Genomic DNA, 113,984 nt, shown 5'->3' with positions numbered 1-113,984 from the left:
CCTCCGACTCCTTCTGCAACGCCGCCAGCGCCTGGTTGCGACGGTGGTTCGCCGCCGTGTCCGCCAGCGCCGCACCCTCGATGTCGAAGTCCAGCCGGGACAGGCCGAGGGCGTCCACGACCGCGCCGTACTGCTCCTGCAACGCGGGTACGGCATCGCAGCCCTGCGCCAGTTCCTTGCCGGAGGCCCCGCCGAACGACGCGATCACCTCACCGCCGGAACCACGCAGACCCTGTACCGCCACCTGCCACTTCTCGTCCGTGATGGGCGTGTCGCCGTTGAAGGTGGCCTTGCAGCCGCCGCCGTCCAGCACGAACGCGAGGGTGGCGTACTTCAGCCCCGCCTGACGCGCCTTCTCCAACTCGTCGGGCGAGCCCCACGTCTCCACGTACGGTGCCGCGTAACGGGACGGGAAGCCCATGGTGCCCTTGCCCGGGGCCACCGCGCCCGTGACCGGGGAGGCGGACGGCGTGGCGGACGACTGCTGGGTGGTCCCGGGGCCGGCCGTGTTGTCGGCGTGGGTGAGCGTCTCCCACGCGACGAACAGGTGGTTCGTCCCCGCGGGGCGGTTGCGCTCGGTGAGCTTGGCGGTCTCGGGCAGGTCCTCGCCCAGCCGGGTGTGCAGGGCGTTGTACCCGACCTCCGTGACGGGCCCCAGGTCGTCCTTCAGGCTGCCACCGCAGATGGACGACGGCACGGCCGCGCCGAGCGAGTACTTCGACTGGAACTCCAGTGCCTGCTTCAGGCGTTCACCCACCTGGGAGTACAGGTCCTGGCCCTGGATCCAGGCGGTCTCGGCGACGTGCGAGATCGAGGAGATGCCGTACCCGGTGTGCTTCAGGTCGCGGCAGGTCTCCTGGGTCAGGCCGGAGGTGAAGGTGGACTGGCCCTGCCAGTAGCCGACCGTCGCCGACTTCTCGGCCACGCCTCCCGTCGCCGCCTTGGGCAGGGAGCCGTCGGAGTCCAGGTAGACGTAGGCGGCGACGCGCTTCAGATAGCGGGCCACCGCCTCGTCGTAGCTGGTGCGGTCGTCGAGGAAGACGGAGATGCCGACCGCGGCCTCCATCATGCTCAGTTCCCAGTTGCCGTTGCTGTCCGAGCCCTTGATGACCTCGGGCAGGTAGACGTCGCGCAGCATGGTCGCGAAGCGTTCCTCCTGCGGCCACCCGGTGTAGGTGGAGCGGATGATCTCCGCGGCGCGCGGCCACATGGACCCGGCCCAGCCGGTCTGGAGCGGCGCGTTGCTGTTGGTGTGGGAGGTGATCGTCGACGACCAGGCGTCCATGATCTGGATGGACTTCTGGGCGTACTTCTCGTCCTGGGTGAGGTACCAGGCGAGGGCGTCGGTGTACGCGGCGATCGCGTCCTCCCGCTCGGCGGTGCACCCGTTGTCGGGCTGGGAGTACGGGCCGCACTCCACCGTCTGGCGGGGCCTGGGTTGGCGGGACAGGGAGGCGTAGGTGCTCGCCATCATCTGGTCGAACGCGCCCTTCCAGGGCTGGCTCCCCGCCTGCACCTTCTCTCGTACGAAGTCCAGTTGGGGTCTGCTCTCCATCACCCCGGGGTGGGCGAACGCCGTGGACGGGGCGGGGTCCCCGTCCTGTCCCGCGAGCGCGGGGACCGCCACGACCGCCGTCATCAACAGGGCGATCACGGCGCCGAGGGCGACTCGTTTCTGCTTCTCCGTGTACCGCCCGGGCGGGCGGCGGAGAAGTGCGTTGAACATGCGGCACGCCTTCCAGGAGCCGGTGGCCAGTTCCGTCGGGTTCGGCAGCCTGCGTGGTGCACCCTCGGCCGGTGACGCGGGACGTCCCGGTGTGTCGCGCGAAGGGGGCGGTTCGCCCGGCTGGGAACAGCGAGGGCCGCTTCCCGGGCGCCGGGGGTCGTCCCGGTCGCCGCCTCAGGGAGCCGCCCTCGCGCGTCATCCTGCTGGCGGCCGGCGGGCGCCCGCCAGCGCGCATGCCTCACCGTGCCCGTTAGGCCAGGGGATCTGTCCGAACAACCCGCCGGTGCCCCGGGTGCGGGCCGGACCCGGCGTCAGGCGCCGGCGCCGCCCCGCCAGTCGCGCCACGCCCGGGTCAGTTCGCGCACCGCCGTCCGGTCCAGCTCCGCGTCCTGCGCCGGCTGCCCGGGTCCGACCTCGCGCATCAGGACGACGCCGGAGGTGCCGGGCTCCGGGCCGAGCACCCGGAACCGGGAGCCTGGCAGGAACAGCACCCGGTCCGGGCACAGCGGGTCGAGCAGGTCCGTGCGGCGGCCGTCCTCGGACCAGATGAGGACGTCGGTGTTGCCCGGTCCGTCGCCCGGACCGAGGGCGGACGCCTCGCAGACGTCGGGGTCGGTCACCAGCGACTGCCCGGCGTACCACTGCCGCACCGCCTCGTCGAGCGTGGCCCGCAGGCCGGTCGCCCCCCGGTGCACGGGGAGCATCCGCAGTCCGGTGCGCAGCAGTTCACCGTCGTGCTCCGCCGGACCGGCCGCCGCTTCGGTGCCGGTGCCGTCCGGCTCGTCACTGTCCGCCAGCCGGCGGAGCACCGCCGCGAGACCGGCGACGGCGTCCGGCTCCGGCACGTCCGGGGTGAGTTCGGGGTGCCGGCGCAGTACCTCGGCCGCGACGGACAGGGAGCCCTCATGGCCGCTGTCCCGGGCGGTGTGCGGCCGGGCCGGGCCGGTGCCGCCCGGCCGCGGGTGGACGGCGCCGCCGTCGGGGGCGGGGGCGGTGACGTCGTGGCCCCGCGGGCCGGTGGGACGGGAGACGCCCAGGCGCACCGCTCGGCGCAGCTCGGGCGGGAAACCCTCCACCAGGTCCGCGGCGAGCTGCCGCAGCCGGGGCAGTTCCTCCTCGGAGTCGGCGTCGCACAGGACCCGTTCCCGGCCGGGCTCCGGGTCGCCGGAGCGCACCTCGGCGGCGTACGGCGGGTCCTGCGGCAGCCGCACCCACAGGCCGACGGGCACCACTTCGACGACCACGTCCGGCGCGAGGAGGTAGGTGCCGGGGCCGGTCTGCTCCAGGTCGCCGAGCGGCCAGCGGTGGGCCGCGGCGTACGTCGGCGGCGGTCCGGCGGGGCCGGCCGGCGGCTGGTGGACGAACTCCTGTCCCAGCAGCGGACGGCCGGGCGAGCCGTCGGCCCGCACCAGCAGCACCTCGGTGCCGTCGCCGGTTCCGTCGGGCATGCCGTTGTACCGGCGCACGGGTTCGCCGACCACCTGGGCGAGGACGTCGCCGAAGTGCCGTCCCCCGCTCAGGCGGGTGGGTCCGTAGCAGACGAACCGCACGGCCGGACGTATGTGCGGGGGCAGGCCCTGCCAGAACCGGGCGACGTCCGCGAGCGGCAACGGCGCCGTCCCGGGGACACCGGCAACGACGGTGAGCAGTTCGGGGGAGGGGGTCAACTGGCCGGTCAGATACGTACGGTGGTCGTCCAGGGCGGTGTCCGGCGCCTCGGGGCGCAGCCAGACACCCGCGGGGAGCCGTTCCGCCACGGTCGTGCCGAGCGACCAGGGTCCCTCGGGCAGGGCGGACTCCCACGACGGTCTCGGTTTCGGGAAGGCCCTGGAGTCCCGCGCGTCGGGCAGGCCGGGTGCGCAGCGCACCCATCCCGCGCCGCGGTCGGCACCGATGAACAGGCCGCCGCCGGGGGTGGGCTGCGGGGTGCCGTCCGCCGCGAGCACCGTCCTGCCCAGCCGCTCGGCGAGCCACCGCGCCACGGCCACGGCCCCGGGGCGGGGCGGCCGGCCGAAGACCAGCCGGAGTCCGCCGGTCCCCTCGGGCACGGCCCGCGCCATCCGCTCCAGCGTGGAGCCGTCCACGTCGTCGGGCAGGTCGGCCACCAGGACGGTGTACTCGGGGTCCGGGGCGAGACCGGCCGCGAAGGACAGGGCGCGCGGATCGGCGGTACCGGCCGGGGAGAGGAGCCATGCGGCGCCCGCGCGGTGGGCGGTGAACTCCCGGGCGGACACCGCCCCGGTCCCGGCCGGCTGTCCGGGCGTCCGGCGCGTGTCCGAGGAGGGTGCCGCCGGTCCGCCGCGCGGCGTGGCGGGGCGCGGGGCCACCGGGGCCTGCTGCCGCCGGCCGGGCCCGGCCGGCGTACGGGCCGCGTCCGGGCGGGGGGCGCTGGGCCGGCCCGCGGTCCTCGCGGTGCCCGCGCGGGTGGACGCCGTCGGTTGCGGGTCGGCTCCCGATCCGGTCTGGTTGCCGCTCATGCGCTTGCTTCTCCCTGAGAGGGCGGTCCCCCTCCCGTGGGCGGTGCGCGACCTGCCGGTGCGCCCGGGGACCAGTGATCCACTGTAGGAACGCGCCGGCCTCGCGGTCCACCACGCCCGCCCCGCACCCCCGCGTGACCTGGCGCTTCGCGCCACGCGGGCATGGAACGTGCCCTTTCGGGCAGGGTGCGCGCGGTCGGTGGAGTCCGTGCGGCGGCCTTCCTAGGCTGCGCGGGCCGCCCGCAACCCGGCCGCCGCGTCCATCGTGTCCGCCGCGTCCCGCCCCCCGACAGGAGAACCGTATGAGCCCTTCCCCGGCCGCCGCCGTGTCGTCCGACCGGCTGCTCGCCCGGCTCGAGGCCGGTATGGCCGCCGGTCCGGTTCCGGATCCCGCTCTGCCGGACTGGCTGTGGCAGGTGAGCGCGGTGCTGTACGACGGCCAGGACGGCGCCGGGGCGCGGGACTGGGCGCTGCGGCTGCACGGCGCGCTCGCCCGTCTGGCCGGTCCGGTGCCGTTCGCCGTCGTGCACGACTGGCACGCCCGCACCGTCGCGCCGATGCTGGCGGAGGCGAGCGTCCGGCGGGACCGCCCGGCGGGACCGCAGGAGGCGGTGAGGGAGCTGCATCTGCGGGCCCTGGCCGGCGAGCGCGTCACGGCGGCCGAGTGGGAGGCCGTGCTCGAACCCGCGCTGCGGGTGGCCTACCGCCTCGCCTACGCCTACGCGGACGCCTTCGCCGACGCGTACGCCGGGGCCCACGCGTACGCGGTCGCGAACGACTACGGCGCCGAGCGGGCGGCCGAGTTCGCGGGCAGCTACGCCGAGTCGAACACCGGCGCCAACGCCGCGTCCTTCGCCGAGGGCAACGCCCTGGCGCACGCCGGTACGACGGCGGCGGCCTGGGCCGCGGCCGACGCGCGCGCCTACGCGGAGACCTTCCCCTTCGCCCAGGTGCACGTGTGCGCCCTGGCCTGGGCCGGCCGCGAACACCCGGCGACAGGGGACGAGGACGGCGAGCGGCGGGAGCGGGAGGCACGGCTGCGGGCGGCCCACCGGCGGCTGGCCGACGGGCTCGTCGACGCCCTGGCCCGGGCGGCCTCCTGACCCGCCCGGCCCGGCGGGGGCGGCCGGCGGGTGGCCGTCGTGGGCCGCCGGCCGCGGGACCTCACGCCTCGGGCCGGCGGCCCTTGATGGCCACGCGGCGGCCGTGGCGGGCGTGGGGGTAGTAGTCCCAGACGGCGTGGTGCTGGACGCTGCGGTTGTCCCAGAACACCAGCGTGTCCGGGGTCCAGCGGACCCGGCAGCTCAGCATCGGCGTGCGGGCGACCAGGTCGAACAGCATGGTGAGCAGCGCCTTGCTCTCCGCGCCGGACAGCTGCGGGATGTGCGAGGTGTAGGCGGGGTTGACGAACAGCAGCTTGCGGCCGGTCTCGGGGTGGCGCACCACCAGCGGGTGCTCGTTCCTGGGCAGGACGTAGCCCTCCGGAGGGGTGTGGCCCTGCCAGGCGACGGCGTCGTCGTGGACCGCGGTCAGGCCGTCGAGGAAGGCCCGCATCGCCGGGGACAGCACCTCGTAGGCGAGGTGCATGTTGGCGAAGAGGGTGTCGCCGCCGCTGCCGATGTCCGGGGTGCGGCTGATGTGGAGCATCGAGCCGAGGGCCAGCTCGGGATTGGAGGTGCCGTCGGCGTGCCAGCCGTGGCCGTCGACGTCGGTGGAGTCCTTGTCGGCGCTGATCTCCAGGACGACCGGGTCGCGGCCCTCCGGGACGGCCACCGGCAGCGGGCGGAGCTCACCGAAGTGCGCGGCGAACCGCTTGTGGTCCTCGACCGACAGCGCCTGGTCGCGGAAGACGAGCACGTGGTGTTCGAGGAAGGCGTGCCGGATCTCCGCCAGTTGGCGGTCCGGCAGTTCGCGGGTGAGGTCGACGCCGGTGATCTCGGCTCCGACGACCGGGGTCAGCGGGTCGGCGGCGATCGTCTCGTAGACCGTCCTGGGCCTGGTGGTGATGTGCTCGACGGCGTCCAGTACGAACTTCTCCATGGTGTCCTTCCGTGTCTTCCTCTTGCGGGGGGGGCGGTTCGGGTCACAGGCCGCGCGTCAGCAGGTCGGCCAGGATCATCCGGCCGAAGGCCAGATTCCCGTGGATGGTGTCGTCGGGCTCGCACAGCTCGGGGCGCTGCGCACCCGTGGCGTCGGTGCTCCGGTCGCGCACGTCGACGATCTCCACGCCGAGCGGGAGCACGGCCCGGCGGAGGGTGTCCTGCGCGGCCCGGAAGACCTCGGGGTCGGCGTGGCCGGGGACCCGTTGCGGCGGCAGCACCGCGAGCGTGCGCAGTCCGAGTTCGCGTGCCCGGCGGTAGAAGGCCAGCGCCCCGCGGGACATGGACAGGACGATGTCGTCGAAGAGCCGGCCCGGCAGGAAGCCCGGGGGGAACGCGCCGCGTACCCGGTAGACCTTCCAGTTCTCGGCGGTGGCGACGAAGTGGGTGCTGAACCCCAGGGTCGACACCAGCGGGACGGTCAGCCGGCCGAGGGCCGGGGCGTCCAGCCCGGCCAGGAAGCGGCGGTAGTAGCGGTCGGCCTCGGGCTTGCGGAACACGATGTCGTCGCCGCGGACGTCGAAGAAGTCGGCGGTGAACTCCCGTCCGGCGCCGATCGGTCCGCCCTGGAAGGGAATGCCCGCCTCCCGCGCCGCCCGGCCGACCGGTCCGGCGTGCGAGTCGCCCAGCAGCAGGAACCTGGCGGGGGCGGGGGCGTCAGCGGGGACCGTAGTAGTCGAGTACGGCGTCATCGCACCAGATGTCCTCTCCTCGGTCGGGGCCGGGGCCGGCGGCCGGGCGCGGTGCGGCCGGGGGCGGGGTGAGGGCGCCGAGGAACTGGCGCATGACGAAGGCGACGCCGTCCGGGGTGACCGTGCGCAGGTTCGGTTCGTAGAACCCCGCCTTGAAGGGCGCGCCGGTGATGACCTCGTACGCGGGGAAGTAGTCGACGTACTCGTGTTCCTGGGCGAGTTGCCCGGCGACGGCGCGCAGCACGGACTTGGAGTACGTGGTGGCGGTGAGCGCGTGGCCGCCGGTGGCGGTGGCGGTGAGCGGTACGGGCGAGACGGTGAGCACCACGCGCAGGGCCGGGTTGGCGGCGCGGGCGAGTCCGAGGGCCGCCGTCAGGTCGCGGTGCACCTCGGCGAAGCCGGCGTTCGCGAAGGCGTGGAGCCGGGCGTCGAAGGTGCCGCGCACGGTGCCGGGGCAGACCGGGTAGACGGCGCCGGTCTCCCGGTTCTCCCATGCCTCGGTCAGGCCGAGGGTGAGGATCAGGCAGCCGGCTCCGGCGAGGGCGCCGCCGATGGCCGCCAGGGTCGTCCGGCGGGCGGCCAGCACCGCCTGTGCCGAGTCGTGGCCGTCGGGTTCGAGCGAGGGGCGGAACGGGTCGAAGAAGCGGCCGTCCTCGTACCAGACCTCGTCGGGCGGGGCGGTCTCGCCGCTCGCCCAGGACAGCCACTGCCGGAACCCGGCGGCGGTGTAGACGTTGCCGGTGCGGAAGGAGAACGCGCCGTACTGGCGGCTCTCCCGCTCGGCCGGGGTGAGTCCCGGTGGCGCCGGCTCGGTGACCCGCCAGTTCATGCCCCGGTCGAGCAGGGCGGGGCCGATGTGGCGGGCGAAGCAGGAGCCGGCGGTCAGGACGGGGTCGTCCTGGCCGAGGGAGAACCGGGGGGTCCACAGGTCCCCGATGGCGGAGGGCTCCGGCTCGGCCACGGCGGACCGCCAGAACGAGCGGGACGGCAGGGCTCGGTACGGATGCGGATGCTGCTGACGGGGGTGTTGCTGCTGGTGCACGGCGGGGCCTCAGGTTCCTTCCGGGGGCGCTTCGGCGGTGTCCGGGGCGGCTGTCGCCGCCGCGTTGATCTCCTCGGCCACCGTCCGCACCTGGGGCGGCCGGACGATGCCGTAGTGGTCGGTGTCCAGGACGCGGCGGTGCGCCGGCCCGGACAGGTGGGCCCGCCACAGGTCCAGTTGCTCGTCGGCGGAGCCGAGCGCGGGCAGTCCGGCGACCGGGCGGGCCGCCAGCCAGAGGCGGCTCGGCGTCGCGGTCAGGCGCGGCGGTTCGTGTCCCGCCATGCTCGCGAGGTTGGCCCGGCAGCAGCGCGCCAGCCGCTCGGCGTACTCCCGCGCCGCCCGTCCCGGCACCGGCTCCGTGCCGCCCGTGCCGCCCGTGCCCAGCTCGTGGGCGAAGACCGCGTCGATACGGTCCTCGTCGTAGTCCGCGAAGCGCGGTCCGGCGCCCGGCGGGGGCGGGTCGATGAGGAAGAGACCGTCCGCCGCCCGGCCCTCCGTCTCCGCCTGCGCGGCCATCTCCAGCGCCACCCAGGCGCCGAAGGACCAGCCGGCCAGGTGCAGGCGCCACTCGCCGTGCGGGAAGCGCCGCCGCAGGGCGGCGGTGTAGTGCCGGGCCCGTTCCGGCAGGGACCACTCGGGCGCGGTCCCGCGCAGGGCGGGGTCGGCGATCAGACAGACGGTGAGGCGCGGGTCGAGCGCCGACACCAGGGCGCGGTACGCCTGGATGTCGCCGCCCACCGGGTGGACCAGGCAGAGCAGGTCGCGCCCGGTGCCCCGCTGCCACACCTCGAGGGACACCTGGGGCCCGGTGGCGGCTTCGGCCCGCGCCGGCCGGGAGGGCGCCGCTTCGGCCTGGGCCGTTTCGACGGACGCCGTTTCCGCGTGTGCCGGTTCCGCGTGCGCCGGTTCCGCCAGGGCTGCTTCGACGGACGCCGGCTCCGCGTGTGCCGACCCCTCGTGCGAGGACTCCTCGTGCGCGGTTTCGCCGAGCAGTGCCAGCACCTCCGTCAGGCTCACCCGGTGGCTCATCCGGGAGAGTTCGAGGTCGATGCCGAAGTGCCGCTTCACCTCGCTGATCAGGTCGAGCAGCGTGAGCGAGTCCGCGCCCAGGTCGTAGAGGGACGCGTCCGGGTCCAGCTCCTCCAGCCCCAGCCAGCGGCACAGGTGCTCGGTGAGCTGTTCGGCGGGCGGGGTCTCCTCGGGGCGGGCCGCGGTCTCCTCCGGTGCCGGGGCCGGTGCTCCGGCGGGTGCCTCGTAGAAGCCGCGGGCCTGCTCCGGCGGGGTGGTGGAGACCAGCAGCTGCGGCAGTTGCAGCCGCAGGGCCCGTTCGAACACCCGGCTGCCCTCGGCCACGTCCAGGCCGACCGCCAGGTGCGCCTGGTGACGGGCGTCCGACCGCAGCGCCTGCCGGGCCATCCCGGCCTCGTGCCAGACGTCCCAGTCGATGCCGAGGCGCAGCGTGGTCTCCGCCGGGTCGGCCCGGTGGCGGGCGAAGCCGTCCAGCAGACCGCTCGCCGCCGCGTAGTCGAGCTGCCCGACGCCGCCGAAGAGGGCCGCCATGGACGAGCAGTACGCGGCGAACTCCGGCCGGAAGCGCGCGATCAGCGACTCGACCAGCAGGGCGCCGTTCAGCTTCGCGGCGGTGGCCCGGCGCATGGCGGCGCCGTCGCGCCGGACGATGAGGTTCCCGGCCGCCTCGCCGACGGCGTGGACGACGCCGTCGACCCGGTCGGTGTACCGCTCGATCGTCGCCAGCACCGCGCCGGGCGGCTGCTCGGCCAGGTCGGCCTCGACCATGCGGACCCGGTCCGCCCAGGGTGCCAGGCGGTCCGGCAGGGACGGCCGCCGGGCCACCAGGATCACCCGGCTGTCGGTCCGCTCCAGCAGCCAGGCCGCGAGGGTGCCGCCGATGCCGCCGGTGCCGCCCAGGATCACGTGGACGCCGTCCCCGGCGGCCGGTACCCCGGCGGTTTCGGGCGGCGCGGTGACCGGCAGCAGGGTCTGCTGCCACCAGTAGCCCTGCCGCAGCGCCAGCCGGCACTGCTCCGGGGCGGCGGGGTCCGGCTCCGCCAGGACCGGGGCCAGCAGCGGCGCCCAGTCGGCGAGACCGGTACCGGGCAGGTCGAGCCAGCGCCCGGCGACGCCGCGCTCCTGGCGGCCGACCTCGCAGACGCCGGCCAGGAGGCCGAGTTCCGGCCGGTCCACGCCGCCCTCCACGGGCTGCGCCCGGTGGGAGAGCCAGAAGGCGCGCAGCGGCCCCGCCTCCGTCCGGCCGGCCATCGCCCGCAGCAGTGCGGCCGGGGTGTCGACGCAGGCCCAGTGGGCGCGGGCGAGCGACTCCTCCCCCACCGCCCCGTCGACGGCCAGGGGCAGCGCGTGCAGCCAGTCGACACCGGCCCCGGTCGCGTCGGCCAGGGCGTCGAGGAGCAGGTCAAGCGAGTCGGGGTCGGCCGGGTCGACCTGGTAGGCGTCGTCGGCCAGCCGGGCGAAGACGTCCGCCGCGGCGACCCGTACCACCCGGGCGTAGCCGGCCCGCAACGGCCGTACGGCGGCCTCGGGCAGCGGCTCGGCCGTCATCACCACCAGCAGGTCGCGGGCGGGCGTGGCGGGAGCGGCGGGCAGGGCCCGGCGCAGCCGTACCCAGTGCGGCTGGTGCAGCCACTCGGCTTCGGGCAGCCGCCGCGGGCCGGCGGAGACGGCCGGCGCGGGTACGGAACCGGGTGCGGGTGCGGACGTGGGCGCGGGTGCCGAGGGGGCGGCGCGCGGGAAGTCGTGGTCGGTCAGCCGGAAGGCGGGCGGCGGGAAGTCCCAGGGGGCCGGTGCCGGTCCGGCCGGCCAGTGGACGGTCCGTCCCGCCAGCCAGGCGTCGGCCAGCTCCCGGGCGGTACGGCCGGCGGCGGACAGGCCCTCGCCGTCCGGCGCCGTCTCGGTGCCGGCCGCCGTGCGCAGCCAGGCCACCGCGGCGGCGGCGTCCGGGCAGACCCCGGCGAGCCGCCAGCGGTGCGCGGGACGTCCGGCCTGGAGGTGCCGCAGCACCTGGTGGTAGGTCTCGGGGCGGGCCTCAAGGTAGTCGGCGATCCGCGCGGCGTCGGTGGCGAGGCCCTCCGCGCTGCTGCCGGACAGCGGCAGGCAGGGCACGGCGGCCGGTGGCGCGGCCGGGGCCGGGGCCTCCTCCACCAGCAGGTGGGCGTTGGTGCCGCCGATGCCGAAGCTGCTCACGGCCGCCACCCGGGGCCGGTCCCCCGGCCAGGGCCGGGCCTCGGTGGGGACGTGGAACGGCGTGAGGTCGCCGATCCGCGGGTTGACGCGGTGGAAGCCGACGTTGGGCGGGAGCACACCGTGGTGGACCGCCAGGGCGGCCCGCACGAGTCCCACCACCCCGGCCGCGGCGCCCAGGTGACCGATCTGGCTCTTCACCGACGCCAGCGCGCAGTTGTCCGGCGTGTCGAGGTCCAGGGCCTGGCGCAGCGCGCCCACCTCGACCGGGTCGCCGAGCTGGGTGCCGGTGCCGTGCGCCTCGACGTAGCCGATGTCGGCGCCGGTACGGCCGCCGCGCCGCAGGGCGGCCCGGATCACCTCGCGCTGGCCGGCCAGCGAGGGGGCGCTGTAGCCGAGCTTGCCGGACCCGTCGTTGTTGAGGGCCGAGCCGGTGACCACCGCGTAGACGGTGTCGCCGTCGCGTCGTGCGAGCCGCAGCGGCTTGAGGACGACCACGCCGACGCCGCTGGCGCCGATGGTGCCGCCGGCGTCGTCGCTGAAGGGCCGGCAGTGTCCGTCGGCGGAGAAGATGTGCTGCGGCTGGTAGGTGTAGCCGTCGGTCAGCTGGGTGTCGACGAGCACTCCCCCGGCCAGCATGACCTCGGCGTCGCCCTGGCGCAGCAGGCCGGCCGCGAGGTGCACGGCCACCAGCGAACTGGCGCAGGCGGCCTGCACGGTGAACGCCGGTCCGGTCAGGCCCAGGTGGTAGGCGGCCTTCGTGGCGAGGAAGTCCTTCTCGTGGTGCAGCGCCAGCTGGAAGCCGTCGGGCAGGTGTGCCGGATCGGCCTCGCGCAGCATCGACTGGAAGTAGGTGTTCTCCCCGCAGGCCGCGATCAGGCCGACGCGCCGCCCGGCCGGGTCGGCGATGCCGGCGTGGGCGAGCGCCTGGACACAGCTCATCAGCAGGTGGCGCTGTTGCGGGTCCATCAGGCGTGCGTCGCGGCGGCTGATGCCGAAGTGCTCCGGGTCGAAGGCCAGCAGTCCGGCCATCTGGCTGCGGGCGCCGACCAGGCCGTCCGCCGCGTCGAAGTGCTCGACGCCGGTGCCGCCGTCGCGGACCATCCGCCAGAAGGCGGCCAGGTCGTCGGCGCCGGGCAGCCGCACCGCCATGCCGATGACGGCGACGGGCTCGTCGGCCGCCGACGGCTGCGGCTCGGTCGCCGACGACGGGGACGCGGTGGCCGGTGGCTCGGTCACGGTCGCGCTCGCGGTCTTGGCCTCGGTCGCCGTCTCGGTCTCGGTCGCCGACGGCCGGAGCGCGGGGGCCGAGTCAGAGATAGAGGCGGAGGCGGGCGGGAGCAGGGGGGCCAGGAAGCGGGCCAGACGGCGGACGGTGACGTGCTCGAACAGGTCGGCGACGGTCAGCGGCAGCCCCAGTTCCGTGGTGCAGCGCAGGTGGAAGCGCATCAGGTCGAGGCTGGAGGCGCCCGCCTCGAAGAAGCGCTGGTCGGGCTGGACCGGTGTGCCGGTCACCGCCTCGAACAGCTCGCTCAGGCGTCCCTCCAGCGAGGACGGGCGGGGCGCGGCGGCGGCGCGCGGGGTCAGTTCCTCGCCGGGCGCGGTGAGCGCCGCGCGGCGGTCCAGCTTGCCGCTGGGGGTGCGCGGCAGCGCCGTCAGCCGGCGGAAGCGCTGGACGCGTACGTGCGGTGGCAGCAGCGGTGCCAGATGGCTCGCCAGCTCCTCGGGCGCCAGGGACGCGTCGCGGCACTGGAGGCAGGCCACCAGTTGCTCGCCGTCCCGCACCACCACGGCGTTGACGATCGCGGGGTGGCGCAGCAGCGCGGCCTCGACCTGGCCGAGTTCCAGCCGGTGGCCGCTGAACTTGATCTGCTGGTCGTCGCGGCCCAGGTAGTGCAGCAGGCCGTCGTGGTCGAACCGGGCCAGGTCGCCCGTGCGGTAGAACAGCCCGAGGCCGGGCAGTTCCGTGAACCGGGCGCGGTTGAGCGCGGCGTCGCCCAGGTAGCAGGGCGCGACCAGCGGCCCGCCGATCAGCAGCCGGCCGGGGCGGCCCGGGGGTACGGGCTGGTCGGCCTCGTCGACCACGCGCAGCCAGGTGTTGGCGACGGGGCGGCCGATCGCGGGGCGTTCCGGCCAGTCGGCCGGGTCGCCGTCCAGGCGGAGGGCGCTGACGACGTGGGTCTCGGTCGGGCCGTAGTGGTTGAACAGGCGGGCGCCGGGCATCCCGGCGAACCAGCGGCGGATGGCGTCCGTGCACAGCAACTGCTCGCCCGCGGTGATCACCTCGCGCAGCCGGGAGGGGTAGCGGCCGAGGTGGACGGCGTGTTCGGCGAGGAGTTGCAGCGCGACGTAGGGCATGAAGACGCGTTCCACGCCGGCCGACTCCAGCTGGGCCAGGAGCGCGGGCGGGTCCTGCCGCCAGCCGGGCCTCACCAGGTGCAGGCAGCCGCCGCCGCACAGGGTGCCGAAGATCTCCTGGAAGGAGACGTCGAAGGACAGCATGGAGAACTGCTGAGTGACGGCGGGCGCGGCCAGGTCACCGGACTCGCGCTGCCACTGGAGGAGGTTGCACAGGGTGCGGTCGGACACCTGCACGCCCTTGGGGGTGCCGGTGGAGCCGGAGGTGAACAGGGTGTACAGCGGCCGTCGGCCCTGGTGCGGCGGGGTCGCGGGGGCGGACGCGGTGGACAGCCGGACCGGGTGGCGGGGCAGGTGCGGCGGGGCGATCGCGTCGAGCGCGGCCTCGCCGCCCGGCGGGACCAGGACGCACAGCGGTCGTGCCTGGTCCAGGATCTGGCGCAGCAGGGCCGGCGGGTAGCCGGGGTCGAGCGGTACGGCGGTGATGTTGAGGCGGGCCAGGGCGAGCAGCGCCACCACGTGTTCGACGGAGGGGTCGAGGTGGAGCGCGACGGCGCGCGGACGGTCGTCGTCCGCGGGCGGTGCCGGGAACCGCTCCAGCAGTTCGGCGGCCAGTGCCGCGGCGTGGGTGTCGAGCCGGGCGTAGCTGACGGTGCGGTCGCCGGACACCAGCGCGGGGGCGGAGGGCGTCCGGCGGACCTGCCGGGCGAAGGCTTCGGCGACGGTGGTGTCGGTCAGCCCCGTGAGGGTGCCGCGGCCGGGGTCGGGAAGGCTGTGCCGGTACGGCGTCACCAGGTCGGTGACGGTGCTGTCCCGCTCCCCCGCCAGCCGGTCCAGGGCGTCCTGGAAGAGGCCGGCCATGGCCCGCACCTCCGAGGCGTCGAAGTGGCCGTCGGCGTACTCCCAGAGCAGGTCGAAGCCGTCGGCGTGCTCGACCGCCGACAGGGTCAGCGGGCACTTGGCGTGGGCCGGTTCCGGCCAGCCGGGGCGGGCCTCGCAGCCCGGCAGGGCCAGCGCGGAGAAGTCGGTGTTCTCCAGGACGAACAGGAAGTCGAACGGCGTGCCGTCGCCGTGGGCGCCGGTGTCGGCGAGTACGTCGGCCAGGGCCACGTCCTGCCGGTCCAGTACGTCCTGTGCGGCGGCGGCGTGCCGCAGCAGCCCGGCGCGCAGCGTCTCGCGGGGCGCGACCCGCAGGGGCAGCAGCACCGTGTTGGCGAACATGCCGACGCTGTCCTCGAACTCCCGCACGGGCCGGTTGGCGACCGGGCTCGCGACCCGCAGCCGCGAGCGGCCGGTGACGCCGTACAGGCTCCAGGCGAAGACGCCCAGCAGCAGCTGGAAACGGGTCAGGCCCAGTGCGGAGCAGAGCCGGTCCAGGGTGGCCAGGCGCACCGGGTCGAGGGAGGTGCGCAGCAGGCGCCCCGCGGTGCCGGCGCCGGGCCGCAGCGGTTCCCACGGCGCCGTGACCGCCGCCTGCTCGGCTTCCTCCTCCGCCCGGGCATAGTGGGTGCGCAGTTCGGCGCGCTGGCTGCGGTAGTCCGGCCGGGTGTGCCAGTCGCTCTGCCAGACGGCGAAGTCGAGCGGGGTCGGCACCGCGGCAGGCGCTCCCTCGCCCTCGTCCTCGCTGTCTTCGTCCGGCTCGGCCGCGTACTCCTCGGAGAGTTCCCGGAAGAGCACGTTGAGCGACCAGCCGTCGACGGCGATGTGGTGCAGGTGCAGCAGGAGTACGCCGCCCTCGCCGTCCGGGAGCCAGCTCGCCCGCAGCAGGCGCGGCCGGGCCAGGTCGAACGGTGTGGCGAAGAAGCGGCGGGCGTGGTCGTCGTGGCCGCCCGCGTCGCCGCCCGGCGCCCCGGCCGGCTCCGTCCACGGGTCGTACGGCTCGCCCACCACCTGGCGCAGTCCTTCGGTGGTGGCTTCGAACGCGGTGCGCAGCGCCGGATGGCGGACCACGAGCCGGCGCAGCGCACGGCGCAGCGCGGCGCTGTCGACGGTGCCGCGGACGGTGAAGGACAGCGTGACGTCGTAGGCGCGGGAGAGGGGGTCGCGCTGGTGCAGCAGCCAGAGCCGCTGCTGCTCGGAGGTGGCCGGCGCGGAGCGGGCGTCCGCGGGGACGGGGGGCGCCGGGTACGGCGAGCGGTCCGTGCCGCGTCCGTCCTCCACGGCGGCGGCGAGTTCCGCGAGGTCCGCCCGCAGGACCAGGCTCTGCGGCAGCTCGCTCCCCCAGAGCCGGCGCACCTCGGAGCGCAGCCGCAGCGCCTTCAGCGAGTCGCCGCCGCTGGGTATCCAGCGGTCGTCCAGGCGCAGTCCCGGTACGCCGAGGATCCGGCTCGCCAGGTCGAGCATCCGGCGCTGCGTCGCGGTGGCGCCGGTGGTCGCGGCGGCCGGGCGCTCGGCGCGTCGCCAGGGCTGCTCGTCGTCGCGCCGGAGCAGGGCGGCTTGGTCGGTCTTGCCGTTGGCGGTCAGCGGTATTTCGTCGACCAGGTGGATGCGGTGCGGCCGCATGTACGGCGGCAGCCCGGCCGTGAGGTGGCGGTCGAAGTCGTCGAAGTCGAGGGCCGCGTCCGGTACCAGGTAGGCCAGCAGTTCGTTGACGCCCTGCCGCTCGTCCCGGCGCGTGCAGACGTACGCCTGCCGGACCGCCGGGTGGGTCAGGATGTGGCGTTCCAGCTCCCCGGGCTCGATGCGGAAGCCGCGCACCTTGACCTGGCGGTCCGCGCGGCCCACGTACTCGACGAGGCCGTCGGCGCCGCGTCGGACCAGGTCGCCGGTGCGGTAGTACCGGGTGCGCCCGCCGTCGTGCCGGTCGAGCCGGACGAAGCGGCGCGCGGTCTCGTCGGGCAGGTTCCGGTAGCCGGCCGCGAGCGCCTCCCCGGCGAGCAGGAGTTCGCCCAGCTCCCCGGTGTCGGCCGGCCGGTCGCCGTCGGCCACCACGAGCGCCTCGGTGCCGGGCAGCGGCCGGCCGATGGGCACCACGTCGCCGTCGAAGTCGCGGGGGATGGGGTGGCACAGGGCGAAGGTGGTGGCCTCGGTGGGGCCGTACACGTTGTGCAGCCGGGTGGGGCTCGCGGGGTTGTCCCGGTACCAGCGGCGGATCAGCGGGGCGTTGAGCTGCTCGCCGCCGACCAGCACCTGGCCGACCTCGGCGAAGCAGTCCGGGACCCGGTCGACGACCGTGTTGAACAGCGCCACGGTCATGAAGAGGGTGTCGACGCGCCGCCGCCGCAGTTCGGCCGCGAGTACGTCGGGGGTCTGCACCACCTCGTCGTCGAAGATCACGCAGCAGCCGCCGGTCAGCAGCGGCACCCACACCTCGAAGCTGAGGGCGTCGAACGCGGGGTTGGACAGGCAGGCGTAGCGCGCGCCCTCGGGCAGCCGCAGATAACCGGGCCGCGCCAGCCGCAGGATGCCGGCGTCCCGCACCTCGACGCCCTTGGGCCGGCCGGTCGTGCCGGACGTGTAGAAGACGAAGCCGACCGGTGTGGCGGGGGCGGCCTGCGCGGGAGCGGCCTGCGCGGGGACGGCGGCGGGGGCTGGGTCCGACGGCGCGACGGCTTCGGCGGTGACCGGGGTGGCGGCGACCGGGGTCGCGGCGACCGGGGTCGCGGCGACCGGGGTCGCGGCGACCGGGGTGGCGGCGAGCAGGTGGGCGACCGCCAGGGGCGTCACGCCGTCCGGCAGGCCGTCGGGTACGTCCTCGCCGTGGATCAGCGCCACGGCGGCCGAGTCGGTGAGGATGTGGCCGCGCCGCCCGGGCGGGCTCTGCGCGTCGAGCGGTACCACCACCGCGCCCAGACGCCGGACGCCGAGCATGGCGCAGACCAGTTGCCAGGACCGCGGCAGACAGACCGCCACGCTCTGGCCGGCCCGGACGCCATGGCGGCGCAGGGCGTCGGCGACGGCGGCGCTGGCGGCTTCGAGCCCGGCGTAGTCGAGGCGCCGGGCGCCGTCGAGCACGGCGACGGCGTCCGGGGTGCGGCGGGCCTGGGCCAGCACGCTCGCGGCCAGACCGGCCGCCGGGGCGGGACCCGCGGGCGCGACCGGTGCGGTGGATGCGGTGGGTGTCGGTTCCATCATGCTCTCCCCGCCAGGCCGTGCCCGGTCTCGTTCGGTACGGGTCGGGTCGCCGGCCGGGCCAGCTCGGATTCGAGCAGCGCGGCCACCCGCGGGATGCCGGCGGGTTCCAGGATTTCCCAGTGGTCGCAGTCCAGTTGCTCCACCCGCAGGCGGCCGGTGCCGACGCGCCGGTGCCAGTGGTCCGCGGCCGTCCGCACCGCCGCGGCGTCGAGCCCCCGGGTGGCCTGCAACAGGACCAGCCGGGCCGGGGTGGACGGCGCCCGGTAGGCGCCCGCGGCCGTCCGGTTGTGGTTGTAGACCCGGTGGTACCGCTCGATCTGCTCGTCCTCGATACCGGGGTACATGCCGTTGAACCGGACCAGCTTCTCGCGGAACTCGGCCATCGGGACCGGCTCGGTCGCGGCGCGCGCGGCGTCATCGTCGTCGTCACCGTGGGTGTCGAGGAGGACGACGCTCAGCTCGGTGTGCCCGGCCAGGGCCAGCCGGCGCCCCATCTCGTGGGCGACCAGGCCGCCGAAGGAGAGGCCGGTGAGCACCAGCGGTCGTCCGTCGAGCAGTGGTTCGATGAGCCGCAGGTACTCCTCCGCCATGGCCTCGACCGTGGGCAGGAAGTCCTCGCCGGGGTTCAGCCCCGGGGACTGGACGCCGTAGACGCCGCAGTCCTCGGGCAGGGCCCTGGCCAGCGGCAGGTAGCAGAAGGCCGTACCGCCGCCGGGGTGCACGCAGACCACACCGCGGGACCCGTCGCCCTCACGGAAGGCGATGAGGTTGCCGGGGGGCTGGGCCGCGGCCCCCTGCCGCAGCCGTCCGCCGAGCGCCTCGATGGTCGGGTGCAGCATGATGTCGCGGACGGGCAGCGGCTCGCCGAACGTCTCGCGGACGGCGTGCGCCAGTCGGATGGCGGAGATCGACGTCCCGCCGATGTCGAAGAAGTCGTCCCGGATGCCGATGTCGGGGTGGAGCAGCAGCCGTTTCCATATCCGGTACAGCGCCAGCTCGATGTGGTCGCGCGGGGTCGAGGTGTTGACCTGGGCGGGCCCGGCCGTGCGCGCCTGTGCCAGCAGCGCCTCGCGGTCGAGCTTGCCGTTGGGGGTCTGGGGCAGCCGCGGCACCTCGACGACCAGCTCGGGGAGCATGTAGGCGGGGAGGCGGCGGGCGAGCGCGGCACGCCACTCGGCCGCCGGCCGGGGTACGGCCCCGTCGCGGGCGACCCCGGCGATCAGCCGGGTGCCGCCGGCCGCGTCGGGCTCCGCGAGCACGGCGGCTTCCAGGACGCCGGGCTGCTCGCGCAGTACGGCCTCCACCTCGCCGGGTTCGACACGGAAGCCGCGCACCTTCACCTGGTGGTCGGCGCGTCCGACGAACTCCAGCCGGCCGTCCGCGCGCCACCGGGCCAGGTCTCCGGTGCGGTACATACGGGTGCCGGGAGGGCCGTAGGGGTCGGCGATGAAACGTTCCGCCGTCAGCTCCGGCCGGCCGAGGTAGCCACGGGCCAGGCCCGCGCCGGCGACGTACAGCTCGCCGCGGAAGCCGGGCGGGACCGGCCGCAGGCGCGCGTCGAGGACGTAGACCCGGGTGCCGGCCACGGGCGTGCCGATGGGCGGGGTCACGGCTCCGGAGAGCGGGTCGCTCATCGTGGCGCAGACGGTGGTCTCGGTCGGGCCGTACGCGTTGATCATGCGGCGGCCGGCCGACCACCGCCCGACCAGGGCCGGCGGACACGCCTCACCCGCCACGACGAGGGTCATCCCGTCCGGCAGGGCGTCGTCGGGCAGCACCGCCAGCGCGGTCGGGGGCAGGGTGGCGTGGGTGACGGCGTGCCGGCGCAACACCCCGGCGAGGCCCTCGCCCGGCAGCAGTTCGTCCGCCGGGGCCATCACCAGCCGCGCGCCGGACAGCAGCGCCATGCACACCTCCCAGGTGGCGGCGTCGAAGCTCGGCGAGGCGAACTGGAGCACCCGGCTGTCCGGGGTGACGGCCAGCCGCTCGATCTGGCTCGCGGAAAGTGCGGCGAGACCCGTGTGGGTGACGACCACGCCCTTGGGCCGCCCGGTCGAACCGGAGGTGTAGATGACGTACGCAGGCGACACCGCCCTAAGCGGCGCACCGCGCTCGGCGTCGGTCAGATCGAGGGCGTCGGCGGGCTGGGCGGAGGCGTCGGCGGGGTGGGTGAGCACCGGGACGGCCGGGGCCGCGGGGTGGGCCGGGGTCGCGGACTCGGCCGGGGTCGCGGGGTGGAGCCGGTCGGTGTCCGTGTCGGTGTGGGTGTGGGTGTGGGTGTCGGTGTCGGGCAGGAGGAGGAGCGGGGCGGTGGTGCCGGGCAGGGTCCGCTCGGTGGCCACGTCGGTGAGGACGCAGACCGGGTCGGCGTCGGTGAGCATGTAGGTGATCCGGTCGGCCGGGTAGGCGGGGTCGACGGGCAGATAGGCGCCGCCGGCCTTCAGCACCGCCAGGATCGCCACCAGCCACCGCACCGACCGGGGCAGGGCCACCGCCACCAGGCGTTCGGGGCGGACGCCCTGCCCGACCAGGTGCCGGGCCAGCCGGTTCGCCCGGGCGTTCAGCTCCGCGTAGGTCAGCGAGACCGCGCCGAACTCCACCGCCACCGCCTGGGGGGTGGTGCGCACCCGCTCCTCGAACAGAGTGGGGAAGGGCACCGCGGGGATCGCGGGTCCCGTGTCGTTCCAGTCGTCCAGCAGCTGGGCGCGCTCGCGCTCGGACAGCAACTCAAGTGAGGACACCGGGCGTTGGGGCTCGGCGGCCATCTGGGTCAGCACCCGCCGCAGCTGCCGGCAGTGCCGCTCCACCGTCTCGCGGTCGAACAGCGCGCACGCGTAGTCCAGGGTGCCGACGACGCGGTCGCCCTCCTCCGCCAGGGACAGGGCCAGGTCGAACTTGGCCCCGGCACCGGCCTCCTCCAGCCGTGTCACATCCAGGCCCGGCAGGGCCGGCTCGCCGCCCTCGGTGTTCTGCCAGGCGAACATCACCTGGAACAACGGCGTGTGGGCCGGACTGCGGGGCGGCTTGACCACCTGCACCACCTGCTCGAACGGCAGGTCCTGGTGGGTCAGCGCCGACAGCGTGACGCCCCGCACCCGCTTCAGCAGCTCGGCCACCGACGGTTCGCCGGAGAGGTCGACGCGCAGCGCCAGGCTGTTGACGAAGAAGCCGATCAGCGCTTCGAGTTCGGCCCGGCCCCGGTTGGCCGTGGGCGTGCCGATCACCACGTCGGTCTGCCCGGACCACCGGGAGAGCACCAGGGCCCACCCGGTCAGCAGGGTCATGAACAGGGTGCTGCCGTTGCGTCGGCTCAACGTCCGCAGGGCGGCCGTGAGTTCCGCGTCGAACTCAACGCGCAGCTGCGCGCCCCGGTGGTCCTGCTCGGCCGGGCGCGGCCGGTCGGTCGGCAGGTCGAGCAGGACGGGCGCGTCCGCCAGGGCGTCGCGCCAGTACGCGGACTGCCGGGCGACCGTGTCGGCGGAGAGCCGCTCGCGCTGCCAGGCGGCGTGGTCGGCGTAGCGCGCGGGCAGCGGCGGCAGCGGATCGTCCCCGCCCGCGCGGAACGCCGCGTACAGCTCGCCGAGTTCCCGGGTGAACACACCGGTCGACCAGCCGTCCGACACGACGTGGTGGGCGGTGACCAGCAGGACGTGCCGGTCCGCGGCCAGCGCCACCAGCCGGCCGCGGAACAGCGGGCCCCGGGCGAGGTCGAACGGCGCGGTGGCCTCCTCCCGGCGCAGTGCGTCGAGCCGGTCCTCCGCGTCCGGCCGGCCGGTCAGGTCGTGCGTCCGCAGCGGGAAGCCCCCGCCGGGCGGGTCGATCCGCTGGAAGACCTCGCCGGCCACGGCGACCAGTCGGGTGCGCAGCGCTTCGTGCCGGTCGGCCAGCCGGTCGAGCGCCCGGGTCAGCGCGTCACGGTCGAGCGGTCCCCGCAGCTCGTACGCCAGCGGCATGTGGTACGCCTCGCCCGCACCGGGCATCTGCGCCAGGAACCAGAGCCGCCGCTGTGAGAACGAGCATGGGAATTCGGTGGTGATGTGCTGCGGCAAGGCCGGGTTTTCCCCTCGGGGTGGTCCGCTTCGTGTGCGATGGCGCACGTGAAGGACGGTGGGAAGAATTCGGACAGCTGTTTTCGGACGCCGTCGACACACCGAATCATTGGTCGGCCCGGAGTACCGGTCAATGGCTTTTCGGGCACATGGATCGGGCGTTCGGGCAGGGTCGGCCGAATATCGCGACATAATTGCCGAGGCGGCGAAGATCAGGCAGATCCAGTTCGTAATCCCTTGACGGTGACAGGACCTTTTCCATGCCCGATGCGTTGCCCGACGAGGATGGTGCCGAGCACCGCCTGTCGTTCTCCGTCCACTTCCACGGCGACCTGGACGCCGCCGCGCTGGACCGCGCCTGCGCCGCCGTACTGCGCAGGCACCCGGCCCTCGCCGGCGGTCCGCCGTGCCGTCCGGTGCTGGAGCGGGTCGGCGCGGACGAGCACCGGCTGCTGGTCGTCGCCTCCCGGCGGGTCTTCGACCAGAGGTCGGTGGACGTGTTCGTGAGCGATCTCGCCGCGTTCCACCGCGCGGAGGTGCGGGGCACCGACCCCGGCCTGCCGGAACTCGCCCCCGCCGGGAACGAGGAGCAGCGGATCACCGCCGCGCTGCCGCTCGCGCGTCGGTACTGGGCGGAGCACCCGGTCGGCGACGGCCCGCCGCTCACCCGGCCGGCCGGGGCGGTCCGGGACCCGGCGGGCACGCGGGACACACAGGACATGAAGAACGCGCGGGACGCGCGGAACGCGGAGGAGACGCAGGACGCACGGGCGGGCGCGACGGCGGAGGTGCGGGTCCCGGCGGCGCTGCGGGACGCCCTCCACGGCGTGGCCGAGCGCATCGGCGTCACCCCGTACGCGCTGCTGGTGGCGTCCGTGCACGCCGTCCTGTTCCGGCAGGGCGAGGCGGCGCCGGTCACCGCCCTCGATTTCGACACGCGCGCCCCCGGGGAGCACGCACGCATCGGTGCCCTCGTCAACGAGCTGCCCTTCTCCTCCGCCCCGCGCGACGACACACCGTTCGCGGAGTTCGCCCGCGCGGTCGGCTCCGGACTGCGCGCGCTGCACCGGGTGCGCGACGTGCCGCCGGCCCGCGCCGGGGTGCGGACGCCGCCGGCCGCCGTCCACCTCTCCTACCACCGCTCGAGTCCGGCGCCGCACTTCCCCGGCGTCGTCGCCACGGTGGACCGGGGGCTGCGCACTGCCGCCGTCCGCCACACCCTCGACCTCTCTCTGCTGGACGGTCCGGACGGTATCGACGCGGTGTTCCGGTACCCCTCGCACGCGCTGACCGGCGACGACGTCCGGTGCGTGGGCCGGCACTGGCTGTCGGTGCTGACCCGCGTCGCGACCGACCCGGACACCGTGCTGGCCGAACTGGCCGCGCCGGAGCGGGAGGAGCCGCAGGAGGCGGCAGAGGAGACGAAGGGGATAGATGGGACAGAGGAAACGGAGGGGGACCGGTCGCTCGCGGAGCACGACGGCACGGCCGTCCGCCGCCCCCCGGCGACCGTCCCGGAACTGTTCGCGGAGCAGGTAGCCCGCAGGCCCGACGCGGTCGCCGTCGTCCATGAGGGCCGGCGGCTCACCTACGCGCAGTTGGACGCCGCCGCCACCCGGATCGCCGGCCGGCTGCGCGGCCGGGGCATCGGTCCCGGGGACCTCGTCGCGGTACGGGCCGGCCGGACGGAGGCGCTGCCGGCCGGGCTGCTCGGTGTCCTGAAGGCCGGAGCGGCCTATCTTCCCCTCGACCCGGAGTACCCGGCGGAACGGCTGGAGTTCATCGTCGCGGACTCCCGCGCCGCCGGTGAACTGGGGGACGCCGAGCTGTCGGCCGCCACCGAGGACCCCGCACCGCCCGCCGCGTCACCGGCACCCGCACCCGTCCCGGCCCCGGCGCCGTCCCCGGCGGTGTCCCCGTCCCCGGACGACCTGGTCTACGTCATCTACACCTCCGGCTCGACCGGCCGTCCCAAGGGCGTGCGGATCGAGCACGGGTCACTGGTCAGCCTGCTGCTGTCGATGCGCGACCTGCTGGACTGCCGGCCGGGTGACCGCTGGCTGGCGGCGGCCTCGGCGGCGTTCGACATGTCCGTCCCGGAGTTCTTCCTGCCGCTGGTCACCGGCGGCACGGTGGTCGTGGCGGGCGGGACCCGGACGCGTGACGGGTCGGCGCTGCGCGAGCTGATCGACCGCGAGCGGGTCACCCACATGCAGGCGACCCCGACCGGCTGGACGATGCTCCTGGACGCCGGGTTCACCGCGCCCGGGATCACCGCGATCACCGGCGGCGAGGCACTGCCCCTGGCACTGGCCCGGCGGCTGCGCCCGAGGGTCGGCAGACTCGTCAACCTGTACGGCCCGACCGAGGCGACCGTCTGGGCCACGGCGGACGAGATCGGTCCCGAGCCGGAGCGGGTGACGATCGGCCGCCCGCTGGCCAACACCCGGGCCTACGTGCTCGACGGGCGCCTGTCGCCCGTGCCGGACGGCACCCCCGGCGACCTCTACCTCGCCGGCGCCGGGCTCGCCCGCGGCTACCTCGGCCGGCCGGAGCTGGACCGGGAGCGGTTCCCGTCCGATCCCTTCGGGGCGCCGGGCAGCCGTATGTACCGGACCGGGGACCAGGTGCGGCGACTCGACGACGGGCGGCTGGAGTTCCTCGGCCGCACCGACGACCAGGTCAAGCTCAGGGGCTACCGGATCGAGCTGGGCGAGATCGAGGGCCGGCTGCTCGCCGTGCCCGGGGTGCGCCAGGCCGCCGCCGCGGTGCGGGAGGGCAGGCTGGTGGGTTACGTCGTCGGCGGGGTGGACCCGGGCGAGCTGAGGCGCGCGCTGGCGGCGGCGCTCCCGGCGTACATGGTGCCCGAGGCGTTCGTCGTCCTCGGCGGCCTGCCGACCACCCCGAACGGCAAACTCGACCGCGCGGCGCTCCCGGCACCACCGGAGGAAACCGGAACGGACCCCGTGACCGGAACGGACCCCGTGACCGGGACCGAATCCACGGCCGGGGCGGACCCGGAAGACCCGGCGGACCCGCTGGAGTCGGTACGGCGGATCTGGTGCGAGGTGCTGCGGGTGCCGGACGTGGGCGACACCGAGGATCTCTTCGACCTCGGCGGCCATTCGGTCACGGTGGCCCGGATCTCGGCGCGCATCCACGAGCGGCTGGGCGTCGAGGTACCGCTGCTGGCCTTCTTCGACGCACCGACCGTCCGGGGACTGGCCTCGGTGGTCGCCGACCTGCGCGCGGGGGGCTGACCCGCCGGGGCCGGGGCCGCCGTCGGAGGACGGCGGCCCCGGCGGCAGGCGCGGTGGCGGCCGCGGCGGATGGCTGCCGGGGGCGGCGACTGCGGTGGGGACGCGCGCACGTTCCGGTGCCCCGGGACGTGCGGCTCGGGGCACCGGAACGGCTGCGGATCAGTCCTTGCTGATCTCCCAGAACCGGAACACCGTGGAGGGGTCCAGGCAGTAGTCGACGCCGTGGACGCCGTCGCGGACGACCGCGTACTGCTTGGCCTGCCACACCGGCAGGACGGGGATCTGCTGGGCCACGATGTCCTGGATCTCGCCGAACGTTCCGTCGGCGTCCGTACGGTGGCTCTCGGCGGCGGTGCGCGGGATCAGATCGCCGGTGATGGTGCTGTTCTCGTAGTGGTTGCCCAGCACGTTGCCCTTGCCGAAGAAGGGGGCGGTGAAGTTGTCGGCGTCGGGGTAGTCCGGCACCCAGCCCTTGACGTAGACGCCGTACCTCCCCGCGGCGATGTCCTTCTCGTACCGGTCGAACGGCACGGACTTCACGTCGGCGTCGAACAGCCCGCTGGCGTTGAGCTGCCCGGCGATCGCCTCCATCTCCTGGTCCGTGGCCGGGCCGTAGCGGATCGGCGTGGACCAGAGGGTCAGCTTCACCTTGGCGGTGATCCCGTCGGCACGCAGCGCCTCGGCGGCCCGTTCCTTGGAGGGCCGGCCGCCGTACCGGTCGAAGAAGGCCGTGGTGTGGCCGCCGATGCCGGCCGGGACGATCGAGTACAGCGGGATCGCGGTGTCCCGGTAGACCTCCTTGACCAGGGCGTCACGGTCGAGCACATAGGCGATGGCCCTGCGCACCGAGAGCTTCCCGGCGACGGGGTCGTCCATGTTGAAGACCAGGTGCTGGACCTCCGCGCTGCTGCCCTCGACGACGTCGACGTCCTTCTTCCCGGTCTGGAGGTCGATGTCGGAGATGTCCTGGGCGGTCAGACCGCGGTAGGCGACGTCCACCCGGCCGTCCACCAGGGCCTGTTCCAGGGCGGTCTGGTCGCCGCGGAAGAACCTCAGCCGGACGCCGGTGTTCTTGATCCTGGCGTTGCCCCGGTACCGCTCGTTGACCGAGAAGACCGCCTCGCCCTTGTCGAAGCTGTCCAGCTTGTAGGGGCCGGAACCGACCGCCTCGCCGTCCGTGCGCAGCTCCCCCGGGTCGTACTGCCGGTGGTCCACGATGGAGCCCGCGCCGGAGGCGATCTTGCTGGGGAAGGTGGCGTCGGGAACCTTCAGCCTGAAGACGACGGTCTTGGCGTTCGGCGTCTCGATCCGGTCCAGCGTGCTCAGCATGACCGCCGGACCGGCCGCGTCGTCGATCCGCAGGGTGCGGTCGAAGGAGAACTTGACGTCCTCGGCGGTCAGGCGGTCCCCGTTGCTGAACCGCAGACCGTCCTTGAGGACACACCGGAAGACCTGGGCACGGCCGTCCGTGAAGTAGCACGACTTGGCGGCGTCGGGCTCGGGCTCGGTGCCTCCGGCGGGGAAGCTGAGCAACGACTGGAAGACGTTGTTGAACAGCAGCCAGGAGCCGGGGTCGTAGCCGGAGGCCGGGTCCGTGGCCAGTACGCCGTCGGACATGCCGACCACCACGCGGGGGCTCTCGTCGTCGAGGGCGGTACACCCTGTCAGCAGAGCGAGGGCCAGTCCGGCGGGGGCGAGCCGGGCCGGCCACTGGTTGAGCTTGTTCACCGCATGTGCCTCGTCTTGGTTCTCGCTGATCCGTGGACCGGCCGCGCTTTTCGGGCAGGGGTCGGTCCGGCACCGCATGGAAAAGCCCGGACCGGAAGGGAATTCCGGGACCTGGGGGGAATTCCGGGCCGTTGAGGGACTGCGGTGGATCACAGGGGGGATAAGGGCGGCGCTCTCACCGGGAGAGCGCGTCGGGAGTGCCCGGGAAAAGCAGATCGGGAAAATCCGACCGGGAGCACTCTACGTCCGGTGGGTCACCGGACGTGACGTCCCCGGACGCCCTGTCCGAAGAGGCAGCCGTTCTGCACTTACACCCGTTCCGCTACGTCCGTTTCCTCTGCTCCTGTTCCTCCGCTCCCGTTTCCTCTGCTCCCGTTTCCTCTGCTCCTGTTCCTCCGCTCCGTTTCCTGGTCTTCCAGCGCCCGTTCCCATGCTCCCGTTCCTCGTAGCGGTGCGCGGGTCACACCCACCGCACCGGCAGCCGCCGGGGGCCGTGCACGAGCATGCCGGCGCGCCAGGTCACGGCCGCCGGGTCGGTGTCCAGGGCGAGGCCGGGGCAGCGGTCCAGCAGGGCCCGGACCGCGATGCGTGCCTCCAGGCGGACGAGCGGGGCGCCGAGGCAGTAGTGGATGCCGTGGCCGAAGGCGATGTGGCCTCGCTCGGGGCGGCGGATGTCGAAGCGGCCGGGGTCGGCGAAGCGCGCCGGGTCGCGGTCGGCGTCGGCGACGACGACCAGGACCAGTTCGCCGCCGCCCGGGATCACCGTGCCGCCGATGTCGACGGGTTCGGTGGTGAAGCGGTACGTGGCCGCCTCCACCGGTCCGTCGTACCGCAGCATCTCCTCCACCGCCGCGTCGAGGAGGGTCATGTCCGCGCGCAGGTCGGCCAGTTGCGCGGGGTGGGTGAGCAGCGCCAGCACGCCGTTCGAGATCAGGTTGGCGGTGGTCTCATGGCCGGCCACCAGCAGCAGCCAGGCGGTGCCGACGAGTTCCTCGGGACTGAGCCGGTCGCCGTCGTCGTCGCTGGTGCGGACCAGGGCGCTCATCAGGTCGTCGCCGGGGGCGCGGCGCTTGTCGTCCAGCAGCCGGGCCAGGTAGGCGCCCATCTCCTGGCTCGCCTTCCGGCGCGCCGACGGGTCGGGGTGCGAGAACACGTCGGTGGTCCAGGTGCGGAACGCGACCCGGTCCAGCTCGGGCACGCCGAGGAGTTCGCAGATCACCGCCATGGACAGCGGGAACGACAGGGCCTCGACGAGGTCGGCGCGTCCGTCGGGGCGCGCGAGCATCGCGTCGAGCAGCGTCCCGGTGAGTTCCTCGACGCGCGGGGCGAGTGCTTCGACGCGGCGCGGGGTGAACTCGCGGACGACCAGCTTGCGCAGCCGTCCATGGTCCGGCGGGTCGGAGTTGAGCATGTTGGGGCCGGCGGCCGGCCGTACCACGGAGAGGGTCGGCGCGGCCCGGTCCCAGGACTTGGCGAGCCGGGGGTCGGCGAGGGCGGCCCGCGCGGCCTCGTACCCGACGACGAGCCACGCCTCGTGGCCCTCGGGTACCCGCACCCGGTGCACCGGACCGGTCTCGCGCAGTGCCGCGTACACCGGGTAGGGGTCGTTGACGAAGTCCTCGCCCAGCGCGGCGAGGTCGAGGATGCCGGCCGTCGTCATGGGTGGGAGCTCCTTGGGTGGTGCGGGCGGGCGGGGGAGAGCGGGGTGGGCGGGTGCCCGGCCGTACGGGGACCGCGGGCCTTCGCACACGTGCGGTGGGCGGTGCGCCGGCCGGGGTTTCGGCAGGCGGCGGTCCGTGGTCGTCCGGCCCTTCACGGGAAAACCGGTGTGCGGAGGGGGTGCCGGGGAGGTACCCCGCCCCGCACACCGGAGGACTCCCGCGCCGAAGGGGCGGGCCCGGGATCAGGCACGCCTTTCGGCCCTGCGGAGACCGGTCGTCACCAGCCCGGGTAACCGACCGTGGCGGTGGTGTGCGTGGTTCCGGGGTTGTCGACGGCGTCGACCACGGCCACGGTGCCGAACGCCAGCGCTGCCGCGAACAGACCGCCCAGGCACACGCCCAGGCGCATACGGACATTGCGTCGCATGGTCCAATCCTTTCATCGAGAGAGACGTGCCCGGTCCGGGCACTTGACAAGGTGCGTACGACCGGATCCCGGCGGATCGCCGAGGACCGGGCCGGCGAATGCCCGGCGCCGTTGTGCGGCACCGGGCACCCGCTTGTGTCCGTCGGCCCTTCCGTGGGTCAGTTCACGAGGGAGGATTCGTGCCGGAGCCCATCCGCTATCGGCCGGGACGAGCGGACGCACTCGGAAGCTATCCGACCGGATACCACCCTCGGCGCGTCCCGCTCCCCCCTGTGCCCTTTCGGACAGCGAGCCGTCACTCCTGTCCCGTCGTGTTGGCCGCCACCTGCGAGGAAACGTTCCTCCGCACCACGAACCAGCCGCCGACCAGGGCACCGATCACCAGCGGGAGACACTCGACGGTGGTGCGGGAGACCCCGCCGTCCTGCCACATGAGCACCACGATCGAGGCGAGGAAGACCAGGGTGACCACCTGGGTGTACGGGGCCCAGGGCAGCCGGAACGCGGGGCGGGTCACGGTGCCGTCCTGGGAACGCTTCCAGAACAGCAGCGAACAGATCATGATCATGCCCCAGGTGCCGATGATGCCGAAGGAGGCGAAGTTGATCACGATCTCGAAGGCCTTGCCGGGCATCGCGTAGTTGAGGACGACGCCGAGGACTCCGAAGCCGGCCGTCAGCAGGATGCCGCCGTACGGCACTCCGCCCCGGTTCATCACGCCCGTGAAGCGGGGGGCGGAGCCGGACAGGGACATGGAGCGCAGGATGCGTCCGGTCGAGTAGAGACCGGAGTTCAGGCTCGACATGGCGGCGGTCAGCACGATGAGGTTCATGACGTCGGCCGCGCCCGGGATGCCGAGCTTGGTGAAGACCGTGACGAAGGGGCTCTCACCGGCGGTGTAGACCGAGGACGGCAGCAGCAGGGAGAGCAGGATGACGGACCCGACGTAGAAGAACCCGACGCGCCACATGATGGAGTTGACGGCCTTCGGGATGATCTTCTCGGGGTTCTCGGTCTCGCCGGCCGCGATGCCGCACAGCTCGACGCCGGCGTAGGCGAAGACGACTCCCTGGATCAGCAGCAGCATCGGCGTCCACCCGTGCGGGAACAGACCGCCGTGCTCGGTGACGGTGGCGAGGCCCGGGGTGTTGCCGTCGACGTGGTGCTGGGTGATCACCAGGTAGAGGCCGACGATCAGGAAGAGGACCAGGGCCGAGACCTTGACCACGGCGAACCAGAACTCCATCTCGCCGAAGTACTTCACCGAGATCAGGTTGGCCGCCAGCACGACGGCCAGGGCGATCAGGGCGAGCACCCACTGCGGGATGTCGGAGAAGGCGGACCAGAAGTGGGCGTAGGTGGCCACCGCCGTGATGTCGGCGACGGCGGTGGTGGCCCAGTTGACGAAGTAGAGCCAGCCGGCCGTGTACGCGCCCTTCTCCCCCATGAACTCGCGCGAGTAGGAGACGAACGCGCCGGAGGAGGGCCGGTGGAGCACCAGTTCGCCCAGCGCCCGTACGACGAGGAACGCGAAGACGCCGCACACGGCGTACGCGATGAAGAGGGACGGACCCGCGTCGTGCATCCGGCCGCCGGCACCGAGGAAGAGGCCCGTGCCGATCGCACCGCCCACCGCGATCATGTTGACGTGCCGGGACTTCAGGTCCTTGTGGTAACCGGCGTCACCCGCGTCGACGTGGGTGACCGTGGCGGCCGGCGCGGCGACAGCGGGTTTCGGGGCGTCGGTCGTGGTCGTGACAGGTTCGTTCATGATGGTCGCTCACCTTCGGGTGTCTGCGCCGAGCGGGAACCGGAGCGGCGCAGGACGGAACCGGCGGACGCCGCACGACCACCGGATTGCTGGGTACATGACATAAAGTGCGGGCACCACGACGTGGCGCCGACGGCGTGCCGTGGGGCCGCGGAAGGGGCCCACGGTCGTACCGCTCGGAGCAGTCTGGGGTCGGACGGACTCCCTCCGCGCCACCCCGCCACGCGTGATGTCCAATGGGACAGCGGGCGTACCCGAAGGGGACGGATGGTGACCGGCAGATGTCCAGGCGGGGAGACGATCTCCACGACCGTGGACCTCCACGACCGCGAGGCTCCGTAAGGTCAGCGCCGTCTTCGCGTCGACCTGCTCAACGCCATTTCCAGCAGTCTGCGTTCCTCGGCGGTGAGCGACTGTCTGATTCTCGAATTCTTGAACCAGCCGTTCAGAAGGGCATGGGAGCCACCCAGTCCGAGCGAATAGGACCACATGCTTTCACCGGCCGTGTCACCGTTCCAGCCGGCCGCCCATCGGAGCAGGTGACTGACTTTCTCCGCATGACTGTACTGCGTGGACATCGTGACCAATCGTCAGAAGAGGGAAATTCCGATCACGATCACAGCCATTGTTCGAACAGTCCTCGCCATGCACTTTCAGCCGACCCGAAAGGGCAACGACTTCTCCTGTTCGTGCAGAGATGCCACCGGCTCACGGCCGTCCTGATGCCCCGCGGGGGGCCGAGGTGAGGACCGCCCGGACCCCCGAGCACCACAGCGGCCCTGGGCATCCGGCGGACCGCGCGGTTCCTCGTCCTCATCGAGCGGCTCCGCGACCGCGGGCTCGGCGTGCTGTTCGTCGGCCACCACCTCGGGGACGTCAAGTCCGCGCGGACTGGGTGGCAGTGCTGCGCGAGCTTCCCCGGGACGCCTTGCCCGGGGCCGGACGCGCCCCGGCCGGCCGTCGCGTGGCCCGGGCCGTCCGGCGCGCGCCCGCGCCACGCGGGACCAGGTCGCCCTGGTGCCCCGCGTGGCGCGGTGTCCGGCCGCCGACGGCGGCCGGACGCGTCGGGGGATCCGCTCACGCACCCCCGGCCCGGTGGTACCAGTCGTTCCCGATCACCATGTCGTCCACCCCGCGCGCCTCGCAGTACGCGACGAGGTCGGACGTGCGGTTGATGAAGCCGTGCCCGTTGAAGTTGAGGCTGGTGTTGCAGAGCACGCCGGTGCCCGAGCGGGACGCGACGGCCCCCAGCAGCCGGTGCAGCTCCGCGTTGGTCTGCTCGGAGACGGTCTGGACCCGCGCCGAGCCGTCCACGTGGGTCACCGCCTTCAGACGTGTGTCGCGGACCCTGCGGAAGTAGAGCATGTACGGGTCCTCGAAGTCCTTGTCGAACGCGGCCGCCAGGTCCTCCACCCGGGCGGCGGGCGCGATCGGCCGGTAGTCCTCACGCTGCTTGATCTCGTTCAGCCGGTCCTTGCTGGCCGCGGAGGAGGCGTCGGCGAGCAGCGAGCGGTTGCCCAGCGCCCGCGGGCCGATCTCCCACCGGCCCTGGACCCAGGCCACCACGCGTCCGGCGGCGAGCGCCGCGGAGAGCGCGTCGTGGTCGAGGCGGCGGTGGGCCCAGCGGGAGGGGTCGGGCACCTGGTCCCGGACGAACTCCAGCCCGCTGTAGACGTTCCACGAGATGTGCGGGCTGCCGGTGAGGGTGGCGAGGGCGTCGATGCCGGTACCGATCGCGGAGCCGGTGTCGTTGGCGCACGGCGGTACGAAGACCTCGCTGAAGTGACCGAGGTCGGCCCATTCCGCGTTCCAGTCGCAGTTGAGGCCGCAGCCGCCGGCGATCCGCAGCGGTATGCCCTGCGGCAGCTCACGGATCGCGGTGTCGGCGAAGATCCGGAACATGCGCTCGGTGAGCAGCGCCGCGGCCGTCGTGCCGACGGCGGAGGTCACGCCGCAGTCGAACAGCGGGGTGTCGCGGAACTCCTCCTTCGGCACCGGGTAGACGTTGTCGAGCTTCAGCAGACGGTCGATCGCGGCGGTGATGTCGGCGTCCGCGTCGCCGGGGTCGGCGTGGGCCGCGAGCGCCATGAGCTTGCCCGCGTCGCTGAGCCGGGGGATGCTGCCGGCGGCGGCGAAGGTGGGGTCGCAGATGGCGAAGAGGGCCGCGTACTTGGCTCCGGGCTGCGTCATCACGTCGATGGTCCGCACGACCCGGTACGCGTCGTCGACGAGGAAGAACTTGCCGGTGAGCCCCTCCCAGACGAGGACGGCCTGGAGCGGGTGCCGCTCCGCGGGGGCCATTCCGATGCCGCCCATGATGTGGGAGCGCTCGTGGGAGGAGGAGAAGTACTGCACCTTCTTCCCGAAGAACCTGCTCTCCCGGAGGATGACGGAGTCGGTGCCGGTGTACCCCGCGCCCTCGACACCCCGGATGTTGATGCCCGTCTCCTGCCAGCCGCCGACCGCGATGACGTCGGGGATCGCGTCCAGCCGCTCGGCCAGTTCCAGGACGGTGGTGGGGGTGAGGAAGGAGTAGCGGGCGAAGGAGTCCTTCTCGGACTCCAGGGAGTAGAGCAGCTCGCCGTCTCGGATGGCCGCCATGCAGCCGTCGTGCCCGGGCTTGAACGCCACTATCAGCATGAATTCCTCCAGGGGAACGCGGTTCGGTTCGAAAGAACGCGGATCGGGGGAAAGCGGATCAGGGGAAAGCGGATCGGGAGAATCGGGTCGGGGAGAGCGGACCGGAGAGAGCGGACCGGGGGAAGCGGCCGGGGGAAGCGGTTCAGGGTCGCTTCAGGCGCGGAGGACGACGTCGGGGGCGTCGATGTCTCCGGCGGACGGCGCGCGCCGAATCGCGTCCATCGCCTCCGCCACGGCCAGCGACTCCTCCAGCGGCACCAGGTACGCCGACGCATCGCCGCGGACGGCGCGCGTCACCTCGGCCGCCATGAGCGCGTAGGGATCGACTGGCGGGTAGCGCCGTACGTCGGTGCCGGCCGCCGTCCTCACCCACAGCCCGGCCGGCTCGCGGCCCGCGGTGAACGGGCGGTCGGCGTGCAGGGTGCCCGCGGTTCCCGTGATCGCCAGTGCTTCCTGCCCGGTGCCCGTGAGGGACGCCAGCAGGCCGGCGGTGCCCCGGTCGAACCGCAGCTCCGCGCGGGTACGGCGGTCCGCGGACCCTTCCGGCCAGGTCTCACGGCGCACCGCGGTGACCGTGGGCGCCGCCCAGTCGTGGGCCGCCAGGATCGCGCTGACGGCGTAGCAGCCCACGTCCAGCAGGGCACCGCCGCCGAGCGCGGCGTCGCGACGGTAGTTGTGCCGGTCCGGGTCGGCCCCGTCGAAGACGGCCTCGACGTGCCGGACCTCGCCGATGACGCCCTGGGCCAGCAGCCGGGCGATGTCCCGGGTCCGGGGGTGCCAGCGGTTCCAGGCGGCCTCCACCAGGAGCCGGTCCGCCGCCCGGGCGGCGTCGGTCATGTCCTTCACCTCGTCGGCGGACAGGCCGAGCGGCTTCTCGCACAGCACGTGCTTGCCGGACTCCAGTGCCCGTACGGCCCACTCCGCGTGGACGCTGTTGTGCAGGGCGATGTAGACCACGTCCACCGTGTCGTCCGCTAGGAGGGCGGCGTAGTCGGTGTGGGCGGCCACCGCGCCCAGGGCGGCGGCGCGCCCCGGGTCACGTCCGGCGGCGGCGCGCAGTTCGGTGCCCGCCAGGCCGCGCAGCGCCGGTCCCAGGCTGGCCGTGGCGATGTGGCCGGCGCCCAGGAACCCCCAGCCGACGGTGGTCTCGGTCGTCGACGTCATGCCCGCTCCTCCCCCGCCGTGCCGTCCGCCGCCATGCCTTCCGCCGCCATCAGGTCGAGTACGAGGGAGCTCCAGCCGAAGGAGGTCGCCCCCTGCCCCGCTCCGGTGTGCGGGTCGTAGCACTCCCGCATCCCGGACAGCGCCGCCATCCGGAGGGTGCGGTGGGCCAGTTCGCGGGCCGCCTCGTGCCGTCCGCGGGCGCGCAGGCCCCCGTACAGGTACCAGTTGAGGTTGACCCAGCTCGATCCGCGGAAGATCGCCCCGGTCTCGAAGTGCGGGTCGAACGTCGGCTCGTCCGCCGAGACGCTGGGAACCGGGTACGTGAGCCAGAACCGCTCGGGATTCAGCAGGTGTTCGTCGATGACGCGCTGCGCGAGCCGGTCGGGGACGCCGTCCAGCAGGATCGGGAAGAGCGAGGAGACGGTGAGCACCTTCTGCGGCTCGCCGGAGCGCAGGTCGATGTCCCAGAACGCGCCCGCCTCCTCGTCCCAGCACTCCGCCACCAGCGCATTCGTCACCCGGGCCGCGCGCCGGGCGTGGACGTCCGCCGCGGGGTCGGCCGGGTCGAGGGCGGCCCGCAGCCGGGACAGGGCGGCCAGCCCGTCGGCGTACACCGTGCCGAACAGGACGTCGACCCAGTGGAAGGCGCCGGGTCCGGTGGGGACGGAGTCGGGGCTGCGGCTGGGCTGGTAGTGCCGGAGCAGCTCGCGCATGGCCTGGTGCCACCGGTCGGCGACCTCGGCGGCCGGGGCATCCGCGATGCCCAGCGCCGCGTCGTACTTGCTGCTGGAGTCGAGGCCGGACTCGTCCGGCTGGTGGATGGCCGGCAGACCGTTCGGCAGGGCGCGTCGGCGGTCCAGCCAGTCGAAGAACGCTTCGGCCCGGGGCAGCACCGAGGCCAGCCAGGTCCGGTCTCCACCTTCCTCGTACACTCGTTCGATCGCTCTGGCCAGGACGGGCGGTGCGACGGTGATCGAGGTCCAGCCGTCCCACAGCGCGATCCGGAAGTCCTCGGTCGCCCGGGCGCGCAGGTCCCGCTGCCACAGGAGCATGTGCGGCAGGAAGCCGTCGGGGGTGAGACCGTGCAGCAGACTGTCGATCTCGGCGGCGGCCCGCGCCGGATCGACCCGGCTCAGGGCGATGGCGTGGTAGCAGCTGTCCCAGGCCCATTGGAAGGGGTAGCTGTCCGGCGAGGGACAGGTGAAGTCGTAACCCAGGCCGTGGTCGGTGCCGGTGCGGTGGTTGGCGGCCAGCGTGTGCCGCGCGTGGGCGGCGGCAGCGGCCGCCGCGGCGGCGGGTGCGGTGCCGTCGGCGGCCGGCGGGCGGAAGGCGGTGCTCACAGCAGGGACCCGCTCGTCTCCCGGACGTCGCCGTCCGTCTCGCGCGGCGCCTCCCGGACGGCCGGTGAACCGGGCAGCGCCGCGGTGGTGATGGACGCCTTCATGCCGCCGTCGAGGCCGTAGTTCTCGAAGGCGTCCCGCACCCCGTCCTCGTCCTCGAAGGCGATCAGTGAGGTCACCACCGCGCCGGCGTCCACGACGCCGCGTACGACGAGGTCCAGCGCGACCCGGGCGACGTGGGCGGAGCGGGTCATGGAGAACGCCCGGACGTCGAAGGGCGTGGCCCTCAGCCGCAGTCCCTTGGCGAGGATCATCCAGGAGCTGAGCTGCTGGGGCAGGCCGGCGGCGCCGTAGACGACGTAGTCGCCGCCGGGCCGCAGCAGCCCCATGGCGAGTTCGCGGGCGTCCGGGCCCACGTGGGCGTCCAGGTGCGGGAGCGCGTCGAAGACGAAGTCGGCGCGCTGGTCCTCGTACTCGGCGATCAGCGCCTCGACCTCCGGGACCTGGTGGGCGAGGTTGACCACGGTGGTGGCGCCGGCCGCCTTCGCCCGGGCCAGCCGGGCCTCGTTCAGATCGAGCACGGTCACCGAGCGCACGCCGAAGTACCGCAGCATCACCTGGAGGGCCAGCAGGCCGCTCGGTCCGCAGCCGAGCAGCACGCAGTCGTCGCCGGGCCGCGGGGCGTTCAGCAGCAGCGAGCGCAGCACGGAGGTGAGCGGTTCGATCACGGTGGCGAGGTGCCCGGGCAGCTCCGGCGGCACGACGACGGCCGCGGCCTGGTGGGAGTCGTGGAAGTGCCGGTGGGTGTACCAGGTGGTCTCCCGGACCGCGCCGCGATCGGCGAACAGGGGGCGGATGACCCGGTAGTCGGCCATGCCGCCGAAGTCGGTCTGGCCCCAGTAGCAGACCCGGTCGCCCTCGCTCACGACACCGCGGAGGTCGGCGCCGACCTGGACCGCCTGCCCGACGTACTCGTGCCCGGGGATCAGCGGCCAGGTTTCGGGGAAGAGGTGGCCCCGGAAGTAGGAGACGTCGGTGGAGCAGATGGACACGGCCTCCGTTCGCAGGATGACCTCGTCGGGTCCGCACACCGGATCGGGGACCTCTCCCAGAGCCAGGTGTCCGGGGCCGGACATCAGGTACGCACGCATAAGGCAATCCCTTTGCAGCAGGCAGGTGTGATGGGCCGTTGGTGTCGCGCGGTGTCCCGTGCCGGTCCGCACGCGCGGCGGGTCACGCGGTCAGGACGCCTTCGTCCTGCGCGTCTGACGGCGACTTGCGAATGGGAGCGCTCCCGCGACGCGAGCGCAGCGCCCAGCAGGCGAGGCCGGCCGAGCCGACGGCCGACAGGAGGAAGGGGCCGCGGGTGTCCAGGTCCACGGCGAGACCCGTCAGCCAGACCATCGCGGTGGTCAGGGCGGCCGAGCCGACACCGAGCGACGCGTTGAGCGAGCCGTGCTGCCGGACGGGGGTCCGGCTCAGTGCCCAGCCCTGGTGGACGGGGACGAGGGGGGCCGCGCCGACGGCGAAGACCACCACGCCCAGGTAGGCCAGGGTCAGCGAGCCCGCGCACAGCAGGACGTCACCGACGATGATCAGCGTGACGCCGCCGAGCACGACGGCGGGCACGGACAGGTGCCTGACGAGGAGGTCCCCGGCCAGCCGGGCCACCGTGTGGGTCACCCACAACAGGGCCAGCAGGAAGGACGCCTCGGACAGGGTGAGTCCGTAGCGGTACTGCCCCAGTGAGGTGAGCCAGGCCACGACGATGGTCTCGCCCGCCATCAGCGCGGCGTACACCGCGATGTCCGGGAACCACGCGCGCAGCCGTTCCAGGGTCAGCCGGGGCTGCGCCGAGCGGTCCGGGTCGCCGAGGGCCGCCGGGCCGGTGGAGCGGCGCAACACCATGCCCGAGGCGACCAGCACCGTCAGCGCCGCCGCGAAGACCGCGTACACCGCCCGGTAGTCGCCGTCACGCGACACCAGGAGGCCGACCAGGAAGGGCGCGACGAAGTTGGCCACGCCGAACATCGCGTACAGCGCGGAGATCCGGTGGTAGCGCCTGGGCAGCCGGAACAGATAGGAGACCGTGGCCATACCGCCCAGGGAGAAGGCCGCGCCGTGCAGGAAGGCTCCGGCCAGCACCCCGGGGTGGTTCCGCGCGGTGATCAGCACCACGCACCCCGCCAGTGCCACCAGGACGGCCAGCGCGGTCATCGACGCGACCCCGATCCGGCGCAGGACGACCGGTCCGGCGAACATCGCCGTGATGAGCCCTAAGTCCTTCACATTCTGGATGTTGGCGATCTGGGCGCCGGTCAGCCCGTAATCCGTGCGGAAGGTGGTGACCAGCGCGGGGACCAGCCCCATGCCGAGGGCCACGACACCGTGGACCAGGAACAGGTAGACGCCGGTCATGGTCTGGACGGTGGCGGAAGGGGCGTGCGCCGCCGACGGATGCTCTCCCCCGGCCGACGGCGGGATCTCGTCGGGCTCGGCGTCGTTCACCGGGCGGCCGAGGGGGCCGGGAGGTCCGCGCGTTCCGCCGCCGTCGCGTGGGCGGCGAACGTCTCCGGATCGAGTGCGTGGGCCTGGCGCAGCTGGGACCGGCCCAGTTCCGGGCTCCCGTCGGCGCTCACCGTACGGCCGATGCGGATGAGGTAGCGGCACAGCACCTCGCGGCCCGTCCGTTCGTCGACGGCACCCCGCCGCACGGCGGTCGCGATGGCCTCCTCAAGCCCCGCGCGTTCGTTGCGGCAGCGCATCCGGTTGAACGCGTCCACCCCGCCGGACTGCTTGCGGGAGGAGCTGCCGCCCTCCAGGGGCACCCGGTATCCGGTCGGGACACCCGGTACGTGGTCGATCCTGGCTCCGCTGCCCAGGTAGCGGAAGAGGGTCGCCACGTCCTCGCAGAACGGCACCTCCGGGAAGGGGACGCGCAAGGCCAGGTCGGTGCGTACGTTCATCGCGGACGGTATGGCGATGTTGTCCCGCTCGACGGCCTGCTCCCGCCACCGCTCACGGCCGCGCAGCTTGGGCAGCCGCTGCTGCTCGTCGAGCATGCGCAGGCCGGGCAGCAGCCGCTCCGGGTCCCACGGTGCGCCGTGCTCGTCGATGAACGCGACGTCGTTGTACGCGAAGTCCAGCTCCGGGTCGGCGGCGAAGGCGGCGCGCACCGCGGCCACCCGGTCCGGGTGTGCCAGGTCGTCGGCGTCCAGGTAGGCCAGCAGCGCGTGCCCGTCCCGGTGCGCGGCCTCGATGCCCAGGTTCCTGGCCTGCCCGGCGCCGGCGTTCCGCGGGGCGCGCAGCACCGTCAGGGAGCCGGACTGGGAGGAGGCGAGGCCGGCCAGGAACTCCGCGGTGTCCGGGGCGGGGGAGGCGTCGTCCACCAGGTAGGCGGACCACGCGGGATCCGTCTGCCGTTCTAGACTGGCCAGGGTTAAGCGAAGACAGTCCCGGCGCCACGCCGAGCCGTCGTCGAAGTAGGGGATCACGAAGCCGACGGTGTCCGGCCGGGTCGTGGCAGGGGGCATGGGGGTTCCCGGAGTTCTCGTTGCTGACGGTTGATCAGGTGGCGCTGGGCATGTCGTGGGATGCGGCGGTCACGGCGTGCCGCTCCGGCAGTGGCCCGGAGCCGGGTGCGAGGTCGATCGTCAGGCCGTCCGGGGTGCGCCGGACACGCAGGGCGTCGAGGCCCGTGACGAGGTGGTCGGCCTCCCGCAGGAGGGAGGCGGGGTGGGTGGTCGTCACCGCGAGGCTGCGCATGCCGGCGGCCCTGGCCGACCTCAGTCCGGCCGGCGCGTCCTCGACGACCAGGCAGTCGGCCGGCGCCACGCACAGCCGGGCCGCCGCGGCGAGGAAGGGCTCGGGGTCGGGCTTGCCCCGGGCGACGTCGTCCGCGGTGACGAGGACCGGTGCCTCGATGCCCACCCGGCGCAGCCGTGCGACGGCCGTGCGGCGGCTGGCGGACGTGACCACCGCCCACCGGCCGTCACCGAGGGCGCGCAGCACTTCGGCGGCTCCGGGCAGCAGCACGCATTCGACGTCGTCGGCTTCGAGGTCCTCGTACCGGGCCACCGCGGCCGCCACCCGTTCGGCGGGCAGCACCTCGGGGACGACCTCGGTCACCGGCCGGCCGAACGCCTTGACCGGGTCGAACGTACCCGCGGGCAGTCCGTGTTCCTCGCCCCATCGCGTCCAACAGCGCAGGATCGCGGCCGTCGAGTCGACCAGGGTTCCGTCGTTGTCGAACAGGACGGCTTGCGCTTTCACGCTCATCAGCACCTCTTGGGCATGCCGCACATTTTTTATAATTTCCCGGAGAGGCGGACAACACTGTTCACCACATGTTCCGGAGGAATTCGACACGGTCCTTGGCCAGGGCGGTGAACACAGATAATCACGCAGCCACCGGACGGTCCACATTACCGCGAGTAAACCGGCCGTCCGGGCTGAAGCGTTGCCCGTCGGGACGTGGGCCGGCACTGAGAAAAAGAGCGACTGACGCCGAAAATAGATATTCTCATTGCTCGAAATATTTCGATGCGCGACCAGCCATCCGCAGCAATCCCAGCAAATTCGCCGGTCAAGCCGCCGGCTGCTCCCCCGCCACGGCTCGTCTGAGCGCGTCCGTCTCCAGCAGCAGGCTGGCCGCGCCACTGGGGTTGAGCAGCAGGCGGTGCTCCGGCTCCAGTACGTCGAGCAGCCGGGCGACCGGCACGGCCTCGTAGGCCAGCCGACCCAGGGCGTCGATCTGCGCGGCGGAGGTGTGGACGGGGACGACGGGGATGCCGTCCGGGGTGGCGGCGAGCAGCGGCCGTCCGTCGGCGTCGACGGGTACGGCCACCTCGGCCTGAGCCAGGCGCCGCGTCACCTCCTCGGCCGGGCCGTAACCGGTGACGGCGAACTGGACGGCCTCGTCCACCTCGTCGGTCGGCGGCGGCCAGCCACGGGCCGAAGGAGAGGGCCGGTACTCCTCGTTCTTCTCCCACTGAACGATCTCGCCGTCCGCGTCGGAACGCCACCGGCCCCGCACCGCCCAGGCCGGCGGGGGCCCGTCGCCGGACCACGCCGGGTCGACCATGCCCAGCCAGTGGTCGGGCGCCCGCTTCGCGGCCGCGCGCAGGTCGTCCGGTATCTCGGGGGCGTCCCGCAGGTCGCCGGCCACCGGCGACTCCTCCGGCGTCGCCGTGCCGGACGCCGTCCCCGGCGCGTCAGCGTTGGTCATCGGTCTCCTCGGTGTCGGTCGTCATCGTGATGACGGACGGCTGCGGGAACGGTGCCTGGTACCGGAACGGGGCCGCCGGTCCGGGGGCTGCTCCGGGCGGCGGGTGGGCGCGGGTACGGGCGCGGGCGTGGGCACGGGCGTGGGGTCGCCGGGCTCGGGGCGTCCAGGGTGGAAGGCCACCCATGCGCCCCCGTCACGGTCGCTCGGCGGTGCGAGGTACAGCCCGACCTCTGCACGGGTCGTGGGTGCGTAGACGACGCGCCCGGTCTCGTCTGCCAGCTGCTGTGCCACGGTCCGGCCCGGACGCGTCGGTGCGGCCCCGGTGAAACAGGCGGTCAGCACGATCGGTACGTGTGCCGGCAGCCGGGTGAGGCTGGGCCTGCGTTTCAGGAACCGCCCCAGGTTCGTCCCGTCCACCGGGGCCCGACCGGACTCGGTGTGCAGGTCCACGAAGTCCGGGAGGCCGTGCCCCAGGAAGAAGTACGGGGTCACGCCCTTCGACTGCTCCGTCCACGGCAGCGCCCGGGACGAGCCGGGCCGCGGCACCATCGCCTCGCCGGTCCAGTCCGCCAGCTGATAGGTCTTCCTGGCTCCGAACTGGCGCGCCCGCACCCCGTAGTTCGGCTTGGCCCACTGCTCGGGATCCAGCGAGGCGCGGCCGAGCGGCCGGTGCTGCTCGTCCTGGATCGTCTGCTGGACGACGTCCGCGTCCGTGATCGACCGCCCGTCCAGTGTGGTCAGCCGTACGGGCCGTGGCGGCAGTACGCGTGCGCGCTCCTGGGCCGGGACGGCGCCGAGGTCGTCGGGCCGGCTGCGCAGCCAGCGGCCGGACGCCTCGCCCTCTCCCGCACCGATCGCCGTGATGCGGGTGGCGGTGCCGTCGGGCGAGGACAGCAGCGCCAGCTCACCGGTGTACGACCACACGGTACGGCCCGTGCGGGCCGCCACCAGGCGCGGCAGTTCCAGGCCGCCCGCGCCGCCTCGGGAGACGACCAGCACGACCGGTGCGTCGGCGGACAGCTTCCGGAGCCGCGGGAGCGAGGCCAGGTGGTCCGCGAACTCCTCCGGGCGCATCGTGGCGGCGCCCTGGGCCGTGCGCACCAGGACGCCTCCCCTGGCGGTGTCGGCGACCACGAGGTAGGGCGCCGACGCGAAGAGCGAGCGCGAGAACCACGGCGGCCGTTCCGACTGGTAGGTCCTGCTTCCGTCGGGACCGGCCGTTCCCGCGACGTACGTCTTCCATACCTCGGGCGGCGCCGTCGCGTCCAGTCGGCGGACGCCGTCGGGCCGGAAGTCGAGGCCGAAGCCGCGCCGCAGGCCGCGGCCCGAGGCGATCGGCACCGCGTCGGGTACCGGAACGCTCCGCTGTTCCGGCTCCTCGATGGTCAGGCCGGAGAACCGGGCCGCGGCGTCGTCCCAGGTCGTGACGCCGGTTGAGGCCAATACCCCCGAGTCGCCCGGCTCCGTGGCGAGCGAGGCCCAGCCGTCCGGGAGTCCGGGTGCCGTGTCGGTGGCCCCTCGGCGGTTGTCCCTAGCGGCCACATCCCCCCGCGTCCACACCACCTGTCGCTTCGCGGCGTCCCACGTGCCCGTCGCATCGGCGATGTAGTCGTACACCGCAACGATCGCGTCGGCGCTGATGGCGCCGGTGAACGCCACCTCCTTCTCGTGCGGGAAGTCGGGTGCGCGCCCTGTCGCGGCGAGCGTGGCGTTGATGTCCACACCCGTCGGGTCGGGATTGGCCGAGGTGGCGATCTCGTAGCGGTACTGCCTTCCCATGTACCGCCTCTTGGGATTGCGGGTGGTGGAGACATACGGCGCCTTCGGGTTCCAGTTCGCCCATCTTTCGACAGGCACCTGGACCGTGAGGTCATCGGCGCGGAACCCTTCGGTGAAGACCACGTCCGGCTCCTTGGCCGAGAACCGCCACAGCGTCTCACCGGGCTTGCTCTCCACCACGGTGTCGCGGTCGTCGGGGTGCACCATCGAGTAGTCGACCGCGGGTGCCGCGTCCGCGCCCGACCCGTCAGCCGTGGTACTCGTCTCGCGGAGCACGTACGGCGCCAGGGTCTCCGTGATCTGCCTGAGGTGTTCCCCCGTCAGCGTCTCGGGCACGTTTCCGCCGCCGTCGAACACTCCCAGGCCGCGCAGGATCTCTTCCACGAACCCGCCGATCGAGGGTTCCGCCTCGTAGGGCACCGTGAGGGAGGCGTGTGCCAACTCCGGCGCGTCGGTGAACTCGACGTTCACGCGCAGGAGGGGTCCTTCAGGTCCCGCCGCGACCGGGACGGGGCGCAGTTCGGGCAGCCGGTACGACGGGACGTTGACCAGCCGCTCCAGCTCCTCCGAGATCAGCGAGCCGACAACCTCCAGGTACTCCGTCGGTGCCCCGTCCGACCGCAGGTAGAGCCGGCGCGTCAGGCGCAGTACGTCCCCGCCCGTGTGTTCCGGGTGGTACCAGGCCCATTCGTATCCGACCTCGGACTCGATCGGCGGCACGTACCTGTTGGTGCGCACCTCGCCCACGGCGATGAGCGCCGCGGAGGTCTCCCCGGGAGTCCAGACCACCTGCCGGGTCCGGGCGTCCCAGCTTCCGGTGCGCTGCTGCCGATGGTCGTGGACCAGGACGATGGCGCCCGGGCTGATCCTGCCGGTGAAGGCGACCTCCTGCTCCCGGCGGAAGTCATGGGGCTGGTCCATGTTCCGCAGGGACTCGGCGACATCCACTCCGGTCGGGTCCGCGTTGAGCGACGAGAGGATCTCGTAGCGGTAGCGGCGCGCCGACACCATGAGTGCGGGGTCGCGGGTCGTGGACACGTACTGGGAGCTCAGCGGGTATTCATGGACATAACGCTCCAGCCGCACGGAGGCGTCGGGGGCCACCGCTCGGAAACCGTCGGTGAAGACCGTCTCGGGTTCCATGTCCGAGAAGCGCCACACGATCGCGTGCGGGCGGCTCCTCACGATGTAATCGCGGTCGTCGGCGTGGACCTGGTCATAGTTGACCGCGGCCGCCGTGTCCACGTCCCGGCCCTCCGACGGACCGGCGGACGGCTCCGGACGTGCCGGCGTCCGCTCGTGCCCGGCCGCACGACCGCCCTGCTGGGTGTCGGACGCGGTGGTGCCTTCACCGCGGTGCGCGTACGGCGCCCACACCTCCGCGATCTGCCGCAGGTGGTCCGGCGTGAGGACCAGGCCGGACGCGGTTGCGCCGCTGATCACCCCCATCATGCTCGACCGGCCCTCGGGCACCTCCTGCTCCCCGCGCCCGCCGGGAGTGAGCAGCACCCTCGGGTCGGCGGCGTCGTCGAGAAGACCGGCGCCGTGCAGGATCTCGTGCACCGCCGCCACCGGATGCACCCCGGTGAACCACACGTTCTGCACCATCTGCCGCTTCCCGGGCAGCCCGCGCAGGACGGTCACATCGGCGTGCGCGCCCTCGGACGTGGCCGTGAACCGCACCTCGACCCGCAACCGGGGCCCCGGACGCACCGGCCCGGTCACCTGGTCCGGCTGAAGCGCGGGCAGCCGGTACGCCGGCGCGTTGACGAGCTGTTCCAGGGTGTCCGCCACCGACCGCCGCAGACCCGCCAGTTCCTTGGGCGTCACCCCATGCCCCGGAACCAGGTGCAGCCGCCGGGTCAGCACCAGCACCTCGCCCCCCGCCGTCTCACCGGCGTGCCACACCCAGTCGTACCCGACCTCGGTCCGCTCACCCGACCCGGCGGGCCTGCTCACCACCGGCCGCTCACCCGGCCGCGGAGTCGTGAAACGGAACGCCCCCGCCTCCTCCTGCCCATCCGGACCCGTCCGGGACCCGAACGGCAGCCACCGCTCACCGCTCACCTCACCCCGCCCCAACACCGGACCGAACGACGTCCGGTCGATCCTGGTGAAACGGGCCGGTGCGACCCCCTCGGCAGGCCGCGAACCGCCTGCCGGCAACTGCGGCGACACGTCGGCGTCCCGCTGGAAGCTGACCGGCATGCCTCCGAAGCCGGTAGCGAGGGTTTCCGGCGGATCGGCGTCCCCAGGCGTCCAGATGATCCTCTGGGCCTGGGCATCCCAGGTCCCGCTCCGGTCCCCGTCACGGTCGTAGACCCCCACGACGGCCTGCGGGCTGATGCCGCCGGTGAACGCGACCTCCTCTTCCTCGGCGTAAAGGAGGTGGTGGTCCCTCGCCCCTTGTTCCCGGAAGGTGGCGGTGACGTCGACGCCGGTCGGGTCGTTATTGAGCGACGACACGATCTTGTAGCGATAGGGCCTCTCGTCGAACCAGAGCTGGGAGTCACGGGTGGTGGATATGTACGGAGACGCCGGAGCCTTGGCTGCCCACTCTGCCAGAGACACCCGGGCACTCGCGTCCTCCGGCAGGAACCCGACGGTGAACACAACCTCCGGCTCTGTCCTCGAGAAGCGCCACAGGATTTCGTCGGGCTCGCTCTCCACGACGTAGTCGTGGTCCTGGGGGTGCACCATGGAGAGGTCCACCGCCGGTTGCGCGTCCGGGCCGCTCGTCCCCTCGGCGATCACCTCCGTCGCCTGGGTGAACTCACCGGACTGCCAGACCACCCGCCGGCCGTCCCACATACCGGACCGGTCGAGATCACGGTCGTAGACCAAGGCCACGGCGTCCGGACTGATGCTCCCGGTGAACGCCACTTCCTCTTCCTCCGGGTGGCTTACGGTTAGGCCCCGCCTCTCCAGAGTGGCGATGACGTCCACCCCGGTCTGGTCGGGATTGGCCGCCGGCACGATCTCGTACCGATACCGCTTCCCGTCATGCCACAGGACGGAATTGCGCGTGGTCGACACATAAGGGGCTGCCGGGTTCATCGCGGTCCACTGCGACAAGGAAACCCGGGCCCACGTGGCATCCGCCTCGAATCCCTCCGTGAACACCTCCTCCGGCCGCCGGTCGGAGAAACGCCACAAAAGCTCCTCGCGGTCACTCTCCACCACGTGATCGCGGTCATCGGGGTGCACCATCGAGTAGTCCACCGCGGGAGCACCGTCCGGGTTCCCCTGCCCGGCCGTCTCGTCATCCGAGGAAGCGTCCGCATTGACGACCGGGAGCTTGACGGGCGGAGCCGCGTCACTCAGCATGCCGGAACTCCACTCCACCTCCTGCGTGTCGGGGTTCCACGTCCCGCTGCGGTCCTCGTCACCGTCGTAGACGATCGTGATCGCCTCCGGGCTGATGCCATGGGTGAACGCGATCTCCTGCTCCTGCTCGTAATCGGGCTCCATCCCCTGCCGCTCAAGACTGGCATTGACATCGATCCCGACCGGATCGTGATTCGCCGGCGCGAAGATCTCGTACCGGTAACGCCTGCCCTGCAACCACAAGTTGTAGTCACGCGTCGCCGACACATACGGCGACGGCGAATTCAGAACGGTCCAGTCCTCCAACGACACCCGGGCCTGCACATTCCACGGCGAGAAGCCGTGAGTGAACACATACTCCGGCTCCGTGTCCGAGAAATGCCAAAGGATCTCGTTCGGACCACTCTCGACCACATAGGCCACATCCGCCGGATGGACCACGGAATAGTCCACCGCCGGAGCCACGTCCGGGTTCCCCTCGGCCGGACGCATGACGCCGGGCGGGTCCAGGTGTGCCGGGGCGACGCCGGGCAGGGCGTAGAGGCCGTGGACGTCACCGCCGAGGGCCCGCTCCTCCTCCGGCGTGGTGGCGTCGGCCAGGTAGGCACCGCGCATGACCTCGAAGAGCGAGTGCTCCTGGCCGGGCAGCATCCAGCCGAGCAGCGCGCGGCGGAAGCCGTTGCCGGTGGCGCCGGGCACATTCAGCCACTGGTGGGCCCGGAGCATGCGCAGCGCGGTGCCCGAGACACCCGCGACCAGCGGCATCCCGTGTTCGCCGTGCCACTCGCGGTACCAGGACGACTCCTCGTCCAGGTCGAAGTAGGCGGTCCCCTCGACCCAGCTCAGCGGCAGCTCGGGGCCCTGCTCGCCGTCCCGGGTCAGGTCGCCCTGCCGCGGGTGCGCGACGGTCACCGGGGTGCGCACCACGGCGACGACGCGCTCGACCGGGCCGGTGGCCCCGGCCGCCCGCGGCGGCACGTCGTGCTCCTCGCCCACCTGGGCGGCGGCCACGGACCGGCGCTGCACCTCCACGGTGAGCACGTCGGGACGGGCCAGGATGTCGTCGAGCAGGGGTTCCCCGGAGAGCGGGTCGAACTCCAGGGAGGCGAGCGGGATCTCCTCGGTGTCGAACCCGACCAGCGACAGGGGGCGTTCGTACCGTGCCAGGAAAGTGCGCTCCCGGTCGCTCAACGGGGCACCCAGATAGGTGTAGTCGCGGGGCGTCTTCTTCCGCTCGCCGGTCGCGCGCTGTTCCTCGGTGCGCACCACGCGCGCGGCCTGGCTGTGCACCACCTCCATGGGGTCCTTCGAGGAGTGGCCGTTGCTCCGGTACGCGGCGAGGCTGCCCAGCGCGAACGGGTCGTCCGAGAAGAGGTGCGCCTGCGGTGCGGTCGCCGGGTCCTCGGCCGTGCGCCGCAGCAGCTCCGCCCGCGCTCCGCCGTGCAGGAACGTCGAGTACGCCTCCAGCGCCTTCTCGTTCAGACCCAGCCGGGCGGCCCCGGCCAGACCCGCCGGGGAGGCCGGTGCCGAATCGTCGGCGGTGGGCGGGGCGAGTACGGACTTCAGTACGGCGGTCAGGCTCGGGACGGTGTCGTCCTTCTCGAACAGCGCCTTGCGGCCCACCGCGTTGGAGAACGCGGTCATCAGCTCGCGCACGTTGCCGTCGGCGAGCAGTCCGTCGAGCCGGTCCCGGCTGGACGCACCGGCGTCCGCCGTGCCGACCTGTCCCGCGCTGGTCGGGTCGGTGGTGAAGAACGAGGCGGCCACGGCCTCCTCGCCCTGCTCGGGGTAGGCCGTGCGCAGGACGTCCCTCAGCCGGGTCACAGCCGCGCGGGCGGCGGCCAGCGCCTCGGGGCTCGAGTGGTGGTAGGCGCCGACCTCCTGCTCGAACCTCGCACGGGCCTGGTCGGTGTCGTCGTGCGCGGGTGCGGCCGGTGCGACGACGTCGGCGCGGGCCGCCGTGTCCACGACCGGGTCCGTGACAGGGTCCGTGACCGGGTCCGTGTGCGTGACCGGGTCCGTGCCGGCCGCCGTGTCGGACCGCTGCGACTCCTCTCCGAAGCCCAGCAGGCGGGACAGGTCGGCGCCGAGCGCGAGCTGCGGGAAGCGGGCGGCGTCGGGGCCCAGCTCCAGCAGCTCCGGGGCCGGGTCGAGCAGGGCTCCGCCTGCGTCCAGGTCGATCGACGCCACCATGCCGGACAGCCGGGGCGCCTCCACGAGCGGACGGACCTCGCCGCCGTGCTCGGACCAGGCGATCCGGCCCTCGTCGTTGACGGCGTACAGCGGGCCGCCGGAGCCCGCCAGGTGGCGCTCCGGCACCACGAGGGACCGGGCGCCGGGTCCGGCGGCCAGCAGGAGTTCCTCCAGGGCCGCCACCGCCGTGTCGCCGGAACGGAGGCGGAAGGCCAGGCCGATCCGCTCGCGGTCCTGCTCGGTGAGCGCGGAGGGCGCGGCCGGCGTGTCCGCATCGCCGGGTACCGGCTCGGTGCGGACCTCCCGCTCGGTCGGGGCATCGGCCGTCAGGTGCGGGGTGAGGAGCGCCTCGGTGCGGGTCAGGAACTCGCCCAGCCGGTCGGCCGTGCCGTCCGCGAGGTCATCGGCGTCACGGACCATGCCGCGCAGCGCCTCCAGGACCTGCCGGGCGTCGGCAACCGCGCCGGCAGTCCGCTCCGTGTCCAGCCGCTGCGCCACGTCCCAGGCCCGGTACAGCAGGTCGGGCAGGCCTGGGTGGAGGGGCTCCAGACGACGCTCGGCCTCGGTGCGGACCGCGGGGTCGAGGGTGAGGCCGGGCTGCCAGGACGCCCGGTGCAGCGCGCCCAGCTCGGCCGCGTCGATTCCCAGCTCCGTCACCGCGCGGCGGGAGACCGGGGTGAGCAGTCCGGCCGCCTCGGCCTGCTCGGTGGTCAGCGGGCCGGCCGCCTGCCGGGTCCGGGGGTCGAACGGGTGGACGCGGCCGAAGGGCTCGGCCCAGCGGCTGACGGTACGGCCGTCCGGGCCGGCGACATCGACCCGGACCGGCAGGTCCAGCTCATGGGCGATGTCCCGGACCAGGTGGTCCATGGACAGCGCGGAGAACGACAGCAGCAGCGGCAGCCGGGCCGGGCGGACCGCCTCGCGGGGGGAGAGCACGTCGCGGACCCGGTTGACCTCCAGGATCACGGCGTCGACGGAGTCGGCGGCGTCGACGACGTGCGCGGTGTCCTCGAGCAGGCCCTCGTACCGCGTGAGGCTTACGGGGTCCGGGATCTCGGTCCCGGGGTTCGCCGAGCGGGCGGCGGCCAGGTCGGCGCGGAGGGTGTCCACCGCCCAGCGCAGGGTGGTGCGGTGGGCGCGGGCGTCCAGGGCCGTGCGGTCCAGGCGGAGCACCACCGCGTCGAGCGGACCGGCGGTCAGGTCCCGGACCTGGCGCGCCACCGTCTGGTACAGCCGGGCCGCGGACATGCCCGGCTCGCCCGCGGCCTGCTCCATCAGGGCGCCGAGGTCGAAGGCGTGGGCGCCGTCCAGCGCCGCCCAGCGCGCGGCGTCGAGGGCCGTGGGGACGGGCGTCCGCCTCAGCCGGTCCAGCAGTTCGTCGACCTCGGCCTGGAACAGCTCCGCGTACACGTCACCGGTGAACGGGTCGCTGCGCAGGGTGTCGCCCTCGGTGGTCGCCGGACCCAGCAGGTTCCGGACGTAGCTCTCGGCCAGCAGCCGGTAGCGCCCGCGCAGCCGCACCAGGTGGATCGGGCCCTGCTGCTTGATGTGCTGCTCGCGCCGGTAGTTCTCGGTGCCCGCGCCCGCCAGGTTGCTGCCGGTGTTCCAGGACGTCGAAGCGCCGCCCGAACCGGTGTACGGCGGGTAGGCGTGGCCGTCCGCGGTCCGTGCCGGGTCGTGCGGGGCCAGGACGCCGGACGCGGAGGTGCCCACGCCGGCGGAGGGGCGCCAGCGGTCGTTGCTCGCGCTGACCGTCGTACCGCTCTGGTGCTTGGTGTAGCGGCCGGTGCCGGTGCCGTGGACCGGGCCGAGGACCTCCAGGTCGAACAGGTCGCCCTCGAGGTACAGCCTGGCCCGCCGCGAGGAGTGGCCCGGCACGAAGAGGGTGTCGGTGAGCAGGTGGCGTCCGCCGGCCGTGGCCGGGAGCAGGTGGTTGGTCAGGTGGCCGCGGCTCATCAGCTGCCGGACGCTGAGGCTGGTGCGCACCCGCGCGCCGTCCGCGTCGGCGCCGAAGACCCTGGTCATCAGCTTCAGGGCGGCCGGGAGCGCGTCGTCCAGCAGGACGCCGGTGAGGTAGGCGTCGCCGGGCAGCGCGGGCAGCGGCCTGAGGTCGCGGTCGGTCTTCGGTCCGTTCAGCGGGTGGAACTCGGCCAGTCCGCGCGGCACCTGGAGATCGAGTGTGCCGGGGACGCTGGTGGTGGCGGTGGCGGTGGCGGAGCGGTCGGCGGAGAGGGCGGTGGACAGACCGCGGTAGAGCCCGGTCAGCCAGTTGTTCAGCGGCCGGCCCGCCATGTCGAGGCGCTTGACCTCGACGGTGAGCCGGTGGCGGAAGCGGACCACGTAGGTGCCGTTCCACGCGTACGCCGTCTGCTCCGTGGTGCCCGTCTCGGCCCGGGTGACGCCCCGGTGGGTGCCCTGGCCGACGCCGATGCCGCCGCTGTGCGAGGTGTGCGCCTCACCGGCGCCGAGCCGGCCGGCGGTGAGGGCCTGGGATTCGTCCCGGGAGGCGCCGACCGCGGCGCTCGCGTAGCCGTGTCCGTAGTTCTCCAGACCGGTTCCGGGCCGGAAGTCGATCACTTCCGGACCGGTCTTCTCCGGACCGGTCTTCTCCGGACCGGTCTTCTCCGGACCGGTCTTCTCCGGGTCGGGCTCCTCCAGGGCGACGCTCAGATTGATCGCGATGATGTCGGACAGCACCCAGCCGATGGGGTCGGCCAGGAGGAACGTGTGGCCGTTGGACGAGATCAGGTCCTTCAGCATCGCGTCGTCGCGGCCTTCGGCCAGCAGGGACTGGAGGATGTTCACGGCGCCCTGGAGCCGGCCGATCCGGCGCCCGTCACCGGTCCACAGCTCCGGCCGGGAGGCGAGCAGACCGGGCGCGACCCGCTCCACCTGCTCGCGCACGATGTCGTAGGTCGAGCGGCCGTCGTCGTAGCCGAACGCGTGCACCCCGCTGTGGCCGAGGAGCCGGCCCCCGCGGTCCTGGCGGGTCAGGTACTCGGGGAACCCGACGTCGGGGAAGAGGTTCGCGGAGTCCTTCAGTTCGCGCCCGAAGCGGTGGCGGAACGCGGTCCGGATCCGCTCGTCCGGCACCGGCAGGGCGCCGGTGTCGTGCAGCCCGGCCAGCAGGCCGGCCAGTTCCTCGCGGCTTGCCTTCAGCCCATCGGGAGCGTCGGGGGTGTCCACCACCCAGCGCAGCAGCAGGCCCGCGACCGTGTTGCCGCTGAGCCTGACCTCTCCGTCGTGCCAGCGGTTCATCACGTCGACGAGTTGCTGGTCGGAGACGGGCAGGACGTCCTTGGCGTACTGCTCCAGCGCGTCCGGCTCGGACAGCAGGAACAGGGCGGTGCGGCCGTTGACCTCCTGCCGGTCCGAGCGGTGGGTGCCGGGCAGCAGCTTCGCGGTCTTCTCCAGGCGGGTCCGGACCTCGAAGTCCACCTCGGTGTGGTAGGCGTACGCCCGGTTGAAGTCGAGCTGGATCAGCTCCTCGGCACCGGTGCGGCCCTGGCTGGAGAAGGTGTTCCACTGCCAGCTGCGGGAGGCGCCGGCCTCGCCCTGGACGGACGCGTCGCCCACCGCACCGCCGACGGTGACACCGGCCTGCGCCCAGGAGACCCCGGCGGACGACGTGTCGGTGCCGTTGGTCTGCGTCATCCACAGCTTGATCACGCCCAGGACGAACTTGTCCGGCGTGGCCCCGGCGAACCGGGAGCGGCCCATGCGGCCCCGCACGTCGATCGCGCCGAAGGTGTCGCGCAGACCGGTGTCGAAGAACTGGTCGCTGGTGTAGCGCCCGTTCAGGATCTCCTTCAGGTGCGCCCGCACCTGGATGGTGCTGGTGTAGGAGGTGATCTCCTGGTCGGCGTGGCCCTGCGGGCCGGTCAGTTCGCCCAGCACGGTCGTGGCCGCGTCCCGCAGACCGGTGGCGTCGATGTGGTAGATCACCGCCCGGTCGAGCACCGAGGCGGGCGTGCGGCGCACCGAGGTCGTGCCCGGGTGGTCGAGACCGCCGAGCGGCGGCAGGTAGGCGATGGTCCGCTGCCGGGAGAGCCTGATCGGCTCGGGGTCGCGCGCGCCCGGCCGGATGCGGCCCCGCAGACCGCTGTGCTGGAGCTCCAGGGTGGCGGTGAGGTCGATGTACAGCGCGTGCTTGTGGACGGTGCCGTCGTACTCCAGGAGGTTGGGGTTGTTGTTGAGGAAGGAGACGCTGTCGCTGGCACCCACCGAGCGCCGGACGTCGAAGCCGGTGACCGCGCCCCTGAGCTGGCCGGTCAGGGCCTTGACCCGGAAGCTGAGCCCCACCGACTTGGCTCCGCCGCTGGACTGCCCGGCGGTGTCCATGCCCATCGCGAGGTTGACCACGGCCATCTCGTCGGTGGCGCCGAGGTACTCCTGCGTCTCGCCCTCCTGGGGCTTGGACGCGCGCAGGGTGATCTTCACGGCGTCCTGGTCGAAGTCGGTGCCGAGGGCGCCGCGCCGCCGGTACAGGGTGATGACCAGGCCGGACTGGTGCAGTTGGTCGTAGTGCGACTCCAGTCCGCGCAGGGAGATCCACTTGTTGAGCTTCTCCTGGTTCTCCAGCAGGCTGTCCACCTCGCCGGCGTGCGTCCACCAGCGGGCGCCGGCCAGCGGTGACGCCTCGTCGGCGGGCAGGAAGCCGAGCCGGACGAGTTCCCGGTCCAGGCCCTGCCGCAGCTCACGCACCGTGGACTCGTCGAACTCGACGACGCCCATGCCGATGCCGCGTCCTTCGGCGACGTGCGGCGGGAGGGGCATCTGCTCCTCCGGGCGCGGGACGGAGCCGCGAACCAGGCCGGGGGCGTACGGCACGGTCCGCGCCGGGGCCGGGACGACCGCCGTGGTCTCGTCCGTGGTCCCGTCCGTGATCCGGCCCTGACCCGGCTCCGCGACCGGGGCGGCGACCGCCGCGTCGGCGGCCGTCGTCAGCGCTTCCTCGTCCACCGGCATGCCGTGCTCGAACGCGTGGCCTTCCCGCACCCGCACCAGGCCCTGGCCGTGCACGGCCGGCGTGGCGACCGGCTCCGCGTCACCGCGCACCGACACCAGGGCGTGGTGGAGGAACTCCAGCTCGTAGGCGTTCGTGTGCTTGGTGAAGCGCGGCACCACGACCCACAGGCCGGTGCGGCCCGCGCTGTTGCCGTCCGAGTTGGACCACGTCATCGCCAGCGCGGCGCTGACGCCCAGGCCGAAGTCGGGATCCGTGAACGGCAGCGGGGCCAGGTTCAGTTCGGCCGACGGCAGGCTGACCGTGGTGGAGTTGCCGATCGAGTGGGAGCCGCTGGTGCCGTCGATCGCGGTCCTGACGTTCTCGATCGGGGCGTTCTCGCTGGTCACGCCTACCCGGGTGCCGCGGGAATAGCGCACCGTGCGCACCTGGATCGTCGCGACGGGCCTGCCGTGCCGGTCGTGCAGGGCGAAGGGGTAGCCGTGCGCGTCGCCGACGGCCTCGTCCAGGTGGGAGTCGAGGTTCCACAGCTTCTGGAGCAGTTCGTCGCGCGTCACGCTGCCGACCGGCAGCTCCAGTCCTTGCTGCTGCGCGGCGGCGACGATCCGGTCGAACAGGGCGGGCAGGCCGGTGAGGCCGGACGCGAAGTACACGGCGGGCAGCCGGTGTTCCAGGGGGCCGGTGCCCGTCGCGACGACCTGCCGGGGCGCCCGCTGGAGGTAGTGCTCCGGCACGTAGAGCAGCAGTCGGCGGTCGCCCTCGGTCGCGACCCGGACCGGGGGCACGTCCTCCCAGCGACGCTGGGCCTCGGTGCGGACGCGCACCGTCCAGTGCGGACGGTAGGCGACCATCGTGGAGTCGGCGTTGGCCAGCTCCACATGGCCGCCCTCGGCGTCTCCCACCCGGCTCGTGGACCGGCCGGAGGCGTTGGCCGTACCGGAGATGCCCGCGCCGACCCGCGCGACCTGGAGCACACCGGGGCCGAGGCCGAGGCCGTACGACACCGAGATCCCGGCGCGTGCGGCGCTGGTCGGACCCGAGTGGCTCTCCACGTGGGCGCCGGTCAGGTACGAGGCGTTGATCGCCTGATTGGCGTGGAACCGCCCGGGGGCGGTGTCGCGGGCCGGGACCAGGCCCTGGGGGCCGGCCGGCACCGCGGACACGGACTCGCCGGACTCGGCGGGCTCCGGCTCCTCGGGGATGGTCTCCAGGGTGGTGGCGGCACCGTCGTACGACCCGGCCGGTTCGCGCACCGCCCTCGGGTCCCGCGGGTCGAGCGTGATCAGCGCCTCGGCACCGCCCAGCGGGACGAGCAGGCCCGTGTGCGCCCCGTCGCCCTCACCCTCGCCCGGCACCAGGTAGCGGTAGTTGCTGAGCAGGCGCTGCGGCAGCTGGTCCCAGACGGCGTCGGGGACGCTCACTCCCGTCCGCCCGACCAGGGTGCGCAGGGTCCGCACGACCTCGGGGACGTAGGGCAGTTCGGCGCGCGGGATGCCGATCGTCCGGGCCGCGGGCTGCACGTCGAGCGGCTCTCCGAGCGACAGCCCCCGGGGGACCCCGGTCGGCTCGGGCGCCCGGAAGAGGTGGGGCAGGGCGTCCTCGAGACCGCCGGCCAGGCGGCCGTCGCGGTCCAGCGGGAGCATCGCGAACAGACCGCCGGGCACCTCGACGCGCAGCGCCCGGCGGGCACCGTTCGCGAGCTGGGCGGTCACCGTCACGTGGAACTTGTAGTGGCGGTACCTGCGGGTGGCCTCCCGGTTGGTCTCATGGGTGCCGCCCGCCTCGAAGCCCTCCTTGTCGCCGGTGTGCACGCCGTACACGTCGAAGGTGAGCCGGTCGAAGACGCGGTTGCCGTCCGCCATGCCGCCCGCCTCGGGGCCGAGGGTGAGCACCCCGCCGCGGGAGTTGCTCTGCTCGCTCTTGGGGCTGGTGTGGTCCTGCTGGTAGCGGCGCGCCTTGAACTCGACGCCCTCGACCGGGCCCACCACCTCGGCCGCGGTCAGCTCGAAGCCGATCACGACGGTGCGGTCGCCGACCGGCACCTGGTAGCGGTGGCGCAGCAGATCGGTGATGTTGGCCCGCAGCATCGTGGTCGAGGTGTGGTGGTCGTAGCTGAACCCGGCCGCGGTGAGGGGCTCCAGCCCGGGCACCTGCCAGGCGCCCTCGCGGGTCAGGTCGGGTGCGCGCACCGGCGTCTGCGCCGCGACCTTGGCCCACCGCTGCGTGGTGTGCGCGGCCGGGACGTCCCACGGGTGGATGTAGTCGGTCAGGGCCTCGGGCAGGGCGGGCCGGTCCGTGAACGGGTCCGTCCACGACGGCGTGCCCTCCGGCCGCACCGGTGCGACGACCGGCGGCACCGGCTGTTCGACCGGGAGCGTCAGATGGGACGGGACGAGCAGCCGAACGTCGCCGGTGACCGGCGGGTGGTCGCCGAGGCCGTCGTCCTGCCAGGTCCACACCCGCACCGGATCGGTCCGGCGGGCCGTGTCCCGCCCGCGCGCCAGCGCCGTCAGGCGCAGCGCCGTGTCCCGCACGGCCTGCGCCGGTACGGCGAGGGCGGCGGGCGGCTCGGTGGTCGCGCCCAGCTGGATGCGGAAGGTCAGCTTGTGTTCGAACTCCTCGGAGCCCTCCCTGGTGTTGGCGCGCGCGATGTCGACGACCTGGCGGGCGGTCTCCTGCGACCGGCCCCGGCTCATGCCGTAGGACGCCTCCAGCTCGGTGCCGCCGTGGGCGTCGTGGTCGCCGATGCGGGTGCGGACGCTGAGGCCGCCACCGGCGTGGAAGGAACGCTCGGTGCCGCTCTTCTCCTCGGTGACCCCCTCGGAGCGCAGGGTGAGCTTGACCTTCGGGCGCGACCGGTGGGCGTGCGGCGCCTCCAGGTCGGCGGTCACCATGACCCACACGTACCGGGTGCTGCCGAAGGGGCCGCTGACCGGGAGCCAGCGGGCGACACCGGTACCGGTCAGGGCCGTGTACTGGTTGCGGAGCGAGTCGGTGGAGAACGCGGAGCGCAGCGCCGACAGCAGGTGTTCGCGCGCCGATCCGCTGCTGCCCAGCGCGCCGCGGGCGTCCAGCCGCTGCACGATCGTCGTCAGCACGTCGTCGGCGCGCAGCCGTTCCACATGGGCGGCGCCGGGCAGGGGCCGGCCGAGCAGGTGGGTACGGGCCAGTACGGCGGTCGTGGCGGGTTCGGACTCCGCCGGCCGGGAGAGGGCGGCCGGGGCCTCGGCCGCGCCGGACTCCGCCGGCTGGGCCGGCCTCGTCGAGGGCCCGGCCTGCGGCACGGCGTCCGGCGCCGTCCGGGTGCCCTCCCCGGCCGTCGCCGCGGAGTCGGTGCCGGTGGCGGTGGCGGTGCCGGAGACGGGCGCCGGGACCGCGGTGCGCGGCGGCAGCAGGTCCGGGACGCGGCGCTCGGGCACCAGCATCTCCAGACCGTGCTCGACCCGCAGGTAGCGGACGGACTCCTCCCGCTTGCTGCCCTTGGAGCGCGTCACGGTCACCATGAAGACCGGGGACGCCTCCAGGACGTGCGTCTCCTCCCGGTAGGTGGCACGGCTGATCTCCACCGAGCCCCGCAGCCGTTCCTGGCCGCGTCCCCGGCCCCACCGCACGCCGGCCTGGGCCAGCGCGACGGCCCGCAGGCCCGTTCCGCCGTGCCGCTGGGTCCCGTGGGCGGGGGTCTCCTCCCCGCCTCCCTCGCGGGCCAGGACCGCCGCGCCATCGTGGTGCTGGCCGCCGCTCCCCAGGGCGCCGATACCGAACTGCGGTCCGACGTTCGCGTTCAGACCCGCCTGCCACCCCGTCTTCTCCGTGCGGGCGTACCGGTCGGTCGACTGCGCGTAGTGCTCGATCTCCGTGTCGCCCGCGGTCCGGCCCAGGTCCTCGGCCGAGAACGCGCGCACCTTCAGCCGCAGCTCGTAGCGCCAGCCGTCGCGCTTGGGCAGCGCGACGCGGTACCCGTCCGGGCTGGTCAGCGCGGGGAGGCGGGCGGCGAGCGCGGCGGAGTCGGTCGCCTGCGACAGTTCCTGGGGCCAGTTGGCGGAGTCGGCCAGCCAGCGGCCGGACAGCCCGGCGAGCTGGGCGTAACCGGTGGCCGCCAGGTGCGTCAGCTGCGGCATGGCGAGGAAGGCCGGGAACAGGGCGTCGGTGCCGCCCCGGGCGAAGTCGACCTCCCGCTGCCCGGCGTCGGGCCAGGCCCGCAGGTACGTCGTCCGGCCCACCTCGGCGGCCCGGGCCGGGTCGCGCGGCTCGGCGGGCACGCTCTGCCGGGGCACCGCGATCGTGGTGGTGAGGTACGGCCGCTCGATCCACCAGCGTTCGGCCAGGTGACGCCGGTCCGGGCGCTCCGGGCTCAGCGACAGTTCGTAGACCGTGCGGTAGACGTGCTCGTCGACCTCGCCCTCGGTCTCCGTGCGGTAGTAGGCGGTGTTGGCGCCGGTGAACTGGTCCTCCAGGGACCGCTCGAACCCGCCGCGGGCCGTGATGCCACCGATCCGCAGGCGCGTCGAACCGCCGAGCGGCACCAGTACACCACCGCCCGCGGCGACCGTGGCGCTCCACTCGGTGCCCCGCCGGCCCATCACGGTCTCGGTGCGGGCGGCACGCGCGTTGACGGTCATCGAGTAGCTGCGCCCTTGCTTGCCGTCGAGCAGGATCGCCTTGACCGACGCCCGGTAGCGCTCCCCTCCCACGGTGACCGTGTGCACGGTCTCCTCGAGCGGCAGCTTGCCCTCCAGCGCGGGCCTGCTGAAGTACAGGCCGAGCTGGGCCTCCACCGCCGTCCAGTCGGCGGAACGCCGCACCGAGGCCGGGACCATCTCCTTCAGCGCCCAGCTCAGCTGGTCCTGGACGACCTCCGAGCCGGCCATGTCCAGGGGCATGGCGAAGCCGAGGCCGCGCCGCGCGGCCAGGGCCGGCGGCTCGGCTACGGCCGGCGCCTCGGCCTGGGCCGGCGCGGATTCGCCCGCGGAGTCCGTCCGCCGGCTGCCCGCCGCGCTCTGGTCCCGCCAGTAGGCGGGGTCCAGGGCGCGCGGGGGCTCCATCGACCGCACCGGCGCGGTGCCGGACAGCCTCAGCAGTTCCCGTACCGGTTCGGAGGTCTCCACGGGCTCGGACCGGTCCGTGGCCGCGTCGGTCTCCAGCTCGGGGGTGCGTACGGCGCCGAGCACCCGCCGCTCGAAGCCGGCCGCGCCCTGCCCGTCGCGCCACGGCAGTCCGATCTCCGCCTCGGACACCTCGGACACCGTGCCGATCCGCGGGTGGGTCGGGGAGTCGACGGTGACCGTGATCCGCAGCCGGGCCCGGTACCTGGCCTGGGTCTCGCGGAAGTTGAGGACGGTGTGGCCCAGGGTCTGCGAGGTGACCGTCAGACCGCTGCCCGTGCCCTGGTCGAAGCCGACGCCGAACATCGGCAGCAGGCCCTTGGCCGCGGAACCGGGGACGCCTTCGGAGACGGGCAGCGCGAAGCCGACCGCGTTGTAGCCGAAGGACATGCCGGCGGAGCCGCTGCCCGACCGGCCGATGCCCCGTGCCGTGCCGCCGCCGAGGTCCTCGCGGATCTGGACGTTGTCGGTGGTCCCGGCGAACTCCAGGCCGTCGATCTCGGCCCGCACCCGCAGCCGGCCGCGGAACGACCGCCGTCCGAACCGGCCCGGCACCTGGATCTCGCCGGAGACGTCGCCGTTGGTCAGCCACCACCGGCCGCGCGTGCGGGCGGCCCGCTCGCTGAGCATGTCCCGCGCGTGGGTCATGAACCGCTCGGCCGTGCCGGCGTCCATCCCGGCCCCGAGCAGCCTGCGGTGCAGCGCCGCCACCACCGGGCCCGTGTCGACGGCGTTGAGCACGACCCGGTCCGGGCCCAGCCGGGCCTCGCCGGGCGGGAGGGCCCTGGCGGGCTCGCCCATGCGGGGGCGCGGGGCGTCGGCGCCGGTGTACTCGCCCGGGAACTCCACCCGCAGACCGCGGTCGTGGACGGCGTCGGGCCGGTGTGCGACACCGTCCACGAAGATCTCGATCCGCAGCCCGGCCAGGAAGGGCTCGTTCCTGGCGATGAACATCGTCCGCCCCGAGATGAGGTTGCGCCGCCGGGTCTCCGAGCGCCGGGCGGCCGAGTCGGCCCGCACCTGTGGCACACCGAGGATCATCGTGGAGGCCACCGCGGAGGCGGTGCTGAGGCCGAGCAGCAGGGCCGAGTCCGCGCCGATCGTGCGGTCCCGGTGGCGTTCCCCGCTGCCGCCGGTCGTGGCGAACCGGACACTGTACTCGCGTACGGCCGACTCCCGCCCGTCGGCGGGGCGCAGGCCCGCGAGGAGCGGGCGCAGCCACACCAGACGGCCGTGGGAGGCCAGCGTCACACCGTGGGTGAGGAGGTCCTCCCAGGCGTGCCGGTCGGTGGTGGCCAGCATGGTGTGCAGCGCGTTCTCGACGTCACCGGCCACGTTCCGGTCCGGCAGGCCATCGACGGCCTCGCGGGCCCACGCGCGGGCACCGGCGTCGTCGAAGGTGCCGGCGTCACTGACGGCGGCGTGCCCGAGCGACCCGTGGTCCAGGTACCAGGGGTACTCGGAGCCCGACTGGAGGTCTTCGACGACGTCCGCGACCTCGGTGACTTCGGCGGCCTCGGTGACTTCGGCGGCCTCGGTGACTTCGGTGACTGCGGCGGGCGGGGCGGCCAGCGGACTGAAGCCGCGCGGTACACCGCCGGCGAAGTCCTCGTCGGAACTGTAGGTGTCGGCGGCGCCACCGGACGCCCCGAACGACATCTCGCCCAGGTCCTCGTCCTCGAAGTCCTCCTCGTGCTGCGGCATCCGGGGCACGTGGACGGTGACCGTGGCACGGCGCAGCAGGTCCGCCCGGTCCCGGCCGGTGGCCAGGTCGTCCTCGGTCAGGTCCCGGCCGCGGGAGACGGCGAGAACCACGACGGGCTCCCTCGTGCCCGTGTTCTCGTACCCGAGTGCGACGGCGTGCCGGGCGAAGGAGGTACGCAGCAGCGCGGCGACCGCCTCGGCGCGGCGGCGGCCCGCTTCCAGCCCCTGCGCGTCGGCAGCGGTTTCCGCCGCGTAGCCCGTCACGGTGACCACCGGCCGCAGCAGCGGGTCGGAGAAGCCCGGTACGGCGTCCGGCGCGACCCGGGCGGCCAGCCCCTCGATCGCCGGCACCTGGTCGGCGGGCACCTCGCCGGAGTCCTCCGCGAACACCACGGTGGCGGCCACGGCGGACCGGGGCCGGAACGTGCGGTAGTCGCCGGGGGCCGAGTCGTCGCCGGCCTTCACGTAGGGCCGGGGCGTACCGTGCTCGGCGATTCCGCTGAGGTCCACCTCCCCGGTGGGCGCGTACACCGTCGTGCCGAGGTGATCGGCCACCTGCTGGGCAAGACCGTCGTCGTGGACGCCCACCTCGCAGGCGACCAGCACCACCCCCGCGTCGGGGTACTGCGCCCTCAGCTCCCGCAGACTGGGCCGGCGCCGCAGCATCGCGGCCACCTCGGGGCCGAAGAGGGGCCGCTGCCGGCCTGTCGCGTCCTCGACGGCGAGGTAGGCCGCGTCGGCGTGCGACGACACGAAGTAGTGGCCGGCCCCGGACCACGGCGCGAACTGCTGGACGAACGGGTCGTACGGCTGCCGCTGCCGCATGAAGACATCGGTCGTGGCCGGGTCGTACTGCGCCCAGGTGAGTGACCGGTCCGCCCACTCGGCCTCACCGAAGTACGCACGGCCGACGACGGTGCCGGCGTCGGAGACGATCCGGTGGGACAGCGGCTCGTCGCCCTCGGGCCTGACGGTGTTGAACAGCCGCTGGTCGGGGCGGCGGTATCCGTACCCGTACTCCAGGTCCCGGTCGTACCCGTACTCGTCCTCGTCCTCCTCCTGTGCCTGCCGGGGCTGCGGGGCGGGAGTGCGGGGCACGTGGAGGGTGACCGTGGCGCGGCGCAGCAGGGCGGCCGGGTCCTGGGCGGCGGCCAGGGCGTCGTCCGGTACGTCCTGGCCCCGGGAGAGCGCCAGCACCACGACGGCCGCCGCGCGTTCGGCGCCGTTCTCCCCGAGGGCGGTGAAGTGGCCGGTGAGGGCGGAGCGGACGGCCGCGGCGACGTTGTCGGCCCGGGTCTGACCGGTGGCGAGCCCCTGGGGGTCCAGGTCGGTGCCGGGCGCGTAGCCGGTGACCGTGACGACGGGCTTCAGCAGGGGCGTGCCGACGCCGGACAGCACGGACCGGACGACCTCGACGGCCAGGTCGTCGACGACCGTGAGCTGGTCGGGGGCCAGCTCGCCGGAACCGTCGGCGAACGCCACGGTGGTCGCGGCGTCGGGCCGGGGGCGGAAGGTGCGGTACTCGGCGTCGCCCTCGTCGCTGTCGAGCCACGGGCGGGCGTTCTCGTCGTACGGGCCGCGCATGAGGGCGACCGAAGTGGTCGGCGCGTAGACGGTGACGCCGAGGTGGTCGGCCGTCTGCTGGGCGAGGCCGTCGTCGAAGGCACCGGCCTCGCAGGCGACCATGACGACGCCGGCCTGTGGGTTCTGCGACCTCAGCGCCCGCAGGCTGGGGCGTCGCCGCAGCACCTCCGCCAACTGCGCGCCGTACAGCCGCCGCTGGCCGCCCGCGGTCTCCTCGACCTGGAGGATCCCGCCGTGCCCGTGGGACGACAGGAAGTACTGCCCGCCCCCCGTCCAGGGGACCGGACGCTCGGTGCTGTCCCACCGCCCACTCTGGAGGTACGTGGCCACGGACACCGGGTCGTAGCCGGCCCAGTGGGCCGAACGGGCCTCCCAGTCCTGCTCGTTGTGGAAGGCGCGGCCGATGACGGTGCCCGTCGCGGAGATGATCGGGTGGCTGGTGATGTCGTCCTGCGCGGCGTCGCCGCTGTGGAGTTCCGGCCGGGGGGCGGAGAAGCCTCGCGAACCGGAGGCCGCTGACGCCTGGCGGTCCTGCTCCGGCGCGGCGGCACGGGGCCGGGGCACGTGGAGGGAGACCGTCGCCCGGGAGAGGAGGGCGGACCGGTCCTGTCCGGTGGCGAGGTCCTCCGCCGGGACGTCCTGGCCCCGGGAGACCGTGACCACGACGACGGCGTCGGTGCCGACCGGCGCCGCCTGGCCGCGCTGCCGTGCGGCCAGGTGACGGGCCAGGCGGTGCCGGAAGAGCTCGGCGACCTTCTCGGCACGCTCGCGGCCGGTGTTGACGCCCTTGCTGTCCGGGAAGCGTCCCTTCGCGTACCCGGTGACCGTGACGACCGGCTTCAGCCGGGTGTTCCCGCGGGCCGCCAGGGCGTGCGGCGCGATCTCGGCGGCCAGGCGGTCGACGACCGCCGTGGCGTCGTCGGCCAGCTTCACGCCGCCGGTGAACGACACGCTGGCCGCAGCGTGCGGACGCGGGCGGAAGGTGAGGTACCGGCCGTCGGCGCCGGCGGCGTACGGGCGGGCGGACAACTGCCGCGCCGGACCGCCCGGTTCGTCGGCCATCGTGGTCGGGCGGTACACCCCGGCCACGGCGGTCGGCGCGTAGACGGTGACACCTAGGTGGTCGGCCGTCTGCTGGGCGAGGCCGTCGTCCAGGGCACCGGCCTCGCAGGCGACCATCACCACGCCGGCGTCCGGGTGCTGCGCCCTCAGGTCCCGCAGGCTCGGGCGGCGCCGCAGTACGGCTGCCAGCTCCGCGCCGTACAGGCGCTGCGGGCTGCCCGTGGCGTCCTCCACGGCGAACTGGGAGGCGTTGGAGTGCGAGGTGAGGTAGTACTGGCCGGGCCCGCGCCAGGGCACCGGCTGCTCGACCAGTTCGAGCCGGTTCGGGTGCCGCTGCCGCATGTAGACGCCGGTGGTGGCCGGGTCGTACCCGGCCCAGTCACCCGCCCGGCCCGCCCAGTCGTCCGCTGTGAAGTAGGCACGGCCGACGACGGTGCCGGCCTCGGAGATGATCCGGTGGGAGGTGTTCTGGTCCCTCGGTTCCCGGAAGCGGTCCAGCGGGGCGCCGCCACGCATGCGGGGCTGCGTCCGCAGCTCCTCCTCGGTGGGCGGCACCAGCGTGGACTCCTGCGGCAGGTTCTCGGTGACCGCCGCCGCGTCCGCCAGTCGCTCGCGGGCGGTCGTCAGCCGGGCGACGGCCGCCGCGTACGCCCCGGTGCTGCTGTGCGCCCGCAGTTCGTTCACGTGCGCCTCGGCGCGGATCAGTTCGTGGGCCGCGTCGGCCTCCTCCTGCCGGGCGAGGCCCTCCTCGTCGGGGGTGAGGCGGATGCCGCCGGACGGCTCCTGCGCGTCCTCTTCCGCCGGGACCTGCCGGGTCTTGCCCTTGTCCGCCACGGGTCGCGCGTGGGCCGCGTCCCCGTCCAGGGCGAGCAGGGTCTCCAGCTTCTCGGCGGGCACGTAGAAGACGGCCGCCTCGTCGCTGACGGTCACGTCGACGGCGCGCGGCTCGCCGGTCGCCGGGCGGTGGACGATGTGCCAGGTGACGGAGGTCGCCTCCACCCGGGAGAACGCACGGCCGTCCTGCCGGAGCGCGGTGTTCCCGGTGACCGGGGCGTCGGTGGGCGCGCCCGCGATCCGGGCGCCCGAACCGACGGCGCCGGACGTGCCCCGGAGCGATCCCCGGACGTCCTGGACGGTCGTGCCGGACAGTGTGCCGGTGCCGTCCTCACCCGGCGCCGACTGGCGCAGGCCCCGGATGTCGGCGCTGATCTCCAGGTGTCCGTGCAGGTCGCTGCTGGTTCCGGGCACCGTCACCGGCTCGTGCAGGGTGCCCTGCGCCGCGAGATCGAGGAACCACCGGCTCAGGTACGGCGGGCTGAAGATCGCCGCGATCTTGGAGCGCAGTACGAACAGACCGCCCTGCCAGGAATGGGCGGCCGGGGAGGCTCCCGTGCGCGGTCCGCGTGTCGCGAAGAGGCCCTCGGTCGCCGCCCGCAGCGCCGCCAGGTCGCCGACGGTGCCCAGGAACGCGTCCTCAAGCAGTTCGGGGGTCGGGCGTACTCCCTGCCGTGCGTACGCGACCGGTGCCCGCGACACCACCAGGGCCGGCGGACGCGGGGCCGGGAGCGGCCGGGGCTGGGTGAGCTCCTCCGGGAAGCCGAGGCGGAGGGAGCCGGGCAGCAGCCGGGTGCCGAGCCGGTGGTGCTGGTGCCGTCCGATCAGCGGCAGTCCGATGCCGACCCACGGCGAGGACGCGCTCAGCGCCCAGTGCACGTCCAGGCCGGCGGTGACCTCCACGTCGAAGGCGGTCGTCCACGGGCGGGCGGCGTGCTGGAGGGCGGTACCCGTGCGCCGGCCGGTACGTGCCTGCCCGGCCGGGGTCGCGGCGTGGCCGACCGTGGGTGCGAAGCCCGACACCCCGTGCTGCGGGGCGTCGGAGTCGAGCACGGCCAGCTGCTCGGGGAGGGCGGGCTGCCCGGCGCCGTCGCCGAGCTGGGTGCCCAAGCGCTCGTCGGCACGCAGGTTCCCGCTTTCCAGCACGTGGCCGCCGGGCTCCCGGCCGAGCGCCCGCGGGTTGGTGAGCCTGGCGGTGAGCGTGACCCGGGCCGTCGTCGTCCACAGCCCGCTCCGGTTGGGCACCAGGATCGGCAGGCCCGTCAGCATGGTCTCCAGCAGGCCCTTGGTGCCCTGGTGGGAGGCGGTCTTCCAGAGTTCGGCCTCCACCGCGTCGGCGTGTTCCGAGGAGAGCACCTCGCGGAGCCTGGGCAGCAGGCTCCGTACGAAGGGCCTGAGGTCGGGCACCGAGAGCAGGGCGGTGTGGTCGAAGCCGTCGCCGCGCAGCACGTTGGCGGGGGCCAGCGCCCGCGGGGCGGCCTCCGCCGCCTCACGGGCCGGCGCCGCCTCGCCCGGAATGGCCAGCAGCCCGCGCTCGAGGGCCGTCTCCCGCTGCATCAGCGCGAGTCCGGGTGCCGTCACCGGCTCGCCGGTGATCTCCCGGTCGGCGGCCCGCCGGGAGCCGGCCCGGCCGAGGAAGCCGGCCTGCCGCTCCGACCAGCGGCGCACCGTGACGCGGAACGTGACGGGCGCGTCGGCCCACACGTGTCCGCCGGTCGTGACGTCGACCCGGTGGCTCTGTCCGCTCGTCGCCCGGTCCCCCGGCGCCTGGCCGCGGCGCGGGGCGCCGAACTCGGGCCCGGACCGGTTGAGGTCCGACAGCTGGACGTCGACGGGGTCCTCCTCCGCCGCGGTGCCGGGGGCGAAGCTGAGGGACGTGCTGACGCCCGCGTAGAAGGACAGGTTGCCGTCGGTCTGCGCGTGCCGGACCAGGGCGGTGCCCAGGGAGTGGTCGTAGTGGTAGGCGTGCTCGCTCTCCCCCATCGCGGTCAGCGGTCCGGCGGTGGCCTCGACCGACACCTCCGCCCACTGCGGCAGGCCGAGGGAGCCGCGGCCGAGGGGCCGGGTCCACAGCGGATAGGGGGCTCCGGCGAAGTCCCGTACCCGGGGCGCCAGTCCGGCCACCGCGGTGCGCAGCGCCGCCTCGTCGAGCGGGTCCAGCTCGGGCACGCCGGCCTGCCGCAGCAGGTCGGTGATGTGGGGCAGCAGCTGGTCGGTGCGCACCATGTGCAGGGTGTCCTGCGGCAGGCGCCCGTCCTCGGGGGTCCACACGGGTGCCGGACCGTCCGCGGCGGCGCGCGGTGCACGGACGGCCGCGCCGGTGTCGTCGAGTCGGCTGGCCAGGTCCAGGGTGCGGACGGTACGGCCGTCGCCGTCGTCCTCCATGACCAGGTCCTCGGCGACGAGCAGGCGGGCCTGGACCGGCAGCGGCTCGGCGACGACCGGGTCCGCGGCCTGCTGCCCGGGGCCGGTGACGCGCTCCACGGTGACGTGCAGGCGGACCGGTCCGCCGAACTCGGACACCCAGAGGGAACCGCCGCCGGAGGCTCCGCCGGCGAAGAACCCGCCGGCCTCGGTGACCGCACCGCTCCAGCTGAGGCCGGGCGCGACATGGCCGCCGGAGGGCTCCGTGGACAGGTCCGTGTCCGGGAACAGTCCGGCGAGCGGCAGTTCCACGCCCGCGGCGACCTTCCACTGCCGGGTCGCCGAGCTGGTCAGGTCGTAGTACGAGCCGTAGTAGACGTCCATCTGCCCGTGCCGGGAGCGGACGTAGGCGAAGTCCTCCGGTGTGAGGGCGGCGTGGACGGTGACCCTGACCTGTTCCGGTCCGGCGGAGCCGGGTCGGGTCAGCACCAGGCTGTGGCCCTGGCCGCCGACCATCTCGCGCATCCGTCGGATCAGTCCGGTCTCGCTCAGGGCCTCGTCCAGGGCCAGCTGGTTGCGGACCTGGTGCTCCTGCGGCGCGGCGGCGGACCGGGGCACGAGGGGTGCGGCTTCGTCGGCGGGGGCGTCCCGCCACGGGTCGCGGACGGCCAGGAAGCCCGGGAAGCGGTCGTGGACCAGTTCCAGCGTCCGCAGCCGCACCAGCTCGGCGCCCGTCGCGTCCAGGTGGGCGACGCGGCTGGTGGGCGGCAGCCAGTCGCGGAACGCCGCGGGCAGGCGCAGGACACGACCCGGGGCGGTCCGGGCCGGCGTGTCGGGGTCGGCGGCGGTGGGTGCCGGTGTGGTCGGGTCCTGCTCCCGCAGGCCGAGGCGGTCCGCGTCGGCGGTGAGCATGCGCACCCGGGCGGTGAGCCAGGTCTCCGGGCCGCCGCGCCCGTCGAGCCCGCGGGTGTCCACCCGGACGTCGAACTCGACGACGGTGGTGGGCTCGTCGGTGTACCGGAGCCGGTTGAGTTCGACGCTGCCCGCCTGCTGGCCGGGCCGGGAGAAGCGCACGGTGCGCACGTAGGACAGCGAGGGCAGCGGAACCGGCAGCCCGACGGCGGTCGCCACCAGGGAGACGGCGTCGGACACCCCGGTGGTGGAGGCGTCCCACTGGGTGGCCGGCGCGCCCACGGCGCCGAACCGGACGTCCTCGGCGTCCGCCCGCGTCAGCTCGTCGAGGCCGGCCACGACCCGCGGGTTGTGGAAGGAGGCGCGCACCCGGACCGCGTCGGCCCGGCCGGTGGTGGAGGTGACCGGCACCGACCGGTAGCCGCCGGCGGCGGCCTGGTGCAGACCGGCCATCAGGGTCCGCACCCGGGCGAAGGCGTCGAGGGTCTCGAAGGCCGGGGAGAACGGGTCGGCCAGGGCGGGGTCCACCGCGGCGAACACGGCGGCCCGGTAGTCGGCCGCGCCGGTGACCGACTCCAGCCAGGAGTCCGGCGGCAGGACGACCGGCGCGCCGACGACGCCGGGACGCGGTGTCCGGCCGGCCGGGGACCAGAGGTGGTGCGCGACGGCCGTCGGGGCGGCGCCGCCCCGGACCGCGTCCAGGGCGCCGCGCAGCCCGGCGGTGCCGGTCTCCGGCGTGCCGGACCACTCCTGCCACAGCGCGGAGGTGGCGTGCCGTACGCCGTCGGGGCGGGGCAGCTCGCGCAGGGCCTCGCGCGGGTGCCGGGCGAGGAGGGAGCCCTCGACGACGGTCTGCCACCGCTGCGGGTCCTGTCCCCGGCTCTGCACCACGAGGTCGACGCCCACGTCGTACCGGAAGTCCACCGCCCGGTCGGAGGACGGCCGCAGGGTGCGGGTGGTGCCGAGGGTGGAGGAGACGGTGAAGTCGCTGGACTTGCCGGCCCCGAGGAGCAGCGTCCGTAGCGCGGAGCCCGCCAGGGCCAGCGGCGGCACCAGCGCGAGGGCCTGGGAGAACGGCAGCGCGGTGGTCGCGTCGACGCCGTGGCGGACCGCGCGGTTGGCCGACGCCGTCTCCCGCCAGTCCAGCACCTGCGGGGTGCGCCGGTCACCGCTCGGCCACGGGGTGGTGAGGACGCCCTCGGCGAGGGGCGTGCCCTGCGCGTCGGTGAGCTGGGTCCAGTCGCCGAGCCGCAGCCGTACGGTGACGGCCACCGGGCCGCCGGGCAGCCCGAGCACCACGGTGATCCGGTCGGCGACGGCCTGGCGCAGGGCGTCGGCGAGGCCGGCGGTGTCGAAGTACTCCGCGAGGGCGTCCACGGCCCGCTCGCGGGACCGCTCCGGCAGCAGCGCGAGGACGCCCTCGCGGATCGCCGCCGGCAGCCGGTCGTCGGCGAGCGCGTACGTCTCGGCGCCGGTGCCGTGCCGGAAGGCGGCGGACACCGTGTGGGCGGGCGGAGCGAAGACCAGGTCGGCGTCGGCGGGGGCGGGGGCCGGCGCGGGGGTCTCGGCGGGCTGCGTGACGGGACCGGGGGCGGCCGTCTCCTGCTGCGGTGCCTCGGGCGCGGGCGCCTCGGTGGTGGTGCCGTCGGTGGCGAGGAGCGTGTCCAGGCTGGGGACGGTCTCCGGGCGCGGCTCCAGCAGGGCGCGGTCGAGGCGTTCCGCCTCCGGGGTGCCGGGCTCCGCGGCCAGTTCGGTCACGGGCGCGCCGGCGGCGGTGCCGGTGCCGGTGCCGTCGGGGACCTCGACGATCTCCGCGCCCTGGAACGTCGTGCCGGTCATGCCGGGGCGGGCGGTCAGCCAGCCCGCCCGGTTCCGGAACGGCGCGATGTAGATCACGCCGGGTCCGATGCCGAGCGTTCCGGTGGGACCGGTCACCGTCATGCCCAGGACGTTCGCCAGCGTCTGGATGTAGGGCGACTCGGGCAGGGCGGGCGAGCTTCCTATGTTGCAGATCACGGTGATCACGGCGCTGCCCACGACGTTCACCGCGTTCCGCCGGAACGCCTCGAAGCCGGCTTGGCGGCGCAGCAGCAGGCCCATCTGGTCGGCCGCGAACTCGACCGGGCGGTCGTCGCGGGTGTGCAGGCGGACGGTGGCGCCGCCCACCCGGCCGTGGGCGACCAGGTAGTGCCGCGGGGCACCGTCGCCCCACGGGTTGGTACCGGTGATGCCCGTGTCGCCGTCCATGGACCGTCCGGCACGGAAGCTGCCGATGTCCGGAACGGTCCGGAAGGCGAACTCGGTCCGGCTCCGGTCCTGGGAGCTCAGCGACATGTGGCCGATGACGCGGCCGGTGCGCGGGTCGGCGAAGGGTGTCATCACCAGGGTGCGGAAGTGGAACGGCTCGCCGGTGACGGACCGGACGTAGTCGTCCGGCGCGGTGTCCTCCTCCTGCGCGGCGGCGGACGGCTCTGTCGCGTCGGGCTCGACGCGCATCCAGTGGCCCTCGGGCAGATTGCCGTCCGCGTCCCGGACGGTGCGCAGCTCCAGCGCCCCGAAGGCGTTGCCCGCCAGGTCCACCCGGCCGCTGTGCGTCCACACCGTGACGCCCGCCCGGTCGGCGACCGCCTTGGCCAGGTCGAGCCCGTACCGGGCGCCGTCGTTGGTCACCAGCCGCAGCGGGCGGTCCCCGACGCGGTTGTGGGCGGCGAGTTCCGCGAAGGTGTCGAGCGACAGCCGGACCGGCTCGCCGTCCTCGTAGGCCACGACGGTGGGCGCGGCGGGCGGAACGCCCGGGTCGTAGTCGAACCGCAGGACGAAGTCGTCCAGCGGGATCAGCGGGCGTACGTCGTCCGCGCCCTCGTGCGCGGTGCCGAGCAGGTCGAGTCCCGCGACGTTGCCGACGGTGTCGTACAGCAGCCGGGCGTCGATGTCCGGCAGTCCCCGCGCGTCCTCGTCCATCGAGGACGCCGAACCGTCCTCGTCGGAGTCGTCGTCGTACGACATCGGGGACTCCGGCGCGTCGGCGTCCTCGTCGGCCCACTGGGCGAGCGGGCCGGTCGCACTCAGCGTGAGCGCGTCGCCCGCGCTGTACGTGTCCGGGTCCAGCCCCAGCTCGCGCAGGGCCCGCCGGGTCTCCTCCAGCCGGGTCTGCGTCCTGGACAGTGCGCGGGTGTCCCGCGCGGCCTGTGCCGCGTTCACCTCGGCCAGGGCGTTCTGGTACTTCGTCAACGCCTGGGCCAGGGAGACCAGTTCGGGCTCCACCGAGAGCTGGGGCAGCGCGGTGGTCTGGGTGGCGGGAGTCGGCGCCGCGTCCTTGCGCTTCGCCTTGCCCTTGCCGGTCGCGGCCCGGGCCGTCTCGGCCGCAGCCTCGGCCCGCCGCGCGGCTTCCTCCACCAGCGCCACGGAGGCCACCAGTGCCGGGTGGTTGCGCACCGCGTCGATGTCCAGCGGACCGTCGCTGTACCGGCTGCTGTGGCCCTCCCACTTGTACCGGTTGCCCTGGCGCGCGGTGCTGACGGCGTACACGAGCGCGTCCACCCGGCCGTCGGGCGCCAGCACGTAGGCGAACGAGGCGCCGCCGCTGCCGCCGTCCAGGTGGACGTGCAGGGCGCGGTTGACCCGCACCTCGCTCTCGCGGGGCCGCAGACCGCCGTCGGCCACCCGCCGCAACACCTTCAGCTGCGCCTCCGTCAGCTGCTCCGGCCGCACATGGCTGGCGTACACGAGCCGCTCGCCGTGCTCCCAGGTGTCGGGCCGCAGCGGGGCGAACTCCGCCAGGCGCTGCGCGGTCCGGGCGGCCTCCGCCGCCTCGCGGGCCTCCCGCTCGGCACTCGAGCGCGCCCACACCGCGCGCGCCACCTCGGCCACCCGGCCGTGGTAGTCGCCCTCCAGCACCACACCGGTGCGGTCCAGCCACGCCCGGAAGTCGTTCTCGAAGTGCTCCAGCCCGGCGCCGCCGGTGCGCAGGAACGTGCCGAACGCGAAGTCCGGCCAGAGCGACGGGTTCTGCCGCAGGTCCTCCGCGACGGTCGGCGAGGCGATCAGCAGGGGCAGCAGCTCCGGGTTCTCGGCCAGCGCACCGGCCACCGCGCCGCCCGCGGGCCCGAGCAGCAGCTCGGCGGCCTCGGGCACCGAGCCGAGCGCCTGCGCCCAGACCGATTCCCGCGCGGCCTGCGGTGCCGTCTGCCGGCCGGTGGGGCCGGGGCGTGCCGACCGGTCGCCTCCGTTGTCCCTGGGCGCACGCTGCTGGGGGGCCGCGGTGGTCCGTGCGGGGCCGGCGGCGCCGGTCAGCGCACCCGGCAGAGCCTCGGGCGAGGCGTCCCCGACGAGCTGCCGGAAGCGGTCGGCGTCCCGGGCGAGGGCGCGCACCGCGGTGGTGAAGTCACCGTTCTCCAGCGCCTGCCCGTACCACTCGGCCGTGCCCAGGAAGCGTTCGGCGAACGCCGGGTGGTCGTTCAGGAAGTGGGTGAGGTCCGTGTTCGACAGCAGCCGCCGCAGGTCCGCGGCGGGCATCTCCCGGGCCACCGGCGCCCGGTCGGCCAGCACCGCGAGCAGTTCCTCCCGGGCCGGGAGGCGACGGGTCAGCTGGGGGTTCAGTGCCTCTGCGAAGACCTGGCCGGCCCGTGCCGCCCGCCACAGCGGGGCGTCCGTCCGCGCGTGCTCCAGCAGGCCGGGACTGCGCAGCAGCGCGTCCGTCAGCCAGGGTGCCTGCCGCAGCTCCGTCGTGATCCGCGGCTGCTGCGTCATCGCCTCCGCGAGGCCGGGCACCGCGGTCAGGGCAAGGCGCAGGGTACGGCTGTCCCCGGACAGGTCCCCGGCCACCTCGGGCTGCCGGCGCAGCAGCTGGTGGGCCGCCGGGCGGCGGGCCAGCAGCGGGGCCACCCCCTCGTCCGCGGCAAGGGCCGCGACGACGGCGGGGTTGGCCATCGCGGTCCTCGCCAGTTCGGCGTCCGAGAGCACCACCGGCACCTGCGGGGGGTGCGCCATCAGCGCGCGGCGCAGCGGCTTGTTGCCGAGCAGCGACAGGTAGTCCGCTTCCTTGGAGAACAGGTCCGGGTGCTGGGCCAGTGCCTCCGCCAGGCCGCGCACGCTCCGGATCACCAGCAGCCGGTCGGGTTCGGATGCCAGCGCCCGTACCAGCGGCAGGCTGCTGAGCGCGGCGCGCACGATCAGCTGCCCCCCGTCCTGCGTCAGCTGCTCGGCCAGCTCGTCGCGCAGTTCCTTGCCGGCCATCAGCACGTCGGCGATCGGTCCCTGGTCGGCGAGGACGCGCGCCGCGTCGACGCTCAACATCACGAGCGTCTGATCGTTCTCCGAGGTCAGCCGGACGTACAGGTGCTCGGCGAACAGCAGCAGCCGGCTCAGGTCCGGGTTGTCCACGGCGACGGTGGCGGAGGTGGTGCTGTTGAGCAGCCAGGAACGGGTGCCCGGGTTGGTGAGGAAGAGCCGGTACAGGTAGTCGTTGGTGCGCAGCGCGAGGGTCAGGCGAGGGTTGTCGTACAGCAGCGGCAGCGCGTTCTGCCTGGAGTCCGCGAGCAGGTCGACCAGTGCGGGGCGGGCCTGGACCGTCTCGAACAGCTCGGTGTTGAGGTAGAAGGCGACGCCGAACGCCTCCCGCTCGCGGGCCAGGCCGAGGAGGCGCTGGTCGCGCCGGACCGTCTCGTTGATCGAGAGCATGTGCTCACGGTCCTCGGCGGCCATGCCGGTCTCCTCGGCCCATGCCCGCAGCTGCCGCGCCGCCTCCTCCTGGGGGAGCTTCAGGGTGCGCGCGAGCGCCAGGTCCCGGTGCTCGTACTCGATGCCCTCCGGGGACAGCACGGGCTCGCCGGTGCCGGCCACGGAGGCGAGGAGTTCCCTGACCCAGGCACGGCTCTTCTTCTTCCTGCCGGCCTTGCGCACCTCGGCGATCCGGGCGAAATCGGCCTCCAGACGGCCGGCGTCCAGCGCCTCTGTGAAGCCGGGACGGGCGAGGGCTTCGGCGAACGCCTCGGGGGCGGAGAGCAGCAGGTCGAGGCCGGTCGCGTTGCCGGGACGTTCCAGCGCGTCGAGCAGCAGCGAGTCGGCGAACAGGCGCTGCCAGTGCCTCAGGGTGACGGGGATGCCGTACCGGCCCGCCAGTTCGCCTACGAGGGACCCGTGCCGGCGCAGGTTCTCCAGTTCTGCGGCCCGTACGGCGGGCAGGGACAACGGGTTCCTCTGGAAGAACCTCAGCAGGGCGCTGTCGTTCTCCAGCAGCGCGTCCACCAGGTCCTCGGTTGTGCCGAGCCGGCGGAAGAACGCCGAGGCTCCCAGCGATCCGCCGGCGAAGCCGACGAGGCGGTCGTCGGTGGCCAGCCGTTCCTCCAGGCCGTCCAGCGCCTCCAGCGTGTGCAGCACGTGCGGGACGCCGGCGATGAGCTGGGCCATCGCGGGGTTCACGGCGAGCAGGGTCGGCAGCCAGGGGTACTGTCCGGCGGCCACGTCGATCCGGGCCAGAACGACGTCGCCGGTGGAGTCGATCACCTCGTCCCGCAACTTGCCGTGCCGGAGGACCGCCCGCAGTACGCCGGGGATCAGCAGGGGTTCGTTGCCGTCGCCGGTCAGCCGCTGCCTGACCGGAGCGTTCGCCGGCAGCAGCAGCCTGCGGTACTCGTGCGGGCGCGACAGCAGACCGCGGTGGGTCTCCAGGACCGCCGCCAGCCCGTCCTCGTTCCGCAGCACGTCCGCGAATCCCGGCAGGGCGAGGGCGGCGTCCAGGGCCGGGTCGGCGGCCCTGAGCCGGTCCACGGCCGAGACCGCCGGCCCCTGCGGCGCGGTCCGCGCGGCCGGCTTCGGGGAGGTCGCCTCCCTGAGAGCGTCGGCCAGCCGCTCGTCGGGGACCCCGTCGAACACCTGCGGGTCGTAGGAGAGCGCTTCGGCGACCGCCGGGTTGCCGGCGGCCGCGCCGACCAGCTCCGTGCTGCGGGCGATCCTGGCGCCGAAGGCGGGGACGTCGGGCAGGACGTCGACGAGCCACGGGCTGCCGGCCAGCGTCTCGATGACGGAAGGGTCACCCATCGCCAGGTTCAGCAGGCCGGGGACCTGGAAGAGGGCGTAGGTCTGGTCGGCGTGGACGCGCAGGGCCGCACGCAGCTGCCGGTGGGCGAAGAGCCGGCGGTAGTCAATCTCGTCCGGCGCGGACAGCCCGACGACCGAGGAGAGACCGGCCATCAGGGCCCAGTCCTCCAGGAGGGAAACGGCCTGGTGCAACGGGTGATCGGTCCGCATCAGCGCACGCGCCATCTCCGGAACCACGTCGAGGACCGCCGCGAGCGACTTGTCCCTGGCTTCCAGGACCGTGCGGAGCAGCTCCGTCTGCCCGTTCAGGTAGGAGGCCAGTCCGGGGAGGACTGGCAGCAGCTTCGCCCAGTTCACCTGGCTCTCGATCGCGTCGACCAGCTCGCGCCGGCCCGACGAGGACTTGGCCAGCAGGGCGTCCAGGTACTCGGGCGTGTCGATGAGAGCTTCGGCGCTGCCCGGATGCTCCTGCGGCAGCGTCTTCAGGATGTCCAGGAAGGCCGGCGAGACCGCCAGCACCTCCGGCATGTCCGGGTGGGCGAACAGGAACGGCGTCAGCGCGGGGTGGTCCGCGGCCTGCTCGACCAGGTGGGCGGCGTCGGGCTGGAGCAACCGGGCAACGGCCGTTGCGTTCGCCGGCTCGGACCACCGGACGTCCTCGCCGAGCAGCCGGGCCATCGCGCGCACCGGCCACGCGTCGTGCCACCCGGCCGACTGGGCCGCCGCGATCAGCCGCGTCCGCACGACGGATTTGGCGAAGTCGGGTACGGCGGCTTCCCGCGCGGCCGTCTCCAGCAGTCTGCGCCCCTCCGGGGTGAGCGGTGCGGGTACGGCGGCCCGGCCGGTGGAGGTCTCACCGGTGGGCGCCGCATTCTGCTCCGTGGTCCGGGCGGCACCGCCCTGGCCCGGCTTGCGCCGCTTGGACTTGCCGCCGCGCTTGGCGTCCGCCGGGGCCTGGTCGGGCTCGTCGTCGCCCAACTCGATCAGCACGTCGCCGTCCGCGGCGGCGGACGTCACCCGCCGCTCCTCCGCCGGCCGGCCCGGTTCCCGCGTCCGGTCGGCTTCCGCCTCGACGGCACCCGCCGTCGTCCGGCCGTCCGCCGGACCCCGGCCTCCGGCGGACACCCCGCCCTCGACCGGTCCTGTCTCCTCGGCGGCCCGCGCCGGTGCCCGTTCGGTGTCCGAAGCCGGCCCCGAGTCCTCGGTCCGCGCCGGACCGGGCTCGGCGCCGGGCGCCCGCTCGTCCGCCTGTCCTGCCCGCGGTGCCTCGTCCGTCCGCGCCGGCCGCTCGGTGTCCCCGTCCGGGCGCGGCACCGCCAGGCCCGGCGGCAGGTCCAGGGTGCGCAGCACCGTGGTGCCCAGCACCCACCGGGTGCCGGACGGCCCCTCGACCCGGAGCACGGCCAGCGAGCGGATCTGGTAGCCGGGGGTCGCGCCGGCCGGGGCGGAGACGCCGTACTTCAGGTAGTCGCGCCGGTAGACGTTGGTCGCCGCGGACTGGCCCTGGCTCGCCCGGTTCTGGGCGTTCGGCAGGGTGAGCCGGACACGGTGGGTCTGGTCCGTGGTCAGCGGTGAGGTGAAGCGGGTGCTGACCGCCGGGGTGACGGCCGTGGAGGCGCTCACCGCGGACGTGTCGGAGGCCACCCGGACGTCGTCCAGGGCGGTGGGGCCCTCGGTCAGGACCTCCTGCGGGTACAGCCGGAGCCGTACGGACGTGGCGTCGCTGGTGCCCGTGCGTCCCATGAAACGGCCCACGGCGCTCCGGTCCAGCAGGACGCCCGCGTCGTCGCCCTGCGGCCGCACCAGCCGGGCGAGCCGGATCAGCAGGGCCTCGTACGACAGCGAGGTGTGCATGCGGTCCACCCCGGCGAGCGCCGGGTCGACCTGCCGCAGGGCCTCGGCGAGCTGCGGCGCGGCGTCGAAGACCTCGAAGGAGAACGGCCGCGACGGCACCCAGTCGTCGCCCGTCAGGGTGGGGCGCAGGGCGAGCGGCACACCCTCCACGTCGACGACGGCCGCGTCCTCGGGTGCCACCTGCCAAGCGGTGGGGTCGTCGGTGAGGACGTCGGGGACGGGCCGCGTCAGCCGCGTGGTGTCGCCCGGCTCGGCGGGCAGATCGGTGCGGTCGAACCGGAGGGTGACCCGCGCGTCGACGGAGGCGTGCAGGTTCGCCATGGCGACGCCGCCGGCCACCGCGTCGGCGAGCCGGGCGACGGGCGCCGCGGTCAGCGGGATGCTGCGCACGGTCGCCTGGATCTCGTACGGGACGTCGAACTCCGCGAGCCGGCCCGACCGGCGCCAGACACGTGTCTCCCGGGAGGCGGAGACGGAGGCGCCCACCGCGCGTTCGGCGGACAGCGCCATCGTGGTCTGCACGCGCCGGCCCTGGTACTGGACCACGGGCATGGCGTCCAGTTCGTGACCCCGGGAGTGGGAGACGCTCTGCCCGATGGCGCCGGGCACCGGCAGGTCGCCGTCGCGCCCGCTGCCGTGCGCGGCGGAGCGGGTCAGTTCGGAGGTCTCCGCGGCCGGACGTCCGCGCAGCGCGTCCAGGTCGGCGTCCGGCTTCGGGAGTGCCGCCAGCGTCAACTGGACCAGGACGGGCGTCAGCCAGCCGCGGTGCACGAATTCGACGGCCACGCGTCCTTCGGGGCCTGCGGCGATCAGGGCGCGCAGGGCCACCGGCGAGGTGCGGTCGGCGATCCAGGTGGCGAGGCCGGGCAGGTAGGCGGCGTGTCCCGGGACGGTGGCCCCGGGTGCCGCCTGCTCCACGGCGTGCGTGATCCGCTGCTGGAAGCCGCCGCGCGGGCCGTCCAGGACGGTCTGGGTGACGGCGCCCTGTCCGAGCTGGCCGGTCGCCCGGTAGGCCGAGGGCAGCACCAGGTCGGCCGCCGGAACGTCCGGGGTGATGCCGAGCACGCGCGCGAGCGGGAAGTGCCGGGCCAGCTCGCTCTTCGGCAGCAGGAACTCCACGGCGTCGGGCACCCGGATGCCGAAGGTCCGCTCCGTGTGGGGGCCGGCGGCCAGGGTTCCGGCGACCACGTTCCGGCGGCCCACGCGGACCGTCACCTCGAAGGTGGCGGTGGCCGTGAACCGGTCCAGCCGGGTGTTGTTGTCGGCGGTGACCCGCGCGTTCGACGCGTTGTCCGCGACGGTCACACCGGCCGAGGTGCCCGCGGAGTACGCGTAACGCCCGCTGGGGAAGAAGCCGACCGTGGGCCCGTAGGCACCGCTGACAGTCATGCCCTGGGTCCGCCCGCTGCCCACCGACCGGGTCACCGAGGAGGTGTCCGCGGAGTACAGCCAGGTCTCCAGGCTCATCTCCGGCGGCTCGTCACCCATCCGCACGTCGGTCAGGTAGGCCCGGACCGTCACCGAGGCGTCGGTGCCCAGGGCCAGTCCGTGGCTGCCGATGCCCTCCAGGACGAAGCCGTCGCCGAACACGGCCAGGGCGTTGCCGGTGAGCTGCTGCGAGGAGAGCGCGGAGCGCAGCACCTGCTGCGCCATGCTGTCCGGGTCGGTGAGCGAACCGCCCACCGCCGAGCGCGCCGTCCACCGCCAGGCCCCGTCCGCGGCCCGGACGAAGCGGCCCAGCGGTCCCGCCGCGCCGTCCGACACCCAGGCGCCGGTGCGTTGTTCGGCGGTCTCCGTGGGGCCGGCGAGAGCCGCCGACAGGTCGAACGGCTCCTCGGTCGCCGGCGCGGTCCGGACCGCGCCCAGCACCCGGCTCACCGCGTCGGCCAGGGCGGCGCCGCCCGACACCCGGTCCACGAAGGCCGTCTCCGGGAGCCGGTGCAGCTCACCGGCGTCGGCGGCGGCCCGCAGCCGCTGGAGCTCCTCGTCGTTCACCGGGACGGCGTCCGTGGCGGACCGGGGCGCGGGCGGTGCGGACGTGTCCGCCTCCGGTGCCGCCTCGGTGCGGTACGTGGGCAGCGCGAGACCCAGCGTGCCGTCGGCGACGACCGGCCTCGGTGCCGGGCCGTGGCTCCAGGACAGCTCCATCCGCAGCCGCACCGGGACGTCGAAGACCTGGAGGCCGTCGTCCGGCGAGGACACCACGTACTTCTCCTGGCCCACCAGGGATCCGGTGCCGGTGGTCGTGGCGGTCTGCCTGCTGTACGTGTACTCGGGTCCCAGGCCCTGCAACGGCAGGTCGACGTGGCGTTCCAGCGGGTTGCTGACCTGGCCCGACCCGGTCACCGACCAGGCGACGGGGGCCACTGTGCGCTGTTCCTGGCCGGGGCGGGCGAACCCGGACCAGTTGTTCACCTGGACGCCGGGCAGCGCCCGGACGGCCTCCACCGGTCCGTCGCCGACGCGCTCGGCGGTCAGCCGGAGGGCGACCCGCTGCACATCGGCCGTGGTGGGCAGCTCGAACCAGACCGTGTGGCCGCCCTCGACGAGTTCGTCCGCCGCGGCGCGCAGCGACTCGCCGGAACGGGCGTGGTCCAGGGCGCGGGCGTTGACCAGCCGGCGGGCCCGGGCGGCCTCGCCGGCCCAGCCGTCGCCGGTCGCCGAGGGCAGGAAGCCGTGCTCCCGCAGCCAGCGCTCGGCCAGGTCGAACAGCGGCTCGGTGCCGTCGACGCGCAGGGTCGTGGTGGAGACGCCCAGCGCACGCAGCTCCGCCACCTCGGCGGGGAGCCGGCGCGGGACGGCCTCCTTGACGCCCTCCAGCGCGGCGCGGGACGGCACCTGGAACACCACCGGGTACGCGCCCAACCCGACCCGGTTGTCCAGGCTCCCGCCGGGGCGGACCAGCTCCACCGTGAAGCCCACTTCGCCCTGTACGCGGAACAGCGGCCCGCCGAACTCCAGCGCCTGGGACCGGGTGACCTCGCCGCCGGAGCCCAGGCCGTACGACACCTGGTGGCGTGCTCCGGCGTTCAGCGACAGGGAGCCGCCGACCGGATCGGGGACGCTGTCGGTCGTCGGCGCCGAGAAGCCGAGCGAGACGCTGAGGTCGGCGCCCGCCGCGTTGGTGACGGTCGACTGCCCGGTGACCCGTACCGAGCGCACCACCATCTGCATGAGGTCCGCCGCGGGAGCCGCGGGGCCGACGGTCTCCTCGCGGCCGGTGAGGGTCGCGTGCACCCGGAAGTGGCCCCGTACGGAGCCGTCAGCGGCCAGCAGCACCGGCGAGCTGTGCCATCCGCTCAGCATCTTGGGAAGCGCGTCGCGGAGGTTGCGGGCGCCGAAGAACCGGCGCACGTCTTCCCGGGACGCCTCCGTCACCCCGTCGAGATGATCCGCGAAGGAATCCTCCACCGTGTTCACCACGCGGTCCGGGAAGCGCACCGACTCCACGGCGTACAGCGGCGCCTCGCGCACCGCCGTCCGCAGCGGGGCGGCCTCGCGCTCGGCCGCGCCCGGCCGGGCGACAGCGGTCGTGCCGTCGCCGCCGGCCGTGCCGTCCGGCGCGGCCTCCGGGCCCGCGTCGCCGTCCGCGTCCGCCGACTCGGTCCGCGCCAGGAACTCCGGGAACCAGACCGCGATCCGGCCGTGCTCCCGGGAGGCCGTCCAATCACCGGCGGCCTGCGCGGCATCGGACCGCACCTGCCAGTGCATCCCGTACTCGAACGGCACCGTTCCGCCGAGCGTGGTGGTGATGGACAGCGACTGCGCGCCGCCCGCCGCGCTCACGGACGTCGACAGCTGGTTGCGGACCACGTTGACCTGCGGCTGCACCACGACCTGGCGCAGCGGGCCGGCGGTCGGCACGTCCCACACATGGCTGTAGTTGAACTGGAAGGTGCGCAGATCGGCGGTGCCGGCGGAGTTGCCCGCCTCCGTGTAGCCCGCGCCCCAGCGCTGCACCCGGTTGGGCACGCCCTCGGCCAGCCCGTCCAGCAGTCCGGGCGCGGACCGGGGATCGTCCAGCCGCAGCCGTACGTGGACGGTCCGGCGCACACCACGGTGTTCCAGCGGCAGGCGGAGCCCGGTCTCGCTGCGCACGTCGGCCCACTCGTGGATCAGGTAGCCGGGGGTCAGCCTGGCCTCGATGCGCCGGCGCAGGTCCGCGTCGGGGCCGGCCGCGCCCTCCAGCTGCCGGGCCACCTGCTCGCGCAGCCAGAGGACGGTCTCCTCCGGCACGGTGCCGAGGTGGGTGGTGCCCTGGGCGCCGTCGAAGGCCGAACCGAAGGTCCGGACGTGCTCGCTGAGTTCCGGTACGGCGACGGCCGTCTCCGGTGCGGCGACCACGGGTTCGGTTGCCTCGGCCGCCGGTTCGGGCACGGCGACCGCCGACTCCGGCGCTTCGGCCCGCTGTCGGGCTTCCGGCCGGTCGTGGAGGGTCTGGGCCAGCAGCGCGTCCAGGCCGCGCGGCTGGTCCGGGCGCGCGCCGATGACCGACGCGTCCAGCTCCGCCGCCCGACTGGCGTCCACCGGGGCCCGGGACAGCAGGGCGTCCAGGCTCTGCGGCTCCTCCGGGCGCGGGCCGAGGACCGAATCGTCCAGCTCCGCCGCCCGCCTGGCGTCCACCGGTACGAGGACCGGCTCGGCCGTGACGGTGCTGGGTCCGGCCTGGTCCGGGTCCCGGTGGGTCGTGTCCGCCGCCTCGGCGGGCCGGGCGGCGCCCGGCGGGAAGAGACGCGTGTCAGGGCCGGCCAGCCGCTGGGCCGCCGCCTCGCCCTCCGTGTGCAGGACATGGGCGACCTCGGCCAGCCGCCGGTAGTAGTCCGCCCGCGCCTCGGAGTCCATGAGCATCGGCGCCCGGACATAGCCGCTCGCCCTGGTCAGCAGCGCCGTGGCGGCGGTGGCGGAGAGGCCCAGCCGCTCCGCCAGGTCGGCCGCGGTGTCCGCGTCCGGTTGCGCGTCGGTCTCCAGCCCCAGCTTCCGCAGCGCCTCCCGGGCGTCCCGCAGCGCGACGAGCGCCCTCGCCTGCTCGCGCGACTGGGTCCGCTTGTCCCGCCCATGCCTGACAGTGTGCTGCCCGGCCAGGGCCGCGTGGTACGCCGCCAGGGCGTCCGCGAGCCGGGCCGTCTCGGCGTCCACCGGAGCCGCGGACAGCTCCTCGGCGGGCCGGGTGTCCCTGGCCTTGCCCTTGCCCGCGCGCTCCCCGGCCGCCCGCTCGGCCTCCACCCGTTCCCTGGAGGACACCAGGGCGGGCTCGTTGCGCACCGCACCGATCTCCAGCGGGCCGTCGACGGAGCTCGTGCCGTGTCCGTCCCACACGTACCTGTTGCCGCGCCGCACCTCGCTGATGGCGTACACCAGCGTGTCCACCCGGCCGTCGGCCGCGAGGACGTACGTGAACGTCGCACCGCCGCTGCCACCGCCCAGGTGGACGTGGAGTGCCTGGTGCGCCCGTACCTCGCTCTCCCGCGGGCGGAGCTGCCCGGTGGCGACCCTGCGCAGGTCCCGGAGCTGCTCCGGCGACAGCCGGTCCTCCTTGACGTGCCGGGCGAGGACGAGCCGGCCGCTGTACTGCCAGGTGTCGGGCAGGTGGGGCTGGAAGGCGGCCAGTCGTTCCGCGACGCGGGCGGCCTCTTCGGCCCGCTGCGCGTCCCGGCGGGCCCGCTCCCGGTCCCACACCGCGTGCGCCAGGTCGCGGACCCGGCCGTGGAGGTCACCGTCCATCACGGCACCCAGCCGGTCCAGCCAGTCGTGGAAGTCGGTCTCGAAGGTGTCGAGCCGGTCCTCGCCGCCGGTCAGGAACTCGCCGAAGGTGTAGTCCCGCCAGGCCGCGGGGTCCCGCGCGAGGTCCTCGAGCACGGCGGGCGCGCCGAGCAGCAGGGGCAGCAGTTCCGGGTGCCGTCCCAGTTCGCCGGCGACGTCCGCGGCCTCGCGGCTCAGCAGCAGTTCCGCCGCCTCGGGCACCGAGGCCAGCGCCTCGGCCCACACCGAGCCCGGCGACGACCGCGCCACCCGGGCCGTGGTGGCGCCGGGGCGGTCCGGCGTGCCGGCGTCCCGCACCGGGAGTTCCCGGACGGTCTCCCGGTTCGTGACGGTGGCGGGGGCCAGGGCGGTCAGCAGGCTTTCCCCGGTGGTGTCCGCGACGAGTCGCCGGAAGCCGTCGGGGTCCCGCGCCAGCCGCCGCAGTTCGTCGGCGAAGCCCCGCGACTCCAGTGCGCGGGCGCGCCACGCGGGCGTGCCGAGGAACTGTCCGGCGAACGCGTCGTCGTCGTCCAGGAAGCGCGCCAGACCAGGGTCGGTCAGCAGCCGCCGCAGCTCCAGCGGGTCGATGTCGGCCAGGGCGCCGGGGTGTTCGGCGAACCGGTTCAGCAGCGTCTCGTGGTCGGAGACCCTGCGCGCCAGCGCGGGGGTCAGGGCGTCGGCGAAGGTCCGCGCGGCCCGGGCCGCACGCCACAGCGCGCTGTCCCGCACCGCGTGTTCGACCAGGCGGTGGCCACGCAGCAGCGCCCCGCCCAGCCACGGCGCGTCCCGCAGGTCACGGCCGATCCGCGGGTCGGCGGCCATCGCCTCGGCCAGGCCGCGTACCGCGCCGAGCGCCGAGCGCAGCGCGTGACCGGCTTCGCCCGGGGCCGTCGCGAGGTGGTCCGCCAGCTCCGGCTGTTCGCGGAGCAGACGGTGCACGACCTCGCCCAGCGGACGGCGATCGAGCAGCGGCGCCAGGCCGTCGTCGGCCGCCAGGGCCGCCACCGTGGCGGGGGTGTGCACCGCCGTCTCGGTCAGCTCGGCGGAGCGCAGCACCACGTCCGCCTGCGCCGGGTGCCGCTGGAAGAGGCGCAGCAGGTCCTCGTTGCGGATGAACCGCATGAAGGCGGCCGGGTCCGGGAAGGCCTCCGGGTGGTCGCCGACCGCACGGACGACCGCGGGGAACAGGGAGAGCACCTCGGTGAGCGCCGGGGCCAGTGCGACGGCCGCCGCGACCGGGAAACCGCTCGTCACGGCCCGGATGACCGCCGCGCCCGCTTCGCGGTCCCGGAGGCGTCCGGCCAGCAGACCGGTCAGCCCGGGGTTGCGCAGCAGGAGGTCGGCGACCGGCCCGCCGTCGGCGAGGACCCGCGCCACGTCCGGCAAGGCCCTCATCAGGACGTTCAGAGCCGGTCTGGTCTGCGCCAGACCGTACCGGACGCCCTGCGTGGTGAGCAGGCGGACCAGCTCGGGGTTGCGGGTCAGCTGCTCGGCGAACCCAGGGTACGAGGTGAGGACGCCGGCGGCCTCCTCGTCGTTCGTGACGTACCGGTAGAGGTAGTCGTCGGTGCGCAGGGCGGCGGTGAGCGCCGGGGTCGTCTGGAGCGGCACCATGAGCGAGGAGCCGGTGTCCTCGAGGCGGGCCAGGAGTGCGGGCCTGGCCTCCAGCGTCTCGGCCAGCTCGGGGTCCAGGAAGAGGCGGGCGCCGAGGGCGCGGTTGCGCCGGGCGGCGGCGAACAGGTTCTCGTCGCCGCGCACCCTGTCGTCGATGTCCAGGAGTCTGCGCAGGTCCTCCTGCTGTCCGGGTTCCGGCCGGGCCTCCCGCAGCGCGGTCCTCGCCTCGTCCTGCGGGCGGCCCCACAGGTGACCCCAGAAGAGGTCGCCCGGTTCCAGGCGGACCCCCTCGGGGGACAGCACGGCCTCACCGCCGTGCGTCGTCACGAGGGTGTGCAGGTCCTTCGCCCAGGTCCGGCTCTTTTTCTTGGCCCGTGCCTTCTTCTCCGCGGCGATGCGGGACAGCCCGTCCTGGAACCCGGCGTCGTGCAGGGCTCCGACGAGACCGGGCCGCGCGATCGCCTCGCGGAGCGCCTCCGGTGCCGAGGCCAGCAGGCCGAGCAGGGTCCGGTCGGCGTCCAGTCCCGCGAGCAGGTCCGGGGTGTGGAAGAAGCGGCGCCAGTGCCGGCCGCTGAGCCGGATCTGCGGCCGGGAGGCCAGCTCCGTCACCACGGCTGGACTGGCGTGGAGGTTGTCCACCGCCTCGGCGTCGACGGCGTCCAGGACGGACCGGTCGTTCCCGGCCAGCCGGAACAGGGCGTCGTCGTCGCGGAACAGTACGTCCAGCAGGCGCCCGGGGGCCGCCGGGCGCGTCAGGATGTCGCCGAAGCCGGGGGTGAAGTAACGGCTGAAGACCCGTTCGTCGGTGGGCCGGGCCTCCCAAAAAGGGACAAGCCGGTTCACATCGAGCGGAACGGTGCGGCTCTCGAGAAGGAGCCCCAGGCCCGGGTTGGCGAACAGCATCTCCCCCACCCGCGGGTCGGCGAAGGCGGCCGCCGCGAGCGCCCGGCGTACGTCGGTCGGTGCCGCACCGAGGACGGAGGGGAGCCGGGTGAACCAGTGGGCGAGGGTCGTGTGGCGCAGCGCCGCCCTCAGCAGGTTCGGGGCGAGCAGCGGTGAGCCCTCGCGCACCAGCCTGCGCAGCCCCGCGGCGCTGTCGTCGAGCAGCCGGCGGTACTCGTGCGGCTCCGACAGCAGCCCGGTGTATGCCAGCATCGTCCGCACCAGGGCGTCGTCCTCTTGCAGGACCGCCGACAGCTCGGGCTCGGCGGTCAGCACGGCGTCCAGGCCGGGGAGGGCGGCCCGGAGTTCCGCCAGCGGCCCGCCGTCGGCGCCGACCGTGGGAACGGCGTGCTCGGGCTCCGTCGCGTCCCGCAGGGCGTCGCGCAGGCCGTCGTCCGGTACGCCGTCGAAGTGCGCCGGGTCGTGGGACAGCCGGGCTGCGACGGCCGCGTTGTCCACCGCCTGGGTGAGCAGCCGGGCGTCCGCCGCCAGACGGTCGGCGAACGCGGGGAGGTCGGTGAGGACGTCGACCAGCCGCGGCGCGCGTGCGAGGACGTCCAGCAGACCGGTGTCCCGCGCGACCGCCGACAGCAGTCGCGGCGCCCTGACCAGCAGGAGCGTCTGGTCGGCGTGGAGCTGGAGGGCGGTACGCAGCGCGCGGTTGCCGAGGAGGGCGGCGTAGTCGACCGGGACGGGGACGCGGGCCTGCGCGTTGATGTGCAGGGCGCGCGACAGCGTCCATTCGTGGGCGAACGCCCGCGCGCTGTCCGCGGAGCCGGTCCGCACCGCCTCGGCGAGCTGCGGGAGGCTCGCGACGGTCGCCGCCACGGGGCCCCGGGCGGAGAGGGCGATGGTGTGGGCGGCCTTGCCCTGGAGCCAGGTGGCCAGACCGGCGGCGGAGAGCAGCACGAAGTTGCTGGAAGGGCGCCGCTCGATCTCCTCCAGCAGTTCCCGCCGCCCGTTCGCGTCGGCGGCCAGCAGGTCGTCCAGGAACCGCGGGGTGCGCACATAGAGATCCAGGGTCGCGGCGGGCAGCTCACCGAGGCCCGACAGCAGCCTGCCGGACTCGGAGAACGTGTCCAGGTGTTGCGGCCGCACGCGGAGCAGCGCCCCGAGAGTGGGATTGGCCACGATCGCCCTGAGCACGTGCAGGTGGCCGGGGTGCGTCAGCGCGTCGACCAGGCGGGCGTGCGCGCCTTCCGTCCACTGCCGGTCGACCGCCGCCATCCGGGCGAGCTCCGCGGCGGGCCAGTCCTCGTGCCAGGAGCGCATGGCAGTCCTGGTCAGGAAGGCGGTCAGGGCGTCGGGCCCGATCGCCGTGGCGGGAAGGCCACGCACCGCGTCGGCGGCCACGTCCTCGATGAGCTGCCGGGTACGTGACGGCAGTTGGGCGGCACGTGCCGGAACGGCCGTCGCGGCGGAGTCGGAGCCGCCCGGCCCCACCGGCCCGGAGGCCCGGATACCGGGCGTCTCCACGGCCAGCATGTCCGCCTGGACAAGGGCCCAGGGGTAGTTCCCCGTCCTGCCGTACTCCTCCGCGATCCGCAGCGTCGCCCGGCGCTGCGCCTCAAGCAGCCGTACGGTCTCGGGATCCGTGCCCGTCAGCACGGCAGGGGCGAGCATCCCGGAAGCGTCGGTCACCAGCGCCCGGAACCGGTCCTCGCCGAACTCCCCGATCAGCCGCGACTCCATGTCCGCCACCGTCTCGGCGGTGGTCCCGGGCGGCGTCCGCGGCGCGTCCTGGGCCGACCCACCGGCGTCCGCGGTGCCGGGGGCGACAGTGCCGGGCCCCGGCTGCCCGGACACCCGGATACCGGGCGTCTCCACGGCCAGCTCGTCCGCCAGGGCGACGGCCCGGGTGTAGCTCCCCGTCCTGCCGTACGTCTCCGCGATCCGCAGCATCGCCCGGTACTGCGCCTCACGCAGCCGTTCGGTCTCGGGATCCGTGCCCGCCAGCACGACCGGGTCGAGCATCCCGGACGCGTCGTTCAGCAGCTCCAGGAACCGGGGCTCGCCGAACTCCCGGATCAGCCGCGAATCCATGTCCGCCACCGTCTCGACGGCGGTCCCGGGCTGCGTCCGCGGCGCGTCCTGGGCCGACCCACCGGCGTCCGCGGTGCCGGGGGCGACAGTGCCGGGCCCCGGCTGGAGGGGCGCCGGCCGCATGTCCACGTCCGGCAGGGCGTTCGCCTGACGGGCGTCGTCCCGGGCCGGGGCCGCGAGGCCCATGAGGTCGGCAGCGAAGTCGAACCCGCCGTGGTTCGCGTCGAAGGGGGCGGGCTGCTCCAGGGGCAGCCCCTGGATGCCCTGGTACGGCGGCATGTCCACCAGGCCCTGGCCTGTCCACCCGCCGGGGTCCGCCTGCTCCAGACCGGCCAGCCACGAGAAGTCGTCCGCCTGACCCGGCGGAACACCCAACCCGTCGAACCCGGCACCCGGCTGCTCCAGACCGGCCAGCCACGAGAAGTCGTCCGCCTGATCCAGCGGAACATCCGACTCACCGAACCCGGCACCCGGCTGCCCGAGATCGGCCAGCCAGGAGAAGTCGTCCGCCTGATCCAGCGGAACATCCGACTCACCGAACCCGGCGTCCTGCTCCATCGTGCTCAGGTCGGGTTCGATCGCTCCGGGCTGCCGGACGCCCTCCGAGGTCCCTGTCCCACCGGACTGCCCCGTCTCCTCACCGGGGGCCGTGATGGGTGCCGTGGGCTCCGCACCGGGCGTGGACGCTCCGGCCGGTCCGCTCTGCTCCCCCGTCGTCCCGGCGGACGGCGGCGCGTCGGTCTGCGCCGACGCGCGCGCCTTGGCACGTTGCTCCCGAAGTCGGCGTTCGCGGTCGGCGAAGATCTGGTCGGCCCAGGCTTGGCCGAAAGCCTTGACAACGAATTCGCGTTCGCTCTTGTCCACGCGCGCCTTGTACCCGAACGCCGTGGACCACGCGGCGAGATCGAAAGCGACCACGTGCCCGTCGATGGGCACCGCCCTGATGTCGGACACTGACGGCACCGTCTCACCGGGGTGCCGGTTCAGGTAGGCGGTCGCCGCCGCCGCCGCGTGCTTGGTCAGCCAGCGCATGCCGATGGCCTCCCACGCGTCGACCGCTTCCTGCGGCAGCGCGGTGCGTTGCTGCCGGACGAGATTGAGCAGCGACGTGAGGTTGTGCTGGTTCCCCGACGCATCACGGATCGAGAAGTTGGCAGGCGGCTCCAGGTGACCGTGGGCGGTGAAGAACTCCCGCGCGGGGCCGAGCCTCCAGTCCGTGGTGAAGTCCGCGTTCACTCTGGCCTGAGATGCCGACCCGATCCCCGGCATCGCTGTCGACATACGGCTCGGCCGTGTCGGATAGCGACGCAGGTACTCCGCGTTCAGCCAGTCGAGGAAGTCGACGGACGGATCGACACCGGCGGACCGGCGTACGAAACCCGCGACCTCCAGCCACGTGATCGGACGCCGCCGGCCGACCTCCACTCGGCGCACGGCGCGGATCAACTCCTCCACCACGGTGGCCGACAGCGGCTGTCCGTTCGGGGGGGCCGCGGGCTCAGTCGCACCCGGCACGGCCCACGACCGTGCCCACCAGTCGGGGCGCGTCATGGGGTCGTTGCCCTCCGGCCGCGACGCGGAAGACGGCCCGGCCTGGTGGGCCGCACCGCTCTCGGTGCGGTGGGCGGTTGCGCCCTGCGCGGACGCGCCGTCATCCTCGGTCCACCGGGGCGGAAGGATCCGGACGGCCCACGCCTCGCCGAGCACCTCGCGGATGTCCCGCTGTCGGTCGAAGGTCAGATAGGACGCATGGCGCAGTACCCGGCCCCAGTGGGCCAGGTCGAAGGCGGCCTCCCAGCCGGGCACCTCGATCGCCTGGATCTCCTCGTCCGGCGGCGCTTCGGTGGGCACCCTGCCGTTGAGGTACACGCGCGCGGCCGCCAAGGCGTCCTGAGTCGACCATCGCATGCCGACCGCGTTCCAGGCATCCGCGACGTCCTGCGAGATTTTACCGAAGCCCTCGGAGCGCATGAGGTTGACACGGTTGCCGAGCAGAACGGGCTGCGGCGGCTCTCCGACGTTCTCGACGGTACTCCGCGGGACTTCGAGGTGACCCTCCCGGTCGAAGAACGACCGTGCCGCCTGCAACCGGAGGACATCATCAGGCCCGTGCACGAGAGTGACCGCCCAGGCTGGCCCCAGTGTGTCGTAAATGAGCCGACGATGCGCAAGGGGCAGGTTGCTGATCTGGACGTGGGTCAGGGTGCTGGCCCAGTGGGCGAGGTCGAAGGTGGCCTGCCAACCCGGCACCGTGATCGCCCGGATCTCCTCGTCCGGCGGCGCCTCTGCGGGCACCCGGCCCCGCAGGTACTCCTGTGCGGCCCGCATCGCCGCCGTGGTCGCCCAGCGCATGCCGACCGCCTCCCACCTGCGGACGAACTCCGGGGCGAGATTGGCATACTCCATAGCCCGCAAGCCGATCACGTAATGATGCAACGCCTGGAACTCACCCTTGAGGCGAGGCTCCAGGTGCCCGAACCGCTCGAAATGCCTTTGGGCTGCCTGCAAGCGATGATCCAACAACTGGGGCACCTGGCCCGCCCTGGAGCGCGCAGAGCGAGGAGCAGGCGGTTGCTGGTGGTATTCCCAGTGCAGCCGTTCCATCTGGACCGCGTCCAGCTGCCGTCCGGTACGGTCCAGCAACAGGTCGGCCACCCCCTGGAAGGTCAGTTTCCGCTGCTCCCGGGAGGGCAGCCCGCGCAGGTGCTCGAAGAGCCCGTCGCGCTCCGCCTGTGTCGGCCACTGCGTCCACAGGGGACGGACGAACGGCTGCGGTGTCGCCGCGGAGTTCCACGAGACCGCCCCCCGCTCCCCCAGCTGTACGGGCGCACGCACCTCCTCGAAGGCGTCCACGTCGATGGCTTCCGTGGCTGAGCTGCCCGGCTGGGCGTTGTGCTGTTCCGGCGCCGGGGTACGGCCGAACAACTCCTCCATCACGGCGTCGTCGGTGCCCGGCTGCCGCTCGCCGGCACGCGGCAGGGACCACCCGCGCGACGACGTGTCGTAGGGCTCCGTCCGCGCGCTCCGCGGCCTCGACGGTCCCGCCCCCGGCGTGGCGTCCGGAAGTGTACGGCGCGACGGGGCGCCGCCCGACAGCGTGGCGCCGTCCTGTCGTCCCGTGCCCTCGGTCCCGAGCAGGTCGGGACCGGCCTCGGCCGGGTCGAGCAGCCGGGCCGGCAACACGTGGTTGCCCAGACCGTCGCGGGGCGCGGCGGGCATGGTCTGCAACGGTCGCCGGGACCACGGGGGCAGGACTACCGTGTGGACCGGCTTCAGCGGGCTGCCGCCGAGTGTGCTGAGGGTGACGGAGCGTACGCGGTCGCGGAGCTCGGGGTGGTCTGCGAGGAATCCGACGACGGCGTCCCACAGGTCGTCGGGACGGGGCCGGCCGTTGATCATCGGCGCGACCTGGGCCAGGTTGAGGTTGCCGGGCTGGCGGTGCAGGCCCTGGACGAGGGTGACCACCGCGGCGCGCGCGACCCGGAGATCCTCCGCCAGGTCGTACGCCGGTGCGGTGTCCGTGGCGGCCGTCGTGCCCTGACCGGGCTGCGGCGGGAGCCAGGACTGTGCCGACGAGAGCGCGAACACCTCGGGCGAGACGGTGACCAGCTCGTCCAGCATGTCCGACAGGCCGGCTCGGCGGGCCAGCGTGCGCCAGACCGAGGGGCTGGGGCCGCTGCGCATCAGCACCTCGTCCCGCATCGTCTGCCGCGAGTGGGACAGCACGTCGGGGGCGAGCGGGCGTCGCGCGGAGCGGTCGTCCGGGAGCACGTCACCGTTCTGCAACTGCATGGACCGCAGCATGTTCTCGGCCGGTGTCCGCGTGTAGTTGCCGCGGATCACGTCCAGGTAGGGGTCCAGGAGGGCGTGCCCGGCGGGCGCGATCAGGGTCGCGTTCCACGGCCGGCCTGCGTGGCGCGCGATGCCGAAGCCCTGCGGGGAGTCGACGACCCGCCGCAGTTCGCCGGTCAGGTCGCCGGCGACCGCGTTGTCCAGGTCGTTGGCCACACCGCCGAACCGCCTCAGGATCTCCAGGCGGAGGACGTCGCTGGCGGCCGCGTACGCCACGCCCATCGCCCGCGCGATCTCCGCCCGGTAGATGCCCTCCAGCACCATGGGAGAGGTCGCGGAGAAGATCTCGTCGACGTTGACCAGTCTCACCCCTGCCGCGCGTGCCCACTGGAGCATGTCCAGCACGTCGGCCGTCCGGCGGTTCGCGTGCGTCGCGTCGGCCGATGTCTTCGCCGCGGCCTCGGCGGCGGCGAACTCGGCGCGTGTGACGTCGGTCCACAGGATGACGGTGAACTCCGGCTGCGCGGCCGCCAGTCTCTCCAGGTTCCAGCGGAAGCCGTTCGTGGCCCCCGCGTCCCGCAGCGGCCCGCCGAGCCAGATGGCGTGCGCGAGCTTGGCGATCCTCGCGGCCTTCGGCAGCACGGGCATGCTGCCACGGCTCATCGACCGGCTGCGCGACTCGACCACGGTCCGGGGCTGCCGGGGCAGCGCGGAGGGCCGCAGCTCGTCCGCGCTCGGGGCCGGACGGGTCATGTCCACGGCCGCGAAGAACGCCGCGCGCTGCGCCGCCTTCAGCTGGGAGAAGTCGTAGCCGCGCAGGAACCCGGGCGCCTGAGGTGCCTGCCGCTGCCCGTAGACGTCAGGTCCGAGGATGCGCGCGACCGCGGCTGCGTCCGGGTCGCCGGCGAGGCCGGAGCCGCGGCGCAGGTCGAAGCCGGACCCGAGACCGCGTCGTAGTTCGCCGACCACCTCGGGGGCTTCACCGTCCGCCGTGCGCGCGCTGCCGAAGGCACCGGAGCCCAGCATCTGCACCGGCGACCAGATGCCGGGCGTCCGCGCCGTCAGCTCGTCGGCCAGTGCCACGGCCTGCGCGACGCTGTTGGTCCGTCCGAGCGTCTCGACGATGCTCAGCAGGCCGTGCCGCTGCGTCTCCAGCAGCTGAGCGCTCGCCGGGTCCCCGGCCGCGAGCACGGCGGGCTGGAGCAGCCCGGACGCCTGTCGGGCGAGAGCTTCGAACCTGTCCTGACCGAACTCCCGCCGCAACCGCGACTCCTTGCGGCCCGACGCCTCCTGAACGGGTCCCGTCCTCACCGCACGCGGGGGCTCGGCGGCGGCCTCGGCGGGCCGGGCGTGCCGGAGGTCGCGCTGTCTGTGGCGCTCCGCCAGGAGCAGGCGGCCCCAGTCTTCGCCGAAACCGCGCAGGACGGCCTGGTCGTCCTGCCAGATGGCGGGACGCTGGTGGAACAGCCTGATCCACGCGTCGAGGTCGAAGGTCGACTTCTGCCCCGGGGTGCGCACCGCGCGGATCTCGTCCGCCGGCGGCGGCACCACGAGGGAGTCCCCCTTGGCCCGCCGGTATGCCTTCGCGGCTTCCTCGGCGTCGCGGGCGGACCAGAACATGCCGAAAGAGTCCAGCAGATCGACGACCCGCTGAACCTGGGCATGGCGGCGGTTGCGCATGTTGGCGAGGGATCGGCCCAGCTTCGCGTCCGCGTCGTCCCCGGTGGTCAGGACGTTCAGGTGCCCGTGCCGCCGGAAGTAGTCCGCCGCCGCGGTGAGCCGCCAGTCCGCCTCGAACTGCCGGTGTGCGTACAGCCGACCCCACTGATCCACCACGTCGAAGCCGGGGGCGGTATGCAGGTTTCTCAGCAGCTCTGCCGCCAAGGCGGCGACTTCGCCATAGGTCAGGGCCTGCTCGCTCCGGCTCTCCCGCCTGCGCACCGTGTCGAAGAAGTCGGTGCGTTCGGCGTCGCTCAGCCCGTCGTCGAACTGTGCGTCGGACCGGGGCTCAAAGGAAAGACCCCATGGACGGGACCTCCAGTCGGAGGCCTGGGCCTCACGATCGGAAACCTCGGCCCTGCTCGCGGACGACGGCCCGGCTTCCGACGTCACCCGCGTGGTGTCGTCCGCACCGGCGTCCGGGAGGAACTGCGCGTCCGGTGCCGGGCCGACGGTGTTCCCGTCGAGCCACGACCACCAGGGATCACCGGCGAGCATGTCCGTGTACTGCGAGGTATCGGGCAGCAGACTGTCCAGCGCCGCCAGCGCGGCTTCCAGATCGACTCCAGCGGCGTCCGGCAGACCGAGACCGAGCTGGTCCAGGTCCATCTGCCCGGCATCCAATCCCGCACCCGGCTCACCGAGACCGAACTGACCCCAATCGATCTGCCCGGCATCCACCCCGGCGTCCGGCTCACCGAGACCAAGCCGGCCCCAATCGATCTGCCCGGCATCCAATCCCACACCCGGATCACCGAGACCGAGCTGGTCCAGGTCCATCTGCCCGGCATCCAACCCGGCGTCCGTTTCGGGCCGCACCTCCCGGTCAGCGTCGTGCGAGCGGGTGTCGTGCGACGGACCTGCGGTGTCCGGCAGGCCGTCGTCGGGCACCGTCCGCCCGGCCTCAGGCTCTGTCGTCAGGTCGATCACGGCGTCCGCCGGGCCGGTCTCCCGCTCGCTGTGCGCAGGGGCGCCCTGGCTCTCCGTCGTCCCCGGCACGCCGGAACCCGAGGCGGTCGCCTCCGGTGCGGCCATGTTCCGGGTGGAGGGCGCGGACTGCCGTGACATCCGTGCGCCGCGCCGGCCGAGGGGCGCGGCGCCTGCCGGCCGAGCGGCGCGGTCGGCGTACTCGGCACTCAGCTGGGTGATCAGCTCGAGGCTCAGGCTCCTGTTCAAGACCCTCTGGGCATAGACGTTCGCATCCAGGAAGGTCAACTTGCGCTTGCGCCCCCGCTCGTGAGACCGCACATACGTGAACAGCTGCCTGCGTTCCTCGGGCGTGACCGCGTCCTGCGGGACGGGGGCGGTCGCCCGGGCCACGGAAGCGGGCAGGGCGCGGGCCGGCACACCCCACAACTGGGTCCACCCCTCGGTGGGCGCCGCTTCCCCGGGCAGGACGCTCTGGGCCCAGGCGGGACCGAGGACGTCACGGACCCTGGTCCGCTCGGCCTCGGCCATCCGGGACAAGTAGGGCAGCACACGGCCCCAGTGGGCCAGGTCGAACGTGGCCTGCCAACCGGGCACCGACACCGCCCGGAGCTGTTCGGCCGGTGGCGGCGCGTCGAGCTGCGCTCCGGTGAGACCCCTGCCGGCCAGATACGCCCGGGCGGCCTCCAGCGCGGTGGTCGTGCTCCAGCGCATGCCCATGGCGTTCCAGGTGTCCACGATCTCCTGGGACAGGGCCTGGTAGGACCCCCGACGCAACAAGTCGATGTAGCGGCCCAGGGTGTTGTGCACTCCATCCACCCTGGCCGGCACTTCCAAGTGGCCGTGGGTCGCGAAGTAGTCCCGCGCCGCCTCGAGGTGGTGCGCTGCCTCTCCGGTGACGTAGTCGCGCCACTTGTGGTGCTCACCGCGCCGCGAGGGCTGGTGCTGCTGCCAGTACTCCGCGTGCAGCCATTCCACCTGCTGCTGCCCCAGCGCCTTGCCCGAGATGGCGAACGCCGTGTCGGCGACGTCGCCGAACGTCATCTCCCGCGCCCTCGCGCTCTCGTCCCGCAGCCGGGCGAACAGTTCGTCCTGCTGGTCCAGGCTCAGCCACTCGCCCCAGAAAGGACGTGTGGACGGCGGCTGCGAGGGGGAACTCCAGCTCGTGGAACGCCACTCCTGGGCGGCTCCGCCCCCGGTCTCCTCGTCGTCCTCGATCACGATCGGCGCCGCCTCGGTCCCGGGCGCCCACTCCTCGGCCTCCTGTGCGGCGGGGCTGTCCTCCCCGAAGAGCTCCGCCATGATGTCCGGCTGCTCCTGCGGCACATCGGCCGACCGCTGGACACCGACCCCGAAACTCGGCATGCGCAGCCCGTACGACCCCTGCCCGGCGGCGGACGAGGAACCGGCCTGCTGCCGTGTCATGTCCACGGGCCGGGCGCCCGCGCGGATACCGGTCGGTGCCGGGTCGGCGCCCAGTTCCCTGGCCCGGTCGCGGGCCGCCTGCTCGTCCTGGGTGTGCAGGACCGCGGCAACCTCCAGCACCCGCCGGCGGTGCGCCTCACGCAGCGCCTCCGTCTCCGCCTCACCACTGATCGTCAGCTTCGGCGGCACCAGCTGCCCCGCCCTGCCGATCAGCGCGGCCAGCTCGCCGTGCTCCAGCCCCCGCAACTCCGTCGGCAGCGAGTCGGCCGGCCGCTCACCGGCGGACCGGGCCTTGCCCTTGTCGTCACCGCGCTGGGCGTGCAAGCGCGCGGCCTCCAGGCCCGCCCCGAACGCGTCGGTGTACTCCGCCTCGTGGGCGGCCCAGGACGTGGACAGCGCCTCAGGCGCCCACAGCAGTTCGTACGCGTCCAGGAAGTCGGCGCGGAAGTCCTCGGCGTGTTCCTCCCACCGCTGCCGGGCGGTGTCGTCATCCGGGCGCAGCGTGTCGAAGGAACGCGCGGCGTCGTACAGCGCGGCGTCGGTCCAGGACTCGAAGTCGAGGTGCGCGGCCAGCGTGCGGGCCTGCCGGGCGAGCACGGCGTCCCACTGCCGTACCGCGCCGGCGAGTTCGTCGGAGCCGACCGGACGGCCGGTGAACAGCGCGTCGAAGGCGGCGAGGAGCCGCTCGTCCAGGCCGGCCCGGGCGCGGGCGATGTCCGCCTCGGTCAGCGCCTGCGTGCCGTGGGTGGCCTGCCAGCGCTCGAGTTGCTCGTCGAACAGGCGCGCGGCGGCTGCGTACACGCCGTCCCGGGCGTGCCGGACGGTGAGCCAGGTGTGCAGCCGGTCCCGGCCGGTCAGCTCGCCGTACGCGGTGTTCCAGCGCTCCAGCCCGGCCCGGACGTCGGCCGGGTCGGTGGTCACACCGTCGTGGCCGAAGAGCTGCTCGAAGTGGTCGTTGACGGCGGCGGCGACCGAGACGTCCAGGGTGCGCCGGAGTTGGGGGCGTACCTGGCCGAAGGAGACGGGGAAACGGTCGAGGAAGGTCCGGCCGGTGGCGGTGGCGGAGTCGGCCCAGGAGGCGACGGCGTCCGCGACCGCGTCCTGCGAACGCAGGATGGCCGCCTCGCGGGCCGCCTGGAGGGCCAGCCTGCCGGGCAGCGCGTCCAGGACCGTGCGGACCTCGTCCTGCCATGCCTGGGGCAGGACGCCGCCGGTGGCCAGCCCCGCCACGGACTCCGCGCCGGGGAAGACCCGGTCGAACGCCTCCCGCAGCGTCTGCCGGGTCTCTTCGAGGATCCGGGTCCGGCCGGGCTCGGACACCTCGGTGTCCTCGGCGCCGAAGGCCGTCAGCAGGTCCCGGCCGCTCTGGTCGAGCCGGTCGCGGAACGCTCCGTCCGCGAGGTCTTCGAACACCGCGTCGAGCCGGGAGAGCTGGCCGAAGCGCAGCGCGTACCGGTCGAACTCCCCCTCCAGACCGGAGACCAGCCCGCGCAGCATCCGCGCCGACTCCCGCACCACCTCCCCGCCACGGGTGCGCAGGTCGGTGCCGGAGACCAGGGTGTCCTGGAGCATCCCCTCCCACCGGTCGCGGAAGTCACCGGCGGCCAGTTCCCGCACCGACTCGGCCATCTCCGCGACCAGCTCGAACGGCGCCGGCGTACCGTCGGCGAGCCGGCCCCGCCACGCATCCGCCAACCGCTGCCCCCACTGCCGGTACGCGGTGTCGAACGCCTGCTGACCGCGGACCGCGGCCAGCTCACGCGCCGCCCCCAGATCGAAGGCGTCCCGCAGCCGGTCCGCCGCCGTGTCGTCGGCGGTCGGCTCGGCGAACCGGTCGGGGTTCTCCCTGACCCGCTCCCGGACCGCGGCCAGCCGCTCCTCGGACACCCCCGGGGCCTGCTCCCGCGCCCACTGGCGGAACGCCTCGTCGAAGGCGCTCTCCCGCTCCTCCTCCGCCACGGTTTCGCCATCGGCGTCGGTGGCGGAGTCCTCGGTACGGTCCTGGGCCAGCAGGTCGGCGTAATGGCGGTGCAGCTCCCGCTGCGCTTCCTGCCACGCCGGAACACGCCAGTCGTCCTCGGCGGCAGCCTGCGGATGCGCCGCCGGGAACTGGACGGGCAGGGCGGTGTCCCGGGCCTGCTGGACGGTCTCGAGGTAGGCGTCGCGCAGGGCGGTGATCTGGCGCCCGGTCCAGTCGGCTGTCGCGGCGTGGGACACCGGCCCCGTGTGCTCGGCGTGGCCTTCCACCAGCCGCTCGAAGTCCTGGTACGCCCGGTGGCGGGACTCGGCGACCGTGCGCAGTGCGGTGGCCTGCTCGTCGAAGCGCGCCAAAGCCTGCGCCCGCTCCCGGGGCCCGTACAGGTCGAGTTGCCCGAGGAGCGGCTCGGAAAGTGCCCGCTGCCGGTGCTGGTACCAGGCGGTCAGCTCGCTGTTCCAGGCCGGGTCGGCCGCGAACCGGGCGGTGTGCTCGGTGAATTGGAGGCCTGCCGCGGCCGCCACCTGCGCTCGCTGCTGCTGGAACAGCGCCGCCTGGCGGATGTCGCTGTCCAGCCGGTCCAGGCGCGTCTGACGCTCGTCCTCGTCCGCGACGGCCAGCGTCTCGGTCCGCTCGGCGACGTAACTCTCCCGCAGGGAGACGAGTCGCTCGGAGTACCAATCGCGGACCGGGGCGCTCCACTGCGCCAGCCCGTCCCCGAGGTGGATCCGCCGCCCGTCCGGGGCCGTGGTCCGCAGGGCGTTGTCGAACGCGGCGCCGGCCCGCCGTTCGGCGGCCCAGGCGGTGTGCGCCTCGGCATAACGCTGCCGGAACTCCCGTACCGCCGCTTCCGTGCCGCCGGACGCGTCGGCCACCGTCTGCCGGAATTCCTCGGCCAGCGCCGTCGCCTGGGTGGAGCCCTGGAAGGCCGTACGGATCCGTGTGTCCGGCACCACCACCGTGGCGACCTCACGGTCGAAGACCGTCTGCGCCTGTTCCCGTGCCGTGAGGGCGTCCTGTGCGGACGCCAGGTGCGCGGTCAGATCCGTGAGGGCGCGGGTACGGGTGGCGGTGAGTTCGGCGGGGCCCGCGGCCGGGTGGTCCTGTGCCCACGCGTCGGCGAACGTCTCGCGGGCCTCGGCGACCCGCTCCGCGACCAGGGGAGAGCGCAGCCCGGGGGGGTACTCCGCCAGCCGCCTGTCGAACTCCTCGTACGCCCGCTCCCGCGCCTCGACCCTGTCGCGCAGTCCGGCCAGGGCATCCAGCAGGGGCGCGGGGGCCGCCGGCATCTCCTCCCGGGAGCCGGCCGTCCCGGGCCGTGTTCCGGCGGGGTCGGTGGTGTCGGTGGCCGGTGCCGGGATGTCCGCCTCGGAGTGCGTGCCGGACTGCTCCACCGGCTGCTCCGCCGGTTGTTCGGGCGGTGGGGTGGGGGTGTCCTGGTCGGTGGTGGAGGCCTGGCCGGTGGTGCCGACCGGGGGTGCGTTCGCCGGCGCGTCATGGGCGTACTGGGCGCGGCGGGCGGCGGCCGCGGCGTCCTGCAGCCGCGGCACCAGGTCGCGCAGGTCCTGCTCGGCGTGGCCGAGGGCCTGCGCGGTCTCCGGGGCGGGGACCTCCTGGTGGTTCCTGACCGCGTCGGTGTACCGGATCACGACGTGGTGCACGTCGGGGTTGGGGGACAGCGCGTAGATGTCGTCTTGCGGGGTGCCGTAGTAGGTGACCTTGCCCGGGTCGCCACCACGGGCGGCCCGGTTCTCGGCCTGGATGTCGATGTCGGCGGAGATGTGCGAGCGGCCGGTGATCCTGACGTGCAGTCCGCCCAGTTCCTTCGCCGCGTCGACGACCTTGATGTCGACGCCGCGGCCGCCGGTCATGTTGATGACGGTGATCTTGCCGGGCCGGCCCGCGTCCTTGATGGCTTCCTCGAAGGCGTCCTCCTGGAAGCGGCCCTTCTCCAGGAACCAGTTCGCGTCGATCGCCGTGTGCTCCACACCCGCGGCCTCCAGCCGCGCCGAGATCTCACCGACCAGGTCGTTGCGGTGGGCCAGGATCAGCTGCGGCGGACGCCGGTCGGCCGGATAACCGTTCAGCGTGTCGTCGACGACCTCGTCGAGCTTGCGGTGGAGATCCTCACTGATCCGGTCCGGGATGAACTCCAACCGGTGCTCGTAGTAGCGGTTGACGTCCCGGACGGTGTCCGACAGGCCCAGCGCGCCGAAGTCGTGTCCCTTGACCGTGCCGGAGGCGCCGCTGGTCTGGCTGAACTCCGTGAGCTTGACCATGTCCTGCGCGGTCAGGCTGCGGCTGCTGTCGGAGTCCGAGCGGACCGTCAGCCCCAGATGATGCTCGATCGCCTGCGCCAGACCGTTGTTCCACCGCGACTCCGAGGACGTGACCGGGTCGTAGAGAACTTTGTGCGAGTTCTGGTCGATGATGTAGATCTTGCCCTCGTGCACCGCGTAGTGGATCTTCGGCTTGTACACCCACTGTGCCAGCGCGGCCATGTTCAGCCGGTGCACCTCCTGCTCGGTCAGGCCGCGCTGCAACTCCGCTTCCAGCTTGGCCCTGCCGGCTTCGGTCAGCTGCGCCCCGCCACCGCCGAGATGACCGGAACGCAGACCGAAGTCCGTCTCGTCCAGCACCCCCCGGTCCAGACCGTCCTTCAGCGTCTCGCCGGCCCAGTTCACCTCGGTCACCGTCTGAGGTGCGGCCTCGCGCTGCGCGCCCTCGCTGAGGATGTAGGTCGGGTTGGCGTAGACGAACGCCTCGTCCGCCTCGTCGACGGCGACATGGACACGGATCTCGTCACCCGGGTTGTTCTGGCCCTGCAACAGGCCGTGCTTGAGTTTCCCGAACGCCACGTCCTCGGAGGTGCCGATGTAGATCGTGGGCTTGTCGCCGCCCGGCGGAGGAGGCGGCGTGTCGGAGTTCATCCGGTGGACATGGGCCCAGTCGCCCAGCACCTTCTCGAAGTGCACGATCTCCCGGTTCGCCAGCACATCCCTCGGCGTGATCAGATACGACGCCGACACGCCGTCCTTCGCCGCCTGCAAAGCGGCGTTCATGAAGAACACCCACGACTTGCCCTCACCGGCGGCCATGTTGACCATCTCGCCCCGGCCCAGGCCGATCACCGCGTCCAGCTGCGTGTACCGCAGCGATATGCCCTGGCTGCGCCGCACCCACTCATACAGCGCCGCGATCTTGTCATCCTCCGTCCCACGCCAGTACAGCTCCTTCAGCTGCTCCTCACCGATACGGTCCAGCCGCTCGTGCTCCGGCACGCTCCGCGCCGACCGGGCCCCGATGTCGAACAGCTTCTGCGCCGCGTCATGCGCCTTGTTCGCACTCGCCAGGAAACCCTCGTAGGTGGAGGTGTTCAGATCGGTACGCTCGACCCAGCCGCCCTCCTCGTGCGGCAGGAAAACCTTCGGCTGCGCCAGCCACGCCCCGTTCTCGTCCTTGATCTGCCGGTACATCAGGACCTTGTCCGCGGCGTTGTCGGTGATCCGCTCGTTCTCCTTGCCCAGCACCACGGTGCTGCCGTCGTGCAGGGTGAGCACGGTATCGCTGTCCGTCTTCCTGGAGATCACCTCACCCGTGCTGTGGCGCGGCGGCCCCCACAGACCGTCGAAGCCGCGCTCGAAACTCACCCCGTCCGGCAGCACGACGTGCCGCAGCTCACCCGCCCCGTCGAACAGCGCCCTCGAACCCTCCGGCAACGGCAACGCGAAATCGTTCCCGTCCCGGCCCCGGCCGGTCACCACCTCCGGCGCGGCCGCCGACTCACGCACCACCCCGGACGTGAAGGGCCCGTCGACCCGACCGGCGGACGCCCCGCCGTGGTCGGCCCGCTCGGTGCCGCCCGTCGCCGCGGTGTCCCGGCCGTCCGTCGGGGACAACGGATCCCGCGTCTCGGTCCGCGTGACACCCGGGGCGTCGGCGCGCGCCTCGGCGGCGGACGGCCGGCTCTCGGTACGCACGTTCGACGCGGCCTGCTCTGACCCGGCCCCGGTCCGTACGTCCCCGCTGGCGCGGACGCCGCTCTCGGGCCGTGCACCGGCGCCCTCGCTCGTGACCGCCGGTCCGCCCCCGGTGCGTACGGCGGCGTCGGCAGGCCCGCCCACCGCACCCGGCCGCGCTGCCGTACCGCCACCCGGCGCCGCTTCCGTACGCACAGCAGGAGCCCCAGTGCCCCCTGCCCCGGCACCGGGCCGCGACCCCGCGCCACCGGCCCCGGAGACCTCACGTCCCTGGCCCGCCGTCTCGGCCCCGGCACGCACACCGGAGACAGCCCCCTCACCAGGCCGGCCCACCGACCCCGGCGCCCCGGCCTGCTCCGAGCCCCGCACTCCACGCTCAACGGCGGACACCGGGCCCCGACCAGCAGCCTCGCCCCCGCCACCAGCCGTACCGGACACCGGCGTCCGCTCTCCACCCCGGCTCTCGGTCCGCGCGTTCGGCGTGGCCTGCTCCGCCGCCGCACCCGGCCGCGCATCCCCGCCGCCACGGGTCGCGGGCTCCGGCCGCACACCCGCACCCTGACCCGCCACCGACGACGGTTCACCGACAGCGCGCACACCCGAACCAGGCGCCTGGCCCACCGTGGCCGGCCGGGAATCCCCGCCACCAGAGACCACGGCGTCCGGCCGCACACCCGCACCCTGACCCGAAGTCACCGACTCACCAGCACCACGCACACCAGCACCGGCCCCGGCCCCGGACACCTCACCCGGCCGAACGTTCCCGGTCTCACCCGGGCTCTGGATCCGCGCGTTCGGCGTGGCCTGCTCCGCCACCGCACCGGGCCGCGCATCCCCGCCGCCAGGGACCACGGTGTCCTGCCGCGCACCCGCACCCTGACCCGCCACCGACGACGGTTCACCAGCAGCGCGCACACCCGAACCAGGCGCCTGGCCCACCGTGGCCGGCCGGGAACCCCCGCCACCAGAGACCGCCGCGTCAGGCCGCACACCCGCACCCTGACCCGAAGTCACCGGCTCACCAGCACCACGCACACCAGCACCGGCCCCGGCCCCGGACACCTCACCCGGCCGTGCCGCCGTACCAGTCCCCGGCGCCGCCGCCTCGGTACGGACCGCAGGAGCCGCGCCCCCGCCATCCCTGACAGTGGCCTCCGGCCCACCAGCCGCACGAGGCGCGGGAGCCGGGCCGGGCTGAGCGGTGGAGGACGGCCTGGGCGACGCGGTGTTGCCCGTCGACGAGGGCGTGGACGTCTCGGCGCCGCGCGCCACACCCTCCGGCCTGCCCGCAGCCGCCGACGGGGTACCGGTCCCATCCGGTCGCGGACCGGTCGACGCCCCCGCACCGGGCACGGTCGTCTCACCAGCCGTACGACCCACTGGCACACCGGCCTGGCCGCCCGCACCCGGCTCCACAGCCCGGCCCGGCACCACACCGCCGCCCCCGACGGCCTCCGGTCCCTCGGACCGCACGGCACCCGCGACCGGCGTCTCCTCCACACCGCGCACCCCGGCAGACCCGCCACCAGGACCGGCGACGGTGCGCCCCGGCACCTCCGCAGCGCCACCCGCCGACGCGGGCTCCTCCAGCCGAACCGTGCCCGCGTTCGGCGCCGCCGTCTCCGGAGCACGGACCGCGTCCGGTGCTCCACCCTCGCCGCCACCGCTCCGGACAGGCGGAACCACCGGCTCTGCCGTGGAGGCCGTCACAGGGTCCGCCGGCCGCACGGAACCCCCGCCCGGGGCCGACTCCACGGTCTCGAAACCGGGCAGCCCCGTCCCCTGTCGCATGACCGGAGGCACACCACCGGTCCCGACGGGATCCGGGACACCGCCCCGGACCACCGGCTCCGTCCGCGTGACACCAGCGCCAGCCGTGCGCGTACCCGGCGCGCCCGGTGTCCCGGCGCCCGCACCCGCACCCGCACCCGCAGGAACGGTCGTCTCCGGCGTGGGATCAGCGGACGCCGTGTAGCGCGGCAGTGTGTCGACCGAGGGCGAACGACCAGGAGTACCCGCACCCGCAGGAACGGTCGTCTCCGGCCTGGGATCAGCGGACGCCGTGTAGCGCGGCAGTGTGTCGACCGAGGGCGAACGACCAGGAGTACCCGTGCCCGGGTCCGGGGTGACCGTCGTGAAGTCCTTCGTGCCTCCCGGGCCGCCCACACCGCCGAACGCGAACAGATCCGAACTGTTCACACCGTCCGGCGACTTGAACGGATCCTTGGTCGACAGCGACTTGACCGCGTCGGCCAGCCCCTCCGTCGGCGTCGCGTCCGCCTTGCGGCCCCCGCCCGTGTCCGGCCTGCTGAGCATGGCACCCGCCGCACCCGCCAGGAACGCGAGCCCCAGATCCTGGTCCGCACCGAGCGCGGAGTTGACCGCCGCGCCACCCGCCACACCCGACGCGCCACCGATCGCCGTACGCCCGATCAGCGAGTTCGCGAACTTCGGCACGAAATGCGAAGCCACCCCGGAGAACGCGCCGAAGACGGCACCGCCGATGGCCCCGCCCAGCGCCATGTTGCCCACGGTCTTGGCGTCGAAGTGCTTACGCGTGCCCTTGAGCATCTCGATGCCCTGGAGAAGCGCCTCCAGCCCCGACATCGAAGCGGCGCCGATCGCCGCCGACATGAACAGCCGCCGCAGGATCGCCTGGATCACCTGCCGCACACCCGTGATCAGCGCGGGCACCGCCGCCAGCCCGAACAACGTGTTCGCCAGGAACGCCAGTTCGACCAGCATCCAGGCCAGCATCGCCTCGGTCATCGCGGTGGCGTGCTCGACCTCCAGAGCGAAATCGTCGCTCTGCACCCGCAGGTTGTCGGCCGCCTTCGCCAACTCGGGCAACGTCGTGCCCAGCGTCCGCATGTAGCTGTCGAACGCCTCCGCCGGCTGCCCGTTCACATTGGACAGAACACCGTTGCGGACCGAGCTGACCTCGCTCATCATGCCCTGGACCTGCTGGGCAAGGCTGCCCCAGACCTCACCCTGCTGACGCAGCAGGGCAGGATCAGCCTTCGGCAGTTCCGTGCCGGTGATGAGCGCGGCCCACCTAAGGGGCTCGGGAACAGCACTCACGCGCGTCGTCCGCCGCCGCTGCCGCCCCGGCCCTGGGTGCCGCCGAACTGCCCGTTCAGCCGGCTCGTGGCCTGCATGCTGTTCTCATTGGCGCTCGAGAAGCCCTTGCCCATCTCATGCAGGTTCTCCCCGGTCGTGGTCAGGACCGTCCGGATGCCTTGCCCGGCCTCGATGATGTCCCTGGCGACGGGAACGTACCTGCTCGCGAACTGCCGACCGGGCTTGTCATCCCCCCACGCCTTGGACCCGTCCGCGATCACGGCCGACGCTGCCTCGAAAAATCCCCCCAGACGCTCCGCCAGCGCCCTCAGCGGCACGCTCGCGTTCTGGAGCCCGTCGGGGTTGACGATGAAGTTCTCAGCCATGGCGGGGCTCCAATCCGAACAGGTGGGTCAGACGAACGGCGACAGGGGTGACGGGGGGGCGGCGGAACGGTTCCGGCGGCACGGGAAGCACCGTCGGGCCGTCACACCGGGCGGCCCCGGTCCACGTACTCCCGCACCGCGTCCGGCATGACCGGTTCGGACCCCATCAGCTGGGTCACGTCGGCGGACCCGTTCAGCAGTCCCGTCGTATCGAACCCCTGGGGCAGGTGCGGAGCCATGACCTCGGCGACGGCGGCGGTGGCCTTCCCCCTGGCCTCCTGCACCGTCTTGACGATCAGGTCCGCCAGCTCCTTGGGAGCCATGCTGCGGTAGGCGCCGGTGGGGAACTCCACCGACAGCAGCTCGCCCTGCGGGCCGACCGTGACCTTCATGGCCTGCGCCTTGGCCGTGGCGGTGCCCGTCACCTCGCGCATACGGCTCTGCAACTCGCCGATCTGCGCCAACTGGGCCTGGTAGCCCGCCCGCAGTTCCTCGAGCTGATCGTCGTACGGCGTAGACACTGCTCGCTCCTCATGGGTCGGGGGGTCGGACGGTCACCCGGCGCGGGCCTCGGTGACGGATGAGGCGGTCACAGCCTCTGCCGCTCACGTAAACACGAGCGGGCCCGGGAGAGAACCCAAGCTCAGGAGGCGTGCCCGCGTGAACACCGGTCCTGTCCGAAAAGACGTGCTCCGAAAAGACACCCTCCGGCGGGACGTGGACGCTCTACGCCCTGTCCCCCGCCTCCGCCAGCGCCTCGAGGAGCGGCTGTGTCTCCACGGCGAGGGCGACGGCTCCGGCCGGGTTGAGGTAGAGCTGGTGGCCGGGAGGGAGCAGGCCGACGGCCTCCTGGCAGGTCACGACCCGGTACGCCAGTCGCCCGGCCGCGTCCACCTGCGGCTGGGCGGTGAAGGCGGGCACCACCGCGGTGCCCTCAGGGGTCACGGCGGTGACGACTTCGCCGTCCGGGCGGACGTGCACGGCCAGTTCGCTGTCGACGAGGGCGCGTACGACGTCCTCGGGCCGGCCGTAACCGGTGGCGGCCCGCTGCACGGCGTGGTCCGCCGGGTCCGTGGGCGGGGCCCAGCCCAGCGCGGCGGGCGAGGGACGGTAGGTGTCGTTCTCCTGCCACTCGACGATCTCGCCGGCCGCGTCCGAGCGCCACCGGCCGATGACGGCCCAGTCGGGCGGCGGCCCCCCGGCCTCGTCCCAGGCCGGGTCGACCATCCCGAACCAGTGGTCCGGGGCCTGGCGCGCGGCATCCCTGATGTCGTCGGGCGGTTCGGGCACGACCGGTGTGGCGGGTGCGGTGCTCATGTCGCTCATGGGTCCGTTCTCCTGGGCGGCCGAAGCCGTCGAGCGGGCGGTGGAAGGGGCGGCGGGAGGGGCGTCCCGCCCGCGCCGGACGGCTGTGGGCCGTCCGGCACGGGCGAGGGACACGCCGGGTGGGCGTGGGCGGTGCCTAGCCGATGGAGTCCGGTACGACGGGCCGGGTGCCCCAGGTCGAGGCGTCCTGCGTCAGCAGGTTGACCATGCCCTTGTCGTCGGCATCGTCCTCCTCCTGCTCGCCGTCCGCTCCGGTCCCGGTCGCCTCGGCCTCCGGTTCCTCCGGCAGCTCGCCCGCGCCGTTCCCGCAGCGGATCTCGACGTCGGGGTCGAGGCTCGCGGCGGCCGGGCCCTGGACCGCCGTGGCGCCTCGCGCGGCCGGCCGCCAGGTCGTCAGCTCCGGCTCGGCGAAAGACGCGGTGCCCGGGTCCACCGTGCGTTCCGCGGCCCGGGCGGTGCTCGTGCCCTCCGCCTCCCAGACGGCCGGCGCGGCCGTCGCGTACCCGGAGGTGCTCTCCGGGTGCTCGGCGTCGGCCGTACCCTGGCCCGCGAACGCGACCATCAGCATGCCGAAGCCGGCCGCCGCCACGTCCCAGGTGGAGGTGTCCTCCGCCGCCTCGGTCCGCGCCGGCACGGGGACACGGTCGTCGGGCAGGTCCGGCAGCGGGACCGCCACCACCTCTTCGCCGGGCACGGTCTCCGCCGCCCACTGCGCGGTCGCGGACTCGGTCGCCCACTGCACGGTCGCGGACTCCGCCGCCCACTGCGCGGTCGCGGACTCGGTCGCCCACTGCGCGGTGGCGGACTCGGTCGCCTCCTGGCCCGCGCCGGTCTCGGCGGGTGCCTGTGCGGCCGTATGGGCCGGGCCACCGGTCGGCACTGCGGCCGGGTGGGCCGGTGCCGGTGCCGCGGAGGCCGGCGGCGCCGCCGCCCCCGTGACGTCCTCCGACGACCAGACGGCCCGCGAGCCGCCCAGCAGTTCGGACGACGCGGTGCCCTCGCCCCCGGCACCACCGGCACCGGTACGCCCGCCTTGCGCGCCTCCGCGGCCGGTCGGCGCCAACGGCAGGGGCAGCACGGGGACGGGCATCGCCGGTGCGGCGGTGGCCGCACCCGACAGCGTGGAGCCGCCGGTCGGCGCCCCGGCCACCGGAGCCGTTCCCTCCTCCGCGCCCACCTCTCCGGCTCCGGTCCACGGAGCGGTCGCCTGCTCCAGCAGCCCGGAGGAGTCGGACCGTTCGCCCGAGGAGCCGTTCCCGGCACCGGCCCCCTGCGCACCCATGCCCGGGGCCATCGGCATCATCGGCATACCGGCGACCGCGGCGGCGGTCTCACCGGCACCCGGTACCGAGGACACCGCGGATTGCGTCGCCGCCTGTCCCGCGTCCAGCCCGGACAGACCCGGACCACCGGCCGCCGCACCCGCCACCGGCTCCGCCTCCGGTACCGCGAGTCCGGCCGTTCGGCTCCAGCGGCGTTCTGCGCACCCGCACCCGGCGCACCCATGCCCGGCGACATGCACTCACGCTCTCACCCGTGCCCGGCGCCGACGCCGCAGCCGACTGCGGGGTCTCGGCGAGACCGGCAACCGGCTCCAGCGAACTCGCGTCCAACCCGGACAGACCCGGACCACCGGCCGCCGCACCCGCCACCGGCTCGACCTCCGGCAACCCGCCCAGCTCGGCACCACCGGACCACGGCTTCACCTCACCGCCCAACAAGCCGGACGAGTCCGGCCGTTCGGCACCCGCACCGTTCTGCGCACCCGCACCCGGCGCACCCATGCCCGGCATCATCGGCATACCGGCGCCCCCGCCGGCGGAGCCCAATGCCGACGCGTCGGGCAGGCCGGGGGCGGAGGCGAGGTTGGCGGACGGCATCGCGGAGGGCGTGCCGACACCGGGGGCGCTGCTCAGCAGGTCGCTCGGCAGTGCCGCCCCGCCGGTGCCGCCGGCCGTTCCGATGTCCGGCGTACCGATGGTGCCGGTCTCCGGCAGGTTGATTCCCGTACCGCCGGTCCCCGGAAGGGTGGTGCCCGCGCCACCGGTCCCCAGCTCCGGCGTCTGGGCGCCGCCCGTCCAGGCTGTGGGGGGCGCGCTCAGTCCGTTGCCGGACGTCGAGTTGCCGTTGTTCCCCGTCGTCGGTGTGCCCACGGAGCCGAACCCGGGGAGCGGGACGGTGCTGCCGGGGGTGATGCCGTTCCCGGTGGTCGGGGTGAAGGGGTCGTTCAGGCCGCCCGTGGAGCCGGGGAACGGATCGACTGTGCCCCCCGTGCCGCCCGTGCCGAGGTTGCCGGTCCCGGTGGGCAGGTCGGGCACCGTGGCACCACCGGTGAAGGGCGCCGGCGAGCCCGTGCCGCCCGTGCCACCCCCCGTGCCGCCTCCCGTGCCCGTGTCGGGGATGGTGAAGTCCGGCGCGGTCGACCCGCCGGAGCCCAGGTCGCCGGTCGAGGTGCCGCCGGGGAACGGCGCGATCGCTCCGGTGGTGCCGGGGTCGCCGATCGTGCCGGGGTCACCGGCCCCGCCGGTGCCGCCGGTCGTGGCCAGGTCGGGCGGGGGGGCGCCGCCGGTGAACGGGTCCGCGGTACCGCCCGTGCCGCCGCCGTCGCCGCCGCCACCGTTCAGCTCGCTGAGGTCGGGGCTGTTCGGGCCGCCCGAGCCACCGCCTGTGCCCGTGTCGGGGAACTTGGTGCCGCCGTCGTTGCCGCCGCCCGTGGTGGGGTCCTTGACCGGCGAGACGACCGGCTTGGGCTGGACGCGGCCGAGTGTCTGGCTCACCTGGGCGTAGTTCGTGGCGAGCTTCTTCAGCTCGGCCCGCATGTCGTCCGTCATCATCTTGACCAGCTCGGGCTTCTGGCTGATCGGCATGAGGCCGTTGGCCATGGGCTTGACGCCGAGCCGGGCGGCCTGGTTGGCGTACCAGGCGTCGATGGCATGGATGTTGGTCTGGGCGACGGTGAGCGCGTTGGCACTCCAGACGAGGTTCTGGCCGACGGAGGAGCCGGTGGCACCGCCGCCGAGGGCTTCGGCGTTGGAGGCGACCTGCTTGGAGAAGTTGGTCATCGTGTCCATGAAGGCGTCCGCCGCACCGCCCTGCCAGGGCGCGCCTTCGCCGCCGGCCAGGGCTTTGGCCTGGTCGGCCAGGCTCTTGGCGACCATCGCCATGACTTCCTGGACGTACTGGAAGTCGTTCGCCGCCTGCACCAGGGTCTGGGGTGAGGACACGGAGGACGCTCGGCTGTCCCCGCCGGCGCCGGGCACCATGCTGGAGCCACCCACGATGGCCGCCATGATCTGCTTCCAGTCCCAGTTGTCGTAATCGGACGGGGAGCCCTGGACCGTGGGGTCGGCGTAGATGCCACTGTCGTCCTGGTGGAATCCGCCCTGGTTGTAGTCCGGCATAAGCCTGCGCTCTCGTCTGGGGCCTCGGCCTCCGGCGCGCGAGCGTGATCACGGCGGCGGGACCGAGCGCCGAATGCGTCCATGCCTGAGCCGCTGTCGGCGGCACCGGGGTCCGATGCCGCCGACAGCGGCGGGTGTTTCGGTTATGTCTTGGTGGTGCCGCCGGAGCCGCCGTTCTGGTTGCCCGTGGTGGTCGACGATCCACCGGTGGACGTGACGGTTGCACCGCTGTCGTTTCCCAGCCGCTGGAAGTCCGCCGAGGCGTTGCCCAGTGCCTCCAGGAGGTCACTGGTCTTCAAACGGTTGAGTTCTTCCGTCGTACTGTGCTTCTTGCTCAGCTGCTGCATGCCGGTGCTGATGTCCTGCAACCCCTCGGCGAGGTCGTCGAGGACGTTGTAGTACCGCTGCTGGAGGCCTGCGCCGCCGTTGGGTCCCGACGTCTGCGAGCGCAGCTGGTAGGCGTCGTAGAACGCTCCCGGGTGGACGACCGAAGCCGTTCCCGAGGCCATCTTGTTGCGCGCCTCGACGACGTGCGGCACCAGGGCGGCGATGTTCTTGGCGAAGGCGTCCATGGAAGCCGTGTTCACGGCCTCCTTGCCTGTGCCGCTGCCGTTGGGTACGGCAGGCGCTGGCGGCACCGTACCCGGGTCCGGCGTGTTGGGCGTGTCGGGCCGGTGGACGCTGGTGGGGTCCCACGCCTGCGGAGGACCGCCGTCCGGTGCCGGGGCGTCGGGGGGCTCGTAGCCGCCCCGCGTGGGAACGGCGGCCATTCCTACTGCCCGCCCGCGAAGAGCTGCATTCCGAACTTGTAAGCGCCTTGGTACTCTTGCTTGCAGGAGTCCGCCACGGCCTGGGCCTGAGCGGCCTGCGCCTGCATCTGGTGGGACCGCTTGACCCATTCGACCTTGTGCGCGTTGAAGGCCTCGCGGACATCACTCGCCCATTCGGCGAGGGCCTTGGTGTTGCCGGAGTCGAAGTCGTTCGTGAGGGCGTCGATGTGGCTCTGTACGACCTTCAGCCGATCGAGCACCTCGTTGACCGCACCCCAGTTGATCGAGTACGTCTCAGCCATGCTTTTCCCCTTTCCAGGGCACTGCTCGGTTCACAAGTGGTGCGCCGCGGACCCTGGGAACCGGCTCCACGACACGAGGGTTGGCGACCTCTGTCAGAAGCCCGCGAGACCGATGGGCTCCATCGAGCCCGAGGCCAGCGTCGCCGTGGCCTGGCTCGTGGCCTCGTGCGTCTGCGTCGTCGTCTTCAGGTGGGCGTTCATCTTCTGGTTCATGAGGTCCACGTACTCGTGGACCTTCTTGTAGTTGGCGAGCCAGGCGTCGAGGGCGTGCTTGAAGTTCTGCCCGGCCTGGCCCTTCCAGCCGGCCTCGGCCTGCTCCGCGAGCTGCTGCATCTCGCCGTAGGTCAGGCCCACGCCCTCCAGCGCGGACAGGTGCACGTTGATCGAGCCTGCCAAGCCATCAAGGCTGACTGCCTCAGTCCCAGAAGCCATACCGATTCCTCCGATGTGTGCTCGGTCGACACGGAACCCGTGTCCTTGTGCCCTCCATCCTGTTCGCCCGCCGCGTCCGTGGACAGCCGTGGAGGGCCGTGCTGCCCGGTGTGACAGGCTCTTTGCCCCTGCGAGCCGTGCGGGCGCCCGACTCAGCCGACGGGCACGGTCTCGGGCTCGGGTTCGGCGGCGTCCTCGTCGAGCAGATCCGCCACGTCACCGGCGTCGAGGACGCGCGAGACCGCCACGTCGGCCAGCCGGTCGGCCAAGGCGTGCGCCTCGAAGGCACCCCGCGCCGCGGGGACCCGGGTGAAGTGCTCGGCCAGGGCCTCGAACGCCCCCTCGCCGGCCTCGAGACCGGTCGCCGCGAGCCGCTGCACGGTCAGCAGCGCCAGTTCCCCGGGTTCGTACGGCGCGAAGTCGACCTGCCCCGCGAAGGCGGCGGCCAGCTCGGTGCCCGGTGCGCCGCCCAGGAAGTCGGCCAGGGGCCGGGGTTCGGCGGAGAGGATCAGCACCACGTCGTCCCGGAGTGCGGCCAGCTCCCGTACGGCGGTGAGCAGCGCGGTGCGCTCGGGCAGAGCGCGGGAGGCGAAGAACTCGTCGAGTTCCAGCACCAGTACGCCGCCCGCCGCCTCGTCGAACGCGGTCAGCACATTGGCCTCCGCCTGCCCGGGCCAGCGGGACGGCCAGGCGGACAGCGGCACCCGGTGCACCGTGCCGGTGGGCAGCAGTCCGAGTTCGGCGAGCGCCCGCGCGTACAGCACCGCCACCGCGTCACGGCCACTGCCCTCGGTGCCGGAGAACACCAGGTTGGCCCGTCCGGCGAGCGGTTCGCCCCGGTGGTACGCCGGCACCAGGGCGGCCAGCTGGTCCTGGAGCGCCCGGCGTACGCCCTCCAGACCGACCAGTCCGGCGATGCGGGCGACGGCGCGACCGGCCACGGCCTCGGGCGGCCCCTCGCGCACCGCCGCGCCCGCGGCAGCGGCGGTGGCGGTGGTCGTGGCGGTGATCGCGGGGGTCGTCTCCTCCGGGGCCCCGGGCGCCTCGGGCACCACCTCGACGTCGGCCTCGGTGAGCCGGCTCAGTTCGGAGTCGCTGCCCGGCGGGGAGACCGCGAGCCGCGACGCCTGTCTGTTGATCATCGACTCGAAGACCTGGCGGGCGACCCGGCCGTTGCCGAACGTGGGGCCCTTCGGGATGTGCGCGAAGTAGCGGCCCACGGCTTCCAGGGCCCCGTCGGTGAGTTCGTAGAAGTGCTTGGCGCACAGGCCGCGCACGATGGTGACCAGTTCCTCGACCGTGTAGTTGGGGAACTCCACGGTGCGGGAGAAGCGCGAGGCCATGCCGGGGTTGGAGGCCAGGAACTGGTCCATGTGCTCGGAGTAGCCGGCGGCGATGACCACGACCTCGTCGCGGTGGTCCTCCATCAGCTTCATCAGGGTCTCGACGGCCTCCTGACCGAAGTCCGGGCCGGTGCCCTTGGACTGGTTGGTCAGGGTGTACGCCTCGTCGATGAACAGCACGCCGCCGAGGGCCCGGTTGAAGACCTCCGTGGTCTTGATGGCCGTACCGCCGATGATCTGGGCGACCAGGTCGGCGCGGGACACCTCCACCATGTGTCCCTGGGTGAGGATGCCGAGTTCGGCGAGGACGGCGCCGTAGAGGCGGGCCACCGTGGTCTTGCCGGTGCCGGGCGGCCCGGCGAACACCAGGTGCCGGCTCATCGGCGGCATGGGCAGGCCCATCTCCTCGCGCCGCCGTGCCATCTTGTTCAGGTTGATGAGGCCGGTGACCTCCTGCTTGACGCTCTCCAGACCGACGAGCGCGTCCATCTCGGCCAGCGGGCCGGTGCCGGCGTGGCGCGCGGTGGGCCCCGCGTCCCGGCCGACGGCCTCCCCGGGCTGCGACCACCGGTGCCCGGGATCGGCCGGCGCGGTGCCGGCGTCGTCCGCCCCGGTCACGTTCACGGCCTCGAACCGGGGGTTCTGCCGCAGCTGGTGCAGCGCCTGGCCGCCGTTGTCGCGCAGCTCGCAGTCCTGGATCCGCACCGGTTCCTCGGTGTTGGTGCGGATGCCGTCCCCGGTGTTGTCGAAGACCACGCAGTGGGTGAGGTCGGCCCGGCCGCCGGCCTGGATGTGCACGCCATGGCCGTGGGCGCCGTGCACCCGGCAGCCGACGGCCGTGAGGTCGCCGCCGCCCGCGACCCGGACGCCGTCCGCGTCCGAGGCGACGACCTCGGTGTCCTTCAGCTCCGCCCGCGCGTCGGCGCCGACGAGCGCGCCGCAGTCCCGCAGCACGCACGCCTCGGCGACGACGGTGGCCCCGGCGACCGCCAGGCCCGGCGCGCCGACGGCGCCGAGGCGCACTCCGGTGAGCCGGGCGGTGGCGCTCTCCCGGACGTCGACGGCGGGGCCGGAGGACGCCGCCAGCTCCGAGTCGCGCAACGTCAGCACGGCGCCGCCGCTCGCGCGCGCGCCGGTACCGCCGGACACCGACAGCCGCTCGCCCTCCACGGTGGCGTCGTCGGCGAGCAGGAGTCCCTCGCCGCTAGCGTCGCTCACCCGCACCGAGCGCAGCACGGGCGCGCTGCCGCCGTCCACCCGGATGCCGACGGGGGAGCCGGTCACCTGGCAGTCCTCCAGGTACGGCTTGGCGGACTCGGTGATCCGTACGCCGGTCCGGGCGGCGCCCGTGATCGAGCAGCCGCGCAGTTGCGGAGCCGAACCGCCGCTGACGAGGACGGACTCCGCGCCGGAACCGGTGAACACGCAGTCGGCGAGGACGACCTCGCCCCGGCTGGTGAGGTAGGCGTCGAGTCCCGCGCTGCCGGTCACGGTGACGGCGCGCAGCTCGGCGCCGCCGCTCTGCTCGGCGACCAGGGCGGGCTGGGCGCTCGCGGTGATCTCGGTGGTCTCCACGACGGCACGGGCCTGGCCGTTGACGCAGACGCCGTTGCCGCCGGGCTCCTCCAGGCGGCAGTCGCGCACGGTCAGCCGTCCGCGTTCGGCGACCACGATCGCGGAGGACAAGGTCTGGGCCACCGTGCTCTGTTCGACCACGTTGGCACCGGACGACGTCACCACGATGCCCGCCCCGCCGGACCCGGTCACCCGGCACGAGCGGGCGATGAGCGTCCCGCGCTGCCAGGCGAGGATGCCGGCCCAGGCGTTCCCGGAGACCGTGCACTGCTGGAGGGACGCCTCGCCGTGGCGTACCTCGACGACCGGTATCTGTTCGCTGCCGCCCTCCAGGGAGAGCCCGTTGAGCTGGGCCGCCTCGGCGGCGATCACCACGGCGCTGGCGGTGCCGCCGTCGACGCGGACGGCCCCCGGCTCGGCGCCGGAGGCAAGGGTGACGACTCGGTCGATGACGAGGGCCTCGCGGTAGGTGCCCGCGGCGATGGTGATGAGGGCTCCGTCGGAGGCGGCGGCCAGGGCCTGACCGATGGTGCGGTAGGGCGCGGAGCCGTCCTGGGAGACCAGCAGCATCTGCCGGCTCATGGTGTTGTCCTCTTTCCGGGCGGGGCTGGTGGGTTGGGTTGTGGGGGCAGGACGAGTCCGGGCGGAGCGGTGAACCGGACGGCCTGCTCGGGCGTCAGGCTCGGGGCCGTGCCGGTCTCGCCGCCCTGCCAGGTCCGGTCCGCCTGTTCGAGCCCGGACAGGGCCATGTCGTCCAGGGCCGTGCGTCCGGTGTCGACCCGGCCGTCGGCGGAGATCTCCGACGCGGACAGCTCGCGCAGCAGCACGGTCCGCCGGTCGCCGTCGCGGACCGCCAGCACCTTGAAGGTCGTGCCGGGCAGGAAGAGCACCCGGGCCGGCTGGTCCGGGTCGAGCAGGGCGGTGCGGCGCGCGGTCATCGACCAGATCAGCAGGTCGGCGTCACCGGGCACCTCCGGCGCGCCGGAGGTCAGCGCCCAGCAGAACGCCCACTCGGTGACGAGGGTACGGCGGCGGTACCAGTCCCACTCGGCGTCGCCGAGGGTGGCGCGCAGCATGGTGGCGCCCCGGTAGGAGGGCAGCCGGCGCAGTCCCGCGGCCACGCAGCGGGCGAACGGGATGTGCGGCCCCACGGAGGCCGCGCGGATCTGCCGGTCGAGCAGGGCGCTGTCGCCGCGCAGGTAGAGCCGGGCGGCCACCAGGTCGGTGAGGACGTCCTCGGTGGGGGTCTGGGCGCTCCCGCGCAGTCCCGGTGACTCGGAGAGCAGACGGGCCACGGCGCCGGCCCCGTCGTTGTACTGCTGCCGGAAGGCGCCGCGCAGCCACTCGCGTTCCCGGGCGATGCCGTCGCGGGGCGGCACCGCGCTGGCGGCGGGGCTCGGTACGGCCTGGACCCGGGCTCCGGCTCCGGCTCCGGCTCGCACCGTACCGCTCTGGGCCGGGGCCGGGGGTACGGCTCCGGCCCGGGCGGGCCCGGCATCCGGTGCGGTGGGTACGGCTTGGGCGGGGGCGGCCCCGGGGCCCGGCGTGGGCACCGCCGACGGC

At 73.9% G+C, this 113,984-nt stretch carries 31 protein-coding genes and 3 pseudogenes; 4 read left to right on the top strand and 30 right to left on the bottom strand.

Annotated elements, in window-relative coordinates:
• Positions 1-508 precede the first annotated feature (508 nt).
• Both IF37_RS0107050 and IF37_RS0107045 read right to left on the bottom strand, forming a co-directional pair.
• Positions 509-1,639: pseudogene (locus IF37_RS0107050) on the bottom strand (alginate lyase family protein); the annotation flags it as partial.
• Between the two features lie 398 nt (positions 1,640-2,037).
• Positions 2,038-4,203 (bottom strand): hypothetical protein, encoded by a 2,166-nt coding sequence (locus IF37_RS0107045; protein WP_030737872.1) that lies wholly within the window; start codon positions 4,201-4,203, stop codon positions 2,038-2,040.
• Between the two features lie 302 nt (positions 4,204-4,505).
• On the opposite strand from IF37_RS0107045, the gene IF37_RS0107040 reads away from it, so the two are divergent.
• A complete protein-coding gene (locus tag IF37_RS0107040) occupies positions 4,506-5,306 on the top strand; it encodes a hypothetical protein (RefSeq protein WP_030737869.1) in 801 nt (266 codons plus the stop codon).
• A gap of 61 nt (positions 5,307-5,367) precedes the next feature.
• On the opposite strand, the gene IF37_RS0107035 is transcribed toward IF37_RS0107040, so the two are convergent.
• From IF37_RS0107035 to IF37_RS39110, 5 genes are read right to left on the bottom strand one after another with little or no spacing between them, the layout of a single operon-like run.
• Positions 5,368-6,243, bottom strand: a complete 876-nt coding sequence (locus tag IF37_RS0107035) for a TauD/TfdA family dioxygenase (RefSeq protein ID WP_030737866.1) — start codon at positions 6,241-6,243, stop codon at positions 5,368-5,370.
• A gap of 43 nt (positions 6,244-6,286) precedes the next feature.
• Positions 6,287-6,994 carry a hypothetical protein gene (locus tag IF37_RS0107030; RefSeq protein ID WP_030737863.1) on the bottom strand — a complete coding sequence of 236 codons (708 nt, stop codon included), beginning with the start codon at positions 6,992-6,994 and terminating at the stop codon, positions 6,287-6,289.
• A complete protein-coding gene (locus IF37_RS0107025) occupies positions 6,960-8,036 on the bottom strand; it encodes a GSCFA domain-containing protein (protein ID WP_052845020.1) in 1,077 nt (358 codons plus the stop codon). Before IF37_RS0107025 ends, IF37_RS0107030 begins: the two co-directional genes overlap by 35 nt.
• A gap of 9 nt (positions 8,037-8,045) precedes the next feature.
• A complete protein-coding gene (locus IF37_RS41690; RefSeq protein WP_052845019.1) occupies positions 8,046-17,681 on the bottom strand; it encodes a non-ribosomal peptide synthetase in 9,636 nt (3,211 codons plus the stop codon).
• Positions 17,681-21,733 carry a non-ribosomal peptide synthetase gene (locus IF37_RS39110; RefSeq protein ID WP_052845018.1) on the bottom strand — a complete coding sequence of 1,351 codons (4,053 nt, stop codon included), beginning with the start codon at positions 21,731-21,733 and terminating at the stop codon, positions 17,681-17,683. The genes IF37_RS41690 and IF37_RS39110 overlap by 1 nt, the downstream gene beginning before the upstream one ends.
• Before the next feature lie 260 nt (positions 21,734-21,993).
• Here IF37_RS39110 and IF37_RS39105 point away from each other — a divergent pair, with 260 nt between their 5' ends.
• On the top strand, positions 21,994-24,993 hold the full coding sequence (locus IF37_RS39105; RefSeq protein ID WP_052845017.1) for an amino acid adenylation domain-containing protein: 3,000 nt from the start codon (positions 21,994-21,996) through the stop codon (positions 24,991-24,993).
• Positions 24,994-25,152: 159 nt separating this feature from the next.
• On the opposite strand, the gene IF37_RS0107005 is transcribed toward IF37_RS39105, so the two are convergent.
• From IF37_RS0107005 to IF37_RS0106990, 4 genes are all read right to left on the bottom strand, one after another.
• A complete protein-coding gene (locus tag IF37_RS0107005; RefSeq protein WP_253915673.1) occupies positions 25,153-26,676 on the bottom strand; it encodes an ABC transporter substrate-binding protein in 1,524 nt (507 codons plus the stop codon).
• A 505-nt stretch (positions 26,677-27,181) separates the two neighbouring features.
• On the bottom strand, positions 27,182-28,381 hold the full coding sequence (locus tag IF37_RS0107000) for a cytochrome P450 (RefSeq protein ID WP_030737851.1): 1,200 nt from the start codon (positions 28,379-28,381) through the stop codon (positions 27,182-27,184).
• A gap of 278 nt (positions 28,382-28,659) precedes the next feature.
• Positions 28,660-28,809: a hypothetical protein gene (locus IF37_RS44365; RefSeq protein WP_158727304.1), complete on the bottom strand. Its 150-nt coding sequence runs from the start codon at positions 28,807-28,809 to the stop codon at positions 28,660-28,662.
• 295 nt (positions 28,810-29,104) lie between these two features.
• Positions 29,105-30,580 (bottom strand): amino acid permease, encoded by a 1,476-nt coding sequence (locus IF37_RS0106990; RefSeq protein ID WP_030737848.1) that lies wholly within the window; start codon positions 30,578-30,580, stop codon positions 29,105-29,107.
• Between the two features lie 770 nt (positions 30,581-31,350).
• Between IF37_RS0106990 and IF37_RS45555 the strand changes: the two are divergent.
• A pseudogene (locus tag IF37_RS45555) lies at positions 31,351-31,490 on the top strand (sugar ABC transporter ATP-binding protein); the annotation flags it as partial.
• Between the two features lie 167 nt (positions 31,491-31,657).
• Here IF37_RS45555 and IF37_RS0106985 read toward each other — a convergent pair.
• From IF37_RS0106985 to IF37_RS0106945, 9 genes are all read right to left on the bottom strand, one after another.
• A complete protein-coding gene (locus IF37_RS0106985) occupies positions 31,658-33,220 on the bottom strand; it encodes a carbamoyltransferase C-terminal domain-containing protein (protein WP_030737847.1) in 1,563 nt (520 codons plus the stop codon).
• A gap of 153 nt (positions 33,221-33,373) precedes the next feature.
• A complete protein-coding gene (locus IF37_RS40735; RefSeq protein WP_052845016.1) occupies positions 33,374-34,384 on the bottom strand; it encodes a Gfo/Idh/MocA family protein in 1,011 nt (336 codons plus the stop codon).
• Complete coding sequence (locus IF37_RS0106975) at positions 34,381-35,724, bottom strand: trehalase family glycosidase (protein ID WP_030737844.1); 1,344 nt, start codon at positions 35,722-35,724, stop codon at positions 34,381-34,383. The genes IF37_RS40735 and IF37_RS0106975 overlap by 4 nt, the downstream gene beginning before the upstream one ends.
• A complete protein-coding gene (locus IF37_RS0106970; protein ID WP_052845015.1) occupies positions 35,721-36,875 on the bottom strand; it encodes a zinc-binding dehydrogenase in 1,155 nt (384 codons plus the stop codon). The genes IF37_RS0106975 and IF37_RS0106970 overlap by 4 nt, the downstream gene beginning before the upstream one ends.
• A gap of 82 nt (positions 36,876-36,957) precedes the next feature.
• Positions 36,958-38,232: a sugar MFS transporter gene (locus IF37_RS0106965; RefSeq protein ID WP_030737841.1), complete on the bottom strand. Its 1,275-nt coding sequence runs from the start codon at positions 38,230-38,232 to the stop codon at positions 36,958-36,960.
• Entirely contained in the window at positions 38,229-39,257 is a 1,029-nt protein-coding gene (locus IF37_RS0106960) for a glycosyltransferase (protein ID WP_030737838.1), read from the bottom strand. The genes IF37_RS0106965 and IF37_RS0106960 overlap by 4 nt, the downstream gene beginning before the upstream one ends.
• 34 nt (positions 39,258-39,291) lie before the next feature.
• Positions 39,292-40,002: an HAD-IA family hydrolase gene (locus IF37_RS0106955; RefSeq protein WP_052845021.1), complete on the bottom strand. Its 711-nt coding sequence runs from the start codon at positions 40,000-40,002 to the stop codon at positions 39,292-39,294.
• 307 nt (positions 40,003-40,309) lie between these two features.
• A complete protein-coding gene (locus IF37_RS0106950) occupies positions 40,310-40,951 on the bottom strand; it encodes a type VII secretion system-associated protein (RefSeq protein WP_079165595.1) in 642 nt (213 codons plus the stop codon).
• A 21-nt stretch (positions 40,952-40,972) separates the two neighbouring features.
• Positions 40,973-99,826 (bottom strand): hypothetical protein, encoded by a 58,854-nt coding sequence (locus tag IF37_RS0106945; RefSeq protein WP_158727303.1) that lies wholly within the window; start codon positions 99,824-99,826, stop codon positions 40,973-40,975.
• A gap of 2,134 nt (positions 99,827-101,960) precedes the next feature.
• Here IF37_RS0106945 and IF37_RS44360 point away from each other — a divergent pair.
• Entirely contained in the window at positions 101,961-102,701 is a 741-nt protein-coding gene (locus tag IF37_RS44360; RefSeq protein WP_158727302.1) for a hypothetical protein, read from the top strand.
• Between the two features lie 202 nt (positions 102,702-102,903).
• Here the strand turns inward: IF37_RS44360 and IF37_RS0106935 are convergent, their stop codons facing one another.
• From IF37_RS0106935 to IF37_RS0106890, 10 genes and pseudogenes are all read right to left on the bottom strand, one after another.
• Positions 102,904-103,272: a hypothetical protein gene (locus tag IF37_RS0106935; protein WP_030737820.1), complete on the bottom strand. Its 369-nt coding sequence runs from the start codon at positions 103,270-103,272 to the stop codon at positions 102,904-102,906.
• 101 nt (positions 103,273-103,373) lie between these two features.
• Positions 103,374-103,793 carry a YbaB/EbfC family nucleoid-associated protein gene (locus tag IF37_RS0106930; protein ID WP_030737818.1) on the bottom strand — a complete coding sequence of 140 codons (420 nt, stop codon included), beginning with the start codon at positions 103,791-103,793 and terminating at the stop codon, positions 103,374-103,376.
• Positions 103,794-103,998: 205 nt separating this feature from the next.
• Complete coding sequence (locus IF37_RS0106925; RefSeq protein WP_030737815.1) at positions 103,999-104,598, bottom strand: type VII secretion system-associated protein; 600 nt, start codon at positions 104,596-104,598, stop codon at positions 103,999-104,001.
• A gap of 136 nt (positions 104,599-104,734) precedes the next feature.
• Positions 104,735-105,955: a hypothetical protein gene (locus IF37_RS0106920; RefSeq protein ID WP_158727301.1), complete on the bottom strand. Its 1,221-nt coding sequence runs from the start codon at positions 105,953-105,955 to the stop codon at positions 104,735-104,737.
• Positions 105,930-107,999 carry a WXG100 family type VII secretion target gene (locus IF37_RS0106915; protein WP_030737810.1) on the bottom strand — a complete coding sequence of 690 codons (2,070 nt, stop codon included), beginning with the start codon at positions 107,997-107,999 and terminating at the stop codon, positions 105,930-105,932. Before IF37_RS0106915 ends, IF37_RS0106920 begins: the two co-directional genes overlap by 26 nt.
• Positions 108,000-108,142: 143 nt before the next feature.
• The gene (locus tag IF37_RS0106910; protein WP_158727300.1) at positions 108,143-108,586 is read right to left on the bottom strand and encodes a hypothetical protein; all 444 of its coding nucleotides are present in this window, start codon (positions 108,584-108,586) and stop codon (positions 108,143-108,145) included.
• A gap of 185 nt (positions 108,587-108,771) precedes the next feature.
• Positions 108,772-109,071 (bottom strand): hypothetical protein, encoded by a 300-nt coding sequence (locus tag IF37_RS0106905; protein WP_030737805.1) that lies wholly within the window; start codon positions 109,069-109,071, stop codon positions 108,772-108,774.
• A gap of 93 nt (positions 109,072-109,164) precedes the next feature.
• Positions 109,165-109,467: a hypothetical protein gene (locus IF37_RS0106900; RefSeq protein WP_030737803.1), complete on the bottom strand. Its 303-nt coding sequence runs from the start codon at positions 109,465-109,467 to the stop codon at positions 109,165-109,167.
• 188 nt (positions 109,468-109,655) lie between these two features.
• Positions 109,656-113,003, bottom strand: a complete 3,348-nt coding sequence (locus tag IF37_RS0106895; RefSeq protein ID WP_030737801.1) for a right-handed parallel beta-helix repeat-containing protein — start codon at positions 113,001-113,003, stop codon at positions 109,656-109,658.
• Positions 113,000-113,984, bottom strand: a pseudogene (locus tag IF37_RS0106890) (hypothetical protein); the annotation flags it as partial. The gene IF37_RS0106895 and the pseudogene IF37_RS0106890, both read right to left, overlap by 4 nt.

The sequence above is a fragment of the Streptomyces sp. NRRL S-31 genome, from assembly GCF_000718775.1.
Taxonomy (GTDB): Bacteria; Actinomycetota; Actinomycetes; order Streptomycetales; family Streptomycetaceae; genus Streptomyces.
The sequence above is the reverse complement of the archived record's forward strand: the minus strand, read 5'-3'. Positions and strand labels throughout refer to the sequence as shown.

Bases quoted from the DNA above. Each gene is read 5' to 3' on its own strand.
- IF37_RS39105 (WP_052845017.1), top strand. From the start codon at position 21,994: ATGCCCGATGCGTTGCCCGACGAGGATGGTGCCGAGCACCGCCTGTCG.
- IF37_RS0107030 (WP_030737863.1), bottom strand. From the start codon at position 6,994: ATGACGCCGTACTCGACTACTACGGTCCCCGCTGACGCCCCCGCCCCC.
- IF37_RS0107000 (WP_030737851.1), bottom strand. From the start codon at position 28,381: ATGACGACGGCCGGCATCCTCGACCTCGCCGCGCTGGGCGAGGACTTC.
- IF37_RS0106905 (WP_030737805.1), bottom strand. From the start codon at position 109,071: ATGGCTGAGACGTACTCGATCAACTGGGGTGCGGTCAACGAGGTGCTC.
- IF37_RS0106955 (WP_052845021.1), bottom strand. From the start codon at position 40,002: ATGAGCGTGAAAGCGCAAGCCGTCCTGTTCGACAACGACGGAACCCTG.
- IF37_RS0106915 (WP_030737810.1), bottom strand. From the start codon at position 107,999: ATGCCGGACTACAACCAGGGCGGATTCCACCAGGACGACAGTGGCATC.
- IF37_RS0106935 (WP_030737820.1), bottom strand. From the start codon at position 103,272: ATGGCTGAGAACTTCATCGTCAACCCCGACGGGCTCCAGAACGCGAGC.
- IF37_RS0107045 (WP_030737872.1), bottom strand. From the start codon at position 4,203: ATGAGCGGCAACCAGACCGGATCGGGAGCCGACCCGCAACCGACGGCG.
- IF37_RS0106990 (WP_030737848.1), bottom strand. From the start codon at position 30,580: ATGAACGAACCTGTCACGACCACGACCGACGCCCCGAAACCCGCTGTC.
- IF37_RS41690 (WP_052845019.1), bottom strand. From the start codon at position 17,681: ATGGAACCGACACCCACCGCATCCACCGCACCGGTCGCGCCCGCGGGT.
- IF37_RS0106950 (WP_079165595.1), bottom strand. From the start codon at position 40,951: ATGACCAACGCTGACGCGCCGGGGACGGCGTCCGGCACGGCGACGCCG.
- IF37_RS0107035 (WP_030737866.1), bottom strand. From the start codon at position 6,243: ATGGAGAAGTTCGTACTGGACGCCGTCGAGCACATCACCACCAGGCCC.
- IF37_RS0106985 (WP_030737847.1), bottom strand. From the start codon at position 33,220: ATGCTGATAGTGGCGTTCAAGCCCGGGCACGACGGCTGCATGGCGGCC.
- IF37_RS40735 (WP_052845016.1), bottom strand. From the start codon at position 34,384: ATGACGTCGACGACCGAGACCACCGTCGGCTGGGGGTTCCTGGGCGCC.
- IF37_RS44365 (WP_158727304.1), bottom strand. From the start codon at position 28,809: ATGCGACGCAATGTCCGTATGCGCCTGGGCGTGTGCCTGGGCGGTCTG.
- IF37_RS0107040 (WP_030737869.1), top strand. From the start codon at position 4,506: ATGAGCCCTTCCCCGGCCGCCGCCGTGTCGTCCGACCGGCTGCTCGCC.
- IF37_RS0106925 (WP_030737815.1), bottom strand. From the start codon at position 104,598: ATGAGCGACATGAGCACCGCACCCGCCACACCGGTCGTGCCCGAACCG.
- IF37_RS0106970 (WP_052845015.1), bottom strand. From the start codon at position 36,875: ATGCGTGCGTACCTGATGTCCGGCCCCGGACACCTGGCTCTGGGAGAG.
- IF37_RS0106895 (WP_030737801.1), bottom strand. From the start codon at position 113,003: ATGAGCCGGCAGATGCTGCTGGTCTCCCAGGACGGCTCCGCGCCCTAC.
- IF37_RS0106960 (WP_030737838.1), bottom strand. From the start codon at position 39,257: ATGCCCCCTGCCACGACCCGGCCGGACACCGTCGGCTTCGTGATCCCC.